The 115,343-nt window shown below is 30.2% G+C and carries 115 protein-coding genes, 1 tRNA gene, 2 pseudogenes, 2 riboswitches and 1 other annotated feature (2 of these 121 cut by a window edge); of the genes and pseudogenes, 89 read left to right on the plus strand and 29 right to left on the minus strand.

Annotated features, from left to right (window positions below):
* Together tadA and U8307_RS06875 are read left to right on the plus strand one after the other, a co-directional pair.
* Positions 1–370 carry the 3' portion of a tRNA adenosine(34) deaminase TadA gene (tadA, locus tag U8307_RS06870; protein WP_326911384.1) on the plus strand. The gene continues 95 nt to the left of window position 1, outside the view, so 370 of the gene's 465 nt are visible here — the last part of the coding sequence; its start codon lies off the left edge, out of view; it ends in the stop codon at positions 368–370.
* A gap of 8 nt (positions 371–378) precedes the next feature.
* Positions 379–1,470 (plus strand): alanine/ornithine racemase family PLP-dependent enzyme, encoded by a 1,092-nt coding sequence (locus tag U8307_RS06875; RefSeq protein WP_326911386.1) that lies wholly within the window; start codon positions 379–381, stop codon positions 1,468–1,470.
* A 76-nt stretch (positions 1,471–1,546) separates the two neighbouring features.
* On the opposite strand, the gene U8307_RS06880 is transcribed toward U8307_RS06875, so the two are convergent.
* Both U8307_RS06880 and U8307_RS06885 read right to left on the minus strand, forming a co-directional pair.
* Complete coding sequence (locus U8307_RS06880) at positions 1,547–1,888, minus strand: hypothetical protein (protein WP_326911388.1); 342 nt, start codon at positions 1,886–1,888, stop codon at positions 1,547–1,549.
* A gap of 1 nt (position 1,889) precedes the next feature.
* Positions 1,890–3,164 carry a DUF1576 domain-containing protein gene (locus tag U8307_RS06885; RefSeq protein WP_326911390.1) on the minus strand — a complete coding sequence of 425 codons (1,275 nt, stop codon included), beginning with the start codon at positions 3,162–3,164 and terminating at the stop codon, positions 1,890–1,892.
* Positions 3,165–3,364: 200 nt separating this feature from the next.
* Between U8307_RS06885 and U8307_RS06890 the strand changes: the two genes are divergently transcribed.
* The 4 genes from U8307_RS06890 (at position 3,365) to U8307_RS06905 (ending at position 7,257) form a co-directional block, all read left to right on the plus strand.
* Entirely contained in the window at positions 3,365–4,117 is a 753-nt protein-coding gene (locus U8307_RS06890) for an exodeoxyribonuclease III (protein ID WP_326911392.1), read from the plus strand.
* A 114-nt stretch (positions 4,118–4,231) separates the two neighbouring features.
* Positions 4,232–5,794, plus strand: a complete 1,563-nt coding sequence (locus U8307_RS06895) for a M23 family metallopeptidase (protein ID WP_326911394.1) — start codon at positions 4,232–4,234, stop codon at positions 5,792–5,794.
* A 94-nt stretch (positions 5,795–5,888) separates the two neighbouring features.
* On the plus strand, positions 5,889–6,323 hold the full coding sequence (locus tag U8307_RS06900; protein WP_326911396.1) for an NfeD family protein: 435 nt from the start codon (positions 5,889–5,891) through the stop codon (positions 6,321–6,323).
* 13 nt (positions 6,324–6,336) lie between these two features.
* Positions 6,337–7,257, plus strand: coding sequence for an SPFH domain-containing protein (locus U8307_RS06905; protein WP_326911398.1), 921 nt, complete (start codon positions 6,337–6,339; stop codon positions 7,255–7,257).
* Between the two features lie 39 nt (positions 7,258–7,296).
* Here the strand turns inward: U8307_RS06905 and U8307_RS06910 are convergent, their stop codons facing one another.
* A complete protein-coding gene (locus U8307_RS06910) occupies positions 7,297–7,875 on the minus strand; it encodes a DUF5317 family protein (protein ID WP_326911400.1) in 579 nt (192 codons plus the stop codon).
* A 211-nt stretch (positions 7,876–8,086) separates the two neighbouring features.
* Between U8307_RS06910 and U8307_RS06915 the strand changes: the two genes are divergently transcribed.
* The 3 genes from U8307_RS06915 to U8307_RS06925 all read left to right on the plus strand — a co-directional run bounded on the left by U8307_RS06915 (position 8,087) and on the right by U8307_RS06925 (position 10,736).
* The gene (locus U8307_RS06915; protein ID WP_326911403.1) at positions 8,087–9,421 is read left to right on the plus strand and encodes a hemolysin family protein; all 1,335 of its coding nucleotides are present in this window, start codon (positions 8,087–8,089) and stop codon (positions 9,419–9,421) included.
* 123 nt (positions 9,422–9,544) lie between these two features.
* A complete protein-coding gene (locus U8307_RS06920; RefSeq protein ID WP_326911404.1) occupies positions 9,545–10,162 on the plus strand; it encodes a site-2 protease family protein in 618 nt (205 codons plus the stop codon).
* Between the two features lie 7 nt (positions 10,163–10,169).
* Positions 10,170–10,736, plus strand: a complete 567-nt coding sequence (locus tag U8307_RS06925; RefSeq protein WP_326911405.1) for a 5-formyltetrahydrofolate cyclo-ligase — start codon at positions 10,170–10,172, stop codon at positions 10,734–10,736.
* 6 nt (positions 10,737–10,742) lie between these two features.
* On the opposite strand, the gene U8307_RS06930 is transcribed toward U8307_RS06925, so the two are convergent.
* Positions 10,743–11,465, minus strand: coding sequence for a ComF family protein (locus U8307_RS06930; RefSeq protein ID WP_326911407.1), 723 nt, complete (start codon positions 11,463–11,465; stop codon positions 10,743–10,745).
* Between the two features lie 89 nt (positions 11,466–11,554).
* The gene (recD2, locus tag U8307_RS06935; protein ID WP_326911409.1) at positions 11,555–13,792 is read right to left on the minus strand and encodes an SF1B family DNA helicase RecD2; all 2,238 of its coding nucleotides are present in this window, start codon (positions 13,790–13,792) and stop codon (positions 11,555–11,557) included.
* Between the two features lie 219 nt (positions 13,793–14,011).
* On the opposite strand from recD2, the gene U8307_RS06940 reads away from it, so the two are divergent.
* The 6 genes from U8307_RS06940 to U8307_RS06965 all read left to right on the plus strand — a co-directional run bounded on the left by U8307_RS06940 (position 14,012) and on the right by U8307_RS06965 (position 19,413).
* Positions 14,012–15,610 (plus strand): putative polysaccharide biosynthesis protein, encoded by a 1,599-nt coding sequence (locus tag U8307_RS06940; protein ID WP_326911411.1) that lies wholly within the window; start codon positions 14,012–14,014, stop codon positions 15,608–15,610.
* 1 nt (position 15,611) lies between these two features.
* Positions 15,612–17,054: a nucleoside triphosphate pyrophosphohydrolase gene (gene mazG / locus U8307_RS06945; protein WP_326911413.1), complete on the plus strand. Its 1,443-nt coding sequence runs from the start codon at positions 15,612–15,614 to the stop codon at positions 17,052–17,054.
* A 38-nt stretch (positions 17,055–17,092) separates the two neighbouring features.
* Positions 17,093–17,371 (plus strand): HU family DNA-binding protein, encoded by a 279-nt coding sequence (locus U8307_RS06950; protein WP_326911415.1) that lies wholly within the window; start codon positions 17,093–17,095, stop codon positions 17,369–17,371.
* A gap of 149 nt (positions 17,372–17,520) precedes the next feature.
* Entirely contained in the window at positions 17,521–18,054 is a 534-nt protein-coding gene (locus tag U8307_RS06955; RefSeq protein ID WP_326911417.1) for a GNAT family N-acetyltransferase, read from the plus strand.
* A gap of 81 nt (positions 18,055–18,135) precedes the next feature.
* A complete protein-coding gene (locus U8307_RS06960; protein WP_326911419.1) occupies positions 18,136–18,981 on the plus strand; it encodes a putative manganese transporter in 846 nt (281 codons plus the stop codon).
* 12 nt (positions 18,982–18,993) lie between these two features.
* Positions 18,994–19,413 (plus strand): Fur family transcriptional regulator, encoded by a 420-nt coding sequence (locus U8307_RS06965; RefSeq protein ID WP_326911421.1) that lies wholly within the window; start codon positions 18,994–18,996, stop codon positions 19,411–19,413.
* Between the two features lie 36 nt (positions 19,414–19,449).
* Here U8307_RS06965 and U8307_RS06970 read toward each other — a convergent pair whose 3' ends face one another.
* The 7 genes from U8307_RS06970 to alr all read right to left on the minus strand — a co-directional run bounded on the left by U8307_RS06970 (position 19,450) and on the right by alr (position 26,809).
* Positions 19,450–20,166: an ABC transporter ATP-binding protein gene (locus U8307_RS06970; RefSeq protein ID WP_326911423.1), complete on the minus strand. Its 717-nt coding sequence runs from the start codon at positions 20,164–20,166 to the stop codon at positions 19,450–19,452.
* A complete protein-coding gene (locus U8307_RS06975) occupies positions 20,159–20,929 on the minus strand; it encodes an ABC transporter ATP-binding protein (protein ID WP_326911425.1) in 771 nt (256 codons plus the stop codon). Before U8307_RS06975 ends, U8307_RS06970 begins: the two co-directional genes overlap by 8 nt.
* Complete coding sequence (locus tag U8307_RS06980) at positions 20,926–22,017, minus strand: branched-chain amino acid ABC transporter permease (RefSeq protein WP_326911426.1); 1,092 nt, start codon at positions 22,015–22,017, stop codon at positions 20,926–20,928. Before U8307_RS06980 ends, U8307_RS06975 begins: the two co-directional genes overlap by 4 nt.
* The gene (locus U8307_RS06985; protein ID WP_326911428.1) at positions 22,014–22,907 is read right to left on the minus strand and encodes a branched-chain amino acid ABC transporter permease; all 894 of its coding nucleotides are present in this window, start codon (positions 22,905–22,907) and stop codon (positions 22,014–22,016) included. The genes U8307_RS06980 and U8307_RS06985 overlap by 4 nt, the downstream gene beginning before the upstream one ends.
* 77 nt (positions 22,908–22,984) lie before the next feature.
* Positions 22,985–24,169: an ABC transporter substrate-binding protein gene (locus U8307_RS06990; RefSeq protein WP_326911430.1), complete on the minus strand. Its 1,185-nt coding sequence runs from the start codon at positions 24,167–24,169 to the stop codon at positions 22,985–22,987.
* 246 nt (positions 24,170–24,415) lie between these two features.
* Positions 24,416–25,594, minus strand: a complete 1,179-nt coding sequence (gene glyA, locus U8307_RS06995; RefSeq protein ID WP_442985539.1) for a serine hydroxymethyltransferase — start codon at positions 25,592–25,594, stop codon at positions 24,416–24,418.
* 87 nt (positions 25,595–25,681) lie between these two features.
* On the minus strand, positions 25,682–26,809 hold the full coding sequence (alr, locus tag U8307_RS07000) for an alanine racemase (protein ID WP_326911434.1): 1,128 nt from the start codon (positions 26,807–26,809) through the stop codon (positions 25,682–25,684).
* A 184-nt stretch (positions 26,810–26,993) separates the two neighbouring features.
* Here alr and U8307_RS07005 point away from each other — a divergent pair, with 184 nt between their 5' ends.
* Positions 26,994–28,550: an ABC-F family ATP-binding cassette domain-containing protein gene (locus U8307_RS07005; RefSeq protein ID WP_326911436.1), complete on the plus strand. Its 1,557-nt coding sequence runs from the start codon at positions 26,994–26,996 to the stop codon at positions 28,548–28,550.
* Positions 28,551–28,607: 57 nt separating this feature from the next.
* Here U8307_RS07005 and U8307_RS07010 read toward each other — a convergent pair whose 3' ends face one another.
* From U8307_RS07010 to U8307_RS07020, 3 genes are all read right to left on the minus strand, one after another.
* Entirely contained in the window at positions 28,608–30,929 is a 2,322-nt protein-coding gene (locus U8307_RS07010; protein WP_326911438.1) for an S-layer homology domain-containing protein, read from the minus strand.
* 119 nt (positions 30,930–31,048) lie between these two features.
* Positions 31,049–31,969: a TIGR01212 family radical SAM protein gene (locus U8307_RS07015; protein ID WP_326911440.1), complete on the minus strand. Its 921-nt coding sequence runs from the start codon at positions 31,967–31,969 to the stop codon at positions 31,049–31,051.
* Between the two features lie 71 nt (positions 31,970–32,040).
* Positions 32,041–33,180, minus strand: a complete 1,140-nt coding sequence (locus tag U8307_RS07020; protein WP_326911442.1) for an AI-2E family transporter — start codon at positions 33,178–33,180, stop codon at positions 32,041–32,043.
* 251 nt (positions 33,181–33,431) lie between these two features.
* Here U8307_RS07020 and U8307_RS07025 point away from each other — a divergent pair, with 251 nt between their 5' ends.
* From U8307_RS07025 to U8307_RS07035, 3 genes are all read left to right on the plus strand, one after another.
* On the plus strand, positions 33,432–34,448 hold the full coding sequence (locus U8307_RS07025) for an aldo/keto reductase (protein ID WP_326911444.1): 1,017 nt from the start codon (positions 33,432–33,434) through the stop codon (positions 34,446–34,448).
* A 137-nt stretch (positions 34,449–34,585) separates the two neighbouring features.
* Positions 34,586–35,023 carry a DUF1893 domain-containing protein gene (locus U8307_RS07030; protein WP_326911446.1) on the plus strand — a complete coding sequence of 146 codons (438 nt, stop codon included), beginning with the start codon at positions 34,586–34,588 and terminating at the stop codon, positions 35,021–35,023.
* 104 nt (positions 35,024–35,127) lie between these two features.
* Positions 35,128–35,661, plus strand: a complete 534-nt coding sequence (locus U8307_RS07035) for an ECF transporter S component (protein ID WP_326911448.1) — start codon at positions 35,128–35,130, stop codon at positions 35,659–35,661.
* 33 nt (positions 35,662–35,694) lie between these two features.
* On the opposite strand, the gene U8307_RS07040 is transcribed toward U8307_RS07035, so the two are convergent.
* The 3 genes from U8307_RS07040 to U8307_RS07050 are packed head-to-tail and all read right to left on the minus strand — an operon-like array spanning position 35,695 to position 36,798.
* Complete coding sequence (locus U8307_RS07040; protein WP_326911450.1) at positions 35,695–36,267, minus strand: manganese catalase family protein; 573 nt, start codon at positions 36,265–36,267, stop codon at positions 35,695–35,697.
* 6 nt (positions 36,268–36,273) lie between these two features.
* Positions 36,274–36,573 carry a spore coat protein CotJB gene (locus tag U8307_RS07045; protein WP_326911453.1) on the minus strand — a complete coding sequence of 100 codons (300 nt, stop codon included), beginning with the start codon at positions 36,571–36,573 and terminating at the stop codon, positions 36,274–36,276.
* A 3-nt stretch (positions 36,574–36,576) separates the two neighbouring features.
* A complete protein-coding gene (locus U8307_RS07050) occupies positions 36,577–36,798 on the minus strand; it encodes a spore coat associated protein CotJA (RefSeq protein WP_326911454.1) in 222 nt (73 codons plus the stop codon).
* A gap of 228 nt (positions 36,799–37,026) precedes the next feature.
* Here U8307_RS07050 and U8307_RS07055 point away from each other — a divergent pair, with 228 nt between their 5' ends.
* The 4 genes from U8307_RS07055 (at position 37,027) to U8307_RS07070 (ending at position 41,291) form a co-directional block, all read left to right on the plus strand.
* A complete protein-coding gene (locus U8307_RS07055) occupies positions 37,027–37,464 on the plus strand; it encodes a hypothetical protein (RefSeq protein ID WP_326911456.1) in 438 nt (145 codons plus the stop codon).
* 84 nt (positions 37,465–37,548) lie between these two features.
* A riboswitch (TPP riboswitch) is annotated at positions 37,549–37,637 on the plus strand.
* A gap of 40 nt (positions 37,638–37,677) precedes the next feature.
* On the plus strand, positions 37,678–38,310 hold the full coding sequence (gene thiT, locus U8307_RS07060) for an energy-coupled thiamine transporter ThiT (protein ID WP_326911458.1): 633 nt from the start codon (positions 37,678–37,680) through the stop codon (positions 38,308–38,310).
* 340 nt (positions 38,311–38,650) lie between these two features.
* Entirely contained in the window at positions 38,651–39,595 is a 945-nt protein-coding gene (locus U8307_RS07065) for a calcium/sodium antiporter (RefSeq protein WP_326911460.1), read from the plus strand.
* A gap of 127 nt (positions 39,596–39,722) precedes the next feature.
* Positions 39,723–39,934 (plus strand) — a binding site (T-box leader).
* A gap of 103 nt (positions 39,935–40,037) precedes the next feature.
* A complete protein-coding gene (locus U8307_RS07070; RefSeq protein ID WP_326911462.1) occupies positions 40,038–41,291 on the plus strand; it encodes an argininosuccinate synthase in 1,254 nt (417 codons plus the stop codon).
* Between the two features lie 64 nt (positions 41,292–41,355).
* Here U8307_RS07070 and U8307_RS07075 read toward each other — a convergent pair whose 3' ends face one another.
* Positions 41,356–42,600 (minus strand): pyridoxal phosphate-dependent aminotransferase, encoded by a 1,245-nt coding sequence (locus U8307_RS07075; RefSeq protein ID WP_326911464.1) that lies wholly within the window; start codon positions 42,598–42,600, stop codon positions 41,356–41,358.
* Between the two features lie 142 nt (positions 42,601–42,742).
* Between U8307_RS07075 and U8307_RS07080 the strand changes: the two genes are divergently transcribed.
* From U8307_RS07080 to U8307_RS07110, 7 genes are all read left to right on the plus strand, one after another.
* Positions 42,743–42,818 (plus strand) — tRNA-Lys (locus U8307_RS07080).
* 148 nt (positions 42,819–42,966) lie between these two features.
* Complete coding sequence (locus tag U8307_RS07085) at positions 42,967–44,181, plus strand: hybrid sensor histidine kinase/response regulator (protein ID WP_326911466.1); 1,215 nt, start codon at positions 42,967–42,969, stop codon at positions 44,179–44,181.
* A 224-nt stretch (positions 44,182–44,405) separates the two neighbouring features.
* Positions 44,406–45,560, plus strand: coding sequence for a ribose-phosphate pyrophosphokinase (locus U8307_RS07090; protein WP_326911468.1), 1,155 nt, complete (start codon positions 44,406–44,408; stop codon positions 45,558–45,560).
* Between the two features lie 143 nt (positions 45,561–45,703).
* Entirely contained in the window at positions 45,704–46,735 is a 1,032-nt protein-coding gene (locus U8307_RS07095; protein ID WP_326911469.1) for a rod shape-determining protein, read from the plus strand.
* A 76-nt stretch (positions 46,736–46,811) separates the two neighbouring features.
* Positions 46,812–47,678 carry a UTP--glucose-1-phosphate uridylyltransferase GalU gene (gene galU, locus U8307_RS07100; RefSeq protein WP_326911472.1) on the plus strand — a complete coding sequence of 289 codons (867 nt, stop codon included), beginning with the start codon at positions 46,812–46,814 and terminating at the stop codon, positions 47,676–47,678.
* A gap of 11 nt (positions 47,679–47,689) precedes the next feature.
* Positions 47,690–49,390: a phospho-sugar mutase gene (locus tag U8307_RS07105; RefSeq protein ID WP_326911474.1), complete on the plus strand. Its 1,701-nt coding sequence runs from the start codon at positions 47,690–47,692 to the stop codon at positions 49,388–49,390.
* A gap of 55 nt (positions 49,391–49,445) precedes the next feature.
* Entirely contained in the window at positions 49,446–50,909 is a 1,464-nt protein-coding gene (locus tag U8307_RS07110) for an S-layer homology domain-containing protein (protein WP_326911476.1), read from the plus strand.
* Between the two features lie 74 nt (positions 50,910–50,983).
* Here the strand turns inward: U8307_RS07110 and U8307_RS07115 are convergent, their stop codons facing one another.
* Positions 50,984–52,009 (minus strand): M23 family metallopeptidase, encoded by a 1,026-nt coding sequence (locus U8307_RS07115; protein ID WP_326911478.1) that lies wholly within the window; start codon positions 52,007–52,009, stop codon positions 50,984–50,986.
* Between the two features lie 197 nt (positions 52,010–52,206).
* Between U8307_RS07115 and U8307_RS07120 the strand changes: the two genes are divergently transcribed.
* From U8307_RS07120 to rpsR, 5 genes are all read left to right on the plus strand, one after another.
* Complete coding sequence (locus U8307_RS07120; protein WP_326911480.1) at positions 52,207–52,995, plus strand: MBL fold metallo-hydrolase; 789 nt, start codon at positions 52,207–52,209, stop codon at positions 52,993–52,995.
* 32 nt (positions 52,996–53,027) lie between these two features.
* Entirely contained in the window at positions 53,028–53,189 is a 162-nt protein-coding gene (locus tag U8307_RS07125) for a CxxH/CxxC protein (RefSeq protein ID WP_326911482.1), read from the plus strand.
* A gap of 153 nt (positions 53,190–53,342) precedes the next feature.
* The gene (gene rpsF, locus U8307_RS07130; RefSeq protein ID WP_326911484.1) at positions 53,343–53,636 is read left to right on the plus strand and encodes a 30S ribosomal protein S6; all 294 of its coding nucleotides are present in this window, start codon (positions 53,343–53,345) and stop codon (positions 53,634–53,636) included.
* A 19-nt stretch (positions 53,637–53,655) separates the two neighbouring features.
* Positions 53,656–54,114, plus strand: coding sequence for a single-stranded DNA-binding protein (locus U8307_RS07135; protein ID WP_326911485.1), 459 nt, complete (start codon positions 53,656–53,658; stop codon positions 54,112–54,114).
* A gap of 34 nt (positions 54,115–54,148) precedes the next feature.
* Positions 54,149–54,400, plus strand: coding sequence for a 30S ribosomal protein S18 (gene rpsR, locus U8307_RS07140; protein ID WP_326911486.1), 252 nt, complete (start codon positions 54,149–54,151; stop codon positions 54,398–54,400).
* Between the two features lie 61 nt (positions 54,401–54,461).
* Here rpsR and U8307_RS07145 read toward each other — a convergent pair whose 3' ends face one another.
* A complete protein-coding gene (locus tag U8307_RS07145; protein ID WP_326911487.1) occupies positions 54,462–54,785 on the minus strand; it encodes a HesB-like protein in 324 nt (107 codons plus the stop codon).
* Between the two features lie 84 nt (positions 54,786–54,869).
* Positions 54,870–55,898 carry a stage II sporulation protein D gene (gene spoIID / locus U8307_RS07150; RefSeq protein ID WP_326911489.1) on the minus strand — a complete coding sequence of 343 codons (1,029 nt, stop codon included), beginning with the start codon at positions 55,896–55,898 and terminating at the stop codon, positions 54,870–54,872.
* 135 nt (positions 55,899–56,033) lie between these two features.
* Between spoIID and U8307_RS07155 the strand changes: the two genes are divergently transcribed.
* The 23 genes and pseudogenes from U8307_RS07155 to U8307_RS07265 all read left to right on the plus strand — a co-directional run bounded on the left by U8307_RS07155 (position 56,034) and on the right by U8307_RS07265 (position 74,784).
* Positions 56,034–56,747, plus strand: a complete 714-nt coding sequence (locus U8307_RS07155) for a M23 family metallopeptidase (protein WP_326911490.1) — start codon at positions 56,034–56,036, stop codon at positions 56,745–56,747.
* Positions 56,748–56,823: 76 nt separating this feature from the next.
* Positions 56,824–57,099 (plus strand): sporulation transcriptional regulator SpoIIID, encoded by a 276-nt coding sequence (gene spoIIID, locus U8307_RS07160; protein ID WP_326911492.1) that lies wholly within the window; start codon positions 56,824–56,826, stop codon positions 57,097–57,099.
* Between the two features lie 304 nt (positions 57,100–57,403).
* A riboswitch (cobalamin riboswitch) is annotated at positions 57,404–57,575 on the plus strand.
* 151 nt (positions 57,576–57,726) lie between these two features.
* Positions 57,727–58,812, plus strand: coding sequence for a cobalt-precorrin-5B (C(1))-methyltransferase CbiD (cbiD, locus tag U8307_RS07165; protein ID WP_326911494.1), 1,086 nt, complete (start codon positions 57,727–57,729; stop codon positions 58,810–58,812).
* Between the two features lie 15 nt (positions 58,813–58,827).
* Positions 58,828–59,583 carry a precorrin-4 C(11)-methyltransferase gene (gene cobM / locus U8307_RS07170; protein ID WP_326911496.1) on the plus strand — a complete coding sequence of 252 codons (756 nt, stop codon included), beginning with the start codon at positions 58,828–58,830 and terminating at the stop codon, positions 59,581–59,583.
* Positions 59,583–60,326, plus strand: coding sequence for a precorrin-6A reductase (cobK, locus tag U8307_RS07175; protein ID WP_326911498.1), 744 nt, complete (start codon positions 59,583–59,585; stop codon positions 60,324–60,326). The genes cobM and cobK overlap by 1 nt, the downstream gene beginning before the upstream one ends.
* A complete protein-coding gene (gene cbiE / locus U8307_RS07180; protein WP_326911499.1) occupies positions 60,323–61,543 on the plus strand; it encodes a precorrin-6y C5,15-methyltransferase (decarboxylating) subunit CbiE in 1,221 nt (406 codons plus the stop codon). The genes cobK and cbiE overlap by 4 nt, the downstream gene beginning before the upstream one ends.
* Positions 61,540–62,925 (plus strand): cobyrinate a,c-diamide synthase, encoded by a 1,386-nt coding sequence (locus U8307_RS07185; RefSeq protein WP_326911501.1) that lies wholly within the window; start codon positions 61,540–61,542, stop codon positions 62,923–62,925. The genes cbiE and U8307_RS07185 overlap by 4 nt, the downstream gene beginning before the upstream one ends.
* An 11-nt stretch (positions 62,926–62,936) precedes the next feature.
* Positions 62,937–63,968 carry a cobalt-precorrin 5A hydrolase gene (locus tag U8307_RS07190; RefSeq protein WP_326911503.1) on the plus strand — a complete coding sequence of 344 codons (1,032 nt, stop codon included), beginning with the start codon at positions 62,937–62,939 and terminating at the stop codon, positions 63,966–63,968.
* Between the two features lie 63 nt (positions 63,969–64,031).
* Complete coding sequence (locus U8307_RS07195; RefSeq protein ID WP_326906488.1) at positions 64,032–64,658, plus strand: precorrin-8X methylmutase; 627 nt, start codon at positions 64,032–64,034, stop codon at positions 64,656–64,658.
* A 77-nt stretch (positions 64,659–64,735) separates the two neighbouring features.
* Positions 64,736–65,434: a precorrin-2 C(20)-methyltransferase gene (gene cobI, locus U8307_RS07200; RefSeq protein ID WP_326906490.1), complete on the plus strand. Its 699-nt coding sequence runs from the start codon at positions 64,736–64,738 to the stop codon at positions 65,432–65,434.
* A complete protein-coding gene (cobJ, locus tag U8307_RS07205) occupies positions 65,434–66,177 on the plus strand; it encodes a precorrin-3B C(17)-methyltransferase (protein WP_326906492.1) in 744 nt (247 codons plus the stop codon). Before cobI ends, cobJ begins: the two co-directional genes overlap by 1 nt.
* Positions 66,164–67,216, plus strand: a complete 1,053-nt coding sequence (locus U8307_RS07210; protein WP_326906494.1) for an ABC transporter substrate-binding protein — start codon at positions 66,164–66,166, stop codon at positions 67,214–67,216. Before cobJ ends, U8307_RS07210 begins: the two co-directional genes overlap by 14 nt.
* A 74-nt stretch (positions 67,217–67,290) precedes the next feature.
* A pseudogene (locus U8307_RS07215) lies at positions 67,291–68,295 on the plus strand (FecCD family ABC transporter permease).
* Positions 68,296–69,078 carry an ABC transporter ATP-binding protein gene (locus tag U8307_RS07220; protein ID WP_326906496.1) on the plus strand — a complete coding sequence of 261 codons (783 nt, stop codon included), beginning with the start codon at positions 68,296–68,298 and terminating at the stop codon, positions 69,076–69,078.
* Between the two features lie 13 nt (positions 69,079–69,091).
* Positions 69,092–69,928, plus strand: coding sequence for an ABC transporter ATP-binding protein (locus U8307_RS07225; RefSeq protein ID WP_326906499.1), 837 nt, complete (start codon positions 69,092–69,094; stop codon positions 69,926–69,928).
* A complete protein-coding gene (locus tag U8307_RS07230; protein ID WP_326906500.1) occupies positions 69,925–70,518 on the plus strand; it encodes an ABC transporter permease in 594 nt (197 codons plus the stop codon). Before U8307_RS07225 ends, U8307_RS07230 begins: the two co-directional genes overlap by 4 nt.
* A gap of 20 nt (positions 70,519–70,538) precedes the next feature.
* The gene (locus tag U8307_RS07235) at positions 70,539–71,315 is read left to right on the plus strand and encodes a sirohydrochlorin cobaltochelatase (RefSeq protein ID WP_326906501.1); all 777 of its coding nucleotides are present in this window, start codon (positions 70,539–70,541) and stop codon (positions 71,313–71,315) included.
* A gap of 37 nt (positions 71,316–71,352) precedes the next feature.
* Positions 71,353–72,078, plus strand: a complete 726-nt coding sequence (locus U8307_RS07240) for an energy-coupling factor ABC transporter permease (protein ID WP_326906503.1) — start codon at positions 71,353–71,355, stop codon at positions 72,076–72,078.
* Complete coding sequence (locus U8307_RS07245) at positions 72,062–72,352, plus strand: energy-coupling factor ABC transporter substrate-binding protein (RefSeq protein WP_326906505.1); 291 nt, start codon at positions 72,062–72,064, stop codon at positions 72,350–72,352. The genes U8307_RS07240 and U8307_RS07245 overlap by 17 nt, the downstream gene beginning before the upstream one ends.
* Before the next feature lie 16 nt (positions 72,353–72,368).
* Complete coding sequence (gene cbiQ, locus U8307_RS07250; protein ID WP_326906507.1) at positions 72,369–73,070, plus strand: cobalt ECF transporter T component CbiQ; 702 nt, start codon at positions 72,369–72,371, stop codon at positions 73,068–73,070.
* A gap of 30 nt (positions 73,071–73,100) precedes the next feature.
* On the plus strand, positions 73,101–73,892 hold the full coding sequence (locus U8307_RS07255; RefSeq protein WP_326906509.1) for an energy-coupling factor ABC transporter ATP-binding protein: 792 nt from the start codon (positions 73,101–73,103) through the stop codon (positions 73,890–73,892).
* Between the two features lie 18 nt (positions 73,893–73,910).
* Positions 73,911–74,192 carry a cysteine-rich small domain-containing protein gene (locus U8307_RS07260; protein WP_326906511.1) on the plus strand — a complete coding sequence of 94 codons (282 nt, stop codon included), beginning with the start codon at positions 73,911–73,913 and terminating at the stop codon, positions 74,190–74,192.
* A gap of 172 nt (positions 74,193–74,364) precedes the next feature.
* Entirely contained in the window at positions 74,365–74,784 is a 420-nt protein-coding gene (locus tag U8307_RS07265; protein WP_326906513.1) for a cob(I)yrinic acid a,c-diamide adenosyltransferase, read from the plus strand.
* A 169-nt stretch (positions 74,785–74,953) separates the two neighbouring features.
* Here the strand turns inward: U8307_RS07265 and U8307_RS07270 are convergent.
* Positions 74,954–76,438: pseudogene (locus U8307_RS07270) on the minus strand (IS1634 family transposase); the annotation flags it as partial.
* 350 nt (positions 76,439–76,788) lie between these two features.
* On the opposite strand from U8307_RS07270, the gene U8307_RS07275 reads away from it, so the two are divergent.
* From U8307_RS07275 to U8307_RS07295, 5 genes are all read left to right on the plus strand, one after another.
* On the plus strand, positions 76,789–77,355 hold the full coding sequence (locus U8307_RS07275) for an RNA polymerase sigma factor (protein ID WP_326906517.1): 567 nt from the start codon (positions 76,789–76,791) through the stop codon (positions 77,353–77,355).
* Positions 77,339–78,304, plus strand: coding sequence for a DUF4367 domain-containing protein (locus U8307_RS07280; RefSeq protein WP_326906519.1), 966 nt, complete (start codon positions 77,339–77,341; stop codon positions 78,302–78,304). The genes U8307_RS07275 and U8307_RS07280 overlap by 17 nt, the downstream gene beginning before the upstream one ends.
* 90 nt (positions 78,305–78,394) lie before the next feature.
* Entirely contained in the window at positions 78,395–78,835 is a 441-nt protein-coding gene (locus U8307_RS07285; protein ID WP_326906521.1) for a hypothetical protein, read from the plus strand.
* A 49-nt stretch (positions 78,836–78,884) separates the two neighbouring features.
* Positions 78,885–79,415, plus strand: coding sequence for a hypothetical protein (locus U8307_RS07290; protein WP_326906522.1), 531 nt, complete (start codon positions 78,885–78,887; stop codon positions 79,413–79,415).
* 226 nt (positions 79,416–79,641) lie between these two features.
* Positions 79,642–79,881, plus strand: coding sequence for a hypothetical protein (locus tag U8307_RS07295; protein ID WP_326906523.1), 240 nt, complete (start codon positions 79,642–79,644; stop codon positions 79,879–79,881).
* Between the two features lie 768 nt (positions 79,882–80,649).
* Here U8307_RS07295 and U8307_RS07300 read toward each other — a convergent pair.
* Positions 80,650–81,090: a hypothetical protein gene (locus U8307_RS07300; protein ID WP_326906524.1), complete on the minus strand. Its 441-nt coding sequence runs from the start codon at positions 81,088–81,090 to the stop codon at positions 80,650–80,652.
* A 438-nt stretch (positions 81,091–81,528) separates the two neighbouring features.
* On the opposite strand from U8307_RS07300, the gene U8307_RS07305 reads away from it, so the two are divergent.
* The 8 genes from U8307_RS07305 (at position 81,529) to U8307_RS07340 (ending at position 86,439) form a co-directional block, all read left to right on the plus strand.
* Positions 81,529–81,684 (plus strand): hypothetical protein, encoded by a 156-nt coding sequence (locus U8307_RS07305; protein ID WP_326906526.1) that lies wholly within the window; start codon positions 81,529–81,531, stop codon positions 81,682–81,684.
* A gap of 17 nt (positions 81,685–81,701) precedes the next feature.
* The gene (locus U8307_RS07310) at positions 81,702–81,881 is read left to right on the plus strand and encodes a hypothetical protein (RefSeq protein WP_326906528.1); all 180 of its coding nucleotides are present in this window, start codon (positions 81,702–81,704) and stop codon (positions 81,879–81,881) included.
* Positions 81,882–82,446: 565 nt separating this feature from the next.
* Positions 82,447–83,013: an RNA polymerase sigma factor gene (locus tag U8307_RS07315; RefSeq protein ID WP_326906530.1), complete on the plus strand. Its 567-nt coding sequence runs from the start codon at positions 82,447–82,449 to the stop codon at positions 83,011–83,013.
* A complete protein-coding gene (locus U8307_RS07320; protein ID WP_326906532.1) occupies positions 82,997–83,962 on the plus strand; it encodes a DUF4367 domain-containing protein in 966 nt (321 codons plus the stop codon). Before U8307_RS07315 ends, U8307_RS07320 begins: the two co-directional genes overlap by 17 nt.
* 79 nt (positions 83,963–84,041) lie before the next feature.
* Positions 84,042–84,482: a hypothetical protein gene (locus U8307_RS07325; RefSeq protein ID WP_326906534.1), complete on the plus strand. Its 441-nt coding sequence runs from the start codon at positions 84,042–84,044 to the stop codon at positions 84,480–84,482.
* A 99-nt stretch (positions 84,483–84,581) separates the two neighbouring features.
* Positions 84,582–84,713 (plus strand): cyclic lactone autoinducer peptide, encoded by a 132-nt coding sequence (locus tag U8307_RS07330; protein ID WP_326906536.1) that lies wholly within the window; start codon positions 84,582–84,584, stop codon positions 84,711–84,713.
* A gap of 206 nt (positions 84,714–84,919) precedes the next feature.
* Positions 84,920–85,669, plus strand: a complete 750-nt coding sequence (locus tag U8307_RS07335) for a hypothetical protein (protein WP_326906537.1) — start codon at positions 84,920–84,922, stop codon at positions 85,667–85,669.
* Positions 85,670–85,881: 212 nt separating this feature from the next.
* Positions 85,882–86,439, plus strand: coding sequence for a hypothetical protein (locus tag U8307_RS07340; RefSeq protein ID WP_326906539.1), 558 nt, complete (start codon positions 85,882–85,884; stop codon positions 86,437–86,439).
* Between the two features lie 649 nt (positions 86,440–87,088).
* Here the strand turns inward: U8307_RS07340 and U8307_RS07345 are convergent.
* The 3 genes from U8307_RS07345 to U8307_RS07355 all read right to left on the minus strand — a co-directional run bounded on the left by U8307_RS07345 (position 87,089) and on the right by U8307_RS07355 (position 89,645).
* The gene (locus U8307_RS07345) at positions 87,089–87,625 is read right to left on the minus strand and encodes a hypothetical protein (RefSeq protein ID WP_326906541.1); all 537 of its coding nucleotides are present in this window, start codon (positions 87,623–87,625) and stop codon (positions 87,089–87,091) included.
* Positions 87,626–88,194: 569 nt separating this feature from the next.
* Positions 88,195–88,875, minus strand: coding sequence for a manganese catalase family protein (locus U8307_RS07350; RefSeq protein ID WP_326906543.1), 681 nt, complete (start codon positions 88,873–88,875; stop codon positions 88,195–88,197).
* Positions 88,876–89,078: 203 nt separating this feature from the next.
* Positions 89,079–89,645 (minus strand): TetR/AcrR family transcriptional regulator, encoded by a 567-nt coding sequence (locus U8307_RS07355; protein ID WP_326906545.1) that lies wholly within the window; start codon positions 89,643–89,645, stop codon positions 89,079–89,081.
* A 201-nt stretch (positions 89,646–89,846) separates the two neighbouring features.
* Between U8307_RS07355 and U8307_RS07360 the strand changes: the two genes are divergently transcribed.
* From U8307_RS07360 to uvrA, 17 genes are all read left to right on the plus strand, one after another.
* The gene (locus tag U8307_RS07360) at positions 89,847–91,784 is read left to right on the plus strand and encodes a flavocytochrome c (RefSeq protein ID WP_326906547.1); all 1,938 of its coding nucleotides are present in this window, start codon (positions 89,847–89,849) and stop codon (positions 91,782–91,784) included.
* Positions 91,785–92,276: 492 nt separating this feature from the next.
* Entirely contained in the window at positions 92,277–92,900 is a 624-nt protein-coding gene (locus tag U8307_RS07365) for an ABC transporter permease (protein WP_326906549.1), read from the plus strand.
* 25 nt (positions 92,901–92,925) lie between these two features.
* The gene (locus U8307_RS07370) at positions 92,926–94,023 is read left to right on the plus strand and encodes a betaine/proline/choline family ABC transporter ATP-binding protein (RefSeq protein WP_326906551.1); all 1,098 of its coding nucleotides are present in this window, start codon (positions 92,926–92,928) and stop codon (positions 94,021–94,023) included.
* Positions 94,016–94,753: an ABC transporter permease gene (locus tag U8307_RS07375; protein ID WP_326906553.1), complete on the plus strand. Its 738-nt coding sequence runs from the start codon at positions 94,016–94,018 to the stop codon at positions 94,751–94,753. Before U8307_RS07370 ends, U8307_RS07375 begins: the two co-directional genes overlap by 8 nt.
* A 15-nt stretch (positions 94,754–94,768) precedes the next feature.
* Positions 94,769–95,695: a glycine betaine ABC transporter substrate-binding protein gene (locus tag U8307_RS07380; RefSeq protein ID WP_326906555.1), complete on the plus strand. Its 927-nt coding sequence runs from the start codon at positions 94,769–94,771 to the stop codon at positions 95,693–95,695.
* A 237-nt stretch (positions 95,696–95,932) separates the two neighbouring features.
* Complete coding sequence (locus U8307_RS07385) at positions 95,933–97,189, plus strand: L-cysteine desulfidase family protein (RefSeq protein WP_326906557.1); 1,257 nt, start codon at positions 95,933–95,935, stop codon at positions 97,187–97,189.
* 148 nt (positions 97,190–97,337) lie between these two features.
* Positions 97,338–98,081 carry a ribonuclease PH gene (gene rph, locus U8307_RS07390; protein ID WP_326906559.1) on the plus strand — a complete coding sequence of 248 codons (744 nt, stop codon included), beginning with the start codon at positions 97,338–97,340 and terminating at the stop codon, positions 98,079–98,081.
* Positions 98,078–98,674 carry an XTP/dITP diphosphatase gene (locus tag U8307_RS07395; protein ID WP_326906561.1) on the plus strand — a complete coding sequence of 199 codons (597 nt, stop codon included), beginning with the start codon at positions 98,078–98,080 and terminating at the stop codon, positions 98,672–98,674. The genes rph and U8307_RS07395 overlap by 4 nt, the downstream gene beginning before the upstream one ends.
* Positions 98,674–99,159: a metallophosphoesterase gene (locus U8307_RS07400; protein ID WP_326906563.1), complete on the plus strand. Its 486-nt coding sequence runs from the start codon at positions 98,674–98,676 to the stop codon at positions 99,157–99,159. The genes U8307_RS07395 and U8307_RS07400 overlap by 1 nt, the downstream gene beginning before the upstream one ends.
* A 117-nt stretch (positions 99,160–99,276) precedes the next feature.
* Positions 99,277–100,701, plus strand: coding sequence for a sigma-54 interaction domain-containing protein (locus U8307_RS07405; RefSeq protein WP_326906565.1), 1,425 nt, complete (start codon positions 99,277–99,279; stop codon positions 100,699–100,701).
* Positions 100,702–100,926: 225 nt separating this feature from the next.
* Positions 100,927–102,210, plus strand: a complete 1,284-nt coding sequence (locus tag U8307_RS07410) for a glycine/sarcosine/betaine reductase component B subunit (RefSeq protein WP_326906568.1) — start codon at positions 100,927–100,929, stop codon at positions 102,208–102,210.
* 14 nt (positions 102,211–102,224) lie between these two features.
* Entirely contained in the window at positions 102,225–103,496 is a 1,272-nt protein-coding gene (locus U8307_RS07415; RefSeq protein ID WP_326906570.1) for a glycine/betaine/sarcosine/D-proline family reductase selenoprotein B, read from the plus strand.
* A gap of 35 nt (positions 103,497–103,531) precedes the next feature.
* Entirely contained in the window at positions 103,532–104,611 is a 1,080-nt protein-coding gene (locus tag U8307_RS07420; protein WP_326906572.1) for an NAD/NADP octopine/nopaline dehydrogenase family protein, read from the plus strand.
* A gap of 25 nt (positions 104,612–104,636) precedes the next feature.
* Entirely contained in the window at positions 104,637–105,755 is a 1,119-nt protein-coding gene (locus U8307_RS07425; protein ID WP_326906574.1) for an alanine dehydrogenase, read from the plus strand.
* 115 nt (positions 105,756–105,870) lie between these two features.
* On the plus strand, positions 105,871–107,274 hold the full coding sequence (locus U8307_RS07430) for a Na+/H+ antiporter NhaC family protein (RefSeq protein ID WP_326906576.1): 1,404 nt from the start codon (positions 105,871–105,873) through the stop codon (positions 107,272–107,274).
* A 214-nt stretch (positions 107,275–107,488) separates the two neighbouring features.
* Positions 107,489–109,450: an excinuclease ABC subunit UvrB gene (uvrB, locus tag U8307_RS07435; protein WP_326906577.1), complete on the plus strand. Its 1,962-nt coding sequence runs from the start codon at positions 107,489–107,491 to the stop codon at positions 109,448–109,450.
* A 66-nt stretch (positions 109,451–109,516) separates the two neighbouring features.
* Positions 109,517–112,327 carry an excinuclease ABC subunit UvrA gene (gene uvrA, locus U8307_RS07440; RefSeq protein ID WP_326906579.1) on the plus strand — a complete coding sequence of 937 codons (2,811 nt, stop codon included), beginning with the start codon at positions 109,517–109,519 and terminating at the stop codon, positions 112,325–112,327.
* A gap of 47 nt (positions 112,328–112,374) precedes the next feature.
* On the opposite strand, the gene U8307_RS07445 is transcribed toward uvrA, so the two are convergent.
* Together U8307_RS07445 and U8307_RS07450 are read right to left on the minus strand one after the other, a co-directional pair.
* A complete protein-coding gene (locus tag U8307_RS07445) occupies positions 112,375–113,745 on the minus strand; it encodes a hypothetical protein (RefSeq protein ID WP_326906581.1) in 1,371 nt (456 codons plus the stop codon).
* A gap of 17 nt (positions 113,746–113,762) precedes the next feature.
* Positions 113,763–114,827 carry a hypothetical protein gene (locus U8307_RS07450; RefSeq protein ID WP_326906583.1) on the minus strand — a complete coding sequence of 355 codons (1,065 nt, stop codon included), beginning with the start codon at positions 114,825–114,827 and terminating at the stop codon, positions 113,763–113,765.
* 141 nt (positions 114,828–114,968) lie between these two features.
* Between U8307_RS07450 and U8307_RS07455 the strand changes: the two genes are divergently transcribed.
* A protein-coding gene (locus U8307_RS07455) for a DNA topoisomerase 3 (protein ID WP_326906585.1) crosses the window boundary here: on the plus strand, positions 114,969–115,343 show its beginning. Its footprint extends 1,485 nt past the window's final position; only the first 375 of its 1,860 coding nucleotides appear in the window; the start codon lies at positions 114,969–114,971; the stop codon falls past the right edge of the window.

Genomic DNA, 115,343 nt, shown 5'->3' on the forward strand with positions numbered 1-115,343 from the left:
GAAAATAGTTGGAAGAGGGTATAATCAAAAAGAAACTTTAAAAGATGCAACATTACATGCTGAAATTTCTGCTATTAAGGATGCCTGTAGGAATTTAGGGGGTTGGAGGTTGCCTGGATGTTCAATGTATGTAACATTAGAACCTTGTCCAATGTGTGCAGGTGCACTGATTAATGCCCGAGTAGAAAAGCTTATAATAGGTGCTAGAGATTTTAAAAGTGGGGCATGTGGTTCTATATTAAATATTGTCCAAATGGATGAACTAAACCATAATATAGATGTTAAATTTGGAGTGTTAGAAGAAGAGTGTTCAAAGGTTTTAAAAGATTTTTTTAAAGAATTAAGGGAATGCAAAAAATTTGAAATATAGGAGGAAACATGAACAAATATCCAACACTTGAAGTTAATTTAAAAAAAATGTACAACAACACAAAACGAGTTACAGAAGTATGCAATGAACAAGGAATAAAGATAGCAGGAATAATAAAGGGATTTGGTGGTATTACAGAAGCAGCATTAGAAATGGCTAAGGGAGGTTGTTCTCAGTTAGGTAGCTCAAGGATTGAGCAATTAAAAATATTAAAAGAATTAAATATTAAAATACCACTACTCCTTGTAAGAATACCTATGGAATGTGAATTAGAAGATGTAGTTAAATACAGTGATATGTGTCTTATTTCCGAGAGGGAAACTATGACAAAGTTAAATAAAGAGGCAGAAAAGCAAAATAAAATATATAAAGTTATATTAATGTATGATTTAGGGGATTTAAGGGAAGGGGTTTTCACAAGAGAAGAATTAATAGATTTTTCTCTTTACGTTGAAAATGAATTAAAATATATACAACTTGAAGGTATAGGGACTAATTTAAGTTGCTATGGATCAATTGCTCCTACCTCAGAGAATTTAGGAGAACTATGTACAACAGCTGAGCTTATAGAAAATAAGTTGAAACGTAATCTTAATATTATATCGGGAGGGGGTACAACAACACTTCCACTTCTAGTACGAGGAGAAGTACCTAAGAAAATAAATCATTTACGTATTGGAGAAGGAATTAATAATACTCAAGACTTACCATTATATTGGGATACTAGTATTGAAGGCCTTGACCCAGACACTTTTATTTTAAAGGCACAAATCATCGAAATTAATGATAAACCTACTTATCCTATTGGACAGCTTATGGTTAATGCTTTTGGTGAATACGGAAAGTATGAAGATAGGGGAATTAGAAAAAGAGCAATTGTTGCTTTAGGAAATCAAGATGTTGGAGATTCATCAAAGTTAGTTCCAAAGGATAAAAACATCGAAGTGTTAGGAGCAAGTAGTGATCATACTATATTGGATATTGAAGATAGCAAAGTTCAATATAAACTTGGGGATATAATAGAATTTAATGTTTTATATCAGGCAATGTTGTTTTCGTCATTATCTGAATATGTTCATAAGAAAATAGTAAAAGATTAATTATATTGAAAAATGTATGTAATTCTGCGTTTTAATAAAAAGTACAATTATCAGAATTACATACATTATTATAAGTTCATTTATATCTTATTAATGTTATCTCTAAAGAAGGACAATTATATTCAACTGTTGCTTCATCTACCATCATTCCAATTAAATTAATTTCTTCTCCGTCAATATCATTTCCAGCAAGTTGCCAATAGTATTCTTCCATTTCTCTTTGTCTTTGAACATTTAGGAGTTCCTTCATTTCTTCGATTTTTTCATAATTACAATCTATTTGTTCAGCATATACATTTATTATAAACTTACCTTTTTTTTCTTCTATAGAAAAATTGGTTTTTTTTGCAGAACGAGATAAATAGAAATCTATCATGACATCTACTATTCGAGAAATTTTTTGAATTTCATATTTCATTTTAGTCTCCTTTCCTAAGGGTATCAAATAACGAATATAAAAATGCTGCGACTAACCCTCCTGAAAAGCCATTGTTATATAAATTAATACCACCATGAGAAGTTCCTACATTCATAGCAACAGAAAGATGTAAAAATCCGGCGATAATTCCTGCAGAAAATCCATACTTTCCAGTTATAGGAGCAAGTGTTGTGCCAAATAGCCCAGCTATTATAACTGGAGTTGATTGCATATTCCATATTTTGAGTATACCTGCTAAGAAAACGCCTATCATAATGGGAATAGTATTTTTAGGGTGTTTTCCAAGAGCAGCAAAACCTACTACAGTAAAAATACCGCCTACAACTGGTCCGTTAAAGATTCCGTTACCACCGGCTAAAAAGACAAAACTCATAGCTATCAGCCCCATTATACCCATATTAATAAAGGTTAAACCATATCCAACCAATTGAGTAAAATCAGTTACCAGCCTTCCAGAAAAATTAAATATTTTATTGTAACCCTTAAATGATTTATTGTTAATTACATATCCTATTATAATCAACAAAATGAAAAAAAGAAACAGCAAAATTTTTAGAAATGTATCATATTCCGTAGACAATATTTGTTGCTGAGGAATATTTATACCAAAACTTCTAAGAATTGAGTTAAGAACAATTCCTATAATTCCAGCTGTAAAACCAATATTATATAAGTTATAACCATCGTGTACCCTACTCATATTAGATGAAAGTGGTGTAATAATATAGCCACAAATAATGCCGAAAAATATGCCTAATGGTAAACCTATATAAATAGGCAAATTTAGGGAAAAAGATAATTCGCTTACTGCTGGTGCAAGAGCTGTTGAAAACATAACAACCACTAAAATATTCTTGAATTCAATTTGATGGTATTTTATATATAAATATCCTCCAATATACATAGGCCATACGTTAAAAATATTTTTACCAAAAAATGAAAAACCAATAATAGTATATGTAGCAGCTATTAAAGCGCCATTAATTTTTAATTGTAATTTGTAAATTATAAAAATATTAAAGAAAGCTAGAAGTGAAGTGTTGACAAAAGTGGCACCTAAACCACCTATTTTCAAATAGTCTGTAAGTAATATATCTGGGGATATAATAATGCTATATAGTCCATGAAATATATTATTAGGATTGTCAAAAACGAATGCTAAGATAAATAAAAGGGTGGGAAAAATTAATAATATTTCTAAATTTTCTATTCTACCTATTTTGAAACCTATTTTTTTTTGTTTAATTCCACTCAAATAATATCTCCCCCTCGATAAAACCATTTTATATGAAAAATTTATTAGAATAATTTTAACACAATGTAAAATAATTATCAATGAAAAATTATAATATTTTTTAACTTTTAATACATTACATAAAAAGTATTTAAATAAATTATTTTATAGTATATAATAAATTTATTATAATATGAACTAGTAAAATAAAGGAGGATATTATGAAATTAGTATCTTGGAATGTTAATGGATTAAGAGCTTGTGTTAAAAAAGGTTTTATAGATGTTTTTAATGATTTGAACGCTGATATTTTTTGTGTACAAGAAATAAAATTGCAAAAAGGACAAATAGAGTTAGATTTAAAAGGGTATTATGATTATTGGAATTATGCTGAGAAAAAGGGTTATTCAGGAACTGCTGTATTTACTAAAGAAAAACCTATTTCAATTCAATATGGAATGGAAATTGAAGAACATGATAAAGAAGGAAGAATAATAACTTTAGAGTACGATAAATTTTATCTTGTAAATGTATATACTCCAAATTCTAAACGTGAATTACTAAGGCTTGAATACAGAATGAAATGGGAAGATGATTTTAGGAATTATCTGTTGAAATTACATAAAATAAAGCCGGTGATTATGTGTGGGGATTTGAATGTAGCACACAAAGAAATAGATTTAAAAAATCCGAAAACTAATGTAAAAAATGCTGGTTTTACAAAAGAGGAAAGGTCTAAAATGACAGAACTTTTAGAAGCTGGTTTTATAGATACATATAGGTATTTTTATCCTGATAAGAAGGATTCATATTCATGGTGGTCTTATTTTGGTCGCGCACGTGATAAAAATGTGGGATGGAGAATCGATTATTTTATTATTTCTAAAAATTTTGAAGATAATTTAGAAAAATCATTTATTTGCCCTGAAATTTATGGTAGTGATCATTGTCCTGTTGGCATAATTATCAAATAATATTTAATGCCTTAATCTTTAGTTTATATAAAATATATGGATAATATTTGTTAATTATAATACAATGTATAAATCGATATTAAAGACAAAAACTATAGAGGAATAGGAGGTAAAATGAAAATATATAAATATTTATTATTACTTGTAATGACAATCTTTATTGCTGGTTGTGGCATATATGCATCTGACATTACAGAAATAAAGTTAGTTAATATAAAAAATGGTGAAAAAATTACAATATCTACGGATAGTGAAACTGCTGCAAATATTTCAGATGCTTTACGTAAGAATGAAAAATCAGACGAAGATATTACTTCATTATTTCCCTTTGAAGTATATATTAATAAAAATTCAGAAGTTGAAGTTTATATATTTAGTTTTGATATTGAAAATCAAGGTGTATATATATCAAAGGATAATGAGATTCATAAGGTAAGAGATAATATAGCTAAAAAGTTATTGTTAGATGATTATTTTTCATATATTTATATTGATAATACGATTTATGATATTTCATTGATTTATAACGATAAAATTATAAAGCCTAATGTTGAATATAATTGGACATATAAGGATGTTGATGGCAATTTTGTAAAAAAGCAAGGGACGTTGACTGAAGATAATGAGAATATAATAATAAAAGACAATGATACATTAGATATTACATATGAAGTAGAACCTGACAATCAAGTTGCACGAATATACAAGGAAGGTAATATAATACATACGGGAAAGACTATTAATGATGTATTAAAAAGAATTTATGAAGATGGGGAATACTTCATAGAAACAGAGGCGCATTGGTTGCTAAAAAGCAATTCGGATTATTATGGTAATCAGACAATAAGTTTTATGGTTGAAGCAGATTTTCCTGCAGATTTTACAATAGTTTCTAAAGAGAATTACCCAGGAAATATTTTAGTACTTACTGTCGAAAATTTAAATAAAGACGAAACAGTGAGTATTAATACGGATATAAATAAGGTAGAAGATATCGAAGTACATTCATATAAAGATAAATATATGTCTATTTTTCCTATTGATCTATATGTAAATTCAGGTGAATATGAAGTAAAAGCAGTATTTAACAAAGGAAAAGGTACAGAATATACTAAATCAAAGTTAATAACCATAAGAGAGAAAAATTTTAAGGTTCAATATCTTACTGTTTCAGAAGAAATGAATGATACTAATAATAATGATGAAGCCATAATAGAATTTGCTCAATTAGTAAAACCTGCAAGAACTGTCTCATCTCCTGAAAAGTTATGGGAAGGCCCCTTTATTATGCCGATAGAAGGTACTCTAACTACTGATTATGCAGAAATAAGATATGTTAATAATGAACCGTCATCTTCAAGGCATTCTGGAATAGATCTAGCTGCTTCTATTGGTACAGAGGTTAAAGCTCCAAATAATGGAATTGTTACTTTTGCAATGAATGGACTGTTATCTCCAGGTAATACTATAGTAATAGATCATGGATTAGGGTTATTTTCATCTTATTATCATTTAGATTCTATATTAGTGAAAGAAGGAGAAACTGTTGAAAAAGGTGATATAATCGGTACAGTAGGATCAACAGGATTTTCCACTGGTCCACATCTTCACTATGCAATTAGCATATATAATACATATGTTAATACCTACCAGCCTTTAAGTGGCATTATAGATTAAATAAAATATTTAGCTATCTAAATTCAATAAAATAAGTGTTTAATAAGTTAAGGTAATGGTATATAATTAATATAGAACCTTTAAGGAGGGATTTATGGGATATATAGGTTGGACATGGTTAGGTATAATTGTTGCATGCCTGGTTATTGAAGCATCGACTTTAGGCTTGGCAACGATATGGTTTGCAATTGGAGCTTTAGCTGCCTTGATAATTTATATTATTGGTTTTAGTATTCAAATACAGATAGTAATATTTTTAGTTGTATCTGTTATATGTTTAATATTTACAAGACCTATTGCTGTAGAAAAATTAAAAATAGGAAAAACTCGTACAAATGCTGACAGCTTAATAGGAGAATATGTTAAAGTTCAATCTAGAATAAATAATATTGATAATGAAGGTACAGTAAAAGTGAGGGGTCAAGTTTGGTCTGCAAGAGCATCTAATGATGAAGTTATAGAAAAAGATGAAATAGTTTTAGTTAAGGAAATAAGAGGTGTTAAACTAATTGTGGAAAGAAAAAAATAAAGGGAGGTATTAAATGTTTTATATATTAATATTTTTATTAGTAGTAATCGTAATTTTAATTGCAACAAACATAAGAATTGTGCCTCAGGCTAAAGCTTATGTAGTAGAGCGCCTTGGAGCTTACCAAGGAACTTGGGGTGTTGGAATACATGTTAAAACTCCATTAATTGATAAAATTGCAAAAAGGGTTTTATTAAAGGAACAAGTTGTAGATTTTCCACCACAACCAGTTATTACTAAAGATAATGTTACAATGCAGATAGATACAGTTATATTCTATCAGATAACGGATCCAAAGGCATATACATATGGTGTAGATAATCCTTTAACAGCTATTGAAAATTTAACAGCTACAACATTGAGAAATATAATTGGTGACTTAGAATTAGATGAGACATTAACTTCTAGGGAGCTTATTAACACAAAGATGCGCAATGTATTAGATGAAGCAACAGATCCATGGGGTATTAAAATTAATAGAGTTGAACTTAAAAATATATTACCTCCTAAAGGTATACAAGATGCAATGGAAAAACAGATGAAAGCTGAAAGAGAGAAAAGAGAATCGATTCTTAGAGCAGAAGGACAAAAAAGATCTGCTATATTAGTAGCTGAAGGAAATAAAGAATCTCGAATTCTTGATGCTGAAGCAAGCAAACAAGCAGCGATACTTGCTGCTGAAGCGAATAAAGAAGCTGCAGTTAGAGAAGCTGAGGGTGAATCAGAAGCAATTTTAAAAATTCAACAGGCAACTGCAGAAGGTTTAAGAATGCTAAGAGAATCTGAGCCGAATAATGAAGTGTTAACACTAAAAGGTTATGAAGCCTTTGAAAAAGCAGCTAATGGTCAAGCAACAAAAATTATAGTTCCTTCTAATATACAGGGTTTAGCTGGGCTTGCATCATCTTTAATAGAAACGGTTAAAGATAAATAAAAAAAAACTGGGATAATATCAAAAATTAATCCCAGTTTTTTATCTAAATATATTTTTAGAAAAAGTAATCTTATTTCTGTTTTTTATATATTTGTCTGACATAATATTTTGAACAATTAATATGACGCCTAAGGCTACTAATATATCGCCGATACTTAATATAAAGAAATTTCCAACAGAAAAAATATTACCTAAGAATTTTAAATTAGAATTTTCGGCTGGTATGAAAAAAATCATTTTACCTGTATGAAGAAGCTCTAACATTTCTGAGCCATATATTTTTGCCACCGCCTCACTAGAAAGAGGAAATTTGAAACTATTAGCTACAAATGTAATTAAGTTAGTACATAATCCAATTAAAGGAATAAAAATAAATTTTTTGTTTATATTAGTGAGTAAAAATATCCCAATTAGAATATAAGAAGATATTAGGAAACCCGTATATAATTTCGAGTTATAATCAAATAATCCTAAGTTCATTATAATAATGCTTAAATATAACAGTGCGGATATGTAAATAAGTGGTTTAAAGTTAAATTGAGCATAGGCAAGTCTTGAAATCTTTCCCCTTCTAACTAAACCAACAATAATTCCTAAAATTAGGGCTTCAATATACATAACTCTATACAATCCTCCATATTTTTCTATTAATATTTTACATTATATTTTACATTATATCAATAAAAATTATTCCAGATTAAATATAAGTCTTGACAAATAATTAGATAAAACAAGCTTTAAGCTTAATATTTGAATATTGACTGGATATAATATATATGTTATTATTTCAGTAAATTATATATATTGGGTATATTAGGAGGTTACTATTTTGCTAGAAGAAGGCTCTATATGGGGTCCATTAGTTTTACAAATTATTTTAATTTTTGTAAATGCAATTTTTGCTTGTGCTGAAATTGCTGTTATTTCAATGAACGATAACAAAATAGCAAAAATGACAGCAGAAGGTAACAAGAAGGCTATAAAAATTTCAAAGTTAACAGATCAACCTTCTCAATTTTTATCTGTAATACAAGTAGGAATTACTTTAGCAGGTTTTTTTGGTAGTGCATTTGCTGCAGATAACTTTGCCAGTAGGTTAACTCATTACTTGCTAAATCTAGGCCTTAATGTTCCTGCGTCAACACTTAATACAATATCTGTTATTATAATTACATTAATACTTTCGTACTTTACATTAGTTTTTGGAGAATTAGTACCAAAGAGAGTAGCAATGAAAAATGCAGAAAAGCTTGCTTTAGCTATGGCAGGATTACTGTATTTTATTTCCAAAGTCTTTGCACCTTTAGTGTGGTTATTGACAGCATCAACAAATACAATTTTGAGAATTATTGGAATTGACCCAAACTCTGAAGATGACGATGTTACAGAGGAGGATATTCGTATGATGATTGATGTTGGAAGTGAGAAAGGTTCAATAAATATAAATGAAAAAGAAATGATTCAAAATGTTTTTGAATTCGATAATAAAACTGCAGAAGAAGTAATGACTCATAGAACAGAAACTATAATACTCTGGTTAGATGAAACGGATGATGAATGGGAAGAAAAAATTATTTCTAATAGACATTCCAGATATCCAGTTTGTGATATTAGTGCTGATAATGTTATAGGAGTTTTGAATATAAAAGATTATTTTAGATTAAAAGATAAATCTAGGGAAAATGTTATGAAAGAGGCAGTGAAGACTGCATATTATGTACCTGAAACAGTTCGTACCGATATATTATTTCAAAATATGAAAAAAAGTAGAAATCATTTTGCACTAGTCTTTGATGAATATGGTGGAATGAGTGGTGTTATAACAATGAATGACTTACTTGAGCAAATAGTAGGTAATTTAGATGATGATAATTTTGAACCAATGCCTAATCTTATAGAAAAAATAGATTCAAATACTTGGAAAATAAAAGGTTCAGCTTATTTAAAGGATGTATCAGAACAGTTAGGAATATTTCTACCAGATGACGACTTCGAAACCTTTGGAGGTTTGGTTTTTGGATCTTTAGGTATTATTCCTGAAGATGGCAGTACTCTTGAATTAGATGAATATGGTCTTAAAATAAAATTGACAGAAATAAAAGGAAGAAGATTAGAAACAGCAATTGTTTATTTAAATAATGATGAAAATAGTAATGAAGGTTAAATTATGTTATTAATGTAATTCTGACTTTGTCATTAATCTGAGGCAGTTATTACTGCCTTTTTATTTGATAATTTAAGTTATATTTAAGATGTATTATATAATATATATAGATTAGGAGGAATTATGGATTATTTATTAGGAAAATTACTTATATTACCTGGAATTTTATTAGGAATTTCTATACATGAATTTGCTCATGGTTATGCAGCAGTACAAATGGGTGACAATACACCATTAATGCAAGGGAGACTGACTTTAAATCCAATTAAACACTTAGACCCCTTTGGTTTTCTTTGTCTTTTGTTATTTGGGTTTGGTTGGGCTAAGCCAGTTATGATTAACTCAAGAAACTTTAATAATCCTAGGAGAGATGATACTATTGTATCAGTAGCGGGACCTTTAGCTAATTTAATAATTGCATTTATATTTACTGGTCTTATGAAGGTTGTAGATACATTCCTGCCTTACAACGCATTTAATCAAATATTATGGATTGTTTTAAGCGGTACAGTTCAGATAAATCTAGTGTTGATGGTATTTAATTTAATTCCAATACCACCTTTAGATGGACACCATATACTAGGAAATATTGTAGGTGCACCTGTATGGAATTTCTATTATAAATATCGTGAACATTTAAGATTTTTTACATTGCTTTTAATTGTATTTGGTTTTGTAGGTAGGTTTATAAGTCCAATGGTGAGTTTTTTCTATAATTTATTAATGAATGTATTCTTTTAGGTGAAATATGAATAAACGAGAGTTAAGAAAAAAAATATTAAATATTAGAAATAATATGAATAAAGAAGATGTTGTTGAAAAAAGCAAAATAATTATGCAAAAAATAATTAATACAGAAGCATATAAAAAAAGTAATACTATCTTTATATATATGGATTTTAAAAACGAGGTAATAACTTCATTTTTAATTAATCAGATGATTTCTGAAAATAAATCTGTAATGATTCCATATACTGATGTAGAAAATATTAATATAATTCCTGTTGAAATTCATAACTTAGAACAAGATTTAAAAAGGTGTTCTTTTGGTTATCTAGAACCTAAAAAGGAATTAATTACACCTGTAGATTTAAAAATAATAGATTTAATTATTGTTCCGGGGGTAGTATTTGACAGAAAATTAAATCGCATAGGATTTGGTAAGGGTTATTATGATAGAATATTGAGTAAAAAAAGAAGTGACACAAAGGCAATAGCAATTGCATATGAGTTTCAAGTATTAAATGAAATTCCTCATGAAGAGCATGATATAAAAATGGATATGATTGTAACAGAAGAAAAAATATACAATTAATTGTCTTTATCTTGCTATGGTAATAACATTAACTTTATTAACTCCGAAGTTAATAAGTGTTTTCGAACATTCATTAGTAGTGGAACCCGTTGTGTAGACATCGTCTACAATCAGTACACTACTATTTTTTATTTTATTAATATTTTTAGTTTTATTTATTGAAAATGCATCTTTTAAGTTTTTTCGTCGCTCTTCCTTACTTTTTTGACTTTGTTTTATTGTTTTTTTAACTCTTTTTAATGCATTTAAGTATGGTATGTTTAATTTATTCGAAATATATCTTGCCACTAATTCTGATTGATTGTAACCTCTTTTTTTCATTTTAGTAGAGTGTAACGGAACAGGAATAATATAATCAAAATTTACATAATTTATATTTATCATATAATCAACTAACAATTTTCCAAATAACTTATAGTAATAAGGTTTATTATAATATTTAAAGCTATAGATACTCTTTTTGATAAGTCCATCATAGAAGAAAGGTGATTTAGAAGATTCAAAATACTTAATATCATTAATACAGTCAGGACATAATAGTACTGACATGTTGTAATCAATAGGTTTAGAACATTTAGTGCATAGAGGAGGTATTAATTTTTTTATAGAACCTTCACAACTGCTGCATATATATTTATCTTCTATCGATTCATCATATATATCGCAAATAAAGCATGTGTTTTTTTCAGGATATAATAGCTCTAAAAATGATTCTATATATGTTTTCATAGAAAACTCCTAAAAAATAATTTATTTTGTCATCTAGCGAAGATTGTAGTGACGCATTGTATGCGTCACAGAGTATGCAATATGTAGAATTAATACATAGATAACATTTCATAATTATTTAAAACAGATGATAACCTGTGATCGAGAGCTGAATTTCTTTTGTCAATTTTATTATTGTCAATCATTAGTTTCATGTATTTTTCAATACCTACTAAAACTACTAAATCTTTTGCTCTTGTAATAGCTGTATAAAATAAATTTCTTGTCAATAACATTGGAGGACCCCAAACCATAGGCATTATTATAACAGGAAATTCACTACCTTGACTTTTGTGAACAGTAGTTGCATAAGATAAAATTAATTCATCTAATTGATTAAAAGGATAAACAACTTCTTTTCCATCATCGAATTCAACGAAAACTTCTTGCTCTATTTCATCTATAAAAACTATATAACCTATATCTCCATTATAAATACCTTCTCCTTTTTGTGTACTATTATCAGGATTTTTGATTATCCACTCTACTTGATAGTTATTTTTAGTTTGCATAACTTTGTCTCCTACACGAAAGGTGTATTTACCAAAAGTTTTCTCTTTTTTTGTTTTATTAGGTGGGTTTACAGCTTCTTGTAATCTATTATTGAGCTCAATTACTCCAACGTCCCCTTTTTTCATAGGTGACAAAATTTGTATATCTTTCACAGGGTTTAGATTATATTTAGATGGTAGTCTGTCTTTATATAGTTCAACTAAAAGTTCTGCAATTTCAGTATTGTTGTTTGCTCTCATAAAGAAAAAATCAGTATCCTTCTTATTATAAATAGGTAATTCGCCTTTGTTTATATTATGAGCATTTTGTACAATCATACTACCTAGTGATTGTCGGAATATTTTATCTAGCATTATGGTTTTAATAGTATTACTTTTAATAATATCAGAAAGAACATTACCAGCACCTACAGATGGAAGCTGATCTATATCTCCAACTAAAATCAATCGAGTTCCTTTTCTTATTGCTTTTAAAAGGTTATTCATAAGAAGTATATCAACCATGGACATTTCATCTACAATTAAAACATCGCAATTCAAAGGGGTATCTTCATTTTTATTAAAAGATAGGTTGCTGTCATTTTCGCCATAGGCATATTCTAATAAACGATGAATTGTCTTTGAATCCTTACCTGTAGATTCTGTCATTCGTTTTGCTGCTCTGCCTGTAGGAGCACAGAGTAAAATTTTTTTATTCAATTTTTCAAAAATACCTATCATCGAACGAATGATAGTGGTTTTACCTGTACCAGGTCCTCCTGTTATTACTGTAATACCATTGATTATTGATTGAATAACAGCTTTCCTTTGCATATCAGTTAGCTCAATAGAGGATTCATTTTCAATTTGCTTAAGTAAAGGGATTATATCTTTCTCCGATACATTAAATTCAATATTTGCTAAGTTTATAAGATTTTTACATACATTAACTTCTGCTATATGATAAGATATATAATAAACAACTTTTAAATCGTTAATAGTTTCAATATGAATTTTGCCTCCAAATGCCATGTTTCCTATTTCATTTTTAGCATAATCTAAACTTATGTCTAACAAAGAACTAACTTTTTCTAATAAAATGTCCATTGAAACATATGTGTGTCCATTAGCGGCATACTCCATTAAGGTATATTTAATACCGGATTCTATTCTAAAAGGAGATACTTTTTCTACACCAAGAGAAAATGCAATTTTATCAGCAAGTTTAAATCCAATGCCATATATATCATCAGTGAGTTTGTAGGGATTTTCTTTTATTATATTTATTGTATTTTTTCCATACTCTTTATATATTTTAATACCATAGTTGGTGCTTATACCATGGTTTTGCAAGAACATCATAATTTCCTTTATATCTACTTGTTCAGTAAAACTTTTTGATATCATTGAAGCTTTTATTTCTCCGATTCCTTCAACATCAGTTAATTTTTCAGGATTATTATGAATAATATTAAAGGTATCTTCTTTAAATTTTTCAACAATTTTTTTAGCTGTAAATTTTCCGATCCCCTTTATTAAACCAGAAGATAAATAATTTTCTATTTGTTCTAAACTGGAGGGTAAAACAGTATTATACATCTCCACTTTAAATTGTTCTCCATATTTAGGGTGGTTTACTCTTTTACCGAAAATTTCTAACGTTTCACTCGTAACATCAGTTCCAAAAACTCCAGTAATAGTTATGATTTCATTTTCAGCCTCTATTAATGCAACAGTATATCCATTTTCATTATTGCGAAAAATTGTTTCGATGATTGTACCTTTGAGAGATTCCATTAACAAACTCCTTAAGTTTCTAAATACTAAAAAAATTATATCACAAAAGGTCATAACTTAGTAATATAAATTAAGTAATTAATAAAAATTAGCTTTTAAAAGTAAATAAATTGTGATAAAGTAAGTATCGATAAGATAAAATTTAAAATAATTTAGGTAAAATAAATAATTATATGCAATAATAAATAACAATGAATTTGGAAAGGAATAAATCAAATCATGTCAAAAGAAAACTTTATTAAAAGTGCTGCTATATTAAGTATTGCAGGATTTATAGTAAAAATATTGGGAGCAATATATAGAATCCCATTAACAAATCTTATAGGAACAGAAGGTATAGGTTATTATCAACCTGCTTATAATATATATAATCTTTTGTTGGTTGTATCTTTAGCAGGATTTCCAACGGCTATAGCAAAATTGGTTTCAGAAAAAAGAGCTTTACATAACTATGAAGGTGCTTACCAGGTATTTAAAATATCTCGCTGGGGGTTATTTTCAATAGGAATTATATCATCTCTATTTATTTTAATTTTTGCTAGACAAATTGTAAATTTCATAGGTTTTCCTGGGGCTTACTATTCTATGGTAGCATTGGTACCTGCATTATTTGCTGTACCTTTATTATCAGCATATAGAGGATTTTTCCAAGGAACTCAAAATATGACTCCTATTGCTTTCTCTCAAATTATTGAGCAAGTATTCAGAGTTACAGTAGGGTATTACTTGGCATATATTTTTATTGATAGAGGCCTCAAAGAAGCAGCAGCAGGTGCTACATTTGGAGCTTCCGCAGGAGGAGTTGCAGCCTTTATTTTAATTTTCATTATATTTTTTATAAATAATAGAAGAATAAAGGATGAAATTAAGTTATCAACTAATAATAAATTAGAACCAACTTGGGAAATAGTAAAAAGTCTATTATACATAGCTATACCAATTACAATAGGCGCCTCTATAGCCCCTTTAATGGGATTAATGGATTCTTATATTGTTTCAAATAGATTAGCTATACATGGTTATACAGATATTCAAATAGCAGATATGTTTGGCGAGCTAAGTGGAACAGCACAAACTTTGATTAATTTTCCTCAGGTATTTTCAACAGCTGTTGCAATGAGTTTAGTTCCTGCAATTACGGAGGCCTTTACTAAGAGACAATATAAAAAGTTAAATCATACATCTAACGCAGGTGTAAGATTATCATTAATAATTGGGTTACCTTGTGGTATTGGACTTTATATGCTTGCAGAACCTATTATTGCACTTTTATATTCATCAATAGGTCCGGAAAAACATGCTAGTGCAGGAGCTTTATTGGAAATTTTAGCTATAAGCGTTATATTTCTTACTCTTGTTCAAGCATTTACAGCTATACTTCAATCAATTAACAAACAATTTCATCCAGTTAAAAATTTAAGTATAGGTTTAATAGTAAAAGTAGTTTTATCATATATTTTAATAGGAATACCATCATTGAATATAAAAGGAGCTGCTATTAGTACTACGGTTGCATACTTTGTTGTAGCTATTTTAAATTTATATGATATAAATTTAAAATCTAAAATTAAAATTAATATAATTAAAATTTCTGCAAAACCACTTTTATCAACAGCAATAATGGGAATGTCAGTATGGGTATCATTTAATATATTTACTTCAGTTTTAGATATAAGACAAAGTATCTCTACATTAATGTCAATAGGAATTGCAGGTATAGTTTATATAATTTGTTTATTTACTACAGGTGCAATAACTCAGGAGGATTTAGAGCTTATACCAAAAGGAGAAAAACTAAAGAAATTTGTGAGGAAGTAATATGAATACAGTTCAAATAATTGGATTAGGAACAGGTGGAATAGATGACCTTTCACTTAAGGCTTATAAGGCATTGTCTGAAGACATTCCTACTTATACTAGAACAGATAGACATTCTATAATAAAAGAGTTAAGGGAAAAACAAAATATAGAATCATTTGATTATTTTTTTGATAAATATGAGTCATTTGAAGATGTTTATGATGGAATAACAAAAAAAATAGTTGAATTATCAGAAAAATATGGTAAAATTAATTATTGTACTGCTGGTAGTCCTTATTATGGTGATATAATAACAAAAAAGATAATTAATGAATATAATGAAGACCTAAATATAATAATAATAGATGGAATGAGTTTTCTAGATAAATGCATTAAGCTTTCTGGTTTTACTGACTACAATAGTATTAGTATTTTGGACTGTTTAGAAGTTGATGAATTTTCATTTGATATTAATTCTTTAAATATTATTACTCAAGTTTATGATAATGATTTAGCTTCTCAATTAAAAATAAAGCTAATGGAAATATATCCAGAGGATTCTGAAGTTCTATATATTGAAATTTTTACTGAAAAAGTGAAAAAAATACCTTTATATTGTCTTGATCAAGAAAAAAAATATGGATTTTCAACATATTTTTGTATTCTGCCTATTGAAATATCTGAAAAACCATTGTATAATATTAGTAATCTTTGCAGGATAGTGAAAATACTAAGAGGACCTGACGGATGTCCATGGGATAGAAAACAAACCATGTTATCTATAAGACAACATGTAATCGAGGAAGCCTACGAAGTTGTAGATGCCATAGATAATATGGATTATGATAACCTTGTAGAAGAACTTGGGGATTTACTATTTCAGGTAGTTTTTCACGCGGAGTTAGGCAGTGAGGAAGGATATTTCAATTTAAGTGATATAATAACAAATCTTTGTAAAAAAATGTATACAAGACATCCTCATGTTTTTGGTGATGTAAAGACTAATAATGTTGATGAGGCTCTTCAAAGTTGGGAGGCTTCAAAACAAAAAGAAAAAAATATTAATACTTATACTGAAAACTTAAGGGATGTGCCAAAGGCATTGTCTCCCCTTAGCAGGAGTTACAAGGTTCAAAAGAGGGCTGCTGATGTAGGATTTGATTGGCCAGATATAACAGGAACCTTAGATAAAATTAAGGAAGAACTCTTTGAATTTATTGAGGAATATGAAAATAAAAACTTTGACAATATGGAAGAAGAGTTTGGGGATTTATTGTTTGCTATGGTTAACTTTGCGAGGTTTATGAAAATAAATCCAGACATAGCATTAAACAAAACAATAAATAAATTCATTAATAGATTTGAATTTATTGAGCAAAATGCCACTAAGAACTTACGACAAATGACTCTGAAAGAAATGGATGAGTTATGGGAAAAATCAAAGATTCCAAAAGGAATTTAGATAAAAAAATAAACTACAATTTTAAAGGAGGGTTTTTTGTGAATAAAGCTGAATTAATTGCTAGTGTTGCAGAAAAAACTGGATTTACTAAGAAAGACGCAGAAAAAGCATTGAATGGTTTCATGGAAACAATAAAAGAAGAATTAGTATCAGGTGGTAAAGTTCAATTAGTTGGATTTGGAACTTTTGAAGTAAGAGACAGAAAAGAAAGACAAGGAAGAAATCCTAGAAATCCTGGTGAAACAATTGATATTCCAGCTTCAAAGGCACCTGTATTCAAAGCTGGCAAATCTTTAAAAGAAGCAGTAAACAAATAAACATGTACTTATTGAAGGATTCCTTCTAAATTAATTATTCTTATAAAAGCCGTCATAAAATTGACGGCTTTTTAAATAAAGGCGCAAATATATGGTATAAAATGTCATGTTAACGATAATAATATAAAAATATATAAAGGAGTGGATTTATGCAATTAGACAAAGTAAAGAGCTTACCAAAAAAATTATTAGAAAATATAGATGAAGTTGAACGTCTTTCCGTTTATTTAGTACAAGATTATAGTAATCAATTTCTTAGAAGGTTAGTGGACTTTGGTGAAAATATTTTTGGAGAACTTGGAATGGACGAGTGGGGACTAGTTCCACAAATAAGACATGGAAATGTCTATGTTTTAAAAGAAGAAGATAAAAAACCTATTTTCGGATTAGCAATTCTTATGAGAGATTGGGAAGACGCTGACAAAGTATATCTTTTTGATTATGCTATTATTGAGGCGCTACAAGGAAAAAAACTAGGCTATAACTTTTTGAAAGTAATTGTTCGAAATATAAAGGAGCAAGGTTTTAAGAGAATGGGATTAACAGTAGATATAGAAAATGAACCAGCTATTAATCTTTATAAAAAAATTGGATTTAAAATACTTGAAATGAGCGAAGATGAATATGGAAAATCTCATGACAGATATATTATGGAATTAGAATTTGACGGAGTTAATTTTTAAAAAATGTATTTATATGTATTGACATTATAAAATATGGGAAGTATAATCTTAATGCAAATAATTTGCAATTAGGAGGTTAACATGTTTGGTATTGTCAAGGAAACAATAATAGATTCATTTAAAATATTACCATTTTTATTTGCTGCCTATCTTATTATAGAATTTATAGAAAAAAAATCATCAGATATATTGACAAATAGTTTAAGAAAGTTTGGTGTTGTGGGGGGGGCTTTATTAGGAAGTTTTCCTCAATGTGGTTTTTCCGTGGCTGCATCTAATCTATATACTGGAAAAATAATTACGGTGGGAACATTGATAGCTATTTTTTTATCTACATCTGACGAAGCAATTCCTATTTTATTAGCTTATCCAGATAATTTTAATTTAATAATGAAGTTAATAGGAATTAAAATAATAATTGCAATAATAGCAGGTTTTTTTGCCGATGTGTTTTTAAAAAAGTATTTTAAGCAAAACAAGTTATTAAAGCAAGATGAAATAAAAGTATTGCATAATCATATGTTTGATTGTGATGATGATGAGGGTATTATAAAATCTGCTATAAAGCATACATTGAATATTTTTGTTTTTATTGTAATAACAATTTTTCTGTTAAATTTAATCTTAGAGTATATAGGAAGTGAAAACCTTTCAAAGGTATTGTTAGCTGATAACATATTTCAACCAGCTCTTGCATCAATTATTGGATTCATACCAAATTGTGCGTCTTCTGTAATATTAACACAATTGTACTTATCTGATAGCATTAGTTTAGGTTCATTAATTGCTGGTTTAAGTACAGGTTCAGGAGTTGGTTTGATAGTTTTATTTAAGGTTAATGATAATATAAAGATAAATTTAAAAATAATGTTGTACTTATTTATTATAGGAACGTTGGCAGGTTCAATAGTACAAATATTTTATTAGAGGTGTACAAAGATGGAAAATTTATTAAAAAAGGCATCTTTAAAAAACACAAAGCAAAGAAGTTACATATTATCAGTGATTATGACATCTGAAGGTCCTATTGCTGCAGAAGAAATATATAAATCACTTTTAAATGAGAATAAAAAAATAAATTTATCTACAGTATATAGAACAATAAATGTACTTTCAGAGAAAGGCGTACTTTTAAAAACTATCAGAGAGGATGGAACTGCTTCATATCAGTTAAATGATTTATCACATAATCATTATTTGACTTGCTGTGTTTGTCATAGTTCTGTTCTTATGGATGATTGTCCAATTGTAGAGTTAAGTGAAAGAATAAGTAAGGAAACTGGTTATAAGGTAACCGGTCATAGTTTACAATTGATTGGTGTATGTCCTAATTGTTTAAAAAATAATTATAAAAAATAAATGCAACAGTTTAGTTTGTTGCATTTATTTTTTACGTTACATGACTTTTCCTTTAGTAGTACCAAGATATGCTTCTTTAACACGTTCGTCTTGTAATAAATTGTTACCTGTGCCTTCCATCTTTATATTACCTGTTTCAAGCACATATCCATAGTCTGCAACCTTTAATGCTTTGTTAGCATTTTGTTCAATTAATAGTATTGTAGTTCCCTGTTTGTTAATTTCCGTTATAATATCAAAAATATCATTAACGATAAGTGGAGCAAGACCTAAGGAGGGTTCGTCCATCATAATAAGTTTTGGCTTAGACATTAAAGCTCTCCCAACAGCAAGCATTTGTTGTTCTCCACCAGATAGTGTACCGGCTAATTGCCAAGAACGTTCCTTTAATCTTGGAAATAAATAATAGACTTTTTCTATGCTTTCTTCAATTCCTTCATTTTGAAGATAAGCACCAATTTTCAAATTTTCCAATACAGAAAGGTTTGCGAAAACTCTTCGTCCTTCTGGTACTAATGTTATTCCTTTAGCTACAATGTTTATAGTTTCCATACCAATGATATTTTCATCCTGAAAAATAATTTCACCTTGCCCTGGTTTAACAAGATTCATAATTGTTCTCAATGTTGTGCTTTTTCCAGCACCATTTGCTCCTATTAATGTTACTATCGACTTTTTTGGAACGTGTATACTTATTCCTTTAACCGCTTCTATTCCTCCATAGCTGACATGCAAATTATTAATTTTAAGCATTTTCATCCACCCCCAGATAGGCCTCTATTACTCTCGGGTTATTTTTAACTTCATCTGCTGTACCTTGAGCAATTAATTCACCAAAATCCAAAACATAAATATTATCTGATATCTCCATTACTAAATCCATATGATGTTCTATCATAAAAATAGTCAGTTCAAATTCATCTCTAATAGTGTGGATAAATGATGAAAGTTCCATTGTTTCATGTGGATTCATACCAGCAGCTGGCTCGTCTAATAATAATAGTTTTGCATCAGTTGCAAGAGCTCTTGCTATTTCTAGTTTCCTTTGTTCTCCATAGGGTAGAGAATTAGCAATTTCACTTTTCAGTTTTAAAAGTCCCAGCTTGTCTAATAACATTTCTGATTTTTCTTTTATTTGTCTTTCTTCTGTATTTGCCCATGGCATTCGTAATGCACTCGACATAAAATTACTTTTAATATGCAAATGATTAGCAATTAAAATATTATCTAAAACAGTAAGATTCTTAAATAACCGAATATTTTGAAAAGTTCTTGCTATACCTTTCATAGTTATTTTATCAGGTTGTAGACCTGTTATATTCTCGTTGTTATATGAAACATTTCCTTTAGTTGGATAGTATACTCCTGTTATTATATTAAAAGCTGTTGTTTTTCCAGCTCCATTAGGACCGATTAGAGCTTCAATACGACCTTTTTCAACTTCTATATTAAGATTATTGACAGCTACAACACCACCAAATTGCATTGTTACATTAGCTAATTTTAGAACGTTCAATGTGTAGCACCTCCTTTTGTTGTCTTTTTATGAGGAGTTTTTTTCTTATTAATATATTTATCTAGTAAATCCCATGAGAGTTCCTTTTGTCCTAAAATACCATTTCTAAAGAATAGAACAAGAATCATAAGCAATGCTGAGAATACAACCATTCTTAGTCCAGCACGGAAAATTGGTATATTTACTCCGAATATTATAAGAGTGTCATCGAAAAATCTTAATACTTCAAGGCCAACTGTTACAACGAAAGATGCTATAACTGTACCTGATATACTTCCCATGCCACCTAACACTATTATCAGAAGAAAATTGTAAGTCATTGTAAAATAAAATTGTTTAGGATCAACAGTTCCTAATAAAGAGGCTAATAATCCACCTCCTATACCAGCAAAAAATGCTCCTATAGCAAAAGATAGAACTTTATGTTTAAATAAATTTATACCCATTGCCTCAGCTGCAATATCATCTTCTCGGATAGCTTTAAATGCTCTTCCATAGCTTGAATTTATTAGAAGAACAATAAAAACAACTGAAATTATTGCAATTCCAAAGAAAACCCACATAGTTGGCATTTCAGGTATACTTTTAATTCCTAAAGCTCCGTTTGTTATGGTTTTTGTATTTGTGAAAACAATACGAATTATTTCTGAGAATCCTAATGTTGCTATAGCTAAATAATCACTTTTTAAACGTAGAACAGGCATGCCTATTAATATTGCAACAAGGGCAGCGAATAGCCCCCCTAAAATAAGAGCTACTACGAAGGGTAGTTGAATTTGTGCTAAAATAGGATTCTGTGGTATAACATAAAATATATTAGGGCGATATTCAATTGGAACAGTAAAAATAGCGACAGTATATGCACCAATTGCCATAAACCCTGCTTGGCCAAGTGAAAATAAACCTGTAAAACCATTTACCAAATTCATAGAAACACTTACGATAGTATAAATTGCTGCAAGATTTAATACACGCCTAACATAATCATCACCAATTATGTCAAAATCTAATAAAACAACAATGGTTGCAAAAATAACTATTAATAGTATATTTTTTAATAAATTTTTATTAGTATTATTAGTAATCATACTTTATCAGTCACCTTCTCTCCAAGAAGTCCAGTTGGTTTAACCAACAATACTACAATTAAAATAATAAATGCTATTGCATCTCTATAACCAGTTAGTGAAGGTAAAAAAGAAACTAGCATAATTTCAGACATACCTAAAATAAAGCCACCTAGAACAGCACCAGTTGTATTACCAATACCACCAAGAACTGCAGCAATAAAACATTTCAATCCTGGCATAACACCCATTAATGGTATGACTGATGGATATTTAGAGCCCCACAATATAGCACCAATTGCAGCAAGACCTGATCCAATAACGAAAGTAGTTGATATAACCTTATTAATATTGATTCCCATTAAACGAGCTGTTTCATAATCTTTAGATACTGCTCTCATTGCCATACCTATTTTGGTTTTGTTAGTAATAAATAAAACGAAAATAAGCATAATTAAGGTTACTATGGGAGTTATAACTGTAACTACTGATAAGGAAATATTTCCAAAACTTATTGATTTAGTTAATATTTCTATATCAGGAAAACCTTTAGGAACTCCTGTAAATAAGTAAACGGCAAGGTTTTCCAAAAGAAATGACATACCAATTGCTGAAATCATTATAGACATACGTGGAGCATCACGAAGAGGTTTATAAGCTATTTTTTCAATGAGAACACCTAAAGCAATTGTTACAACTATTACTATAATAGTTGATATGTACCATGGTAAAGAAAAATTTATCATACTAAATACCATAAAATAAGCTGCCATCATAAAAATATCACCATGTGCAAAGTTAATTAGTCTAAGAATACCATAAACCATGGTGTATCCTATGGCAATAAGTGAATAAAGGCTTCCTATGGAAATACCATTAGCAACTTGTTGTAAAAAAATTTGAATAGTCATATTATATTCCTCCAATAAGGATAACATAAATTGTAAAAAGGCGAACGAGAAGTTCGCCCCTTTTTTAATAAATTTTGTTATTTAACTTCTACTGTATCAATGTATACGAACTGGCCATCTTGAACGGTTTTAATTACAGCAATACTTTTATCTGCATCTCCCTCTTCAGTGAAGTTAATTACACCAGTTACACCTTCGAAATTCTCAGTTGCTGCTATTGCATCACGAATAGCTGTGCCATCTGTTGAACCAGCGCGTTCTATAGCATCACGTACCAAAATGTAAGCATCATATCCTAAAGCTGAAACAGCAGGTATGATAGGTTCAGTGTCACCTAATTCAGCCTTATAACCTTCAACAAATTTCTTTGCCTCTTCTGTTGCAGGATCATTTTCATCAAAGAATGTTGATAATACAATTCCTTCTGCATCATTACCAGCAACATCGATAACTGCAGGGTTTTCCCAAGTATCTCCTCCCATTATGAGACTTTCAATGCCAAGAGCTCGGGCCTGTTTTATAATCAATGGTGCTGTTGTCGCTGAACTTGGGGCAAAGATTACATCAGGGTTTTTTGCCTTAACATTTGTAAGAATTGCATTAAAATCGGTATCATTAACTTGGAATTCAGATACATCTACTATACTATTTTCGTCATTAGTTAATTCTTTAAAGGCATTAATAAAGAAGTTACCAAGGCCAATAGAGTAATCATCACCATTTTGCATTATAACAGCAGCAGTTTTTGCACCTTGATCTAATGCGTAATTTGCCATAACTTTACCTTGGAAAGGATCTAGAAAACATGCACGAAAATAGTAATCATTTCCTTGAGTAACCATTGGATTTGTACAGGAAGCACCCATAGTAGGAATTTGTTTGTTTTTAATAATGTCTCCTGCAGCAATTGATACACCTGAACCATATGATCCAATAATAGCTACAACGTTTTCTTTTTCGATTAACCGAGATACTGCTGTAGTTGCTTCACCTTTATCAGTTTTATTATCTACTACAACTAGCTCAATTTTTTTGCCTAAAACTTCTGGGTAAATTTTATTTGCATATTCAATACCACCGAGTTCTTGTAAACCTCCGCCTCCATTTTCTCCTGTTAGAGGTTCAAAAACACCAATTTTTATTACATCTGATTCACCTGTATCGGCATTACCATCAGTTGTAGCTCCATTATTGTTGGAACATCCTGTAAATAATGAAAGCACCATTACTAGGCATAAAAATAATGAAATTAACTTTTTCATATCTCTCTCCTTAAGATTATAAAATTTCTATGATTATAACATTTGATGTAATTTTTTGCAAGCGTTTTTTCTGCATAATAAGAACAAATTTATCTAGAATACGTACAAATATATGATGTTGTATTTACCCTGTATACTTGTTCATTGCCTAAATAGTTAGTGTAAAAATGCTGTCGAAATTTAGCACTAAAAAAGAACAGTTCTCCTATATAATTCTATTAGGGAACTGTCCAATTTATACAAATATTATTTAAAAAACTTAGAAGTCATATTTATAACTTTTTCTTTTAAAATGGATTCATTTAATTTTTTACTTAGCGCCTCATCAATAATATTAGCAAGTTCAATCATATCTTTTTCTTTCATACCTTTTGTAGTAACTGCAGGTGTTCCAATTCGTATACCACTTGTAACAAAAGGGCTTTGAGGATCAAATGGAATTGTGTTTTTATTTGTTGTAATATGTATGTCATCAAGCATCTTTTCAGCTTCTTTACCTGTTAATCCTTTGTTTCTCACATCAACAAGCATTAAATGATTATCAGTACCACCTGATACAATTCTAAAGCCTTTATTCATAAGTTCTTTGGATAAAGCTTGAGCATTATTTATAACCTGTTGAGCATAAATTTTAAAGTCATCTTCCATTACTTCTTTGAAACAAGCGGCTTTTGCAGCTATAACATGCATTAATGGACCACCTTGAATTCCGGGGAATATAGCTTTATCAATTTTCTTTGCATGTTCATTTTTACATAAAATCATACCACCTCGAGGTCCTCTTAAAGTTTTATGTGTAGTAGTAGTTACAAAGTCTGCATATTCAACTGGATTAGGATGTAGGCCTGCAGCAACTAATCCTGCTATATGAGCCATATCTACCATAAAGTAAGCTCCTACCTCATCTGCTATTTCTCTAAAAGTTTTGAAGTCAATAAATCTAGAATAGGCGCTTGCACCTGCAATAATTAGTTTTGGATTTTCTTTTTTTGCAATTTCTCTGATTTGATCATAATCAATCATTTCAGTTTCTTTATTCACACCATAAAAAGCCATATTAAAATATTTACCAGACATATTAACAGGACTTCCATGTGTTAAGTGTCCACCATGAGATAAATCCATTCCTAGTATTTTATCTCCAGGATTTAATATTGAAAAATAAACTCCAAAATTTGCATTAGAGCCAGAGTGGGGCTGAACATTAGCATGGTCTGCATTGAATATTTTTTTTGCACGATCTCTAGCTAAATTTTCAACTTTATCAACAAATTCGCATCCACCATAATATCTTTTACCTGGGTACCCTTCAGCGTATTTATTAGTTAAATGACTACCCATAGCTTTAAGAACTCTATCAGATACGAAATTTTCAGAAGCAATAAGTTCAATATTTACATTCTGTCTTTCTTTTTCTTCCATCATTGCAGCGTATAAATCTAAATCATAGTCTTTAATTAAGTCAAAGTTCATTCAAAAACCTCCATTATATTCTTGTATTTTTTAATTATTTTACACGTATTTTCTTGGCAACCTTTTTCCTAAATTTGTTAATACTTCATATGATATAGTATTCCTCATATTAGCAACATCTTCTGCAGTCATAGCACCATCAGTTCCGTCTCCATAAATAATTGCTTCATCGCCTATTCGAGGATTATCAACATTCGATAAATCAACCATAAATTGGTCCATGCAGACTTTTCCTAAGATAGGACATTTTTCACCTTTGACAACTATATAACCTTTGTTTGATAAAAGTCTGGAATAACCATCTGCGTATCCCAATGGTATTGTTCCTACTACTGTACTATCTGTAGTACTAAATAAATGCCCATAACCAATTCCTTCTCCAGCTTCAAGAGTCTTTACATTAGCAATCTTTGCCTTTAGTGTTACACAAGGTTTAAATATATATTCATCATGGTTAACTTCATCAGATGGATAAAAGCCGCTAAGGATTATACCTGGTCTAACCATATCGAAATAATATTGTGGAAGGTCAATTATTGTTGCACTGTTAGCAATATGTTTTATTGGAATTGTTATGTTTCTTTTTTGAAGCATATCCATGAATTTTATAAATCGTTCAGCTTGCATATGTGCAATAGTTTTATCCTTCTCATCTGCTCTTGCCTGATGGGAATAAGAACCTTGGATTTTTATATTTTTCATTTTCGAAATTTTAGATATTAAGTCTGCATTTTCTTCTGTTGGTATAAATCCTAGTCTATTCATACCAGTTTCCACTTTTATATGGATATTAGCTATTTTGTTTAATTCTTTAGCAATGTTGTTTAATGTTGCAGCATGTTCATAATTATAAATTGTTAAGGTGATGTTATTGTTAATAGCATCATCGAAAAATTCTTCTGCTGTGTATCCAAGAACCAATATATCTGTGTCTTTAATTTCTTGTCTTAATTCTAATGCTTCATCAACAACAGCTACTGCTAGCATATATACACCATTTTCAATGTACATTTTAGAAAGTTCAATAGAACCCATCCCATAGCTATCAGCTTTTACAACAGCACAAATTTTTCTGTCAGGGCCAATTGCTCTTCTAACTTCCATAAAGTTGTGAATTGCTTTATTTCTGTTAACTTCGACCCAGGCAGGTCTAAATTTATCCTTCATTAAAAACCCTCCTGACACTTTATTTTACATAATTATAACATTCAAATTTAAGTAAATCAATGTATACATATTAAATTTTATATAGTAAAGTGACTTTTTAAAAAAAACCATTTACATTTAAGGTATTATTTATTATTATATTAGGGATTGTAAATTAGAAATAACCGTATGAGGAGTAGCATATATGAGTATTTTAGAAGTAAAAAATGTAACGCACGGCTTTGGAGCACGTAGTATTTTAGAAGATGTGTCCTTTAGACTTTTAAAAGGAGAACATGTTGCATTAATTGGAGCTAATGGTGAGGGAAAATCCACATTTTTAAATATAATAACGAGAAAGTTAATGCCAGATGAAGGAACTGTTGAATGGTCTAAAAGAGTAACAGTAGGATATCTTGATCAACATTCAGCATTAAAGTCAGGAACAACTATAAGGGAAAATTTAAGATTAGCATTCAATAATTTATATACGATGGAACAGGAAATGTTAAAAATATATGAAGATATGACTCAGGCAAATGATGACGATATTAATAAAATGATGGAAGATGCTGCAGAAATACAAACAATATTAGATAGTAGCGGATTTTATTTTATTGATACAAAGGTTGATGAAGTTGCCAATGGATTAGGTTTGTCAGATATAGGTTTAGATAAAAGTGTTGATGAACTTAGTGGTGGACAGAGAACAAAAGTGTTATTAACAAAATTATTGTTGCAAAATCCAACAATTTTGTTGCTTGACGAACCAACGAATTATTTAGATGAAAATCATATACAATGGCTTACAAACTATTTACGAAATTATGAAAATGCATTTATTTTAATATCACATGATATCCCATTTATAAATGATGTCTGTAATATTATTTATCATGTAGAAAATAGTATTTTAACTAGATATGTGGGAAATTATGAAGAGTTTAAAAGGATATATGATTTAAATAAACAAAAAACAGAAAGGGAATTTGAAAAACAACAAAAGGAAATTGAAAAACTAGAAGATTTTATAGCTAGAAATAAAGCAAGAGTTGCAACTAGAGGTATGGCAAACAGTAGGATGAAGCAACTTGATAAAATGGAGATATTAGAAAGGCCTCGTGATAAACCAAAGCCATCATTTAAATTTAAAGAAACAAAAGCTCCTAGTAGATTTTTGATTGAAGCGAAGGATTTAGTTATAGGATATGATTCTCCTTTAACAAGTCCAATGACCTTTGAGGTAGAAAGAAATAAGAAGATTGCTATATGCGGAGTTAATGGTTTAGGAAAATCTACTCTTTTAAAAACTCTATTAGGAATTATACACCCGATTAGTGGCAGTGTAGAGTTTGGTGAAAATGTGGTTTTTGGTTATTTTGAACAGGAAGATTCTAAAAATAACTCTAATACAGCATTAGATGAAGTTTGGAATGAATATCCTTCATTAACTAATCATGAAGTGAGACTTGAACTTGCTAGATGTGGGTTAACTACTGATAATATAACAAGTATGATGAAAGTTCTATCAGGAGGAGAGAATGCAAAAGTTAGATTGTGTAAACTTCTTTTAAAGGAATTGAATTTCCTGATTTTAGATGAACCAACAAACCATTTAGATCCAGAAGCTAAGGATGAACTACAGAAAGCTATAAAAGAATTTAAAGGGACTGTTATATTAGTTAGCCATGAACCTTACTTTTACGAAAGTTTTATTACAGATGTATGGAATATAGAAGATTTCACTACAAAAATAGTATAAGTAAAAATTAATGAAGGGAGTGCATTGTATGCGCTCCCTTCATTGTATTCTATATTATTAGTCGAATATTAGCACCACATCAATTATTCCATCAAAGCCACCATATAAGTCATATAATTGAGCATTTGAACCAGATTTTATATCATCCTTAGTTCCAGTATTAACATCTATAAAGTTTCCTGTTTTATCTGTGGTACAATTATAAACTTGGATGTTTGGAGAATATTCCATATATGTTATATTATCAATTAAAAATTGATTTGTATAAACTGCTGATATTTCAATTTTTTGAGTTTCAGGAGTAACTTTTTCAATACTTGTGATAGTTCCATTTACAACAATAATTTTTACATAGGAATTCATAACATTAGCTATCTTTTTACCTGCAGAAGATGAATTAGAAACTAAAAATATATTGTTGTTATTGAAAAATTCTACCTTGCTTGTTGTATCATCAACCTTTTTTACGCTTTTTATAATATCATAAATTGTACCATTATAACTTTGCGGAACTTCAGGTATATGAGTAACATTACTTTCATCTTTTATACCATTAGTTAAATATAATGCATTAATATGTCCGTAATAGTTTACAACTGCTTTTCCCTCTAAATAATTACTTAGTTGATTAGGTTTGAGCAATTGATATTTTCCGTAGCTTTCATAGATAATAAATGTATCAGGAGAAATTTTATTACCATTAGATAAAGTCATAGTTTGTTCATTATAATTACTTTTAATTGATACTGTTTTTATATTATCAATTATTTTTAAGTCGCCACTGGAAACAGGATCAAATTTAACTATGTCATTCTTGTTCAAAGTAGTAGTACTCTTTGTTTTAGAATCTTCGATTTTTACTACGCTTGAATTATTTGCCAATGAATATGTTTTTAAGTTTCCGTATTCATCAAAAATTCTTACCGTTGCATTATTTGTGCCATCAGATGAACTTAAAACTAAACCATATGTTGTAGGAGCCTTACCATATTTTATTATATTTAATTTAACTATATCATTATTTTTATCTAAAATAAAATTTACAGTATCATTAACTGATGCTTCATCAGTTAAATTGAAAGATTCATTACTTTTGTAAACTGTGTTATAAATAGTATAATAATATATATCATCTTCTATTTGTACATTAGAAACTTTACCTTCAACTTGAGATCGTACAACTTCTATTTCCAGTGAAGACTTTTTATTGTTTTCATCCGTTTCGTATAGGTATACTAAATCATTCTCTTTTATATCTTCTAATGATTGTGCATCACCGCGTACAAAAATTTTATTATAGTTAATTTCGTTGTTAGATTTTAGTGGTAAATTTTTACCTGCAAAAGTTTTTTTATCTACATTGTATAATTCAGATGATTCAACTATTACTACATCAGTAACCTTATTAGCTATTACTCCAATGACATCACCATTAAAAGAATTATCTTCATAAACAATCGTTATTCTTGAATTTTCTAAAGAGTTAAAATTTCCAATGGCACCATTAAAAACTATTGGGATATTAGGTAGTTTAAAAGCCCTAACATTTCCATAGTCATCTGTTACAAATATTACCCTGTTTGAAAGTAAACTATTTACGGTTCCTGTAAATTCATTATATCTAGGATTTGTAACATGAACTACTTTATTATTTTTATCATAATATACATCCCATTTATTAAATAAATTTTTTGTAAAGTTAAAGTCGTTATCTTTTAAGTCACTTAAAGTAACTTCTCTTGTTTCCATTTTCCCTATTAAAGATAAAAGATTTTTACCAGTATTATATGCAGTATTATTATCTCTAACTTTAACTAAGTCCATTGTTAGAGCATTATAAAGCATTATGGATATATCTTTTCGCGTAGCAAATTCACGGGAAGGATCAACATTTTTAAATAAATTTAACTCAGTTGCCTTTTCATAGAAGTTAGTTGGCCATCGGCCAATTAGTGATTCATCAGTATAACCTAATAATCTTAAAATCATTGTGTATGCTTCTTCAAACTTTATATAATTATCAGGTCCATACGTGTTTTTAGATATTCCTTTTACTAAATTAAGAACATCTGCTAATTCTACATAGCTTTCTGCCCAATGACCTTTCATATCATCATAAACTGAAGTCATATTTTTAGAATACTCAGAATACCCTGAAGCTATAGTTACAATTTTAGCCATTTCTGCTCTCGATACAATTTTATCTGGCATAAAATTATTGTCAGGATAACCCTGAATTATCCCATAGCTAGATAGAACATCAACTGCTTCGATCAATATGGGATCGTTGTTTATATCAGGAAAGCTATAAGCATATACATTAACAATAGCTGAAAAAGCAAATATTAAAATTATAAGTAAACTTAATAACTTTTTCATATTTTCACCTAATTTCAAATATAATAATTAGTCAATAATTAAATAAAAAGTACTATAAAAATATAGTACCATTTAATACAATTATAGTATAAAAAGCTTAATTCTGTATTACATTACAATTACAATGCAGCATACTTGCCCTGAAAGCTATCTCTTTCTTTTAATTCTTTGTCTATATCTGAAAGCACCTTCAATTTATTTAAAGTCCAAACAGGTTCTATTAAATCAGATTTTTTTCCGTCACCTGTTAATCTATGTATTGTAATATGTGGATTCAAGAGTTCTAAAGCATCACAGATAACATTTATATATTCTTCCTGTGATAATATTTTAAAGGGATTTTTTATATAATAATTAGCTAAATCCGTATTTTTTAAAATATGAAGCATATGAAGTTTAACACCCCAAATATCTAATTTAGAAATATATTTTACAGATGAAAGTATATGTTTTTTAGATTCATTGGGTAGTCCGATAATTAAATGTGTTACAATTTTAATTTTTCTTTTTTTTAAAAGGTGCACTGCCTTATCAAATTGCTTTAATTTATAGCCTCTTCTTAGAAAATTTGCTGTATCATCATTAATAGTTTGAAGCCCTAATTCTATCCATAAGAATGTTTTTGAATTCAATTCTTCTAGGAAGTCTGCAATTTCTTCATTTATGCAATCTGGTCGTGTAGCAATAGCTAAACCTCGAATACTTGGATTGTTAAGTGCTTCATTAAATTTTATCCTCAAGTTTTCAACAGTATCATATGTATTAGTGTAACTTTGAAAATAAGCTATATAAGTATTACTTTTCCATTTTCTCGACATAATTAATTTTTGTTCTTCTATTTGCTCTGATATAGATTTATTTCTATCTGAATTAAAATCTCCAGAACCTTTTTCACTGCAAAAAATACAGCCTTCTCTACCTATAGTACCATCTCTATTTGGGCATGTAAAATTTCCATCTAATGACAGTTTTATAGCCTTTTCTCCAAATATTTTTTTTAATTCATAATCTAAAGTATGATATCTTTTATCATTCCACATCGTTATCTCCGTTAATATAAGTTAAAGTTATGCACAGCTAAAAAAATAAATAATTTAAGTTATACACAAATTTATAGCTTTTTTAGGCAGTTGTCAACAGCTTTATCCACAATTGTTGATTTTATTATTTTTTTTGCAGATAATTGATATTTAATATAGGCATCTATAGAAGTTTTAATAAGTGCAGCAACGGGAGTTGCCAGTAATAATCCCATAGGACCGAATAAACCACCACCTAGTATTAAAGATATAATTACTATAACTGGTTTAATTGAAAGTTTATTACTCATTATTTTAGGGCCAATTATAAGTCCATCTATTTCTTGTACTATAAGTATCATTATTAATATTAAAAAACCTTTATGATGATTATATAAAGAATTAATTAGGACAATTGGTATAGCACCTATAAATGAACCGAAGTAAGGAATTATATTTGTTGTTCCAATTATTATACCATCAATTATAGGATAGGGGGTCTTAATAATATATTTTGAGCCAATGAATATCATTACACCAGTTATAGAAGAGTCTATTAATTTTGCTACAATAAAATTAGAAATATTATTATATAAACTATATCCATATTTTATTATTTCCTTAGCATTTTTTCTTTCAAAAATGCTGTAACATAAATTAGATATCCATTTTTCTAAGTTTTCTTTATCTATCAGTATATATATTGAAATAATAGTTGCAAGAAGTAAATTACCAACAGCTATAATAACATTTATAACCTTGTCTATAGCAAAGTTTAAAAATGCAGATAACACAGATGAAAATCTTTGAGAAAAGTCATATAAATATTTTAAAAGTAAATTATATAACGTATCAGTACCTTCTAAAAAAGCATATTCTTCACTTAAGTTTAGAAGAAAGTTATTAGCAACATAAAATAATTTAGGTATATCTTTTAATAGTTGAGATATACTATCAACTATGCTAGGTGTAATAATAACTATAACTAATGAAATAACACCAAAGAATATTGTGTAAGTTAACAGTACAGCGAAGCACCTGCTTTGAATACCAATATTATTTTGTAAAAAAACTAATATAGGATTTAGTATAGTTGCTAAAAATAATCCTAAAAAAATAGGTATACAAACAGAAAGTATAGTTGATAAACCATCCTCTAAATAAATGAATCTAAAAATTAATATATATAATATAAAAATAGGGATTAAAATTATTAAATTTCTTCTTCTCATTATATCACCAACTGAATTTCTACTTATTCAATTTTATTAAATAAAAATAAATATATGAATAAATCAAAGGAATAAGGAAATAACTATAGTAGATAATACTTTTTCAATCTTCTTCCAAAACACATATACCCCATAATTAAATTATGGGGTGATTCTTTTGTCAAGAATATCTATTTTTACGAAGATTGACTCAATATGATATCTATTATATAATATTAATAAATATTGATAGGAAGGAAGTAGTCTGATAAATGGAAAAGAAATTATTGGGAAATACAGGAATGAAAGTGTCTGTTATTGGTTTTGGAGGAATACCAATTCAAAGAGTTAATCAAGATGAAGCTACAAAAATCATTTTAGAATGTAAAAATAAAGGAATTAATTTTATAGATACTGCAAGAGGATATACAATAAGTGAAGGATATATTGGAAATGCTTTGAAGGTTGTGGGTAGAGAAAACTTTTATATAGCAACTAAAGCTATGAGTTATACCTATGAATCAATGAAGCAATCTATAGAAGAAAGTTTAAAAACAATGAATATAGATTATATAGATTTATATCAAGTTCACAATGTAAGCAAAAAAGAGCAATTAGATTCTATATTGTCAGAAAATGGTGCACTAAAGGCTTTAATTGAAGCGAAAGAAGAAGGTTTAATAAAGCATATCGGTATTACAGGCCATATTAGAGAGATACTATTAGAAGCAATAGAAAATGATGAATTTGAAACAATTCAATTCCCATTTAATCCAGTTGAATCTCAAGGAGAAGAGTTGTTTATTAAAGCACTTAATAAAGGAATGGGAACAATTGCAATGAAGCCAATAGCAGGAGGTGCGTTTGGTAAACCTGATCTTTCTTTGAAATATATAATAAATAGTGATTTAATAACTGTTGCAATACCTGGGATGGATTCAGTAGAACAGGTATCAAAAAATGCTTCAATAGGAGAAAAAATATCACCTTTAACTGAAGAAGAAAAGAAAGAAATTAAAAAAGAAATAGAGGATCTTGGTAATGAATTCTGCCGAAGATGTGGTTATTGTAAGCCATGTCCAGAAGGAATTGACATACCAAATGTATTTATTTTTGAAGGATATGTTACAAGATACAATTTAGAAGAATACGGTAAAAGCAGATATGAAACATTACCTGTTAAAGCAGATGCTTGTGTACGTTGCCGTAAATGTGAAAAAAAATGTCCGTATAATTTGCCTATAGTAGAAAAATTAAAACATGCTGTAAAAACATTTGAAAATTTATAATAATTTAGTAGTAATATTTACTAAATTACAAAAAATAATAAAAAATACTTTACAAGAAAGTTATAATGTTATAAACTTATGAAAGATTTTGTAATTTATATTTGTATGATGAGTTTTACGTATGAGGAGTATATTTAATGGTAGATATTGAAATAGCTGCTAAATTTCTTGAAAAGGAAAGGCTTTCATTGGTAATAGTTAAGGATGGTAGCATTCTTTTTACAAGCAACGAAAAAGGGATTAAGCCCTTGTATATAGCTCTTGAAGAGCTTAAAAGTGAACTTGAAGGTTCAAGCGTTGCTGATAGGGTAACTGGAAAAGCAGCATCTATGCTTTGTGTTCATGCAAAAATAAAACAGCTAAAAACAAAATTGATTTCTGACAATGCTGTTAACATATTGAAAGATACTAATATAATATATGAGTATGATGAACGTACCCCTTTTATTAAAAATAGAGACAAAACTGGGATGTGTCCGGTAGAAACAATATCACATGAGGTAAATAACATAGATGAGTTGTTAAAAGGAATATCTGAATTCTTAGAAAAAATACAGAAATCGTCAGAACGTTAATAATGAAACTAAAATAATAAAATATTAGAAGAAAAATAACCATGAAGGTTTTAAGGAGTAAGAAACTTTTAGGGTTATTTTTTATTGTTAAGGAGGAAATAAATATGAACAGTAAAATTACAACAAAGGAATTAGTATTAAGTGGATTATTGCTTGCAAGTGGTATAATACTACCAATGATATTTCATATGTTTGGAATGGTGGGTTCAATTGTTTTACCTATGCACATACCTGTTTTAATAGCTGGTTTTTTATTATCACCACAGTTAGCATTATTATTAGGAATTATTACACCGATAATAAGTGGATTATTGACAGGAATGCCTGTTATGTTTCCTATGGCTGTTATAATGGCATTTGAATTGGGTACCTATGGTTTTATATCATCTTTAGCTACAAGAAAATTAAAATTACCTCTAATACCTTCTTTAATAATGGCTATGTTATCAGGAAGGGTTATAGCTGGATTAACGGTTGCTGTGTTAGTACAATTATTTGGTGTAAAATTAAATGCTTTAATGTTTGTCAAGAGCGCTATAATTATAGGATTACCAGGAATTATTATACAGTTAATATTTATTCCTCCGATAATTTATGCAATAAAAGTTTACATGAAAAAAACATCAGCAAATGTTTAAAAGATAATGCCTATGGAGTCATAGGCATTATTTTTAATAAAATCTCTTGCTACCAGTATATTCTTCAACTAATCTTAAACCTTCGCCAAATCTTTGGAAGTGAACTACTTCTCTTTCCCGCAAAAATCTTAACGTGTCTTTTACAAGTGGATCATCTGTTAAAGCAATTAGATTTTCATAGGTTACCCTTGCTTTTTGTTCTGCTGCAAGGTCGTTGTATAAATCTGCTATTGGATCTCCTTTCGCTTGAGTATACTTAGATTCCCAATGTTCACCTTCTGAATCTAATAAGAATGGGCAAGTTTCATGATTAGCATAATATCCACCCATGCCAGCAGCTATTAATTCGTCTTTGCTAGCTCCTTCTATTAACTTTTTAAATAATGTTGCAACCATTTCCATATGACCGAGTTCTTCAGTACCAATATCAGTTAATAGTGCTTTAGTCGCATTTAAAGGCATACTAAACCTTTGAGTTAAATAATTCATACTTGCACTTAATTCTCCATCGGGTCCACCATATTGGTTTAAAACTGCTTTAGCCATATTGACATCTCTATTAGTTACCCTTACAGGGTATTGTAATTTCTTTTCATACATAAACATAACTAATTACCAATCCTTTCTATTCATATCATATCTAGTATCCCATGGCCATGGCCCATCAATATAACGCCAGGAGTCTCCTCTTTCAACACTGTAAAGACATAAAGGTCCATATTGATTTTCGTAGATATCTTTAAGCTGTTTTAACTGCGTGCTGTATTGTTTGTGTCTATATAATGCAACTGGATCATTTGGATGAGTGTCTAGAAAAAGAGCTAGGTCGTTAACTGCAAATTGTAATTGCTGTAAGTTTTGGAGCATAGCTTGTTGTTCACTTAAAACTTGATTTCTATTATTGCAATTCATTTATTACACCTCTCTACTTATATATTGTAAATATGGAGTTACCAATTCTGGATATATCGTTCCATAATAATGAGCTTCTGCTAAATCACTATAATATTTTGGGTTAACCTGGTAAGGAACATATCCATATCCAACCTTTGGGTCCCTAGGCATATAAGGAACTAAAGGATCATAACTTTCTCTTTCATAATATCCATTATTTCTATCATTTCTAAACATTATCATATTCATTCCTTTCTGTTATATTTCACTTTAAAAAAAGCACTTACAAAACTATATAATGTTTATATATATTATTCGATTATATTCAAAAATGTACCTTTAAATATTAAATATATGAGTATGGTGAGTAGTAATGTAATAGAAACTTTTTTAGAAAATTAATTTTTCATGGTTAAATTAATTTGTTTTACAAATAATATAAAAAAATAGTTGGAGGTAATTAAGGTAACAATGGATAATAGTCAAAATACTGTAGAATTTTTATCTGAAATTTATCGTGGTGCAAAAATGGGGGTTCAAACAATAAACAATATACTAACAAAAGTTACAGACAACAATATTTACGATGAGTTAAAATATCAACTTAGAAGTTATGAAGAAATAGCCAATGAGGCTTATTCAGAAATGCTTAGAAGAAATAATGAACCTAAAGACATTTCAACATTAAATAAGTTAAGTGCAAAAATGAGCATTGGTATAAATACATTTATTAATAGTAATCCTTCCCATATAGCCGATATGATGATTAAAGGCAATACAATGGGAGTTACAGGTATTTCTAAAAGCTTAAATGCATATAATAATGCAGATAATGAAATAAAAAACCTTGCAGATAGATTTATAAAGTTGGAGCAGGACAATATAGACAGATTAAAGAAGTTTTTATAAAACACCTTATTTAAATACAATTAAATAATTAAATACATTGAGTTATCCATGATAATATGATATAATTCTTTTGAATTAAATAAGAATATTCGCTAGGGGAGCTTAAAGCTGAGAATTACCCTCATAACTTGATCCGGTTAGTACCGGCGAAAGGAAGACGATCGTAAAAGTAGCAATAGTAAGCCCCCTCCCGCGAAAATAGGGAGGTTTTTTATGTCAGAAGAAGTATTACAATCATTTTTTGAATCTGTCCCAGGACAGATTACAACCGTAGTAGTAATATTTTTATTATTAATATTAATAATGAGAATTAGCGGTAAAAAGAACAATGTATCTATCATGGTTAAAACAGCAATCCTTATAGGACTTACTTTTGTATTAAATCAGATAACATTGTTTAGAATGCCACAAGGAGGATCTATTACAGCATTTGGAATGCTTGCTTTGTTTTTAGTAAGCTACTTATTTGGAGCAAGACAGGGGATTTTAGCAGGCATGGCATATGGCTTACTAGATTTAATTATTAATCCAAGTGTTATTCATCCAATTCAGATATTTATGGATTATCCTCTTGCATTTGGCGCCATAGGTATCGGAGGAATGCTTAGAAGTCAAAGTTTTGGAATAATAAAAGGATATATTTTAGGAGTTATAGGAAGATATATTGTAGTTGTTATATCTGGAATTGTATTTTGGGGAATGTATGCAGCAGAAGGCTTTAATGCAGTATCCTGGTCTTTATTTTATAATATGACTTATATTTTGCCAGAAGCAGCAATTACAGTAATAATTTTATTAGTACCTCAGCTAAGACAGTTGTTTGATAGGTTTAAAATAAACGATTAAAAATGTAGGATATGCATACTGCGGGACGCATATAATTTGCGTCCCCTAAATGTCATCCTGAACGATAATGAAGGATTTTTCTGATAATTCTTTATAAAGATTTATTGCACTATCAATTTTATCTTCATAAAATATACTTTTTGAAACCACCTTAATCATAATTCCTCCTACTTATATGTTTAAATAGTTTAGATTGTTTCTTTTACTTAGGTAATAAATAATATTAATATTATACTATATTTACTATAAATTTTCTAAATATTATTTTTTAAAAGAATCATTATTTTATATAAATGACATATTTCTATAATAAGTAGTTGTACATATTATGGAGGTATTTATGTTATTATCAGCAATGTTATTCTTAGTAGGAATATTTTTTTTAGTAAGGGGTGGTGACATTTTTGTAGATTCATCTGTAAAATTATCAAGGTATTTAGGGCTTTCACAGGTATTAGTAGGAGCTACAATTGTTAGTATGGCAACTACATTGCCAGAATTGATAGTTTCATCTACTGCGGCAATTCATGGAGAAACTACTATGTCAGTAGGTAATGCAATAGGCTCAATAATTTGCAATACTGGATTTGTTTTAGCTATTTCATCAATTTTAGGAAATATAGTTATTAAAGATGAACATTTTAAGCTAAAATCCATAACATTAATTTCTTATATAATAATATTGATAACATGTTCCATAGATGGAATAATAAAAGAATTTGAAGCAATTATTTTATTAGGACTTATGTTGTTTTATTTGTACAATAATGTAAAAAGCATAGCAGATGGTACTAAGATAAAAATGATTAGCAAAAATACTAATAAAAATAGTATAGATATGAGAAAAATAATTATTATTTTCATTTTAGGGCTAATATTAATAATGGTAGGTTCAAATTTAGTTGTACATAATGGTGTAAAAATAGCAGAATACTTAAAAGTTCCTACTGCCGTTATAAGTTTAACCATAATAGCTATGGGAACTTCACTTCCAGAGTTAGTAACTGTGATTACATCTTTATTAAAAGGAAATGAAGAAATAGGACTTGGTAACATAATAGGAGCAAACATATTAAACATATCATTAGTTATAGGTACTTCGGGTATGTTTTCTGATTTAATAATTATACCACAGAATCTTACACTTGATTTACCTGTTTCTTTGTTATTGTGTATTTTATTAGTAGTACCATCATTATTCATAAAACGTGTTTCTAAATTACAAGGATATATATTACTTTCAATTTATATTTCGTATATTACCTATATAGTACAAATAGTTTGAATTAGTTGATATTCCAAGCTACCATATATTTCATATGAATTATTATTTAAAAACATGAAAAAAGTTAAAAAAACTATTGACAAATTTAAAATTGAGGAATATAATTGTATAAAAATAATAAATAATGAATAATTTAATGAATGGGACAGTAAATTATAGGAAGCTTTCAGCGAGTCAAAGTAGAGTGTGAGTTTGGCAGTGAATTTTAATCGAAAAGAATCCATGAAGAGATTCTCAGAATTAGCAGTATGAGAATACGGTTAAATACCGTTAATATGAAAAAGTCAAAGCGACTGCTTTAAAAAAGAGTGGTACCGCGGTGTAAAAACTGCCTCTTTATTAAGCAGTTTTTTTATGTTTTAAAATAGAAGCAATTAAATGCAATGTTTGAATATATATTCATTAATTTATTAGTATAAATCAAAATATTGGAGGAAATCAAATGGTTAAGGAAAAAGTAGTATTAGCATATTCTGGAGGTTTAGACACATCAATAATAATTCCTTGGATAAAGGATAATTATAATAATTTGGATATTATAGCTTGCTGTGTCAATGTAGGTCAAGACGATGATATGACTGAAGTTAAGAAAAAAGCTTTATCATCAGGGGCAAGTAAAGTTTATATAGAAAATGTAGTAAATGAGTTCGTTGAAGAGTATGTATATAATGGTATTAAAGCAAATGCAGTTTATGAAGGAAAGTATCTGTTAGGGACAGCTTATGCAAGACCTTTAATAGCGAAAAAACTTGTTGAAACAGCTCATAAGGAAAAAGCTAAATATATAGCTCATGGATGTACAGGAAAAGGAAATGATCAAGTTCGTTTAGAAGTGGCTATAGCTTCCTTAGATCCAACTATTAAAATAATTGCTCCTTGGAGAATATGGGATATAACTTCAAGAGAGGAAGCAATAGATTATGCGGAATCAAAAAATATAGATCTTAATGGTATATCAAAAGAAAAAATATATTCTAGGGATCAAAATATTCTTCATATAAGTCATGAAGGAGGTATGCTAGAAGATCCAGAAAACGAACCGGACTTTGATGAACTTTTAGTTATGACTAATACAGTTGAAAAGGCACCTGACTTAGCTGAATCTATAGAAATTGAATTTGAAGCTGGCGTACCTATTAAGTTAAACGGTAAAAAATTAAATGGTGAAGAAATGATGAAGTCTTTAAATAAAATAGGTGGAAAACATGGAATTGGTGTTATTGATCTTCTTGAAAATAGACTTGTTGGTATGAAATCAAGAGGAATTTATGAAACACCAGGAGGAACTATATTGTTAGAGGCTCATAAATATCTTGAGAGTTTTGTTTTAGAAAAAGAAGAAGCACATTTTAAAGATATTATAAGTCAAAAATATGCAGAACTTGTATATAATGCTATGTGGTTTAGTGGATTAAAAGATGCATTTGATTCATTTGTTAATTCAACTCAAAAAAATGTTACTGGATCAGTTAAATTAAAATTATATAAAGGTAATATAAAGTTTGCAGGTATGATTTCAGAAAATGCATTATATAATGAATCAATTTCTTCGTTTAGCACAGGTGATTTATATGATCAAAAAGATGCAGGTGGGTTTATTAATTTATACAGCCTTCCTTACAAAATACAAGCCTTAAATGAAATGAATAATAATCAAAAGAATTCAATTAAAGTAACTTATAGCTTTAAAGAATAATACTAAGATTTAAGCCACTACCATAAAAGGTAGTGGCTTTCTGTTGACTGTTATATTTTAATTGTTATTTTAAATTATCTAACACTTTTTTTATTGCTGCCGGTGCTACTGCACACTTTTCCTCTGAAACAGCACATACTGCAAATCTTAATCCTTTTTTCAAAGCAACAACAAATATTTTTTCCTTTATTAATTCATCAGAAGCCTTTTTTGCATTTTCACAAGGAATACTTACAAAGAATCCATCTCTATATGGTAATATTTCTAAATCTACATCTTTAGATCCCTTAACAAAAGCATTTGCACGCTTTCTGAGCATATCTTTATATTTATTAACTTCATTTTCATATGCCTTTAATTTAGATGGATCATTATATATATTAGTCATAATTGACATTGCAGCTCTTGTTCCGTTAGACCAGTTAGCTCTATTAGCATGCATACATGAATAATAAAATTCTTCTGCTAAATCCTCATTTGATGAAATACCTATAGCTGCACCAGATCTCATACCATACATTGTAAATCCTTTAGACATACTATAACCAACTATAACAAATATATTTTCTGGCAGATTTGAAAATTTGGAGAAAAATTTTCTTCTTTCTGAACCTACTCCTGCATAATCAATATAGGCAACATCAACTACAATTATAATTTTATTTTCTTTATCTTTAGCATTATCCTTAGCTATATCTAATACCTGTTCCCACTCTTCATCAGAAAGACTGTAACCTGTAGGATTATTAGCTGGTGTATTTATGACTGTAACTAATCTCTTTTGTTTATTCAATAATGCTTCAAAATTTTCTTTATATGAATCAATATTAAACTCTCCCTTTTCATTAAAGAGCTTATAGTTTGTTACAGTTCTTCCAAATTCTTCTGAAATTGTTACATAAGGTGCCCAAAACCAATCACAGACTAATATAGAATCACCAGGATTTGTATAATTCCATATTGCATGTCTTATTGACCCTGTACCTCCAGGTGTAGCAACGGCTCTTATATGAGCATTAGGCTTATATTCCTTAAAGCATGCATCCTGAACAGCTTTTAAATAATCCGGTTGTCCTGCAACTTGTGCATAGGCTGCTATATCAGCATTTGGCAAGGACTTTAGTTCATTATATACCGTATCCATGCAAATAAGGTTTCCATCGTCATCTACTAAAGCTCCAAGAGTAGAATCAATAACATTTTCTTTACCATATTTAGCTATTGCATCTTTTGCTTTTGCTGCAAGTCCGAAAATTGCATCATTTGCTTTAGGCCAAACAGCATGATCAGCAACCATTTTAATAGTCATAAAACCACCTCTTTGTTTTTTATTAATTTTAACATTTAGAAAAATATAAGTCAACTATAGAAAGAATTCAAAAAAATAAAATTAACTATTGACAATATAATAATTGAGGGTTATTATAAGAAAGTTAGTATTTTAAAGCTAGGATCCATTAGCTCAGCAGGCAGAGCACTTGACTTTTAATCAAGGTGTCCGGCGTTCGAATCGCCGATGGATCACCATTGACAAAACAATACTTGACGATCTTAGCGACGTTGGGTATTGTTTTTTTATTTTTTTTATTTTTATAACAAAATTCTACAAAATTCTTAAAAAGAACAGTGTATATTGTATAAGATTGATTTTATAAATAAAAGTAAAGGGGATATAATGGTAACTAAAAATGAATACTATGAGTCGGGTTGCATAGCTACTCAAGAAGAAACAGAAGAATGCTTAAAAAAGTATGAACAAACAATCTATGCCGAGAAACAAAGGGAAAAAATGGAGGCTCTTGGCCAGCTTGCAGGAGGAATTGCTCATGATTTTAATAATCAATTGATGAGTATAATTGGAAATGCTACAATGATACAAAAGACTGAAGACATTGAGAAAATTAAAGAATATGCTGAAAGAATAATTCACATTTCTCAAAGTGCGGCTAAACTAACTAAAAAAATTCTACTTTTCTCTAAAAAGGGAAGTAGTATAAATGAATCCATAGATCTAAAATGTGTTTTAGACAATACTTATAATATGGTAGAGTCTATTGTTGATAAAACAATTGACTTTACATATAGTTATAATGCAAATAATAAAATGATTATGGGTAATGATGTACAAATTGAAAACATGATAGTTAATTTAATCATAAATGCAAGAGATGCATTAGATGGTAATGTAGGTAATATTAAAATATATACAGAAGATTCGGTAATTTATTCTGATGTTGATTTAACTCATGGAGAGACTATTAAACCAGGCCAATATATTAAAGTTTGTATAGAAGATAATGGTATAGGTATTGATGAAGAAACATTTAATAAATTGTTTGAGCCTTACTTCACTACAAAAAATAAAACTAAGGGAACTGGACTTGGCTTATCGGTGGTATTTGGTACAGTTAAATCACATTCTGGTTATATAAATGTAAAAAGTGAATTATCATGTGGCACTGTTTTTGAAATATATCTACCAGTTATCGAAGATATTAAACAAATTAGTAGTAATCAAAAGGAAATAACTAATAATTTAATTATGCTTGTAGATGATGATCTTAATGTTTTGGAAATTGAAGGAGAACTCCTTGAAGATTTAGGTTATGATGTAGAGAAGTTTAACAATCCCATCAATGCATTAGAATATTATAGAAAGGAACATAATAAAATTGCTTTTGTTGTTCTTGATATAATAATGCCAGATATGAACGGAAATGAATTATATGAAGAATTACAGAAAATAGATAAGGAAGCAGTAGCAATTTTCATTTCTGGGTTTAGTGGACAAGCTGAATATGAAGAACTAATAAAAAAAGGATATATAGTAGTAGAAAAGCCTTTTACATTTACAGAATTATCCACACAAATAGCTAAATTATATTTATAATAAATTAAGATAATGTACACATCTCTCGCATTGTTGAAACTGTGCGAAAAAATTATAATTCTCTATAGTGAAATAGTAATTTATTGGCTATAGAGATTTTTTATTAAAATAACTTAATATTTTTTTGGGTACTTTTTTTTGACAAATTTTAAATATTTGATAGAATGTAAAGGAAAAATGGTTACAATATAATTAACTTGTTTAACATAAAATAGGAGGAAATAATGAATATTAGCGAAATGCACGGCTATATTGAGCTAAAGCCTTTTGGAAATTTATCAATAGTAGCTATGAAAGGGTGCGAAGAAATAGCTTCTAGGATAGATTATTATTTAAAGGAGTGGAGACAAGACGAAAACTGCATCATTTATGATGAAGCATCTAATCCAATAAAAACCTTTTTACTTGATACAGTATGTCCGAGATTTGGATCTGGTGAGGCAAAGGGAGTTATTAATGAGACAGTAAGAGGTCATGATATTTTTATAATATCAGATGTATTTAATTATGGTGTAACATTTAATATGTATGGAATGGATGTACCCATGAGTCCTGATGACCACTTTCAAGATTTAAAGAGAATTATTGCTGCAATGAATGGAAAAGCTAAAAGGATTACAGTTATTATGCCTATGTTATACGAGGGCAGACAACATAAAAGAGCAACTAGAGAATCATTAGATTGTGCAATAGCTCTTCAAGAATTGACTGCAATGGGAGTAGAAAATATTATTTCCTTTGACATACATGATCCAAGAGTACAGAATGCTATTCCTCTTCATGGATTTGAAGATTTTCATCCTCATTATCAAATGATAAAATCATTTGTAAAAACAGTACCTAATGCTATTATAGATAGAGAACATTTAATGATAATTTCTCCTGATGAAGGTGGAATGTCAAGATGCATGTATTATTCTTCAGTATTGGAACTTGATCTTGGTATGTTTTATAAAAGAAGGGATTATTCCGTGGTTATAAACGGTAAGAATCCGGTTATAAGTCATGAATTTTTAGGAGATAATGTGGAAGGAAAGGATGTAATAGTAGTTGACGATATGATTGCATCTGGAGATTCTATGCTTGATGTAGCTAAAAAATTAAAAGAAAAAAAAGCAAAAAATGTATATATATTTTCTGCTTTTGGATTATTTACAGAAGGACTTAATAAATTCGATAAAGCATATAATGATGGTATTATAACTAGGATATTTACAACAAACCTTGTTTACAGGATGCCTGAGCTAAAAAGCAAAGAATGGTATACAGAAGTAGATATGTCTAAATATATAGCAAACATAATAGATACATTAAATTTTGATGGTTCACTTAGTGAATTGTTAGATCCGGTTCAGAAAATAAAGAAACTTCTTCAATAGTTAATAATTACTTTAAAAATATCATATTTAAACAATAATTTGATATTGATAATAATATATGATATAATTTTAAATTATTAATATTAAAAAGTACTAATATGATATAAATAAAAAACTAAAGAATATTTCAGGAGGAGTAATACATGGGTTTCAGAATGGATATTGGAATCGATCTTGGTACTGCCAGCATTTTAGTATATATTAGAGACAAAGGCATTGTCATTAATGAACCTTCAGTTGTAGCTATTGATACTACTACCGATAAAATACTAGAGGTTGGAGAAGAAGCTAGAAAAATGCTTGGTCGTACACCAGGAAATATAGTTGCAATTAGACCTTTGAGGGATGGCGTTATTTCTGATTTTGACATTACAGAAAAAATGCTAAAATATTTTATAAAAAAAGCAGTAGGAAATTCTTTAATTAAACCTAGAGTTATCATATGTGTTCCAAGTGGTGTTACTGAGGTTGAAAAAAGAGCTGTACTTGAGGCTAGCAATAACGCAGGTGCTAAAAAAACATTTTTAATAGAAGAACCAGTGGCTGCAGCAATAGGAGCAGGACTTGATATTACAAAACCTTCTGGACATATGATTATAGATATGGGTGGAGGAACTACTGATATTGCCGTTATATCCCTAGGGGGCATTGTTGTTAGCAGATCTATTAAGACTGCTGGAGACAAATGTGATGATGCAATTGTGAGATATGTAAGAAAAAGATATAATGTTATGATAGGTTTAAGAAGTGCTGAAGACTTGAAAATAAAAATAGGTACAGCATTTCCCGTTGAAGAAGAACAATTTATGGAAGTTAGAGGTAGAAACTTGGTTACAGGTCTTCCAGTAAATCTGACAATTTCATCTTCTGACATGTTAGAGGCTTTGGAAGAAACTACTACGGCAATTGCTGATGCAGTCCATTCTGTTCTTGAAAAAACTCCTCCTGAACTTGCTGCAGATATAAGTGAAAAGGGAATAGTTATGACTGGTGGAGGATGTTTAATTCATGGTTTAGACAAGTTGATAGAAAAGAGAACAGGTTTGAATGTAACGATTTCTGATGATGCTGTTTCTTGTGTTGCACGAGGTACTGGTAAATCATTAGAACACATGGATGCATTAAAGGATTCGTTATTAACTGAAGAGATTAGGACAAACTACAACAGAGCATAAAAAAACTACAAACAATAGAGTTTATCTAGTAATAGGTTTAATCTATTGTTTACTATTTTTATACAGAGGTAAAAAAATGAAAATAAAAAAAGCAGTTATTCCAGCGGCAGGTCTTGGTACTAGATTTTTACCTGCTACTAAATCGATTCCAAAAGAAATGCTTCCAATAGTAGATAAACCGACGATTCAGTATATAGTTGAAGAAGTAATTGCTTCTGGAATAGAAGATGTGTTAATTATAACAGGTAGAAATAAGGGTTCTATTGAAGAACATTTTGATAGAGCAGTTGAACTTGAAAATAATTTAGAAAAAAATAATAAGGAAGAGCTTCTTGAACAAGTAAGAAGCATTTCAAAAATGATAAATATACATACAGTTAGACAAAAAGATCCGAAGGGTCTAGGGCATGCTGTTTGTTGTGCAAAATCCTTTGTAGGTAATGAACCATTTGCAGTGTTATTGGGAGATGATATTGTTGATGCAAAAAAACCATGTTTAAAACAAATGATAGAAGTTTTCGAAAAATATAATTCAACTATTATCGGGGTACAGGAAGTAGCTTGGGATAATGTTAACAAATATGGCATAATTTCGGGGGAAAAAGTTAATGATAACACATATAATGTAAAGGATTTAATAGAGAAACCTAATAGAGATAAAGCGCCAACTAATATTGCAATACTCGGTAGATATATTCTTACACCAGAGATTTTTACGGTATTAGAGAATACTAAAAAGGGTGTTGGTGGTGAAATTCAACTTACAGATGGGTTAAAAGAACTTAGTAATATTCAAGATATTTATGCATATATATTTGAAGGTCGCAGATATGATGTTGGGAGTAAAATAGGATTTTTGGAAGCTACCGTTGATTTTGCCCTAAAAAGAGAGGATTTAAAAGATAGCTTTTCATCCTATTTAAGTAAACTAAACTTAAAATAAGGGGTGCTAATATGTATAGGGAGAAACTCGAAGAATGGTTGCAAAGCCCATATATAGATACATCAATTAAAAATGAACTAAAATCAATAGAAGATAATGACGGTGAGATTGAAGATAGATTTTATAAGGATTTAGAATTTGGTACTGGAGGAATGCGTGGAAAAATAGGCGCTGGTACTAATCGCATAAACTTAATAACTGTAGCAAAAGCAACTCAGGGGATTTCTAATTTTTTAAATGAAAAATATTCAAATGATGAAATTAGTATTGCAATAGCCTTTGACTCTAGGCATATGTCATCAGAGTTTTCAAAAAAAACAGCATCTGTTTTTGCAGCTAATAATATTAAGGTATATTTGTTTGAAAGCTTGAGACCAACACCTGAATTATCATTTGCTGTTAGACACTTTAAATGTAAAGCTGGAATTGTTATAACTGCTAGTCATAATCCTCCAGAATACAATGGTTATAAAGTATACGACGAATTTGGAGGACAGGTAGTTAAATATGCTGATGAAATAATTAATAATATTAATAAAGTTGAAATTAAGAATATAAAAAATACATATTTTGATAATAATCCTATGATAAAAATTATAGGTAGTGATATAGATACATTATATATTGATGAAATAAAAAAATTAAGTTTAAGAAAAGATATAGAAAAAAGCATTAAGATTGTTTATACGCCATTACATGGTACAGGAAACAAGTTAGTAAGAAGGGTGCTAAGGGAAACAGGATACAAGGATATAACAATTGTTAAAGAGCAGGAAAACCCAGATCCTAATTTTTCAACAATAAAATCGCCTAATCCTGAAGATATAGATTCCTTTGAAATTGCAATAGATATAGCAAAAAAGACAAAGGCAGATATAATAATCGGTACTGATCCTGACTGTGACAGAATTGGCCTAGTAGTAAAAAATAACAATGATGAATATATTCCTTTAAATGGAAATCAGACAGGAGCATTGTTATTAAATTATATTTTGAATACATTAAAAGAGAAGAATTCTTTGCCAAGGAACGGTGCTTTTGTTAAGACAATAGTAACAAGTGAATTGTCTAAAGAAATTGCTTCAAAATATAGTATTACAACCTTTAACACGTTGACAGGGTTTAAATATATTGCAGAGTTAATGCAATCTTTTCAAGAGTCTGGGAAGTATAACTTTTTGATTGGTTATGAAGAAAGTTATGGTTATTTAGCAGGGACATTTGTAAGAGACAAAGATGCTGTTATTGCATCCTTGCTTATTTGTGAAATGGCTGCATATTACAATACAAAAGGTAAGTTACTATTAGATGTGCTCCAAGAATTGTATGAAGAGTTTGGTTATTATATAGAAGAAACCCTTTCATTTAGCTTCGGTGGAGTTACTGGTCAAAATAAAATGAAAGAGATTATGGATTTTTTTAGAATGAATAAGATGAATACTTTTGCTAAGAAAAGTATTTCTTATATAAATGATTATAAAATTGGGTTATCATATAATATTATAAATAAAAATAAAGAAAAACTCAATTATCCAAAATCTGATGTTCTTAAGTTTTGCTTTGATGATGGATCATGGCTAGTACTTAGACCTTCAGGGACAGAACCAAAATTGAAAATCTATTTTTCTGTGAAGGGAGAAAATGAAGAAAAATCAAAAGAAGCATTAAAGTGCTTTAAAGAAGAAATGTCGAACATAATTAATCAAATTTAATACAATAACTAATATACTTAAATTTGATTAAAATCTAAATAGGGAGGCTGTAGATATGAAAATATTGAAAACCACAACCCAAAAAATACTTATTTTTAGTATTATATTTGTTTTTGTTTTAAATTCATTAGCTTTTGCTAATAACTATAATCCTTCACGTGAAGAGATAGAAATAATGATTGACGAGGTTGCAACTAAACGTGCTATTCCTTCAGTTTTATTGAAAGCAATAGCAAGAGTTGAATCTGTATATGAACATTATAATGCAGATGGAAGTCCTAAAATAAGTGGAACAAGTATAGGACTTATGCAGATTAATAACAGATATGGCGGATATGACAGTGAAAGACTTAAATATGATATTAAATACAATATTGAAGCAGGTGCAGATGTATTGCTTAACAAGTGGAGTATGAGTTCCTATAAATCTGTATCAAGTGTAGGAAATATGGATCCAAATGTTCTAGAAAATTGGTATTTTGCATTATGGGCTTATAATGGATGGGCACAAAGTAATAATCCACACATGTTGTCTTCTTATGCAAAAAAATATACATATCAGCAATTAATTTATGATGTATGTGAAGACGAATATAATCAAACAATAAATAACATAGATTTTTCATATTTACCACAATCAGGTAAACCGAGCAGATCCTTAGTAGTACCGACACCTTATTCAGCTAATTCTGGACATATAATTTTGTATGAAGAAGGTGACTACGTTAGAACAGATGGTGTTAGAAATTCATATCAGCTTAGGGATGTTCCAGGTGGAAAATATATACATGATTTGCAATTAAACCAACTTGGAGTTGTTTTAGAAGGGCCAGTATTAGAAAATGGTTATTATTGGTATAAAGTTAAAATAGATGATAACAAAGAAGGCTGGATAGAAAGAAATTGGCTTTTAAGAACAGGGGATATAGAACACGGCAGATATATTTTTGATGATATTGCATTCCATTGGGCAAGGAAAGATATAATGGAACTTTACAATAAAGGGATAGTAAGTGAAGCTTTAAGTTTCAATCCAGACGAAATAGTAACGAAGGAAGAATTCTGTATATTCTTAAGCAAAACATTGAATCTATCTAAAGATAAAGAAGAAAAAGCAGAATTAGAAGAGATTGAAAATGAAATAAATTTGCCTTTTGATGACATAGAAAAAATTAATCCTTGGGCATTAAATTATATTTATGATATTTATGATACTGGTTTAGTTAAAGTAAGTTCTGGAAACTTTAATCCACAGGAGAAATTAACTCGTATGGATGCAGCATTGATATTATCAAATATCTTCGAAGAAGATAGCAAATATGAAACACTTGATATAAATAAAGTTTTTTCTGATTTAACAACATTAAGTCAAGAAGAAGTTGATAGCATTAAAAAAGCATATACTTCTGGATTAATGACAGGTAAAAACACAGGCGAATTTCAAGCAAATGAGTATTTGAGCAGAGCAGAAACAGCAGCAGTAATGACTAAAATACTTAATAAATTAGAAAATAATTAAAATTTGACATAAAAGGGTATCATATGATTTATAATCATATGATACCCTTAAATATTTCTAAATTCTAATTATTATTAAGGTACGTTATGAAATTTAATATTATAAATTCTTTCAGATTCTTTTGTTTCAGAATTATAGGTCACTGGTGATTTATTTCTATTCAGAAGTTTTACGATATCATATACATCAATCCATATTTCAGCTAATGTTTCCTTTTGTGATTCATCAAAAATCAGTTGCATCCCAAAATGTAAATGAGGCGTTCTTATGTTATTTACATTTTCTTTTCTGCTATATCCAGTCATACCTAAATATCCTATTACATCTCCTGCATAAACAATATCTCCTTCTTTAAGAGTTTTTACATAGGGATGGTTTTTTCTTAAATGTGCATAATAATAATACCTTTTATTGTCTAAACTTCTAATTCCTATGCGCCATCCACCATATTGATTCCATCCTAGTGCTTCTAATCTTCCTGTTTCAACTGCAATGACAGGTGTTCCAACTGAACCTATAAGATCATTTCCAAGATGTACTCTCCTAAATCCATAAGATCTAGAATTTCCAAAATCATCATAATGACTATAATAATATCCTCCAGCGATAGGAGAAAAAGCTTTAAGCCCATACTTTCTTACCCAAATTTTTTGTTCGTTATTATTTTCATCTTTAACTTGAATTTCAAATGGACCTACAAATCCTCCAAGAACTGCTGTATAAGCTTCAAGGTAATAATCATAGTAACTTAATCCTTCAGTAAGGTTTTCTATACTTTCACCACTTTTAAGTTTATTAATTAAATTATCCATATCTTTTGCTTTATAACGGGCAAAATTGCCGCCATATCTTGTGCCTAAATATGCTAAAATTTCAATCCAATTTAATTTCACTTCTTCATCTAAACTATTAATATCTGCTTTTAATGCCTTATCCATTGCCTCATATGAAACTCTAAAGTCAACCCACTTTATAAAATCCTTTTGTTCATTTGTAGAAGCAGGTTGGACAGTATTAATAAAAAAAGGTATAATAATAGCTAAAATTAATAAAAGTACTATAAAAATAAAAAAATATTTAAGTTTTATCCTTATTATCATAATATATCCTTTATTATAAAATATTATATAATAAATTCTATGCTACTACTCGGCCAATAGAACTAAGATACAAAATTTGAGATTGAAGTATGCAAGATATTGTTTGTAAGAATTAATATTTTATGTTAATATTAAATATAATTTAAATACTTATATTTAATGGTTATAAAGCTGGTTAATCCAGTCAGGAGGACGACTTGAAATTAAAATTTTGTTCATTATATAGTGGAAGTAGTGGTAATTGCCAATTTATAAAAACGCAGAATACAACTATTCTTGTTGATGCAGGGTTAAGTGGGAAAAAAATTCAAAATGGTATTGTAAACATAGGGGAAGATCCTAAGAATGTTGATGCAATATTTATTACCCATGAACATATGGATCACATACAAGGAGCAGGAATTTTATCTAGACGATTAGATATACCTGTATATGCAAATGAAAAAACATGGGAGGCAATGAGTCCTATTATAGGAGATGTAAAATCCCATAATATTAAAATAATTAATGAAACAGTAGAGATTGGTGATTTGACTCTGCAAGCATTTGATATTTCACATGATGCAGTCAACCCTGTAGGTTACAATATATATTATAAAAATAAGAAAATAAGTTTAGTAACAGATACTGGTTGCATTAATGATAATATTATTAATTGTATAAAGGATTCAGAATTGTTATTAATAGAATCTAACCATGATGAAGATATGGTGCTGATTGGACCTTATCCATGGCCATTAAAAAGACGAGTTTTAGGAGAATTTGGACATATGTCTAACGATACAGCAGGAAATCTTGTTTCAAAGGTAATAAAAAAAGGAAGAGAAATAGTGCTTCTTGGACATTTAAGTAAAGAAAACAATTTTCCTGAATTAGCATATAAAACAGTTGAAAATATATTAAAGGAAAATGGAATAGATGTAAATCCTGGAGTAAATTTAGATATGACTTATAGAGATAGATCAAGTAAAGTATATGAAATTTAATTAGGTATTCAAAATATTGTAAGGATGATACTATGAATGAAGAAAGAATTTATGCATGTGAAGAGCATGTGGAGATAGCATTAGATGATTTCTTGAATTATGAGGAAATTGCCCCTAAGATTATAAATATTTCAGATGAAAATTTTAAATGTAATTATTGTGATAATAATGCTTATTATGAAATATTGAAATAATATATGCAATTATAGCATACAATTAACATATTTATGATGTTATATTTTCTTTAAGTAAAAAAGTACTTGTAATAAAAAACATTAAATGCTATAATATTTACGCTATCCTTGCTCCTGAATAAGCAGGAGCCAAAAGTCCAAAGGGAGGTGACTATGATGAAAAAATATGAAGGTGCTTTTATCTTACTTTCTAATTTAGAAGAAGAAGTAAGAAATGCAGAAGTTGAAAAGGTAAAAAACATAATAACTGAAAGACAAGGAACTGTAGAAAAAGTTAATGAGTGGGGTCAAAGAAGACTTGCTTATGAAATTGATAAAAAAAGAGAAGGTTATTATGTATTTATTAATTTTACTTCAGGATCAGATGCCGTTAATGAAATAGACAGAATTTGTAAAATAAGCGACAATTTTGTTAGACATATGATTACAGTTGACGAATCAAAATAAATGATAAAGAGGAAATAATATGAATAGTGTTGTATTAATTGGAAGATTAGCCAGAGATCCAGAACTAAGATTTGTCCCTTCAACAGGGATGGCAGTTGCAAACATGGTTTTAGCTGTTGACAAGGAAATGTCAAGAGATAAAAAACAAGAGATGTCATCACAAGGCAAACCAACAGCGGATTTTATAAATGTAGTTGTTTTTGGTAAACAAGCTGAAAATTGCGCAAATTACTTAGCAAAAGGCAGAGAGTGTGCAGTTCATGGTAGAATACAAACAGGCTCTTATACTACACAAGCAGGCGAGAAAAGATATACAACAGATGTAATAGCAGATAGAGTAGAATTTATTGGTGGAAGAGGACAGTCATCACCACAACAAGGAAAACCGGTTCAGCCAGATAGCAGCTATTTTGACGATTTTCCAGATGACGACAATGATATTTTTCAACCAGTAGATGATGAAGATATCCCATTTTAATAAGAAATACTATTAAGGGAAGGAGGAAAGTCGTATGAGCTCAAGACAAGGCGGAAACGATAGAATGAATAAAAGAAGACCACGTAAAAAAGTGTGCCAATTCTGTCAAGAGAAGACAACATATATAGATTACAAAGATTTAGGAAAGTTGAAGAAATATACAACTGAAAGAGGTAAAATATTACCTAGAAGAATCACAGGTGCTTGTGCAAAGCATCAAAGAATGGTAACAAGAGCAATAAAAAGAGCAAGATCAATTGCTTTATTGCCATATACAGCAGAATAATATAATAATAATAAGGATTTGTGCATGCACAAATCCTTTCTTTAACTACTGATATTCACTGTTAATGGCATCCACCACCGCAGCTACTACAACCTGATGTTGGCTGAACAACCGGTTTTAAGCCAACTCCATTACCATTATTTTCTTCACTAGATACAATAATAAATCCACCATATTGTTCAAGTACATCTTTATCAACAATAAAAGTAACATCATTAATTACTTCTGTTTCATCTTTTTCAGTAGCTTCGCTAACCATAATTCCAAAAATAGGTCCACTACAAGATAAACTATCTATTCCAATTCTAATATTATAAGAATCAACTTTAGATTCATCTAACAATTCTTTAAATTCTTTATATGCTACATCATTTATAAATATCATATTTGCAGTCCTTTCTAATTTTATATAAAAATTATATCATATATATATTAGCTTGTACAATGCAATTCCTTATTGAACTTCCTTTTATTTCATTACTGCTATTTCAATACCAGAATAGTAATGTTTTAATATTTCCTTATAATTATATCCTTCCTCGGCCATACCATTAGCACCATATTGACTCATACCAACACCATGACCATAACCTGTTGTTACTATTTCTAAACTATCACCTGATTGGATAAAGCTGAAATTTGTAGAGTTAAGGTTAAATAGTGATCTAATTTCACGACCACTTATTTCTGTGTTGTCTATATATAAAGATTTTATTTTTCCACCTTCGCTTACTTCCCCTAATTGTATCTTTTCATTTAAATTATCAGAAGAAATATTTAAGTCGCCATAAACAGATTTGACCTTATCAATGAATTCAGCAACGGTAATTTTCATAGAATCATGAAGTTTCGGAGCTTCTTTCTCATATGGACTTTCAACACTTTTTAAATAGGGAACAGATGTGGAAAATACATCTTCAGAATTTTCAGTTCTTCCTCCACTAGTAGAATGAAATAAAGGTTCAATTATTTTACCTTTATATGTCAAAATTTGACCATCTGTAGAATTAACAGCTTCCTCAATTTTATTCCAATAATTATTAAACCAGCCATCTGGATGGCTAGCAATTAAATCATCTTTAGAGTTCCAAACCTGGCAGTGAGTACTAGTGCAAATAGATGCATCCTTATGCTCTGGTTGGCCATCTGGATATTTTAAAAGCCTGTATAACAAATAAGTTCTAGCTGTAACAGCTTGGGCTTTAAGTGCTTCAAGATTAAATTCTGCAGGCATTTCAGAGGCAACTACACCTTTTAAATATTCTTCAAAATCTATAACCATTACTTCGCTAGTTTTTGTATTAAAAACTTTAATTAAATTTGGCTCATCAATTTCTGAACTTTCTAAATTTTCTTTAATAACTTCATCATTAGCTTCCGAAGGGTTGTCTAATTCAGCTGTAATACTAAATTTTTGTTCTAGTAGAGTCAAAGAAACATTTGGAATTATTAATAACATAGCAAAAATAACTAAAGCAAAAATAATGCGGTTCAACATAAAATCTATCCCCTTTGTCATAAGTTGTATTAATATTTTATGATTGAAAAAATTTTTTAGAACAACCTGTATTAAATTTAAAATATGGGACACACTATCAAAAGATAATAAAGAAGTAAAAACAGGAGGTTGCAAATGAAAAAGAATAGATTTAGAAATGCAAAAGAAAGAATGAAAAATTTCTTTATTAGACTAAAAAATAAGGATACAAGCTTTTTTATAATAGCTTTATGTGTCCTGCTATTATCTACAGCTTTAATTTGGAGGTATACTACAAATCCAAACGAAGGAGGCAATTTAGCAGAAAATGAAGTTGATGAAGGCGATATTGGCGCCAATGTTGACCCATATGAAGATTATGTTCGGGAAATAATGGAAGATTATGAAAAGGAAAATGACAATGAAGAGGAAGACGAAGAAGAAGAATCTAAATTAGATTTAAAAAGTATCAAAGCGCCATTAGCAGGTGAAATAATAATGGAATATACAGTAGATGATTTAGTTTATTATGAGGCTATTGGTGAATGGAGAGTACATAAAGGAATAGACATTAAACCAGAAGATACTTTAATGATTGAGTCTGCATTTGCAGGAACTGTAGAATCAGTTACTACGTCTGAGATTGTGGGAACAGAAATTATTATCGATCATGGTAGTAATGTAAAAACATTATATAACAACTTATCTTCAGCAAAAGTTAAAGTTGGAGATGTTGTTGACAAGGGACAAATTATAGGTAATATAGGAAAAGTTGTTAGTATTGAATCTGCTGAAGGACCTCATCTTCATTTCGAGTTAATAGTTGAAGGTGAAAATGTAAATCCCCTCGATTATATTACAGGAGAATAAGAAATTAAGTTCTAATAGGACAGATAAACGCATAAAAATGTAAATAAGACGGTGATAATGCCAAAGGGGGTTAAACATGAAAGATTACATAGAACGGAGAGCCATGGAGATCGCGGATTATATTATAAGTACTCAATCCACTGTAAGGCAAACAGCTAAAAAATTCGGCGTTAGTAAAAGTACAGTGCATAAGGATGTTACGGAACGTCTTCCAAAATTGAACCCTCCTGCTGCAAGTGAAGTTAAAAAAGTTTTACTTAAAAACAAATCAGAAAGGCATATTAGGGGAGGTAAAGCTACACGCCTTAAATATAAAGAAGCACATGACCACGATAAAGTAAGTAATATGTAATTAACCATTTGAGGAAGGGCACTAACTGCAACATGTTAGTGCCTTTTTAGTTTTTGTATGTAAAGTGTTTACAGGGTAAAATATTAAACATCAATAGAGACAAAAAGGAGTGTTGGGACAAAAAAATTATCTTAACATATTCTCCTTGTTATATGCGGATAGGCCTTGAAAGCTACAAATACAATTCTGGATGGTATTTGTAAAAGTTTATTCGTCATAGCTGAAATAAATTTAAATTTGAGTCATTGCTGAAATAATTTTAAATTTATTGACAGTACAAAAGTTCTAATATATAATTAAGGCAATTGAATATTGATATTTTGGTAACATTTGTTTTAATAGGGAAAACAGTAAAAGCTGTTACAGCCCCCGCTACTGTGAAAGGTGATAATGCTCCATACCACTGTGCTTTGCATGGGAAGGTGAGTGTTAGATGATCCGAAAGTCAGGAGACCTGCCAGGATATGCTTGTTTGTAGATTTTCGGGAGGATTATCTAAAATATTTAATTGTGATATATATCAGTATTGTTTAAACTTCCGTAAATTACGGAAGTTTTTTTATGCAAATAATTTGATGAATGAGACTGCGTATATGTATTTTTAATAGTAATATTTTTGAGGTTAATATGGATAAATTTGTACTTAAAAATGGCAAGAGGTTAAAATGCGGCTTTACTACCGGTACCTGCGCGGCTGCTGCCGCAACAGCAGGTGCTCTGATGATATTTACCGGAAAGACTGTGGCGAATGTTTCAGTGAGGCTGCCAAGAGGTGAAATTCTTATAATTGATATTAAGGATCCGTCTTTTAATACACATGGGGTAAGATGTTGTGTTCAGAAAGATAGTGGAGATGATCCAGACTCAACAGACGGGATTTTAATATATGCAGATGTTGAACTGGATGACTCTGGTGAAATACGCATAGATGGAGGTAAAGGCGTAGGACGTGTAACTCAAAATGGTTTAGATTGCCCTGTTGGTGGACCTGCAATAAATTCAGTGCCAAGAAAAATGATAACTGAAAATGTTCATCGGATTTGTAATGAATATGGCTATAGGGGAGGAGTTAATATTATTATATCTGCTCCTGAAGGTGAAGAGGTCGCCAAAAAAACTTTCAATCCTCATTTGGGCATAGTGGGCGGAATATCAATAATTGGAACGACAGGAATAGTTGAGCCTATGAGCGAGAAAGCTTTAATTGACAGCTTGAAGGTTGAAATGCAGGTAATAAAGGAAAGAGGCTTTAATACACTATTGGCTTTTCCTGGCAATTATGCAGAAAGTTTTATTGACAGCACTCTTGGGATACGCGGGGAAAACAGTCTTAAGTATAGCAATTATCTAGGAGAAGTTCTGGATTTTGCCCTGGAGCTTAATTACAAGGAAATATTAGTAGTGGGTCATATAGGCAAGATGATTAAGGTGGCCGGAGGCATGATGAATACCCATTCTCATACCGGGGATTTCAGAATGGAAATGTTCGCTTGCTATGCTGGGTTGTATGGCGCAGGAAGCCATGTTATTGAAGAAATATTATCCAGCGTAACTACAGAACAGGTTTTGGAAATATTAATAAGGGAGGATTTATTAAAAAAGGTAATACAAAAAATAAGTGAAAGAGCACTCTTTTATATTAACAAAAGAGTGGATAATAGAATTATAACTAAATTAATTATTTATTCAAATAATCATGGAATCTTAAATTAATGTAAGGAGACTAAAATGGTACATTTTGTAGGTGCAGGACCTGGTGCAACAGATTTAATCACAATGAGGGGACATAAACTTTTATGTGACGCAGATGTAATAATATATGCCGGTTCATTGGTCAATAAAGAGCATTTAAACTATGCAAAAGAAGAAGCGGAAATTCACAATAGCGCTCATATGACTTTGGAGGAAGTTGTAGATGTTATAAAGAAGGCTGAGAAAGAAAATAAAAATACAGTTAGACTTCATACTGGCGATTCAAGTATTTACGGTGCCATAAGAGAGCAAATAGATATTTTAAAGTCACTGAATATTCAGTATGATGTGGTTCCTGGTGTAAGTTCATTTTGTGGAGCAGCAGCATCATTGAATGCGGAATATACATTGCCTAATGTGAGCCAATCAGTGATTATCACACGAATGGAGGGAAGAACTCCTGTTCCTGAAAGAGAAAGCATACGTTCATTTGCAGCACATAAGTCAACTATGGTTTTATTTTTAAGTTCTGGATTAACAGAAGAATTATCAAATGAATTAATTGCAGGTGGATATGAAAAAGATACGCCTGTTGCTGTTGTTTATAAAGCAACATGGCCTGATGAGAAAATATTCAGATGCACTATTGAAACTTTGCATCAAACTATGAAGGATAACAATATAACTAAGACAGCATTAATTTTGGTTGGCAATTTTCTTGGAAATGATTATGAAAGAAGTGAATTATATAATCCAACATTTACACATGAGTTCAGAGAGGGGATTAAGTAATGCATGTGTGTATTTTTGGAGGAACAACAGAAGGGCGCTTGCTGGCTGAATTTTTGAATGATTACAATATAAAAACTGATTTATATATTGCTACGGAATACGGAGAACAATTTGTTAAAGATTTAAATAATGTAACTGTTCATCAAGAAAGACTTAACAAGGAACATATGATTGAATTATTTCAAAAATATAATTTTGATTTTGTTGTTGATGCAACACATCCATTTGCAAAAATTGTTTCTCAGAATGCTATGGAATCGACAGAATGTTGCAATTTAAAATATTACAGGATTGTAAGAGAAACTGTAGAAAATGAACGTGCCATATACTATGACACAGTAGAAGATATAGTAAATTACTTAAACAATGTTGAAGGGAACATATTGCTTACTACGGGGAGCAAGGATTTAGATAAATTCACAAAAGTTTCAAATTATGAGGAAAGGATTTTTATAAGGATTCTTCCCATGGAAAGCTCACTGAAAAGAGCCATAGAGCTTGGATATTCTAACAAAAATATCATCTGCATGCAGGGTACCTTCAGTGAAGAGCTTAATGTTGCAATGATAAATGCTGTTGATGCTAAATACCTTGTAACAAAGGAAAGTGCTGCATCAGGAGGCTTTGATGAAAAGGTAATGTCATGCATTAAAACAAATTCTAAATGCCTTGTATTGAAAAAACCTGAAGAAGAAGGTGTCACCTTTGTAGAGTTTAAACAAATAATAAGAGGGAATGTATGAAGAAGGTTTATATTATAGGGTTGGGTATTGGCGATTTAGATTATATGCATAAAAAGGCATCAGATATATTAGAAGAATGTGATTGCTTAATAGGCGCGAAAAGAATGCTTAAGGATTTTCAAGGTTTAAATAAACCAATTTACGAAAGCTCAAATGCAGAAGATATATGTGTATACATAAGTCAAGGAGAACATAATAATTATGGAGTCTTGGTTTCCGGAGATTCCGGTTTTTATAGTCTTTCAAAAAAAGTTACAGAGCTTTTGGAAAAAAAGGATGATGTAAAGGTTGAAAATATCCCAGCAATAAGTTCACTACAATACTTTGCCTCAAGACTAAATCTGCCTTGGGATGATATTAAATATGTTAGCGCTCATGGTAGAAATCTTAATATTATATCTAATGTTATTTTTAATAAAAAAACATTTATTCTTACTTCCAGTGATTTTAGTCCTAACATTATATGTGAAATTCTTACAAACAAAGGATTGGGACACTTAAAGGTAAGCGTTGGAGAAAATTTGTCCTATGATAATGAAAGGATAATTGAGGATAGAGCAGAAGTAATTGCTGAAATGAAGTTTGAAGGTCTTTCTGTAATGATAGTGCACAATGATGATTTCATATCTATAGACGAAGCACATAACTCAATAAAGGACGAAGAATTTGTTACAGGAAAAGCACCTATGACAAAAAGTGAAGTGAGAACTATAAGTATTGGTAAGCTTAAGTTAAAAAGTGATTATATAGTCTATGATATAGGTGCAGGAACAGGTTCTATATCAGTTGAAGCAGCTTTAAAGCTATATAATGGAACATTGTATGCTGTAGAAAAAGATGAGGAAGCAGCAGCTTTAATAGAGAAAAATATAAAGAAGTTTAAAACCTATAATATAGAAGTTATAAAAGGTACAGCGCCCGAGACAATAGAAAATATTCCGAGTCCCGATGCTTGCTTCATAGGAGGAAGTAACGGAAACATGGATAACATAATAAATGCCGTATTAAAAAAGAATCCTCATGTAAATGTGGTTATTAATACGATTACCCTACAAAGCTTAAATGAAGCGATAAATTGTATGGAGAAGTATAAGTTTAAAGATGTTGAAATTGTAAATGTTTCAGTGGCTAAATCTAAAAAAATAGGCAACTATGACCTTATGATGGGACAAAATCCAATTTTTATAATCAGTGGAAAAGGAAGTGGCCTGCTGTGAAATCAAAAGCACCTAGAATAATGATTTCTGCGATTAGTAGCAACAGTGGAAAAACAACGATCACTGCAGCCATTTTAAAAGCGTTTCAGTTGAGGGGTAATAAGGTTGCTTCATTTAAAGCGGGACCTGATTATATTGATCCCATGTTCCATTCGAAAATTATTAAAATTCCATCAAGAAACCTGGATAAATTTATGATTGGTGAAAATAACTGCAGATACATAATGGGAAAAGGTAGCAGTAATATAGATGTTTCAGTTATAGAAGGAGTAATGGGTTATTATGATGGCATAGGCACCAATACTTCCTGCAGCTCCTATGAACTGTCGGCAGCTTTAAATTGTCCTGTGGTACTTGTTATTAATCCCAGTAGCATGGCTGCATCGGTGGGGGCAATAATCCATGGATTTAAAAGTTTTAGAGAGAATAGCAATATTAGAGGAGTAATTCTAAATAATGTTTCAGATGCAATGTATGGATACTATAAAAAAATTATTGAATCCAACACAGATATTAAGGTTTATGGCTATATGCCAAATTTACCAAACTGTAGACTCGAAAGTAGGCATCTCGGACTTGTAACGGCAGAGGAAGTAGGTAATCTTGAGTCCATAATTGAGCAATTAGGGACACAGGCATTAAAAACCATTGACTTAGATTGTTTATATGAATTGGCTGCAGGTTCAGCACCTATAGAATATACCGATCCAAACATAAGCTATATAGATAAAACAAAAATTGCTATTGCTAACGATAAAGCTTTTTGCTTTTATTATGAGGATAATCTGGACATACTTACACAGTTGGGTGCTGAAATAGTTAAATTCAGTCCTCTTAAAGATAAAGAGCTTCCTGAAGGAATAGGTGGCTTATATATTGGAGGAGGTTATCCGGAATTATATATAAAGGAGCTTTCAGAGAATATATCAATGCTTGATGATATAAAAGAAAAAGTTTCTAAGGGACTTCCTACGTTTGCGGAATGCGGTGGATATATGTATTTAATGGACAGCTTCACAGATAAGGAAGGAAATTTATACAATATGGTAGGAGCAGTAGAAGGAAATAGCTATATGACAGATTCTCTTAGAAGATTCGGATACATTACATTAACAAGTCAAAATAATAATTTGATGTGCAACACAGGAGAGTCAATTAACGGTCACGAATTTCACTATTCTGATAGCAATAATACAGGAGAAGCTTTTTTAGCAGTAAAGCCAGAATCAGTTAGAAGCTGGAAGGCAGTTATAGCCGATGAAACAAAGTTTTTGGGATATCCCCACATAAACTTTATGGGAAATATTAATTTTGCAGAGAATTTTGTAAAAAGATCAGTTGAGTATTCTAAATTAACTGTCAGGGGAGTAAATAAAATATAAGAGGATTTAAAATGAAAATTCACATATATGCATTTTCAGGCAATGGTGCAAGACTATGCGATAAATTAATTGAAAATTTAAATGACCATGAAGTAAGTGCCTATGTTCCTGAAAGGTATTTAAGTTCTGCAAGTTTGGTTAAATTACGTGAAGAAAACTTATACAAGTCAGCAGAAAGGTCCTTTAAAAATGTAGATAGTATAATTTTTGTAGGTTCTGCAGGCATAGCAGTTAGAGCCATAGCACCTTTTGTAAAAAGTAAAAAGAATGACCCCGCTGTCATATGCATGGACGAAAGAGGAATTAATGTTATATCTCTTTTAAGCGGGCACATTGGTGGCGCAAATAAGCTTACATTGAAAATTGCAGAGATTGTAGGGGGCAATCCTATTATTACTACGGCAACTGATGTAAACGGAAAGTTTGCAGTGGACGAATGGGCTCATAGCAGCAATCTTCACATAATGAGCTTAAAAAGAGCAAGAGACATTGCAGCAGATATATTGGACGATAAAAAAATAGGCTTTGAATCTGATTATAAGATAAATGGAAACTTGCCTTTAGAAATAGATTTGGCTGAAAGAGAAATAGGAATATGCGTTAGCCTTGATTCTAACAAATCCCCTTTTAAAAACACATTAAACTTAATTCCTAGGATTGTATCCGTAGGAGTGGGCTGCAGAAAAGGGACAGATTTTAATGATATTTACACTGCTATAAAGGAAGTTTTAAACAGGCACAATATTTCACAGTTTGCTGTTAGTTCAATAAATTCCATTGACCTAAAAAAGGAAGAAGAAGGAATAAAAAGAATAGCAGAGATTTTCAAGGTCCCCTTTCATACATATTCAAAGGAAGAGCTTAGTGAAATACAGGGGCAGTTTTCAAGTTCTGACTTTGTAAAAAAAATTGCGGGAGTTGATACTGTATGTGAAAGGGCTGCAATTATGGGAAGTAAATCAAAAAAATTATTTATAAATAAGACTGTTGTTAATTCCGTTACGGTCGCAGCAGCTATAGATACATATGAAGTGGTATTTTAACAGGAGCGGACACGTGGAGATTAATGGACAGTAAGAACCGTCTCCACTGGACAAGGAGGAAAAATGGAAAATATTAAATTTGTAGAGCCTCATAATATTGAAAAAAGAAGTTTTGAAATGATACAGGAAGAAATGGGAGAAATACAACTTGATAAGGAAATAGAGCCCATAGTAAAAAGGGTAATACATACTTCAGCAGATTTTGATTATTTAGACAATATGTGTTTCTCAAAAAATGCTGTAAAAAAGGCCAAGGAAGCTTTAAAAAATGGTGCAACAATCATTACTGATACAAACATGGCGTATTCAGGAATAAATAAAAAGGCAGCGGAAAAATACGGAGTGAACATACATTGCTTCATGGCGGATGAGGATGTGGCTAAAGAAGCCATGGAACGTGGAGAAACAAGGGCTACTGTTTCCATGGAGAGGGCATCAAAGATACAAGGCCCTATAATTTTTGCCATAGGCAATGCTCCCACAGCTTTAATAAAACTTTATGAAATGATAAAGGCAGGTATATTTAAGCCTGATGTTATTATCGGTGTCCCTGTTGGATTTGTAAATGTAGTTGAAGCAAAAGAGCTCATAATGAGCTTGGAAAATGTGGAATACATTGTTGCAAAAGGCAGAAAGGGAGGCAGTAATATTGCTGCAGCCATATGCAATGCCTTATTGTACAACATCTAAAGGTATGGGGACACACCTCTAAAGTAGGAGTGAACTTTAGAGGATTGTCCGCAAAAATCAAAATCAAAGGAGAAATTATGTTTTACGGTATAGGAGTAGGTATAGGAAACAGTCAAACTGTAACCAAAAAAGCAATAGATGTATTGGATGAGCTGGATATTTTGTATGTACCAACAGCTAAAAAAGCTGAAAATTTCAGCTCAGCACACAGTATTGTAAAAGATTATATTAATAAAAGAACAATAATTAAAGCTAGACATTTTCCAATGAATTATAATTCAGAAGAGCTTCAAAAAGCTTGGAATGAAATTGCTTCTGAAATAATTAGGGATGTGTCAGAGGGCAATAAAGTAGGATTTGTTACTATTGGCGACCCGATGGTTTACAGTACATATATTTATTTATTAAGAATACTAAAGGATAAAATTAAAGTAACAACAATACCTGGTATAGCATCATTTTTGGATATTGCTTGTAATAATAATTTTCCATTAGTGGAGGGAGAGGATCCGTTAATAATTTTACCTGCTACTATGGGAATAGAAAAACTTAGGAATTATATTAAAAATGAAAATTCAATTGTTTTAATGAAGGTTTACAACAATTTTGATGAAGTTATTAAAATGCTCATTGAAGAAAATCTTGAAAATCATTCCATAGTTGTAAGCAATTCGTCAAAAAATGAAGAAGTAATATATGAGAATATTAAAGATATTAAAAAATCTGATGTTTCTTATTTTACCACTATATTAATAAATAAAAGATGGGAGATATGATGATATATGTTGTAGGAATAGGTCCCGGAGGTCATGAAACAATGACGCATGAAGCAAGGTCAACAATTCAAAAATCAGATGTCATTGTTGGATATAAAACATATATAGATCTGATTAAGGACTTAATTAAGGAAAAGCAAGTGGTTTCAAATGGTATGAAGCAGGAAATAGATAGGGTTAAAAAGGCCGTTGAAATTTCGAAAACGGGCAAAACAGTTGCAGTTATAAGTTCTGGAGATGCAGGAGTATATGGCATGGCTGGATTGGTTTTAGAAATGGCGGAAGAAGAAAAAGTGGAAATAATAAGCGGTGTAACAGCATCAACAGCTGCAGCAGCAGTACTTGGAGCCCCTTTGATGCATGATTTTTGTCACATAAGTTTAAGCGATTTATTAACACCATTAGAATTAATATACAAGAGAATTGAATTGGCATCAGAAGGTGATTTTGTTATATGTCTTTACAATCCAAGGAGCAAGGGTAGACCAGATTATTTGAAAAATGCTTTTGAAATAATGAGAAAATTTAAATCAGGTTCTACTCCTGTAGGAATAGTTAAAAATGCAGAAAGAGAAAATCAAGAAGTACATATTTGCACCATTGATACAATTGATTATGAATTAGTTGACATGTTAAGTATAGTAATAGTTGGCAACGGCTCAACATATATAAAGAATAATACAATTATTACTAAAAGAGGTTATGAAAACAAACTAAAAGGAGAAAGAAATGAAGAAATTTAATGTTTTAAAGATTATGTTAACAATTTTAATGATGACGGTTTTGTTTGCAGGATGTAGCAAAGAAGTAGATAACAAAACTGGACAGCCTGCAGAAGAAAATAAGCCTGTAGAAGAAGCTCAAAATGAAGGAGATGCTGAAAAATCTGCTGCATCAGATTACGGTGTAATAATTAATGAAGAAGATATATTGTTTACTGATAGATCAGGAGAAGAAGTAACAATTAAAAAGAATCCTCAAAGGGTAGTAGTATTACAAAATTCCCTATTAGAGATGTGGGATCAGGCAGGTGGAGTTGTTGTAGGAAGAGTTGAAGAATCTGAAGATAAAAAAGTTGAAAATGCGATATCAGCAGAAGTTGTAGGTGCAATGGGTGCTCCGAGTCTTGAAAAGATATTATCTTTGCAACCTGATTTAGTTATTGTAGCCAGCAGTTATACTGCACAAAGAGAAATGATACCGTCTCTAAAGCAAAATAACATACAAGTAATTGATTTAGAAAATAACCTTTTAGAGGACTATTATAAAACAGTAAGACTGTTTACAGCAATTACTGAAAGAGAAGATTTGTATGAAAATCATGTAAATAACATACAAAAGAAAGTAGATGAAATAGTTTCAAAAGCACCTAAAGATAAAAACTATAAAGCAGTAATAATGTTTGCTACATCTAAAAGTATCACTGTAAGAGATTCAAACACTATGGTTGGTGAAATGGTAAAAGATTTAAATGTTATTAATATATCTGACTCTGCAGATACAGGAGTAGACACAAAGACCTTTAGCATGGAAAAAATATTACAGGAAGATCCAGATTTCATTTTTGTACAAACAATGGGAAGTGATTTGGAAAAAATAACTGAAAGATTAAAAGCAGATGCTTTGGACAATCCTGCATGGGCATCACTTACAGCAGTTAAGGAAGACAGATACATTGTTCTTCCAAAGGATTTATATTTGTACAAGCCTAATGACAGATATCCTGAGGCATATGAAGGTTTAGCAAAAATGATTTACCCAGAAGTGTTTGGAGAATATTAATAGTTACTAAAAGAGATTCTTCATTTTGATTTGAAGAATCTCTAAATGTTAAGTAAAGGCTGGTAAAAATTAAAATGACAAACTGCGTCAAAAAAAAGGATAGAATAAAAAAAAGTGTTATTTTAATTATTTGCATTTGTTTTTCAATAGTAGGTTTTTTTATAAGTATAATGAATGGTGCAGTAAAAATATCACCTAATGAAATTGTTAATGCCATACTCTTTGAAGAAGCAACCGTGAATTATCAAATAATTTGGAATGTGAGATTGCCAAGAACAATTGTAGCATCATTAGTTGGAACATGTCTTGCCTTATCGGGCTGCATACTTCAAGGAGTAATGAGAAATCCTCTGGCAGGTCCTAACATTATAGGTGTTTCATCAGGTGCAGGTCTTATGACATTAGTAATTCTAATTATTTTTCCTGAGTATTATTTTTTAGCTCCTTTAGGTGCTTTTACTGGAGCACTTTTAGCCACACTTTTTATTTATTTTTTAGCATGGAAAGAAGGTGCGGCAACAAATAGGCTAATTCTAGCAGGTGTGGCAGTTTCATCTTTGTTGGGAGCAGGAAATAATGCCATAATGACTTTCTATCCTGATAAGGTTTCAGGAGTAATAGGATTTATGGTGGGAGGGTTGTCATCTACTAATTAGAAGCATGTAAATATGATAATTCCATATGCAATTATTGGAATAATACTTCTTTTATTCGTTTTAAACAAATTAAATATACTTATGCTCGGAGATGAGGTAGCAACAGGACTTGGCTTAAATGTAGAAGCAACAAGATTTTTCTTTATTATAATTTCTTCATTACTTGCAGGAGCTGCTATAAGTGTGGTGGGATTACTTGGCTTTGTAGGTCTAATAGTTCCTCATATAACAAGATTGTTCATAGGTTCTGATTACAGGTACTTGCTTCCTGCAACTATTTTTACAGGTTCAGCAGTTGTTGTTTTATGCGATACTCTAGCAAGAGTAATGTTTGCTCCTGTTGAAATACCGGTAGGAATTATAATGTCAGCCTTAGGAGCCCCATTTTTCTTGTATTTATTAAGAAGGAAGAAGGAACATTAAATGGAATTAAAAGTTGAAAACTTAAATGTAAACTATGATGATAAAAAAATTCTAAAGGATATAAGTTTTAATGTTAAAAATGGAGAAATAGTAACTATTATAGGGCCTAACGGCTCTGGCAAATCCACCCTTATTAAATCAATTAGCCGTTATTTAAAGCCTGCAAGTGGAAAAATTTATTTGAATAAAGTCAATATCAATCAAATAAATACAAAGGAAATTGCAAGAAACCTTGCTGTATTGCCACAGGTAAAAGGTGTGTCATCAGACATTTCCATTGAAGAATTAGTGTCCTATGGACGCTTTCCACACCTTAAATTTGGAAGAAGACTTGGCATTGAGGACAAAGAAATTATTTCATGGGCATTAGAAAAGACGGGATTAATGGAAATGAAGGACAGATATGTTGTTACTCTTTCAGGAGGAGAAAGGCAAAGAGCGTGGATTGCAATGTCTCTTGCGCAAAAACCTAAGATATTGCTCCTTGATGAGCCTACAACATTTCTTGATATTTGTTACCAATTAGAAACATTGGAGCTAGTGAAGGAGCTAAATAAAACATTGGGTATAACTGTGGTTATGGTGCTTCATGATTTAAATCAAGCAGCCAGATATTCAGATAATATATTGGTTATAAATAATGGTGAGTTATGGGAATATGGGGAGCCTTGTAAGGTTATAAGCGAAGGATTACTCAAACATATTTTTAAAATAGATGCAGATATATATGAAGATAAAATAAATAATTGCCCATACTTTATTCCAAGAAAAATTACGGCATAAGGGAAGTGATTAAATGATTGAAATACAAAGTCTTAGCAAAAAATTCAATGATTTTACTGCTGTAAATAATGTGGATTTATCTATAGAATCAGGTGAATTTATTGGAATTTTAGGACCAAATGGAGCAGGAAAAACTACCATAATAAAAATTCTCACAGGTTTGTTAAAGCCTACAGCAGGAAATGTAGTCATTAACGGCAGTTTAATGAGTAGAAATAATAAGAAAATTAAAGGTATTATGGGCATAGTTCCCCAGTATTCAAATTTAGACAAGGAGCTTACTGTTTATGAGAATTTAGTTTTTGCTGCAAAATTATTCAAAGTTGATAATTACAAAGATAAAATAAATGAACTTTTAGAGTTTGTAGAGTTGTTAGATTTTAAAGACAGAATTGTAACAAATTTATCCGGAGGTATGGTAAGGAGACTTACAATTGCCAAAGCACTTATAAACGATCCGGATATTATTATACTTGATGAACCAACAGTAGGAATAGATTTAAATGGCAGAAGAAAAATATGGGATATTTTAAAATATATGAAAGCGAAGAATAAGACTGTACTACTGACTACTCACTATATTGAGGAAGCAGAATATCTGTGCAACAGGGTATGTTTAATAGATAAAGGAACAATTATTCAAGATAGTACGCCAGATATTTTAAAGAAACAGTTAGGTATCTATACTGTTGAGTACTTTGACGAAGAGGCAAAGACAATATATAAATTCTTTGAAAGTAAACAAGAGGCTATAAATTATTCTGCAGGTATAGAAAGCTTAAATTATACAATTAGAGATACAACATTGGAAGATGTTTTTTACAATTTTACAAATAGGAAGGTATTATGATGGAAATAGTTACAGTTCTGTGGAGAGAATATTTGTTTTTTAAAAGACGAATTGCAAGAATTACTTTATCTGCCATCATGAGTCCTATTTTATATCTTATTGCATTTGGATGGGGATTGGGAAAAGATGTTGTAGTTGAAGGTTCAACATACATGCATTTCATCATACCAGGTATTATAGCCATAACTACCATGAATACAGGCTTCAATGCAGTATCATCAAGAATAATTACATCAAAATTGTATGAAAGAAGTTTTGAGTATTACCTTACCTCTCCCATAAGTATGCCGCTCATGTCCTTAGGATATGCTGCCGCTTTATCAATTGAAAGCCATTATGATATGGGCAGATTTAACACATATATTATGACTCCAATGTCATTTCTTTGCGGAACATTTTTTTCTTTGGAGAATCTGCCTGATGTAATAAAGGCAATTATTGGTATTTTGCCTCTCTCACATGCTTCTGTATCTCTTAGAAGCATTGTATTAAAAGGGAATTTTTATCATAAATCTATTGCAGTTTTGTTGATATATGCAGTTTTATTGTATTTAGTAGGCGTGAAAATGAGTTATAGGGAAATGAAATAAATAAAATTACTGGAGGAAATATGAAAAAGGCTATAGTTGTTGCAAGTTTTGGATGTTCAATAAAAGATTCAAGAGAAAAATATATAGAAACAATTGAAAATGCTGTAAAGGATACATATAGGGATATTGATTGCTTCAGAGTGTTTACATCGGAAATCATAAGAAAAAAGATGAAGAGAGAAGAAAACTTGGACATACACAACATGAAAAGTTGTTTACAGATGTTGAAAGAAGGCGGCTACACTCATGTATATGTTTCAGTTACACACGTAATACCGGGAGTTGAGTATGAAAAAGTATTAAGAGCGGTTAGTGAATATATAAATGATTTTGAAGAAATAAAAGTAGCAAGAACATTTTTAGATGAGCATTTGGGAAATGATGAAATTAATGTTATAAAATCTTACATAAAGACTGATTTACAGGATGAGGAAGCCATTATTTTGGTGGGACACGGCTCGCACCATGATTCACATAAATACTATGAGGAAGTTGAGAAGCTTCTGAGAAATCATGTTAAAAATTCATATGTAGTGAGCATTGAAGGCAATCCGTTTATTGATGACATAATAGATGAATTAAAGAGAAGAAAGTATACAAAAATTTATCTCTATCCATTTTTAATAGTTTCAGGAGACCATGCATTAAATGATATTGGATCAGATGATGATGAATCAATAAAATCTATACTTTCCGGTAATGGTTTTGATGTAGAAATGTTTTTTACCGGGCTTGGAGAAAACAGAAATGCTATTAATTTATTTGTTGATAGATTAAATGAGATTATAACTGTATAAATTTAATAGTACAGTTAAAATAAAAAAGGAGGAAAAAATGAAAAAAAGATTTATGTTATGTCTGGCATTGATGTCAGTAATGCTATTATCACCAAATTATATTTTCGGTATGCACATTATGGAAGGATTTTTGCCTGTTGGGTGGGCAATATTCTGGATGGCGGCGAGTTTGCCATTTGTTATACTAGGTATGAGAACAATATCTAAAACTTTTAAGGAAAATCCAAATCAAAAATTATTATTTGCTTTAGTAACTGCTTTTGTATTTATTTTATCTGCTCTTAAAATGCCTTCGGTAACAGGAAGCACATCCCATCCTACGGGAACAGGTCTTGGTGCAATATTGTTCGGGCCTATGCCTATGGCAGTATCAGGTCTTATAGTACTTTTGTTTCAGGCGCTTTTGTTGGCTCACGGAGGCATAAGCACACTGGGAGCAAATGTATTTTCAATGGCTATTGTAGGACCATTTGTATCATATTTTGTATACAAGCTTCTAAAAGGCACTAATAAAAAGGTTGCTGTATTTATGGCTGCAGCTTTAGGAGATTTATTAACATATGTGGTAACATCCATACAGCTTGCTTTAGCACATCCAGATGCTGTAAGTGGTGTAATGGGATCATTAACTAAGTTTTTAAGCATATTTGCAGTTACTCAGATTCCCCTAGCCGTAGCTGAAGGAATTTTAACAGTAATAGTCTTTGATTTAATTGTTAATTATCAAAAAGAGGGAGGATACCAGCTTGAAAGAATCAACTAGAAATATTTTATTGATTTTAGTATTAATTATAATGGTGGCAGTGCCATTGTTAGTTTTACAAGACGCTGAATTTGGAGGAGCTGATGGACAGGCAGAGGAAGTTATAACGGAGATAAATTCTGACTATGAGCCATGGTTCAGTCCATTAATTGAACCAGCCAGTGGCGAAATTGAAAGCTTGCTGTTCTCACTGCAAGCAGCAATTGGAGCAGGAGTCATAGGATATTTCTATGGTCTTGTAAGAGGGAAGCGATTAGCAGGAAATAAAAATTAATTAAAGAAGGTATAAAATGCTTATTATAGATAGATTTGCATACACCAATAAATTCAGTAATTTAAATCCTTGTTTAAAGGTAATAATTTCATTGCTTTTGATATTATTATCAATTGTCAATTCAAACATATATGTTTTATGTTTCATGATTGCAGGAAATATTTTAACTACAATATTTGGTGCGGGAATTCCAAAAAAGTCATATATTAAGATGATTGCGGCTCCTGCAGTATATCTTATAATAAGCATTTTTGCCATAATATTTACTTTTGGTTTCTCAGATATTGTGCATTCAGAAAACTTTGTTTATTTAAAACAATTCCGATTTTTAAAATTTTATATAGGCTTGGCGGAAGGATCAGTCAAAAACGGACTTACCTTGGGATTGAAATCTTTAAGCGGTATAGCAAGCATGTATTTTCTCATACTTACTACCCCTTGCAGCCAGCAGATTAAAGTTATGAAAAAAGCTAAATTGCCGGTTGTATTTATTGAACTATATGTATTGACATATAGATTTATAGCAATATTTTTTGAAGAAGCGATTTTAATTCATACTGCTCAAAAAATGAGGTTTGGATACAGCAATTATAAAAATTCAATGAATTCATTGGCAGTGCTGATTAAAGTACTGTTTGTGCGAATAATGAAAAGGTACAAGGATATGCAATCAATATTGGAAATAAAGCATTTTGATGGTAACTTTTATACAGATTAAGAATTAATAGATTTATAAAGCGGGTGCATTATGTTAAAAACTGAAAATGTAACATATGTTTATGAGGACAATACTGTAGCTTTAAAAGATGTAAATATAGATTTAACTAAAGGTAAGAAAATAGGAATAGTGGGCTCAAACGGATCTGGGAAATCAACATTGTTCATGATCTTTTTAGGACTGTTGAAACCTACTGAAGGCAGAGTAATTTTCAATGAAAATGAATTGCAATATGATAAAAATACATTGACTAAACTAAGAAAAAACGCAGGAATAGTATTTCAAGACCCTGATAAACAAATATTTTTCTCCAGCGTATTTGATGATGTGGCTTTTGCTCTTCGAAATCTCAAGTTTGAAGAAAATGAAGTGAATAAAAGAGTTAACGAAGCAATGGAAAAAACTAATATATCTCACTTGCAAAATAAACCTGTACATTTTTTAAGTTATGGTCAAAAAAAGAACGTATCTATTGCCGGTGTAATTGCAATAGATCATAAGCTCATGTTTTTTGATGAGCCCACAGCAGGGCTTGATTACAAATCAAAAGAAAATGTAAAAAGCATACTTGAGAACATTGCAGCTACAGAAGAGAAATCCATTGTAGTTTCAAGTCATGATATGAATTTTATATATGAAATCTGCGACTATATATATGTCCTGAACAAAGGGCATGTGCTGTCTCACGGAATAAAGGAAGAAATATTTCTGAATAAAGAAATTTTAGATAAAGCAGAGTTAGAGGAACCATTTTTAGTTAAAGTCCATAAATATTTAGGAAAGCCTCTATACAAAAGCGAAGATGAATTATTCATAAATTAAAATCAAGTGAGGTAAAAGATGGATAACAATAATAGTGAAGAAAAAACTGAAAATTATAAATTTTTTCAAAATACAAAGTGTGAGTATTTCCCATGCCATAAAACAACAGATAAAGAGAATTTTAATTGTTTATTTTGTTATTGTCCCCTTTACATGTTAAAGGGCGATTGTGGCGGCAATTTTATTAAAAATCATAATATAAAAGACTGCACAAATTGCCTTGTTCCTCATTCCGAGGGAAATTATGAAAGAATAATGTCAAAAATGAAAGAAGTTGTAAAAAGAGGAAGTGATTTTTAATGTGCGATTGCTTTTGCAATCACAATGCTTTGTCCCATTGCAGTGTTTCATTGCCTTAAATACGTTGATAACATATATTGATTTTCATGTTTTATGTAATATAATGATTTTAACATAAAAGTTTTATTCAGGAATATCAATAATGGATAAAAATTGAAGAGGAGAATATGGAATGGGATATGTACATGTTTATACCGGAAACGGCAAGGGTAAGACAACAGCTGCATTAGGACTTTCATTGAGAGCAGTTTGTGCAGGTAAAAGGGTATTTTTCGGACAATTTATAAAGGGTATGGAATACAGCGAATTGAAATGCACAGAATTTATGAATAATTTTGAAATAGAGCAGTTCGGCAGAAGATGCTTTATATATGAGGCTCCTACAGAAGAGGACATCACTGCTTTTAAGCTGTTTAATGTTGAAGATGCACTTGCAGCAATTAAAGACAGGTCTGAAAATGTGGAGGTAATAATAACAGGCAGGTATGCTCCCGAAGAAATAATAAGCATTGCCGACCTTGTGACAGAGATGAAAGAAATTAAGCACTATTACAGCAAGGGCATTGAAGCAAGAGAAGGAATTGAGTTTTAATTAGAGCAAGAAATTGTATGGGAAGACAAGCTTGAAAATTCATTTGACATGATAATAGTATGTAAGGTACAATACTTATTTTCGGAAGCAAAATGAAATAAAAACCAGTAAAGCCTTGTGATAGCAAGACAATGCTGGTTTGTTTTTTTGAAAAAAGTTGTTGTGTAATCTAGCTTATTTTCGAACTTCCTAAAATTTTTTTTATTTCTTGAAGAGTCATCAATTGTCTGCCTATATCCAGATTAAAAGCAGCATTAATATCATCTGTGACACTATCAGCAAAGTCGAATAACCACAAGTTTTGATCTATATGACTGCACTCTACACGCTGCAATGTTTCGGCTATTTTAGCTATGGTGTATTTTCCACCAAGTTTCATTTCGACAATTCTAGCAATCAATAAGGAAATAAAGCAAGTAAGAAAATGTGCATTAATGTGTTCCTCAGTATGCAAGTACACCGGCCTTGTACCAAGAACACTTTTTGTGACCTTAAATGATTCCTCAATACGCCATAAACCTCTGTACATTTCAATGATGTGTTCACTTGTATCATCGAGCTCGCTAGTTATGATAGCATAATATCCGTCATACTTTTGTTCATCTTCAATCTTCTTTTTGTCGAGCACAAGGGCGTCTTTTATGTTCAAAATTTCTCCAGTCTCTTTATCGATTTTCAGATTTTCGATATATCCTGCGGCTCCATAATCGAATGTTCGTCTGTATTTAGCAGGATTTTCTATCATCTTAATTGCTTTAGAAATTGCCTCTTCTCGCTTGTATTTCGCCCTGGCAGCATATTTTTCACTGTAAAATACAATCCATTTTTGCTCAACAGTTACTTTCTTTTTTGTTTTTTTCTTGCCATTTTGTTTTACATTAACATTAATAACAGCATCTGGGACAATCATGGACTTTAATTTGTAACTATCTGAAATCTGCTGATATCCTGTTTCGTCAAGTACCCACTTTTTAAAATCTTCACTGGCGCCTCGAACACTTTTGCTGTAAATGTATCCATCGCCAAGAATTGTGTTGTATGCAATATTATCTCCACTGTTAAGTCCTTTGTCTGCAACCGATATTATCCGCTGTACTCCGAATTTTTTCTTTACTTCTGATAGCATTGGCATAAGCGTTTGGGAATCATGTGTGTTCCCTGGGAATAACTTGTATGAGATGGGCAATCCGACTTTATCAAGTAAAAGACCCATTTGTACGATTGGATCCTTTCGGTGTTCTTTGGATGGCCCTCTCTTTCGCAAGTCATCTTGCTTATCAATTTCAAAGTAGTAGTTTGTTACATCATAATAGACAAGGTCTGTCTCACGGCCGTATTGTTCAGTTATCTTCTCGTGAAGATGTTGTTGTAAATCACCAGATATTTTACTGAAGTGTGTGAGTGCATGGTAAACATCATCAAGAGTAAAATTGAAACTGTCAAAAAAACGCTCTTTATTTAGAATAGATGCACGTTTTGAACCAGGAAACAAAAGCCGTGTATATATGAGTAGGCGCATGATTGCGTCAGTATTAAATTTAAAATTTTCATGTCTCCTAGCATTTTTAAGAAACCTATCGATCTCAAGTTCGTGATAGATTTTACTGAAAACAATATGTCCATAGTTTTTTCGATTTTCTTTATTTCGTGTAATTAACCATTTGATGAGAGACACTGACTGTAATAGGTTGGTGTCTTTTGTATTTGTTAGAATCTTTAATAAAAAATGTAAAATATAGAGTATTGATATTATCAAAAAGGGTATTAGGACATTTTTGTAACAAAAAATATTTAAATCTCATCATGTTAATAGTCCAATGTTACTTTAAATACCTTAGAAAATTTCGTAAGAGAATTTTATGCAGATAGTCTTATGCTATTAATTAAGTAATTAAGCTATTATTACAATAAATTTGATAATTACAGTTTAATTTAATGATATAATAGACGAAATAAATAACAGACAACATTAAATTGCATATAGATAGTCGGGGGTATAGTGTCTTGATAATTATATTTTTTGATGTAATAACAGATGAAGAAAAGGAATTAATCAATAAAATTTTTTCGAAAATGAATGTCAAATTGTATAATATTTCTTTTAACATTCTTAAGAATAAATTTGATGCAGAAGATGCTGTAATACAGACATTTTTAAATATTTCTGACAATATAGAAAAAATTTCTAATTTACCATGTCCCCAAATAGAGCCTTACTGCGTTGTAATATTGAAGAATGAAAGTATAAATATTATGAGAAAGAGTAGGAAGGTTGAATTTGAGGAAAATATAGATTATTTGTACCAGAATTTACATCATGATGAAGTCTATAACCTTGAAGAAGAGTTTATGAAAACAGCAGATAAAGAAATTTTATTATCATGCATTAACAGACTTTCAGACGATGAGAAAAATCTTATATACTTAAGATTTCTAAACGAGTTGGGTTTTAAACAAATTTCAGAGCTTTTAGATATTACTGAGGAGGCTGCCAAAAAACGAGGGCAGCGCATTTTAAAAAAGTTGCGGGCGTATTATGAGGATGGTGATAAGGTTGTCCAAAACGATTGACATTATTATGAAAGATGTGTGTGAATTATCTTTTCGGGATGAATTGCAAAAAATAAATGATTTAGACAATAATAATATTATTTACGAATCATTGACTAAGGAGGATATTAATAGATTAGCTAAAAAAATAGAACTATTACCATTTGAATACCGCAATATTCTTTTTTTTCGATATTGCTTTAACAGCACTCTTTTTGAAACAGATAAAATACTTAAAATAGAAAATTCCAAAAAGAAATTGCGTTATATTCAAAAAATGCTATCAAATTTTATGGGTGTCGAAAATTCATTGATAGATAATAATTCTATGGAAGATGCCTGTCAATTAGCTTTGTCCGAAGATATGAAAGACTATGATAGTATCGAAATATTACAAAAACCTATTTATTCTAAGAACTTCATAAAAAAGCTGAAGAAATATAATATCAAACAAAATAATAATATATATATTTTAATAGCTAAAAAAGCAGCAACATTAATATTGATATTCATCATGAGCTTATCAACGGTCTTGGTGTTTAACACAGAAGCAAGAACAAAATTATTCAACTGGATTATTGAAAAGTTTCCTAAGTATAGTATATTCACATCACAAAACGTTAATGAAGATAATGGTCCTGTAGATTTAGTATCATTTAAAATCAAGTATATTCCTAACGGATATGAGTTGTCTGAGATTCATGAAGGACATAATGCATTAATATATAATTATTTATCTGGAAACAATCAAATGTTAACGATAAAATTATCGGTTATAGGAAGTAAATCATATTATGATACTGAAAATGCTGACATAGAAGATTTTTTCTTTAAAGGATCACAGGCGTATATTTGGCAAACTGATAGTAGAACACATTTATTATGGAATCAGAATGGTGTGGATTTTCACATCATCGGAAACTTAAATAAAGATGAGATTATAAAGATTGCAGAAAATATTTCAAAATAATTAAAAATAATTTCAAAAAAGATGTCCCTTTTTTCCTCCTTGTTCGTTATAGAGGTAAGAACCTAAAAAACAACAAGGAGGATTTTTATTATGAAATTAAAGAAAATTGTAGCAATAGCGTTGGTGTCTGCATTAATATTTGGAAGCGTTGGAGTTAATGATGTATATGCTATAGAACAACAAGAACATTTATTAGTAAATACAAATCAACAGATAATCACTCAGTTTTGGTCTCAAATTGACATTATTTCGCCATACATATCTGCAAGTGGTTATGCTCTTTACCCAGAAGTGTATATAGAGGCTAAAAGTACTTCAGCTTCAATTAGTGGAACAATGTATCTACAAAAATTCAGTTCCGGAAGTTGGGTAAATGTAACATCATGGAGTTTAAATGGTACAGGTAATGTATTTTTATCTAAGAGCTATAGCGGAACTTCAAATACAATATATCGTACTAGAGTTATAGTAACTATAAATGGAGAAACTGCCGAGGCCGTTTCAGGTGCTTGTGAAATTTTAAGGTATTGAAAATTGATTAAAGTCTGTTGTAGACGTAAAAGCAGAAAAAAATGGTGATTTGATTTTTGATATTATTGAAAATGGGAAAAAAGACAAAATAATTATTACATCTGAAGGAAAAATTTTTAGTGATGAGATTGAAATAAAAGTAGAAACCGTTGAAACTGATCAAATAATTGTAAAAGACGTTCAGCCAATGAGTACTTCATATAATACGATGGATTGTCCTAGAGGTAACCCCTCCGATTACACAGAATATTATATGACTGAAAACAAAAGTAATATAGAATTAAGTAAAAAATCATCTGAATATACTGGTTTAGGGTTATCCATATTGCTAGCTGGCCTTACTGGAACAGTATTTTTGGGAAGTATTTCATTTGCTATAGCTGACGTACTTATTAATGATTTTGGAAATGTTGAACCTGATACATATGGACTATCTTTTAAAGCCACTATATATTCACATAAAGATGGTCCATATTATGGAACTATTTATAGGAAATATAATACAAAGTGGTATTCTCAAATAAATTACGGTGGAAGTATTACAAACACAGTTTCTTATAGGGTAACAGAATATTATTAATACTAAATTTTGGGAATAAGATATTTTCAAAAATACTTAGCATAAATAACTTGAAGATTGAATAAACCTCTAAACGGGTGTTAAAGTATAATGTTTAGAGGTTTTCACTATTCAATATTATATACGATATTTAATAAAAAAGATACCATCTAATTTTATTTATTTGAGAATATTATGTGCTTTTATAGTGTGTGTGTTATAATAGTAATAAGAGGTGGATATTATTATGAATAATAAAATCAATAAAAATAATAAAAATAATATAGAAAAACCTAAAACTGCTTTTAATGATATAAAATTATTTCTATATCTACTTTTATGTTCTGAACTATTAATGCTATATTATTCTGTAAGGCAAATGTTTTTTCAAAATATAGATTGTTCTTCAAGGGTAGCTGGAATAAATACAGTATTACTGATTTCAACAATTATTCATATAAGAAAAATTAAAATCAGAGAAAAATAGTTGTAAACAGATAGATTTTATGTAAATACGTATAATTAATATTTAGATATTGTTTAATCATGGTGGATAGACTCCATGGGATGAAGGAGAGATTTATTATATTAGGAATTTATCCCATGACAATGAATGACCGGTATAAAATTAGGACATTTTTGGGACATTTTTTATTGTAAAATCATATAAAATGTAGTTAATAAATAAAGGTAAAAAATCTTAAAAACCTTGAAATTACAAAGAAGTGTTAATTCTACATTACATTCTATTACTCGGGGAGGTAAAGCTACTAAGCTGAAATATAAAGAAGCACATGACCATGAAAAAGTAAGCAATATGTAATTAACCACTTGATGAAAGACACTGACTGCAATAGGTTGGTGTCTTTTTAATTTTTGATTTTGCTGCAAAGTATAGGTTGAAATATACTTAATTTTTTGGATAACTAATGCGTTTTTATCTTGTCTGGGCAAATTTCTAAAAAAGTATTTTTAAATAGATGTCGAAAATTGCATATTGCATATGAATCTTTATATGTAACATTATTATTTGCAATGTAACATCGAGAATGTTACATTATGAAAAAGTAAGAGAAAGATTTAAACTTATTATTAAGTAAATTGTATATGAAATTATTTTTTAAAATTGTCTAATCTCTATTATATGGAATAATAAATTATGAGTATTTGAAGGATGGTAGATATTTAAGTTCCACAAAAAAAGGAACTGAAGCAGTCGTTTTTAACAACTATTGCTACAGTCCTTTTACAATCGCTATTGTAACAGAAGGTCTTCCAAAATAAGTTCTCCCCACATTCCCTTATATTTTCCATCCTCCAGTTCGGGAATCTTTTCGTTGATAAATGCCTTCATTTTTTCGATTGCAGCGTCCCGTGTATAAAGTTCCTGAAGTCCATTACAATACTTTTTAACTTCTCTAAGACCCATTTGTGGAGTATCATGTGCAAATGCGTTGATAAATAAAGGATAATGTATCACTGTTTCAACTAATGCTTCGGTGGTCATATTAAGCAAAATATCATCTGGTATTTGGCATGCTTTTATCTTCTCCTGTAAGGATTTAAGATCTGACCATTCCGTCATTCCAGGCACGATAGGGTATTGATATGGTTCAGTAATTGTATATGTGTCTCCTATTTGGCAAGCTACCATAAAAATTAAAATGCAAAATATTACAATAATAATACGTTTCATATAGCATCCCTTTCACAATCATCATGAACTGTGCAAATTTATTATATTACACAAAATATCAAGATTCTATACCTTGTGTGATGGTGTAAAAAGCTTATTTAGATTATTGATTATTTTATCTATAATAAATGTATACTGAATGAGTTTTAATGTTATCTCCACATCACAAACTTGATTCAGTATCTTAAACATTTATTATTCAACATTTTATATGATATAATTATAACATATATGTAGTTTTATGTAAAGACTAACCATTTTATTGCTTCCTCATAATTTGTTTTTAAAAATGATCGCAACAGTATAACATCTTTTAAATTTTTTAAAAGTTAGAAACAATTAAAGCATAAAAGTAAAATTCATTTTAAAAAGTTGTTGTCTTTATGGTTTGTATGTCGTAACATTATTACGAACAATAAGGACAAAAGGAGCAATATTATGTCTGATAAAGATATGGTTTTCAAATTAATGAAAAATAATAATGGAATTTTAGAGTCAAAACAAGCTGTAAAAGCGGGAATTGATAATAAAGTATTACAAAGATTATATAAGGCAGGCGATATAGGATTTTTTATAATGTATATGTTCTTTTAACATTGAGAAAAGATGATTTGATTAAAGCTGAAATTAAAGATGCCGTTTGGAAAAAGGCTGAAGAAAGAAACAGCACCATTTATATAAAAGATTATCAAAAATATTTAGACGATATAAGCAGTAGCAAAGATATACGGTCAATTTGGAATGCTTATAAGAGTGAAAAAATACTTTTGGTTGCATTAAATATACAATAACGAGAATATTAATAAATGTGGTTTAGGACAAATTTTGGCAAATTCAATTAAAAAACAGTATAAAATGGGGTTAATAGAAAGCAATAATTACTATGAAAATGTTGTAATTTACACATTGTATCAATACCATTACAACCCCTAAGATTTGGGGAGGTAAAGCTACACGCCTTAAATATAAAGAAGCACATGACCACGATAAAGTAAGTAATATGTAATTAACCACTTGATGAAAGACACTGACTGTAATAGGTTGGTGTCTTTTGTATTTGTTAGAATCTTTAATAAAAAATGTAAAATATAGAGTATTGATATTATCAAAAAGGGTATTAGGACATTTTTGTAACAAAAAATATTTAAATCTCATCATGTTAATAGTCCAATGTTACTTTAAATATCTTAGAAAATTTCGTAAGAGAATTTTATGCAGATAGTCTTATGCTATTAATTAAGTAATTAAGCTATTATTACAATAAATTTGATAATTACAGTTTAATTTAATGATATAATAGACGAAATAAATAACAGACAACATTAAATTGCATATAGATAGCGGGGGTATAGTGTCTTGATAATTATATTTTTTGATGTAATAACAGATGAAGAAAAGGAATTAATCAATAAAATTTTTTCGAAAATGAATGTCAAATTGTATAATATTTCTTTTAACATTCTTAAGAATAAATTTGATGCAGAAGATGCTGTAATACAGACATTTTTAAATATTTCTGACAATATAGAAAAAATTTCTAATTTACCATGTCCCCAAATAGAGCCTTACTGCGTTGTAATATTGAAGAATGAAAGTATAAATATTATGAGAAAGAGTAGGAAGGTTGAATTTGAGGAAAATATAGATTATTTGTACCAGAATTTACATCATGATGAAGTCTATAACCTTGAAGAAGAGTTTATGAAAACAGCAGATAAAGAAATTTTATTATCATGCATTAACAGACTTTCAGACGATGAGAAAAATCTTATATACTTAAGATTTTTAAACGAATTGAGTTTCAAGCAAATTTCAGAGCTTTTAGATATTACTGAAGAGGCCGCTAAAAAACGGGGACAGCGTATTTTAAAAAAGTTGCGGGTGTATTATGAGGAGTGTGATAAGGTTGTCCAAAACGATTGACATTATTATGAAAGATGTGTGTGAATTATCTTTTCAGGATGAATTGCAAAAAATAAATGATTTAGACAATAATAATATTATTTACGAATCATTGACTAAGGAGGCGATTAATAGATTAGCAAAGAAAATAGAACTATTACCATTTGAATACCGCAATCTTCTTTTTTTTCGATATTGCTTTAACAGCACTCCTTTTGAAACAGATAAAATACTTAAAATAGAAAATTCCAAAAAGAAATTGCGTTATATTCAAAAAATGCTATCAAATTTTATGGGTGTCGAAAATTCATTGATAGATAATACTTCTATGGAAGATGCCTGTCGATTAGCTTTGTCCGAAGATATGAAAGACTATGATAGTATCGAAATATTACAAAAACCTATTTATTCTAAGAACTTAATAAAAAAGCTGAAGGAATATAATATCAAACAAAATAATAATACAGCATTCCTTGCAATAGCTAAAAAAGCAGCAATATTCATATTAATATTTATCATGAGCTTATCTACAGTCTTGGTATTTAATACAGAAGCACGCACAAAATTATTGAACTGGATTATTGAAAAGTTTCCTAAGTATAGTATATTTACTTCACAAAATGATAATGGTCCAGTCGATTTAGCATCATTTAAAATTAAATATATTCCCTCAGATTTTGAATTATCAAATACTCACGAAATGCGTAACATGTTAATTTATGAGTATTTGTCTGAAGATAATCAAATGCTGACTATAAAATTATCTATTTCTTCCAGTGAAAGAAAATCTTATTATAATACTGAAAATGCTATCATAGAGGAATTTATTTTTAAAGAATCTCAGGCTTATATGTGGCAAATTGATGAAATAACTTATTTAATATGGTATCAGGATAGTGTGGATTTCCATATTATCGGAAACCTAAGTAAAGACGAAATTATAAAAATTGCAGAAAATATTTCAAAATAATTTTAAAAAAATTGTCCCTTTTTTCCTCCTTGTTCGTTATATATGTAAGAACCTAAAAACAACAAGGAGGATTTTTATTATGAAACTAAAGAAAATTGGAGCAATAGCGTTGGTATCTGCTTTAGTACTTGGAAGCGCTGGAGTTAATAATGTATATGGCATGGAACAACAAAAATACATATCTAAAAATACAAATAATCAAATAATCACTCCATTTTGGGTTGAAATTATCACAATTTTACCAGATATATCGGCAAGTGGTAATACTCTTTATCCGGAAGTATATGTAAAAGCTAAAAGTACGTCATCTTCAATTACAGGTATAATGTATTTAGAAAAATACAGCTCCGGAAGCTGGGTAAATGTAACTTCATGGAGTTTAAAGGGAACAGGAAGCCTATCTGCATTTAAGAGCTATAGCGGAATTTCAAATAACATATATCGAACAAGAGTTGTAATAACTGTAAACGGAGAAACTGCCGAGGCCGTTTCAGGTACTTGTGAAATTTTAAGGTATTGAAAATTGGGTGTTTCAACATTACTTACCTAAATATGGCGGATATTTTCCGTTGTACAGAGACTATATTAATAATTCTCAAAGTAAAGGGGGGAAATACAAATGAAGAACATTAAAGAAAAAATACTTAAATTGGCTGTTAAACAAATTAAGAACACAGCATTCTCTGCAGTCGGCGTTACATCATATTGGTTAGCATTTCAACCTAAAGAACCAAGTAATTTAAAAAGGTAATTTTAATTATTAGTTACTTTAAATTGTTCTTACAATATAATTATAATTTTTCTTTTACTTTTGCAATATAACTCCATTCAAATTGCAGCTAATTATTATATAGTAAAAGAAAAAAAGGAGGGGGTTCCATTGGGATTTATGTTTGTATTACAAAATTTACAAAATGCATATAATTTAAAAAATTATGAATAATGGGGAGGTAACAAATGAAAAAAGGTTATATAGCATTAAGGAAACTATTTGCTTTGCTTATGATTTTCACATTATGCATTACATCTTCAGTATTTGCAAGCACACCAAACAAATTACCTGATGATCATGAAGTTTTAAATGGGCAACTGTATATAGACGGAAATAAAGTTACTGAAATAATTCAGGTAGAATCAGGTAAAACGAAAAAAATTACTGTTGGACAATATGTTTCTAAGCTTGAACATGGTGAGATAATCTTTGATGATACTGTTACATTGGAAGATACGTCAGAAGATATGATAATTTCACCTTTAGGCATTACTGATGACTGGTACAGATATGATGAATCTTCTTGGACCTCTGTTTTGAGAACTACTAAGAGAGAGAGAGTATCAACATATCTTAAAAATGAAACTTCTAATCCAGCTGACCATTTATTAAGTACAACTTGCGAATCATCTCAATCATTTAGTTTTAATGTTGAAACTGGCGATAAACCTTATATTAAGGGAGGGGCAGGGTTTACTTGGGAATCTTCATCATCCAGAACTGAAGAAAAGAAATTAACTATTAGTCCAGGTATGTATGGATGGTGGGAATTTGCTCCTATAGAAAACAAAACTAGTGGATATATGAAAACATTTAGTTGGTTAGGAGAACTTAAAGAAGAAAAATCTGTATATGCTTATTCACCGAAGGAAATAAATGGGTATCTTGATGGCGTGTATTATGCAGTGGAAAAAGCTACAATGCCTACAAATTAGTCAATTTTAAACTATAATTTTAAGATATGATATGCTAAAATAAGGTTATATACTCTATAATTATTTTGGTGAGAAAAATTGTTAAGTACGACAAAGACGTGGATGTTACAATTTCACGTCTTTTAAAAATATGTGCATCATAATGTAAACAGTATTGTAGGCAAATAAAATATAAATATGATAAAATACTTTTAATACAGGAGGATTTGTTTATGAAATTTAAATATCTTATTTTGGTTGGAGTTATTATCATAGTAGTATTTATTATATATATATACAGTAATAAAGAAGAATCCCAACTTACTAGATCTAGAGAGTATACTGATACAATTCAGCTTGGATTGCAGGGCGAAGGTTTGACTGAGGACCAAATATTGTTCATTGAACCGCTTAAAGATAATGAGGAACTTATTTTTTTTAGTAATTATAATGCCTTAGCTTTTGCCTGTTTATCTAAAATTAAAGATGAATGGTTGTGGAAAAGAACAGATCCTATGTATGACTTCCAATCTACAGATTCATCATCATATATGACTTCTATGGTTGAGATAACAACAATAAAAAATCATAATTATTATTTGTATTTAGGAGAGATATTTAATCCGAAAATTAATAAAATAACTCTACATAATGATACAATTAATGCTAGGATAGTAAAAATAGACAACAATACATTCTGGTTTACAGTTATTGATATTGAATTAATAGGTGGTGATTATTTAAATATTGATACTAAAGCTTATGATGATTTAGATAGTATTATAGAATAATGTAATAAGTATATAATGCTGAATTTAATTCTTAGTTTCATCTATTGATTTAAGTATAAAAATCATAATATTAGTATAAATTTAAAAAATACTTCGGGCAAATTCTAGGCAAATTTTTATAAAAAACAATATAAAACGGTATTAATAAAAATGATTAGTAAACCTTAAAACCATTGAAGTATACACATAGTATTAATACCGTTTTATCCCTTAAGATTCGGGGAGGTAAAGCTACACGCCTTAAATATAAAGAAGCACATGACCACGATAAAGTAAGTAATATGTAATTAACCATTTGATGAGAGACACTGACTGTAATAGGTTGGTGTCTTTTGTATCTTTTGTTTCTGTGGCGATGGTTTGAAACAAAAAATGCAAAAGTAAACAAAAAGAGTTCCCGGGCAAATTTTTTAAAGAATAGTTTAAAGAATCTTATTAGAACGTATTGTACCCATGTTAATGGATATATGTGATGTGACCCCAATATGTTAGAATTCTAGGTCTAACATATTGGGGTCAGTTCATTTTAAAGGGTTTCTATTTTTGAATTATGTATTTTTGGTAAAAGTATATTCTTAGTAAACTAAACTTAACAATTTAAAAATGCAACAGCAATACTTTTACTTTTTAAGTTTTATACTAAATATCTCTATGGTTCTACATATCCTATAGAAGTATCTATACCAACTGTGCTTGTTTCACTATCCCAAGTTATTCCTATATTAAAAATTTTAGCAACATCTCTTAATTTAAAATAATTGTTATTATTAATATTATAAGCGCTTAATTGAACTTCGATGCTATCTTTATATATTTTCGATGTGTTTAAATTACCTGTTTTTGATTTACCATTGCCTTTACTCAGTTCACCACCTACTGTTGTATAGGCTGTATTTGAAATTAGATTAATTGCATTTTTATTATCCCACTTCACTTCGAATTGCTTTTCACTATTGTTTACTACACTTGCTAAATCTCTAAGTTTAAAATAATTATTATTATCTATATTATAAGCATCAAAAGATAATACCTTGCCATTTACTATAACCTTAGAATTTGTTGGTTCTGCAGTCACTGTTGTTGGCTCTGCAGGTACATCAACAGGCGTTGTATTTTTAGTTCCTGATTTATATTTGATTAATTTTAATGTGTAATACTTGTAAAAATCATCTATGTCTCTTTCCATACCGTTAGGTACATATTCATATAAAATATAACCATATACTTCTGGACTATCTTGTGTGTGATCATTACCTTTTGCTTTTACATTAAATTTTTCACTTGCTTTAAATGTACCAGAATATAAAATATCCTTAGATGTTGACTTTGTTTCATATGTTTCTATAAACGCAGTGCCTTGCCACGTTTCAGCAAATTCTAATTTGTCATCAATCTTGATTAAAAAACCTGTGGAATTTATTCCAGCAGTCTCATCATTGCCATAACAATATTCTATTATTGTATTTTCATCCCAAACTTCAACTTCATATTCTCCGTCGTTAAATGGTGTTCCTCTGTATCCGCCAAATACTACATTCTCTTTTTGTATTTTTACTACATTTTTACTTTCAGAAAATCCTCTAAATTCATCTACTCCAATGGAATCACTAAAGAAGATAAAGTATTATATAAATTAATTAAAGATAAAAATATATATTAACACTTGATGAAAGACACTGACTGAAATATAGTAGTGTCCTTTTTAAATTTTCATATAAATAAATGACTCTCTTAAGAGCCATTTACCAAACAGAATTAATTTTTTACGTTAGGCGATGCAAAACTCGGTGGTTGAGCATTTTGAGCATTGAAATTGTTTGTTCCTGGAGATGACAAATCAAAGTAAAGTTTTGAATCTGCTGTAACTCCCCAGTTTTGATTAGAGCCAGTATCTTGTATTTTATTAAATGCTTCTCTGAACATTGTGTTATGCGCTTCTTCACGGTTTAACAAGAAATCAATCGTATCTCTTACACCTTTGTCGTTAATTTGTCTGTACAAATATTGATATACTACCTTTGCACGCTGCTCAGCTGCTATGTTTGATAATAAGTCTGCTGCTAAGTCGCCTGTTTCATTAACATATGCAGAAGTCCATAGATATCCTGACGCATTAGCTAATATTGGCGCTAATCCTGTTAATACATGTGCCTCCACACCTCCAATAGTTGCATTTTGTGCATCTAAGTCGTGTCCGTTCAACAAATTTATTGCAGTTGCAACCATTTCCAAATGACTTAATTCTTCTGCTGCAATATCTAAAAACAAGTCCTTTATTTCTTTATCTTTAATACGCTGACTTTGAGATAAATATTGCATTGCAGCCTTTAGTTCTCCTTGTGGGCCTCCAAGCTGTTCCTGCAGCATAGCTGCATAGTTCGGATTTGGTCTATCTACCTTAACTTCATAAAGCAATTTTTTATCATGTAAAAACATAAAATCTCTCCTTTTTTATTTTAAATTAGTTTTGCCTTTAAAATAAAAAATATGCTATATCTATAGATATAAATGATAGATATAACATTAATATGAGATATTAAATTATATAAGCAGTATTCTAATATTTTATGTTTTAATCGTGTATACGCAACAAGCTTTAAAGTATAAAATAAAGTTAAGTGATTTAAATTAGAATTTAATTATAATGATTTAATCATTAATTCTAAATATTGTTCTGCTCTTTCATGAAGATCAAAACTACCATTGTGAAGACACCAGTGAAATATTAGTCCTCTCATTGCCTGATAAAGGTATTCATTTATTTCATCGACGCTCATGTTAGTTGTTATTTCTCCATTTTTTATAGCTTCTTCAATAATAGGATCAAGAAGAGTTTGCATAGCCCTTCCTTTTTTAAGAAACAGGGTATTACTATTACTATATAGAATTTTAGTAAAATCAAATGGTTCACTAATAACAAAATCTATATAAAATAGCATATAATTTTTCATTTTTTCTTTAGAAGTTTTTCCTTTGATTTTATTCTTCATAAAATCATTAAATATTTTATCTGCTAAGACATATTTCTGATATAGTATATCATTCTTAGATTTATAGTAATTATAAAATGAGCCTACAGATACATTTGCTGATTTTACTATATCTTGTATTGTAACATGTTCATAACCTTTGGTTTTGAACAGCTTAATGCTGATATTATATATTTTTTCCTTGGTTTTTTGTGCTTGGATTGAGCGACTGTTCAACTTGATTCCTCCTATTACATCTATGAATTTACAACTGAATTCGCATATCATATAATTTAATTATAACATAATAAGTATTTATAGCAAATTAAAATAAAATGTGTATTGCTAAAAATATTGCTTGATAAATAACAAACTATATATTATAATGAATACATTCGGTGAATACGTTCATTAAAATTGAAAAAGTGGAGGAGAGCTATGAAATTTAGAAGAATTTTAAGTATTATTTTGGTTTTATCTATGATTTTAAGTCTTAGCGCTTGTGCAACAAATACTGGAGTAAAGCCAACAGATGAAGAAAACATTGATGCTATTTTCACACCTGGTACTTATGAAGGAGAAGCAGAAGGCTTTCATGGAACAATTAAGGCAACAGTTACTGTTACAGAATTAGAAATAACAGATATTACTGTAGAGCACACTGAAACAGCTGGACTTGGTGATAAGGCAGTTGAAAAAATTGCACTAGAAGTAAAGGAAAATACATCTCTAGATGTTCCGTTAGTTTCTGGAGCTACATATTCAAGTGAAGGAATAGTTGCTGCCATAACTGCTGCTTTGGAAAAAGCAGGAGCTGACATTGCAGCTTTAAAAAGTAAGTCAGTTGAAGAAGATGAAGAGGCTGCTGCCGATATAGAAAAGACAGCTGACGTTATAGTAATTGGTGGAGGCGGAGCTGGATTAGCAGCTGCAGTTTCTGCACATCAGAACGGCGCATCTGTAATAGTTATTGAAAAAATGCCTCAAGTAGGTGGGAACACAATTATTTCTGGTTCAGCTTATAATGCTGCGGATACAGAAAGACAATCTTCTTTAACAATGACTGATCTTGAAAAACAAACTGTTAAAGATATTATATCATCAGAGCAAACTGATCCTGAAGTAAAAGAATGGCAAGAAACACTTAAAAAAGAATGGGAAGAATATCTTGCATCAGGTAAGACTGGGTTATTTGATTCACCTACATTACACAAACTTCAGACTTACAATGGAGGAGATAAAATTGGTAATATAAAACTTATTAATACGCTTGCTGATAATACATTAGATTCAGTTGAATGGTTAGAAGATCTTGGAATGGAATTCAAAGATTATGTATTTACAGTTTTAGGCGGTTTGTGGTCTCGTGCCCATAAACCGGAGAAACCTTTAGGAACAGGATATATTGAAACTTATATGAATTATATAGAAGAAAATAGTAGTGATATTGAGATAATGGTTGATACAACTGCTAAAAGTTTTATAGTAGAAGATAGTGTAGTTAAGGGAGTAAATGCAGAAAGCAAGGGAAGTAAAGTAACTTTAAATGCTGAAAACGGAGTAATCCTTGCTACAGGTGGCTTTGGAGCAAATGTTGATATGCGTGAACAGTACAACACAATATGGCCATCACTTAAGGATATTAAAACAACAAACCATACAGGAGCTACTGGAGATGGTATTGTAATGGCAGAAGATATAGATACTTCAGTAATCGGCATGGAGCAAATACAGTTACTTCCTATGGGGGACCCTGAAACTGGAAGTTTAAGCGGAAATATTGAGCAAGGAGTTCAGGACCGTATATTTGTTAATAAAGAAGGAAGCAGATTTGTTGATGAAGGAGCAAGAAGGGATGTAATGACTAAAGCCTTAATGGAACAGGAAGATTCGTATATGTGGGTAATAGTGGACAAACATTCATATCCTACAGGGGATACGGTAAACAATTTTAACGAAAGTATAGATAGCTTGGTTGAAGCAGGTAGAGCTTTTAAAGCTGATACACTTGAGGAACTTGCAGAACTTATTGATGTTGACCCTGATGAACTTGTAAATTCTGTTGAGACTTTTAACGATGCTGTAGAAGGAAGTATTGATGATCCTTTTGGAAGAACATTATTCGATAATAAGATTGACACAGCACCATTCTATGCAGGAGCACGTGTACCTACTGTCCATCATACAATGGGCGGTGTAGAAATAAATGAAGATGCTCAGGTTGTAGATAATAATGGAGAAGTTATTAAAGGACTTTATGCAGCTGGAGAAGTAACTGGAGGTATCCATGGAAGCAACAGATTGGGTGGTAATGCTCTTGCTGATATAACTGTATTTGGAAGAATAGCAGGAACAAGCGCAGCTTTAGCTAAATAAGGTTTTAATAGTTTTAAAATCTCCAAATCTTAATGATTTGGGGGTTTTTGTTTTGTATTAAAAAACCAATTATAGAAAAATATAAAAAAACAATAGAAAAGATAACGTTTTTATGATATAATAATGTAGATTCCCAACACGAAAAAAATGTTCTAAATAAAATCACATCTATTATAAGTTTTTTCAGCAATTGAATACTCTTTTTCAACTACTACCTGCATTAATAAAATTAAATTATAGTAAGGGTAGTTAATCTAAATTGCCAAATTTATATATCTACATACCTTAAATACTAAGATATACGGCAGCTAAGATAATAATTCATTACAAATCATGACATAAGCAAAATATTACCTTGAGTAAAATTTTATTGAGGTACTCTTTTGAGGTTATTTTATTTCTTATTTTTAAATAAATTTTAAAACTTAGTTTTTTTATATTTTTTTGTCTTAATTGATACTTAAATGTTAATTTTGTTTGAGAGGAGGAACTATGAATTTATTAGAATTTTTTTTAAGCCGTTTAAATTCAATAATTGAATTGACATGGGAGCATTTGTTGATGGTAATTATCGCAATGGTGATTTCAATTACTTTAGGGATTTTAATAGGTGTTTTAATAACATATAATGAAAAAGTTGCAAAAATAGTACTTAGTATTACAGAAGTTCTTATGACAATTCCAAGTTTAGCATTGTTTGCTGTTTTAATTCCAATATTTCACATTGGTGTTACACCAGCAGTTATAGGACTTGTACTTTATACACAGCTTCCAATTGTTAGGAATGTTTATACAGGAATTAAAAATATTAGTCCGGCAATTATAGAATCTGCAAAAGGAATGGGTATGTCTGATTTAAAAATAATGTATAAAATTAAACTTCCATTAGCTTTTTCTGTTCTTATAGCTGGAATAAGAACTGCTGTAGTAATGGGCGTAGGAATGGGTGCTATAGCATCATATGTTGGTGCTGGAGGACTTGGTGATTATATTTTTCATGGAATACAAAGAACAAACGACAAAATGGTTATTATTGGCGCCATAATGATTTCTTTAATGGCAATTATATTGGATAGGTTTTTGTTTTTAATACAAAAAAGGTTAGAAGTAAAATAATGTTGAGCATAGGAGGTAGTTTTATTTGATTAGATTTGAAAATGTAACTAAAATATATCCTAATACAAGAAATTCTGCAGTTGACAAACTAGATCTTCATGTTAAACAAGGAGAAATTTGTATACTTGTAGGACCATCTGGGTGCGGAAAGACAACTACTATGAAGATGGTAAATCGATTAATCGAACCAACATCTGGAAATATATTAATTAATGGGGAGAATATAAATAGTCATGATCCTGTAGAGTTAAGACGTAATATTGGTTATGTAATTCAAAATATAGGATTGTTTCCTCATATGACAATTGCTGAGAACATTGCAACCGTTCCCAAAGAAAAAAAGTGGGACAAGGAAAGAATAAGCAATAGAGTTGATGAGTTACTTAAACTAATGGAGTTAAAACCTGAAATTTACAGAAATAGAAAGCCTTCTGGTTTGAGTGGAGGTCAAAAACAAAGAGTTGGTGTTGCAAGAGCACTTGCAGCTGATCCGCCAGTAATGCTTATGGACGAGCCATTTGGTGCATTAGATCCAATAACTAGAAATAGAATTCAAAATGAATTTTTGCATATACAAGAAAAGATTAAAAAGACAATATTATTTGTTACTCATGATATTGATGAAGCTATAAAAATGGGTGATAAAATAGTTGTTATGAGAAAGGGAAAAATAGTACAACTTGGTACACCTGATGATATTTTAAGTTCACCAACGGATGAGTTCGTAGAGAATTTAGTAGGTGGAAATCGTTCAATAAAACGTTTAAATCTTATAAAATGTGAGGATGCAATGCGTAATACTTTTAGCGTAAGAATGAATACACCTCTAGATGAAGCAAAGATAATAATGGAGCAAAATAGGCTAAAGACAATTGCTATAACTGAAGTAGACAACAAATTTAATGGATATATCAGATTAAAAGACATCGATGGAAAGAATGGCTTGGCAGGCGAATTTATTAGGGAAATGGATACAGTGGAAAAGGGTATGTCACTTAATGATGCATTATCTGAAATGCTGAGCATTGGACAAAGATATATTTATGTTTTAGATGAAAAGGAACATTTGAAAGGATGGATTGGAATAAATGAAATATTAAGTGCGGTGAGTGACAATGATTAGCACAAAAATTTCAAAATCAAAATTTAAAATTTTCATATTTCCATTGCTACTCTTGCTTATAGCCTTTGTTTATAGCTTTTATGTTGTAAATTGGCCTCAAGATAAGATTGTTGCAAATTATGTATCTTACAATAAAATATTATTGTCTTTAATGCAACATATAAGATTAGTAATAGTTTCCGCAAGTTTTGCGATAGCTGTTTCTGTGCCATTAGGAATTTTACTAACTAGACCTAAATTTAAAGTTTATTCTAATGTGGTAGTTAATATTGTTAATATAGGTCAAACAATACCAAGTTTGGCGATACTGGCGTTGTTTGTAGGTCTATTAGGAGTAGGGTTTAAATCTGGAGTTTTTGCACTTTGGGTATATTCACTATTACCTATATTAAATAATACAATAGCAGGAATATTAGGGGTGGAGGAATCTATAATGGAATCGGCTAAAGGTATGGGTATGACGAAAAGACGAATTCTGACTAAAATAGAATTACCACTTTCTTATCCAGTTATTATGGCTGGAATAAGAACAGCTGTAACTATTAATATTGGAACAGCAACTTTAGCTGCCTTTATTGGAGCAGGTGGTCTTGGTGACTTAATTATTGCTGGTAACAATATAAACAGGTGGCAGATAGTCATATTAGGTGCTTTGTTATCTGCATTACTTGCAATTTTAACTGATTATTTAATGGGCTTAATAGAAGCTCGATTAAAAAATAAACAATAGTATAGGAGGATTTTAATGAATATCAAAAAATCAAATTTTATGAAAGGTATTTTATTTTCACTAGTACTTGTATTTATAGTAGGTACTTTAAGTGCGTGTGGTGGTGGAAGTAAGGACGTTATAAAGGTAGGCTCAAAGGAATTTACTGAACAGCTTCTTTTAGGACAAATTACAATCTTAGCTTTAGAAGACGCAGGGTTTGAGGTAGAAGATAAAACTAGTGTCGCTGGTTCAGATAAAGTACGTATGGCTTTAGAAAATGGGGACTTCGATTTATACTGGGAATATACTGGAACAGCATGGTTATCACAGCTTCAGCATGATGAGCCTTTAACAGATTCTCAGGAAGCTTATGAAAAAGTAAGAGATGAAGATGCTGGAAATGGGTTTTCATGGCTTCAATATGCTCCGTTAGATAATACTTATACTTTAATGATGCGACGAGAGGATTCAGAAAATTTAGGTATAAAATCAATAAGTGATTTGGCAAAATACATAAATGAAAATCCAGGGGAAATAACAACGGCAATAGATCATGAGTTTTCTATACGTCCAGATGGTTATCCAGGTATACAAGAACTTTATGGATTTAGTCAAAGTGAGGATGCTATAAAGATAATGGATCTTGGAATTATGTATAAAACGCTACAAGATGGACAGGTTGAAGTTGCTATGGGATTTGCAACAGATGGAAGAATAGCAGCATATGACCTTGTGAACTTAGAAGATGATAAAAACTTCTTTCCAGTTTACAATGCTTCTCCTGTAGTTAGAAATGATTCATTGGAAAAGAATCCAGAAATAAAAGAAATTCTAGAAAAAATAGCTCCATTATTAGATACTGATACTATGACACAGCTTAACTATGAAGTTGATATTAATGAGAGAGAACCTGAGGAAGTAGCTAGAGAGTGGCTACAAAAAGAAGGATTTATAGATTAGTAATTTAAAAGGTTAAAGATTGTCTTTAGCCTTTTTAAATTATAAATATTGAAAATATTCGAAAAACTATATATAATATATGTAGTATTACATATAGGTCATACATTATGTTAGTTAGAAATATAATAATACAAAAAGATATTAGCCTCTTATATAGTTTTAGAGTATATATTTAAGTTTGGAGACTGAGGGAATATCTTGCGTTAAGTTTCGCAAATTAAAAAGAGAAGGTGAAATATGTATAATAATTTTTTAAGTATTTTAAAAAAAGAGCTTGTACCTGCTCTTGGTTGTACTGAACCAATAGCTATTGCATATGCATCTGCTGAAGCAAGAGTATTGCTAAATGAAATTCCAAATAAAATAATTGTTAAATGTAGTGGAAATATAATTAAAAATGTTAAAGGGGTAATTGTACCTGGCACAGGTAATTTGAGGGGAATAGAAACAAGTGCAATAATAGGTGCAATAGCAGGGGATGCTTCTAAAAAACTTGAGGTTTTAACTGACATATTAGATAAAGATATTGAGAAAACTAAAGAACTTTTAAAAACAAATATTTGTAAGGTAGAATTAGAAAAAAACGTAGACAATTTATTCATAAAGGTAATAGCAAAAAAAAATGATAATTGGGCATCAGTAACTATATCTGGCGGTCATACTAATATTGTTCAAAAAGAAAAAAATGGACAAATTGTTTTTAAACAAAGCATATCAAGCGATATTACAGATAATGATGACATCTTCAAAAATATTACTATGAGAAATATCTATGATTTTACAAATGAGGTTTTAATAGAAGATGTAAAAGATATATTAGATCGACAAATAAAATATAACACTGAAATTGCAAAAGAAGGTATGATTCATAAATATGGCGCTAATGTTGGAGATTCATTAATTAAAAATTATGGGAATGATATAAAAGTATTGGCAAAGGCTTACGCAGCATCAGGTTCTGATGCAAGAATGAGTGGTTGTACAATGCCGGTAATTATAAACTCAGGAAGTGGCAATCAAGGACTTGCAGTTTCTATTCCTGTAATAGAATATTCTAAATATTTAGGCGTTAATGAAGATAAAATGTACAGGGCGTTAGTATTGAGTAACTTGATTTCTATTTATATTAAGAAAGATATCGGTAAACTTTCGGCATTTTGCGGAGCAGTTAGTGCTGCAAGTGGTTGTGGGGCGGGAATTTCATATTTACATGATGCACCATATGAAATTATTACAAAAACAATTACAAATACATTAGCTAACATTTCAGGAATAGTATGTGATGGTGCTAAACCTTCATGTGCTGCTAAAATCGCTTCATCAGTTGATGCAGCAATAATGGCACATAATATGGCTATGGAAGGTAGAACATTTAATTCTGGAGAAGGTTTAATAAAGGATAATGTTGAAGATACAATAAAAAGTATTTGCAAATTAGGCAAAGATGGAATGAAGGATACAGATGTAGAAATACTTAATATTATGATTAAATAATATATTATTTGTAAAAAAGACATACTTTTATACAAAAGTGTGTCTTTTTTATAATTTTAAATTAAATTTGATAAGATTGATTTATTTATGTTAAAATTAAATAACAATAGGTATAATATTATTAGTATCTTATTATAAGGAGAAAAGAATGACAAGAATTGACGATAGAAATAATAGTGATTTAAGACCAGTTAAAATAACGAGAAATTATCTCTTGCATCCAGAAGGTTCTGTTTTAATAGAAGTAGGTAATACAAAGGTTATTTGTTCGGCTATGATTGAAGATAAAGTTCCTCATTTTTTAAAAGGAACAGGGCAAGGATGGGTTACAGCAGAATATTCCATGTTGCCAGCTTCCACTCAAACTAGAAAAGCAAGGGATATAAATAGGGGTAAAATCGATGGCAGATCTCAGGAAATTCAGAGATTAATAGGTAGGAGTTTAAGAACAGTTGTTGATTTGAAGGGCTTTGGAGAGAGAACTTTATGGATAGATTGTGATGTAATTCAAGCTGATGGAGGAACAAGAACAGCATCAATTACAGGTTCCTTTGTGGCTATGGTAGATGCATTTAATTCTTTAATAAGCAAAAAGGAAATTAAGAAAATACCTGTAAAATCCTTTGTATCTGCAATAAGTGTAGGAATTATTAAGGAAGAAAAAATATTAGATTTATGTTATTCAGAGGATAGTAATGCTATAGTTGATATGAACATAGTGATGACAGATAAAGGAGAATTTATAGAAGTTCAGGGTACAGGCGAGGAATCACCTTTTACATATGAAGAATTACTTGATTTAATAGAATTAGCAAAAAAAGGATGCAATGACTTATATAAAATGCAAAAAGAAGTTTTAGGTGAAAAATTAAGTGAGGAAATTGGAAAATGAAAAGAAAAATTGTCTTATCAAGTGGAAACAAGCACAAGATTAATGAAATAAAAGACATACTTAAAAATATGCCCTTTGAAGTTGTTTCTAAGGATGATTTAGGTTATGAAAATTTTGATGTAGTAGAAGATGGCAAAACGTTAGAAGAAAATGCTTTTAAAAAAGCACAAGAACTTCGAAAATTAGTTAATGAAATAGTTATAGCTGATGATACAGGATTATTTGTTGATGCTTTAAATGGCGAACCTGGCGTGTATTCTGCTAGGTATGCAGGTGAAAACGTATCTTATAGTGACAATAACAAGCTTCTGTTAAAGAATCTTCAGAATGTAGCTATGGAAAACAGAACAGCATACTTTAAAACTGTTATTGCAGTAATTTTGGAAAATGGAGAAAAAATTATAGCAGAAGGTAAATGTAGTGGTAAAATTGCTTTTGAATCTAAAGGTGAAAATGGTTTTGGTTATGATCCCTTATTTATTGTTGATGAAATTAATAAAACATTTGCAGAGTTATCTGAAAGTGATAAAAATAAAATTAGTCATAGAGCCAAAGCTTTATTGAGTTTAAAGAAAAAACTGGAGGATATTTAGTGAAAATTTTAGTGTTAAGTGACACTCATGGGGCTGTTATTGATTCAATAGCAAAACAAATAAAAATAGAAAATAATATTGAAATATTAATTCATTGTGGTGATAATTACAAAGATGCAGACAAGTATGCAGAATTATTGAATATTAAAAAAGTTTATAAAGTGCCTGGTAATTGTGATTATAATTTTAAACATAAAGAATCTGTAATTGTCGAGGAAATTGAAGGTAAATCAGTGTTGATTACTCATGGACATTTATATCTTGTTAAAAAAGATTTATTTAAGTTAAAAGAATATGCTATTAAAAGTAATGTAGATATAGTATTATTTGGGCATACTCATAAATCTCATGATGAAATTGATAATAATATTTTGTATTTTAACCCTGGAAGTACTACCCTTCCTATGGATGGAAAGAGTAGTTTTGGTATCATAAATATCTCGAATAAAGATATTAAGAGTAGAATAATTTCAATTACTACTTAACTTTTAATATTATATATTACTATAAACGTAATTTTTTAAAGTTACTGGACATATATTATTCTAAACTGATTTTATTTGATAAATTACTCTTATGTTATAAAAAGAAAGGTGTTATTTATGGTCAATATTGAAGGATTGAAATTTAATAGTTTAGATTATGTATTAATCGTTGATAAAGAATTTACAGTTGTTTACAATACTCGTTTTGATGAAAATGTTAATGCTTCGTTCAATGATAGTAATAGTAGGGAGTATTTAAATAGAAATTTATTTGAAATTTATCCAACAATTAAAAATGAAGCGGCTACTTCTTCAATAGTTAGATGCATAACTACAGGAGAAATTGTTGTAAAAAAGTTTCAAAAATATAAAGACTTTAAAGGTAATTTATATTCAACACATAATGTAACCATACCTTTATTAAGAGAAGGAAAAATTATAGGTGCAGTAGAACTTGTAAAGGATATAAAAACAATAGACAATGTTAATAACGATGACTGCGATAAAAACTATGATGATGAAGACAACGAATTTATAAATAGCATCATTAATGATATAAGCAATACTTCCTTCGAAAGTATTATAACAAATGATAAGAAAATGTTGAAAGCTATTGAACAGGCAAAAACAATGTCAAAGATGCAAAGTCCAACTCTTATTTACGGTGAAACGGGTACTGGCAAGGAAGTATTTGTACAAGCAATGATTAATTATAGTGGAATACCTAGAAAAAAAGTTGTAGTTCAAAATTGCGCAGCAATACCTCATAACTTGATTGAATCAATTTTATTTGGAACCTATAGAGGCGCATATACTGGAGCTGAAAATAAAAAGGGTTTATTTGAAATAGCAGAGGGAGGAATAATATTTTTAGATGAGTTAAATTCAATTCCTTACGATGTGCAAGGAAAACTTCTAAGGGTACTGCAGGATGGAAGCTTTAGACCTGTAGGGTCAAACATTCAAAAAACTGTAAATGTAAAAATAGTTGCAGCAATGAATGAGGATCCATTAGAAGCAATAAAAAACAATCATTTAAGAAAAGATTTATTTTATAGATTAAGCAGTGGAATGATATACTTACCTCCATTGCGAGAAAGAAGAGGGGATATCAAACTATTTATAGATAATTATATAAAAGAATTTGATATAATTTATAATAAAAATGTTCAAGGTATTACGAAAACTTTAGAGAAAATTTTTCTTGATTACAATTGGGATGGTAATGTTCGAGAATTAAAACATATAATTGAATCAATGATAGGAGTAGCTGATAGCAAAATGCTTGATGTGCAATATTTGCCTGCATATATGTATGACCGTGTTTATAAAACTAATAATAATACTTTGGTTGAAACAGATAATAATAATTTTAATTATGATATGGAGACATATAATTTGAAAAAAATATTGGAAGAAAAGGAAATAGAGATTATTAAAAAAGTTCTTAAAATTACTGATGGTAATAAAACTAAAGCTGGGAAAATATTAGGAATACCTAGACAAACACTAAACTACAAAATTGACAAGCTAAAAATATAATTATCGACAAAAATTAGTCGCTAACGACAATTTTTTGTCGATAAATGTGCAAAAAAACGACAAATATTTGTCGTTTTTTTATATTAAAAAAAACTGCAAATATAATTCATTGATTTCTCAACGAATTATATTTGGCATGGTATTTGCTTATTATTAGTGTAAGTATTATCAATTATAAAAATCAAATATTATATATTGTATTTGAGAAAAGTTTAGGAGTTTATTATGAATCTAGAATTGAGAAAAATATTTATTAAAGATGTTATTTTTAAAGATGAGAACAAAATTGAAAATGATATATTGTATGTTAATGCAGATTTGTTAAGTGAATTTATAAAAGAAGATAAAAGGATTAAGGATGTTTCTTTTGACATTGCAAGACCAGGAGAATCTGTAAGGATACTTCCAGTTAAAGATGTAATTGAGCCAAGAGCAAAGTTAGATGGAGAGATATTTTCAGGTTTATTTAAAGAACAAGTAGAAGAGGCAGGAAAAGGTATAACCTATGTTCTAAGTGGATGTGCTATTGTTACAACAGGTCCTATTGTGGGATTTCAAGAAGGTTTGATAGATATGAGTGGTCCAGGGGCAAAGTACAGTATTTTTTCTAAATTGATAAATATTGTAATGGACATTACCAAAGAAGATTTTGTAGACCCACATGAACATGAGGAAGTTGTAAGATTGGCAGGAATAAAGGCAGCTCAATATGTTGGTAAAATAGGGTTAAGCTATAAGAATTATGAAGTAGAACGATATGAATGGAAAAGTATTGGAGAAAAGTATGCAGAGTATCCTGAACTTCCTAAAGTAGCATATGTATATAATTGTATGAGTCAGGGCCTTTTACATGATACATATTTTTATGGAAGAGATTCAAAGCTAATGATTCCTACTATGATTACACCATTAGAGGTAATGGATGGAGCAATCGTAAGTGGTAACTGTGTTTCTCCTGGTTCTAAAACGACTACTTATCACCATTTAAACAATGCAGTTATTAAAGAATGTATGAGAAGACATGGTAAAGAAATAAATTTTATGGGTATCGTTTTGAATCCTTTAATGGTTACTTTGAAGGAAAAGTATAGAAATTGTATGCTTACTGTTAGGCAAGTAGAAATGCTTGGTGCAGAGGGTGTTGTTATTTCCCAAGAGGGATTTGGAAACCCTACAACTGATTTAATGATAGTATGCCAATCATTTGAGAAGATGGATATTAAAACAGTAATAATAACTAATGAAGATGCAGGAATTGATGGCATGTCAGAATCCTTACCAGATAGTGTCACAGATGCTGTAGCAATTGTATCAACAGGAAATAGCAATGCAACAATTATGCTACCTAAAATGGATAAAACAATAGGTAGAATAAAGGAAATTGAAAGATTAACTGGTGGAAATGTAGATTCAATACAAGATGATGGAAGGCTTTTAGTAGAAATCCATGGAATTATGGGAAGCCATAATTTACAAGGTAATACACAATTAAGTGCTATGACGATATAGGGAGTGGTGAGAAAATGAAGAAGGTAGTTTTTTATACTAATCAATTTTTTGGACAAATAGGCGGCGAAGATAGAGCATATATGGAACCTCAAATACATAAAGGCTCTATAGGAAGTGCAAATGCATTTGTTGGTAAATTAGAAAATGCAGAAATTGTTGCAACTATAATTTGTGGTGATAATTATTATGCTGAAAATATGGATATAGTTAAAAATTTTATAGAAGAAAATTTGAAAAATGTTGATATGGATTTATATATAGCAGGACCAGCCTTTAATGCAGGTCGTTTTGGCATTGCATGTGCAGATTCCTGTGCTTTTGTAAAAAAAAGATTCGGTATTGAAGCAATAACAGGTTTATATAAAGAAAATCCTGCAGTAGAAATGTATAAAAAAGATATATATATACTTCAAGTAGGAAAGTCAGCTGCAAATATAAGAAAAGCAGTACCTCTAATGTCTGAATTTGCTAACAAGCTATTAAATAAAGATAAAATTGGCAGTCCTAAAGAAGAACAATATTATGCAATGGGAAAGAGAATCAATTTATTTAAAGAGAAAAATGGAGCAGAAAGAGCACTGGATATGTTGGTTAATAGACTTAAAGATGAATCATATGAAACAGAGCTTGAAATTTCAGTATATGACAAAGTAAAACCTGCTCTTCCACTTAAAGATTTAAAAAGTGCAAAAATTGCATTATGTACATCTGGAGGGATTGTGCCAATGGGAAATCCAGATCATATGCCAGCAGCTACGGCTAAATTTTATAAAATGTATGATATATCAAATAAACAGAGGTTAGAAGAAGGAGAATTTGAGTCTGTTCATGCAGGTTATGATCCAGTTTATGCAAATAAAGACCCAAATAGAGTAGCACCTTTAGATATTCTTAGAAAGTTAGAAAAGGAAGGTTTAATAGGAAGTGTATATACGTTTTTAAGCACAACAACAGGTAATTCGACTTCAGTTTCAGATGCTATAGCAATGGGTAAAGAAATAGCTCAGAAATTTGTTGAAGATAAAGTAGATGGAGTTATATTAACAAGCACATGAGGTACTTGTACACGTTGCGGAGCAACAATAGTAAAACAAATTGAAAAAGCAGGTATACCAGCAGTTCACATATGTACAGTAACACCAATATCAAAAACAGTAGGGGCAGTTAGAATATCCGGAGCACAAGCAATACCATATCCTACTGGAAATCCTGAGTTAACTCTCGAAAAAGAAGAACAGCGTAAAAGACAAATAGTTTTGAATGCTCTTAATCTACTTTTACAATAGTTTAAGAAGTATAAATATATATTATGGAGGCAAATATGAAAGTAGCAGTTTTAGGATCAGGCAATGGTGGAAGTGCCGTTGCATTTGAGTGGTCAAAGGCAGGACATGATGTATCTATGTTTGATTTTGAAGAATTTGATAAAAATATTTCAGCAATTAAAAGTGCTGGTGGTATTACTTCTGAAGGTGAATTAGAAGGATTTCAAAAACTTACATATGTAGGACATGATATTTCAAAAGTTGTACCAGATGCAGATATTATATTTGTTGTAGGACCAGCATATAGTACAGAGCCTTTCGGGAAAGCATGTAAACCATATATAAAACCAGGTCAAATGTACATTATTTGTCCGAGTTCATGTGCTGGAAGTCTCGTTTTTAAAAAGGCACTAGGTTTGGAAATAGAAGATGAATCTGTTATTATTGCAGAAACATCAACATTACCATATGCCGTAAGAATCATAGGTGATGCAAAGATAGCAGTATATAATAGGCTAAAGGGAGCTTATTTTATCGCAGCTTTACCAAGTAAATTTAATCAGAAAGTATATGATGTTGTAGGAAATATATATACTGAAATTGAAATAGCTGAAAATGTTTTGCAAACGACTTTACAAAATGCTAATCCAATAATACATCCTGCTGTAACATTATTAAATGCAGCTCTAATAGAAAGAACTCAAGGTGATTTCTTATTTTATGAAGAAGGTGTAACTCAAGCAGTAGGCAGAATTATTAAAGCTATGGATGATGAAAGAATTGAAATAGGCAATAAAATAGGGGTTACAGTTATTCCTGACCCAGTATTAGGAATAAAACAAGGTTATATGGCAGATGACACTTATGACATAGGTTATTCTAAAGCACCTGGATTTAAAGGCATAATGGCTCAAACACAGCTTGACTACAGATATTTCAATGAAGATGCAGGTTTTGGTTTAGTATTTTTTACAGATTTAGCAAAACAATTTAATGTAAAAACACCTACTATGGATGCAGTAATTAAATTGGCTTCAATAGTTATGGCTAGAGACTATAAAGAAGAAAAGGCAAGAACTATGGAAAGCTTAGGGTTATCAAAATATAGCTTAGAAGAGTTGAAAAAGATTATCTAAATTAGATAGATAAATGGAGGGTTATATGATTGTCGGTATACTAAAAGAAGTAAAAAGCAATGAATATAGAGTATCTGCTGTACCAGCAGCAGTAACAGAACTTGTAAAAAATGGACATAAAGTTTACGTGGAAAAGGATGCAGGATTAGGTAGTGGTTTCTCAGATGAAGAATATAAAGATTCAGGAGCTATAATAGCAGACTGCGATACTATATGGAAAAATTCAGAGATGATATATAAGGTTAAAGAAATATTACCACAAGAATATAAATACTTAAGAGAAGGATTAATTGTTTATACGTATCTTCATTCTAATGCTCACCTTGATATGACTAAAGAAATTCTAAAAAATAAAATAATAGGTATTGCCTATGAAGACATTACAGATAAAAATGGAAAATTTCCTTTACTTAGTCCAATGAGCGAGTTAGCTGGCAAGGGAGGATTCTTAGCAGCACTCCACTATGGTCAAAGTGTTAATGGAGGGAAGGGAATATTATTTAATCGAGTAAGTGGAATAGATACCCCTGTTGTAACTATAATAGGTGGAGGAAATTCAGGAATGGGAGCTGCTGAAATTGCAGCAAGTTTAGGAAATAACGTAAAAATATTAGATGTAAATAAAGAAGTTATGGATGAAGTTAAAGCTAAATTACCCCCAAATGTAGAATTTTTATATTCGAATAGAACAAATTTATTAAAATGTTTAAAAGAAACTGATGTATTAATGAATTGTATTTTATGGAATAAAACACGTAAAGACCATCTTGTTAATAGAGAAGATTTAAAATTAATGAAAAAAGGAGCAATGATATTTGATATTGCTTGTGATGATAATGGGGCTATAGAAACATGTCATACAACAACACACGATGATCCAATTTACTATGAAGAAGGGATATTGCATTACTGTGTTGATAACATTCCTTCAGCATTTGCTCGCACAGCATCAATTGGTCTTTCGAATGCTACTCTACCATTTGCTTTACAAATAGCAAATAAAGGCTGTGAAACTGCATTAAAGGGAAACCATCATTTGTTGAAAGGTCTTACATGTTATCATGGTAAATTAACATTACAAGAAACAGCAATTAAACATAATTTAGAATTAACACCGCAAGATAAGATTGTAGAGCAGTTTTAATTATAATCTCAGTATATTTTCTATATGAAATAAATAGGAATTGTTATTAGTTTTATTATGATTAAATATACTGAGATATAAATAAATTTAATAATAAATAAAGGGAGGATTATTAATGGATTATGGTATTTTATCGTTAGCACCTGCATTAGTAGCTCTTGTTTTAGCATTTTTAACAAGAGACGCATTATTTTCAATTTTGATTGGTGTTTTAGTAGGTATTTTAGTTACAGGACAGAATTTATTATTAGGATTTAGTTCAATAATTCAAAGTGCATTAGGAAATGCAGACTTCATTTGGGTAATAGGTATTGAAGTGTTTATTGGTATGATGGTAGCGTTATTTCAAAAATCAGGTGCTATTGAAGCATTTGCGAATGCAATAGCAAAGTTTAATATTAAAGCTAGAGGAGCACAAGTTATTGCTTGGCTATTAGGTATATTTATATTCTTTAGTGATTATTTTAGCCCACTGTATGTTGGTACAGTAATGAGAGGAATTACTGATAAGGCAAGAGTAGCAAGAGAAAAACTTGCATATATTTGTGATTCAACGTCAGCACCTATATGTACACTGATACCGTTTTCAGCATGGGGTATTTATATGGCAGGTCTTTTAATAGGGTTAGGACCAATTATAGATAATGATATGGCTATGGAAGCAGTTATTAGGATGGTTCCATTTAATTTTTATGGGTTAGCATCAATTTTAATGGTTGGACTAATTACAACAGGTATTCTTAAAGATTTTGGTCCAATGAAAAAAGCAGAAACAAGAGCTAGAGAAGAAGGAAAGGTAGTAAGTGATACAGCTAAGCCATTATTGAGTAATGAGTTAGACAAAATAAAACCAAATGATGGTGTTAAGTCTAATTTGTTCTTAAATTTCTTTGCTCCTGCTATAATAATAATTTCGGTTACATTAGGTACTTATATATTTATGGGTTCTGCTAAAACTTTAGAAGCATTTATAGCAGCAGTAGCATATCAATTTGTAGTTATGATAATTCAAAAAATGGGAACTTTATCAGAATTAGTTGATACAGCAGTTGAAGGAATTAAAAGTGTTATGTCAGCAATGTTAATATTAGCATTAGCATATTGTTTAAATGCAATAAGTAAAGAATTAGGAACAGCTCAATTTGTAATAAGTGCAACAGAATCTTGGATGACACCTATGTTCTTGTTACCATTAACTTTCCTATTATGTGCTTTTATTTCATTCTTTACTGGGACTTCATGGGGTACATATGCAATTATGACACCAATTTGTGTTGGGTTAGCATTCCAATTAACAGGTGGTGCAGTTAACACTGTAATATATGGAACAGTTGCAGCGGTTATGGGTGGAGGTTGTTTTGGAGACCATTGCTCACCATTGTCAGATACAACTATACTATCATCGCTTGCATCAGGATCAGACCATATAGACCATGTTAAAACACAGTTGCCATATGCTATGACAGCAGCCGCAATATCAGTTGTTGGATATTTATTAGTAGGAATAACAATTGCATAATTTATGAGAGTATAGAAAATAAATAAATTAAGTTTCAACTTAGGTTGGAACTTTTTTTTATTATATAGGAAAGTTCTCCTTTCCTATATAATAAAAAACTAGGAAGGACGGAACGTCCTTGCGAAGCAAATCTTTTTAATGAGAAATTGTATATCTTGACTTTATAAATACAAAGATATATAATGTATACGAACATACGTTTAGAGGAGAAAATATGGCTGAATTTAAAATAAAATCAGATTATAAACCTACTGGAGACCAACCAAAAGCAATTAAAAAAATTGCAGAGGGATTGAATAAAAATTTAAAATATCAAACATTATTAGGTGTTACAGGCTCAGGAAAAACTTTTACTATGGCAAATATTATCGAGAAGGTACAAAAACCTACACTTGTTTTAGCCCATAATAAAACATTGGCAGCTCAGTTATGTTCAGAATTCAAGGAATTTTTCCCCGATAATGCAGTCGAATACTTTGTTAGCTACTACGATTATTATCAGCCTGAAGCATATGTGCCAAGCAGTGATACATTTATAGAAAAAGATGCTTCAATAAATGATGAAATTGATAAGCTTAGACACTCAGCAACTGCATCTTTATTTGAAAGAAAAGATGTAATTATAGTTGCCAGTGTTTCATGTATATATGGACTAGGTAGTCCTATTGATTATGAGAATCTTGTTATATCATTACGTCCAGGGATGCAAAAGGATAGAGATGATGCAATAAAGAAGTTAATTGAGATACAATATAAAAGAAATGATATAAGTTTTACTAGGGGTACTTTTCGAGTAAGAGGAGATACTTTAGAGATTTTTCCAGCATCATCCTCAGAAAATGCTGTTAGAATAGAGTTTTTTGGCGATGAGATAGATAGAATAACTGAAATAAACACAGTTACAGGAGAAATTCTGGGAAGAAGAAATCATATATCCATTTTCCCAGCAACTCACTATGCAACTACAGAAGAAAATGTAAAAAGAGCAGTAGTTAGTATAAAGGATGAACTTCAAGAAAGATTAAAATATCTTGAAAGCGAAAATAAGCTACTTGAATATCAAAGATTAGAACAAAGAACAAATTATGATATAGAAATGCTTCAAGAAATGGGATATTGCAATGGTATTGAAAATTATTCTCGACATATAAATAATTTAAAGCCAGGAACAAGGCCATTTACATTGTTAGACTATCTTCCAAAGGATTTTCTTATGATTGTCGATGAATCACATGTTACATTACCACAGGTAAGAGGAATGTACAATGGAGACAGAGCAAGAAAAACTACATTAGTTGATTATGGTTTTCGTTTACCATCTGCTTTAGATAACAGACCTTTGAAGTTTGAGGAGTTTGAAAAAATTATAAATCAGGTGGTATTTGTAAGTGCAACTCCTGGACCATATGAAGCTGAGCATTCACAAAATGTTATAGAACAAATTATACGTCCAACGGGTTTGATAGACCCACCTATTTTTGTAAGGCCTGTTGAAAATCAAATAGATGATTTATTAAAAGAAATACGTATTTCAACAAGCAAAAATCAAAGAGTGTTGGTAACGACACTCACTAAAAAAATGGCTGAAGATTTGACATTTTATTTTAAGAATACAGGAATACGTGTTAGATATTTGCATTCTGACATCGACACATTGGAGAGATTAGAAATAATAAGAGATCTACGGACGGGAGAGTTCGATGTCCTTGTAGGAATCAATCTTTTAAGAGAAGGACTAGATTTACCGGAGGTTTCTCTTGTAGCAATACTTGATGCAGATAAGGAAGGATTTCTTCGTTCGGAAACTTCACTTATACAAACAGTAGGAAGAGCTGCACGAAATGTAGATGGCAGAGTTATTATGTATGCTGATAAAATAACAGGATCAATGGAAAGAGCAATAAAAGAAACGAATAGAAGAAGAGAAATTCAAGATAAATATAACAAGGATCATAATATTACACCTACAACAATAGTAAAAAGCGTTCGGGCTGTAATTGAAGCGACTAAGGTGGCTGAAAATGAAGAAAAATACACATCAAAACGTACAAAAATCCTTGATATGGAAGCTTACATCATAGAACTTGAAAAAGAAATGAAAATAGCTGCAGAAAACTTGGAATTTGAAAAAGCAGCCAAAATAAGAGATGAAATAAAGGAACTAAGTATGTCCTAAGAGAATAAGCAAATAGATGAATGAATTGTGAAACTATATTTAAGACCAAAATTGAAAGGATAACAAATGGATAAAATCGTAATAAGAGGAGCAAAGGCGAATAATCTTAAGAATATTAACGTTGAATTGCCAAGAGATAAACTTATTGTTTTTACAGGAGTTAGCGGTTCAGGAAAAACATCCCTTGCTTTTGATACTATATATGCAGAAGGGCAAAGACGATATGTAGAAAGTCTTTCCTCATATGCTAGAATGTTTTTAGGACAGATGGATAAGCCTGATGTGGAATCAATTGAAGGTTTATCGCCAGCAATATCTATAGACCAAAAAACCACTAACAAAAACCCACGTTCTACAGTGGGAACTGTTACAGAAATTTTTGATTACTATAGACTTTTGTTTGCAAGAGTAGGAACCCCCCATTGTCCTAACTGTGGAAAGCCAATAACAACTCAAACGATAGATCAAATTACAGACAAGGTATTAGAATATGAAGAAAGAACAAAAATTCAAATTTTAGCACCTATGGTAAAAAGAGCAAAGGGAACACATAAAAGGCTTCTTGAAAATATAAAAAAAGAAGGTTATGTAAGAGTAAGAGTTGATGGAGAGATTTTAGACTTAGAAGAAGAAATAAATCTTGAGAAAAACAAGAAACATAGCATTGAAGTTGTTGTTGATAGACTTATAGTTAAAGAAGGAGTGCAAAAAAGGTTAGTTGATTCAGTTGAAACAGCTCTTCAACTTTCAAATGGTATGGTGCTTATTGATGTTATGGGTATGGAAGAACTATTAATGAGTACAAAATTTGCTTGCACTGATTGTGGTATAGGTTTCGGAGAAATTTCTCCTAGGATGTTTTCATTTAATAACCCTATGGGAGCATGCCCTACATGCAATGGTCTTGGCGTTAAAAGAGAAATAGAAACTGATTTAATAATTCCAGATTATACAAAGTCTATAGGAGAGAGAGCAATTGTACCTTTTGGAGCAGAAGAAGATGGCTACTATTATCAAATTTTTAAAGCTATAGCTAAACATTACAAATTTGATATATCAAAACCTCTTTCGGAAGCTCCTAAGGAATATATAGATGAGATTCTTTATGGAACAAAGGGGAGAGAGATTACTGTAGAATTTAACAGTAAGTTTCAAGGTCCAAAAGAATACACTAGAGAGTTTGAGGGAGTTGTAAACAACCTTCAAAGAAGGTATATGGAAACAAAATCTCCAGATATGAGGGAATGGATAGAAGGTTATATGTATGAAAGCCCATGTCCTGAATGTCATGGCGCAAGATTAAATCCAATAAGTTTGGCTGTAAAGATAGATAATAAAAATATATATGATATAACTAAACTTTCTGTTTTAGATAGCTTAAAATTCTTTAATGAATTGGAACTAAGTCCTTTGAATATGGTTATTGGTAGTCAAATAATTAAAGAAATCAAATCAAGACTCCAATTTTTATCAGATGTTGGACTTAAATATTTAACTCTTGAAAGAAAAGCAAGCACATTATCAGGAGGAGAATCTCAACGTATTAGATTGGCAACTCAAATTGGATCGAGTCTTGTAGGTGTTTTGTATGTATTAGATGAACCAAGTATAGGACTTCATCAAAGAGATAATAGCATGTTGATAAAAACACTTAGAAATTTAACAGATTTAGGAAACACGCTTATAGTTGTAGAACATGATGAAGAAACTATGGAAAGTGCAGACTATATATTAGACATTGGTCCAGGAGCTGGAGTTAATGGGGGAGAAGTTATTGGATTTGGTACTTTAAATGATATTAAGAATAATGAAAATTCAATTACTGGTCAATATTTAAGTGGTAAGAAAAAAATTGAAGTTCCTGAAACAAGAAGAAAGCCAGAAAAGTTTATAGAAATTAAGGGAGCTAAAGAAAATAATTTAAAAAACCTCAACGTTAAAATACCATTAGGTTTAATGTGCTGTGTGACAGGTGTTTCTGGTTCAGGAAAAAGTTCATTAATAAATGAAATTTTGTCTAAAGGATTACATCAAAAATTATTTAGAAATACTAATCGTCCCGGAAAATATGATAAAATGCTTGGTGTAGAAAATATAGATAAGATAATCACTATTGACCAATCACCAATTGGGAGAACACCGAGGTCAAATCCAGCAACATATACTGGAGTTTTTGATTATATAAGAGATTTATATGCAATGACTAACGAAGCTAAGGAGAGAGGGTATAAAAAAGGTAGGTTTAGTTTTAATATAAAAGGTGGAAGATGTGAAGCATGTCGTGGTGATGGTATTTTAAAAATAGAAATGCACTTTCTTCCAGACGTATATGTTCCATGTGAAGTGTGCAAGGGTAAAAGATACAACAGAGAAACCTTAGAAGTAAAGTATAAGGGAAAAAACATATCCGATATATTGGATATGACAATAGATGAAGCTATAGAATTCTTTGAAAATATCCCTAAAATTTACAATAAAATTAAGACACTTCAAGATGTAGGTCTTGGCTATATCAAACTTGGGCAACCATCTCCGGAATTATCTGGTGGAGAAGCACAGCGTGTGAAGCTTGCATATGAGCTTAGCAAAAGAGGAACAGGCAAGACGTTGTATGTGCTTGATGAGCCAACAACAGGTCTTCATATGGCTGATATACACATGCTCATCGATGTTCTTAACAAGCTTGTTGAACAAGGTAATTCAATAGTAGTTATAGAGCACAACTTAGATGTAATTAAGACGGCAGATTATATTATTGACTTAGGTCCTGAAGGTGGAGACGGTGGAGGAGCCATCGTGGCAGAAGGCAATCCAGAGCAAGTTGCAAAAGTAAAAAAATCATATACAGGACAATATTTAAAGAAAATGTTGAAATAAAAGATAAAGGGCGCATTTTGAATGCGTTCTTTATCTTTTATTTATACTTATAAAATAATAATAGCAACTACAATTGTAGCAGCAATTCCGCATAAAACAGGAATTAAATTTTTTCTTGCTAAATCAGAAGGACTTACTTTACATATAGCTGCTACTGGAATAACTGCCCATGGGATTATTGTTCCACCATCTACCCATACAGTAATTATTTGACCTAAGGCCGCTAATCCGGCTTTGTTTATATCTATAAAATTTGAGAACGTGTATGCAAGTGAACCCACTATAGGAAGTCCTGAGAAACCTGAACCATCAAGACCTGTTATAATAGCAACAGAAGCTTGAGTTAATATTGTGGAGAACTTAGTCATTTGTATTTTTTCAGATAAGAAAATACTAATATCATTTAAAATACCAGGTGCATCTTCTCCAAATACTGCTAAAGCACCACTTTGATTACCAAGGAAGAAAAACCCTCCAATAAATATTACAGGAGCAAATACTGTAATACCAAATCCAAAACCTTCTTTTAAATAATCAACAACTTTGTCAAAAGCATCCTTAATATTAAAGCTTGTCAATGAAGCTATAATCATTATAACAATAGCTGTACCACCAACTAATGCAGTAGCATCTCCACCAGCTAAATTCAATTTAACCATAGCAATTATATCTATTGCAAAAGCTAATAATGTCATAATCGCTATAGGTTTAGCTGTTTTGCTTTTTTCTTTAATTATTAGATTTGGAGAGATTTCAGCAGATTGTAAATATAACAAAGAATTTTTCTTTAAATCTTTTTTCATTAAAATAAAGGCGACTATTACCGTAACTAAAGACATGGTAAACCATAAAGGTATTGATGCAGCTATGACTTCGTTAACCTCTATACCTGCTCCAGCTGCAGTTATAGCAGGTGCTCCCTGAATGAAAAAATCACTTGAAAGTGCAATACCATGACCAAATAAATTCATTGCAACGGCTGCATATATGGCAGGCAACTTAGCTTTTAAAGCTGCAGGAAGCAAAACAGCTCCTACAAGGGGTACGGCAGGACTTGGCCATACAAGCCAAGAAATTATCATCATAGTTAAACCAATTCCAAAAAAAGCCCAGGTGCTATTAACCATTATTTTTTTAATAGGAGACATAATTAAAATATCAGCGCCTATTTCTTGTAATGATTTAGACATTGCAACTACAAGTGAAATTATAACGATAATACTCCAAAACTCATTACCAGAAAAAATAATTGTATTAAAAATCGCTTGAACAGCAGAAATGATATTACCTGAATTAAGATATCCCATTGCAAATATACCAATAATACATGGGATAACAATATCCTTTTTCATTAACATGATAGCAAGAATAACTACAACCATGACAATGTACATATAGTGCATGGAAGTTAAAATCATAAAGATACCTCCTTAAATTATAAATATAAAGTTAGAATATTTTCTAAACATTTATCAACGCTTTTGAAATCCATGGAGTTAATATAAAAGATTTCTAAAAGTTCATGTTGTTTTTTTGTCTCAGAAAGTTTATTCAATGCGTTTTTTATTAACAAATCAAATATTTGTAAATTATTTTCAATTTCGGAAATGTGATTTTGCATTTTTTTAACGTCCATAATTTCATGTAAATTTATTATTTCATCATAGTTTTCATTTAGTATTTCTTCTGTACTTATAACCATAAGATTTAATTCAGGAATTAATAAGTGCTGAAGTTTTTCAGGATTTAATGGTCTATAAAAGCATTCTACATCGTAACCTTTTCTTATGCCTTCAACCAGTATTTTATCTAACAATTTAGAAGTATAGTTAGAATTTTCGCCTATGATTGCTAAAATTTTTTTTCCTTGACATAATGAATTTGTGTGTTTAATATATCCATTTGCTGTATATGATTCCGAAAATGATTTTTTAATTTTGCTATGCTTTATATCATGTAAGTCATTAGGATATATTTTTTTTATTGCTTCGTTACATACACTTTCAAATTTTTCTTTATCTGTAAACTTATCATAAATTGAATTAATTTCTTCAAATACAATTCCTGCAGATTTTAAATATCTATAAGCGCTTTTATAGAGTTGAGATTTGGCCTCATTTATTTGGATTATTTGACTTTTGTGTTTTTTTAGTTGATTATTATCAAGATATGCACCAAGATTAACTATCTCATCAACTACTCCTGGAATTTTTGGATCAATTGTATGAGGTGCAGTTCCATCAACAAAGGCAATTTTTATTTCAGGAATAATTACTCCGTCAAGACTGTTATTATCGCTGGAACAATGAATATATTCAATAGAAAAATCTTTTTCTTTCATTCTGTTACAAAATTTTTTCATAAAAGAGCTTTTTCCTACACCAGGTCCCCCCTTTAAAATATAAATACGATTTAATTCTGAAGGGTTAATTGAATTATCAAAATAACTAAAAAAACCCTTTGAAGTGTTATTGCCAGCAAAAAAATGTTTTTCTTTCAAACAAACTACCCCCTAAAGTTAGTATTTATGCATTATATGAAAAACATTGAGTATTGTTCAAAGAAATTATTTCTGGATAAAGACAAACCTAACCTTATGTGTTATAATAACAATTGGCAAAAAACTACTAGGAAGGTTAATATGAAATTAATAGTAGCAGAAAAACCCTCAGTGGCAAAAGACATTGCTAGGGTTTTAAAAATTAGAAATTCCAAGGACGGCTATATAGAAGGTCAAAAATACATAATAACATGGTGTATTGGACATTTGATTCAGCTCGCTTATCCCGAAGAGTATAATCCGGCATATAAAAGATGGAATATGAGGGATTTGCCAATATTTCCACGTAAATTTAAATACGCAGTCAATCCATCAACTTCAAAACAATATGAAATAGTAAAAAATCTTATGAATGATGAAAGAATTGAAGAAATAATATGTGCTACAGATGCTGGAAGAGAAGGTCAGCTTATTTTTGGGTATGTTTATATTAATTCAGGTTGTAAAAAACCAGTT

It is taken from the genome of Sedimentibacter sp. MB31-C6, from assembly GCF_035934735.1.
Taxonomy (GTDB): Bacteria; Bacillota; Clostridia; order Tissierellales; family Sedimentibacteraceae; genus Sedimentibacter.

Coding starts and splice junctions, on each gene's coding strand:
- U8307_RS07325 (WP_326906534.1), top strand. CDS start 84,042: ATGAAACTAAAGAAAATTGGAGCAATAGCGTTGGTATCTGCTTTAGTA.
- U8307_RS06955 (WP_326911417.1), top strand. CDS start 17,521: ATGCAATTAGACAAAGTAAAGAGCTTACCAAAAAAATTATTAGAAAAT.
- U8307_RS07360 (WP_326906547.1), top strand. CDS start 89,847: ATGAAATTTAGAAGAATTTTAAGTATTATTTTGGTTTTATCTATGATT.
- U8307_RS07240 (WP_326906503.1), top strand. CDS start 71,353: ATGAAAAAAAGATTTATGTTATGTCTGGCATTGATGTCAGTAATGCTA.
- mazG (WP_326911413.1), top strand. CDS start 15,612: ATGAATACAGTTCAAATAATTGGATTAGGAACAGGTGGAATAGATGAC.
- U8307_RS07195 (WP_326906488.1), top strand. CDS start 64,032: ATGGAAAATATTAAATTTGTAGAGCCTCATAATATTGAAAAAAGAAGT.
- U8307_RS07110 (WP_326911476.1), top strand. CDS start 49,446: ATGAAAATATTGAAAACCACAACCCAAAAAATACTTATTTTTAGTATT.
- U8307_RS07305 (WP_326906526.1), top strand. CDS start 81,529: ATGTCTGATAAAGATATGGTTTTCAAATTAATGAAAAATAATAATGGA.
- U8307_RS07445 (WP_326906581.1), bottom strand. CDS start 113,745: ATGATTTTAACTTCCATGCACTATATGTACATTGTCATGGTTGTAGTT.
- cobK (WP_326911498.1), top strand. CDS start 59,583: ATGCATGTGTGTATTTTTGGAGGAACAACAGAAGGGCGCTTGCTGGCT.
- U8307_RS06875 (WP_326911386.1), top strand. CDS start 379: ATGAACAAATATCCAACACTTGAAGTTAATTTAAAAAAAATGTACAAC.
- U8307_RS06895 (WP_326911394.1), top strand. CDS start 4,232: ATGAAAATATATAAATATTTATTATTACTTGTAATGACAATCTTTATT.
- galU (WP_326911472.1), top strand. CDS start 46,812: ATGAAAATAAAAAAAGCAGTTATTCCAGCGGCAGGTCTTGGTACTAGA.
- U8307_RS06980 (WP_326911426.1), bottom strand. CDS start 22,017: ATGATTACTAATAATACTAATAAAAATTTATTAAAAAATATACTATTA.
- U8307_RS07020 (WP_326911442.1), bottom strand. CDS start 33,180: ATGAGAAGAAGAAATTTAATAATTTTAATCCCTATTTTTATATTATAT.
- U8307_RS06925 (WP_326911405.1), top strand. CDS start 10,170: ATGAATAAACGAGAGTTAAGAAAAAAAATATTAAATATTAGAAATAAT.
- rpsR (WP_326911486.1), top strand. CDS start 54,149: ATGAGCTCAAGACAAGGCGGAAACGATAGAATGAATAAAAGAAGACCA.
- U8307_RS07385 (WP_326906557.1), top strand. CDS start 95,933: ATGTATAATAATTTTTTAAGTATTTTAAAAAAAGAGCTTGTACCTGCT.
- recD2 (WP_326911409.1), bottom strand. CDS start 13,792: ATGGAATCTCTCAAAGGTACAATCATCGAAACAATTTTTCGCAATAAT.
- rpsF (WP_326911484.1), top strand. CDS start 53,343: ATGATGAAAAAATATGAAGGTGCTTTTATCTTACTTTCTAATTTAGAA.
- cobJ (WP_326906492.1), top strand. CDS start 65,434: ATGATATATGTTGTAGGAATAGGTCCCGGAGGTCATGAAACAATGACG.
- U8307_RS07350 (WP_326906543.1), bottom strand. CDS start 88,875: ATGTTTTTACATGATAAAAAATTGCTTTATGAAGTTAAGGTAGATAGA.
- U8307_RS06965 (WP_326911421.1), top strand. CDS start 18,994: ATGGAAAATTTATTAAAAAAGGCATCTTTAAAAAACACAAAGCAAAGA.
- glyA (WP_442985539.1), bottom strand. CDS start 25,594: ATGATGGAAGAAAAAGAAAGACAGAATGTAAATATTGAACTTATTGCT.
- U8307_RS07405 (WP_326906565.1), top strand. CDS start 99,277: ATGGTCAATATTGAAGGATTGAAATTTAATAGTTTAGATTATGTATTA.
- U8307_RS07335 (WP_326906537.1), top strand. CDS start 84,920: ATGAAAAAAGGTTATATAGCATTAAGGAAACTATTTGCTTTGCTTATG.
- U8307_RS07115 (WP_326911478.1), bottom strand. CDS start 52,009: ATGATAATAAGGATAAAACTTAAATATTTTTTTATTTTTATAGTACTT.
- U8307_RS06905 (WP_326911398.1), top strand. CDS start 6,337: ATGTTTTATATATTAATATTTTTATTAGTAGTAATCGTAATTTTAATT.
- uvrB (WP_326906577.1), top strand. CDS start 107,489: ATGGCTGAATTTAAAATAAAATCAGATTATAAACCTACTGGAGACCAA.
- U8307_RS07065 (WP_326911460.1), top strand. CDS start 38,651: ATGTTATTATCAGCAATGTTATTCTTAGTAGGAATATTTTTTTTAGTA.
- cbiE (WP_326911499.1), top strand. CDS start 60,323: ATGAAGAAGGTTTATATTATAGGGTTGGGTATTGGCGATTTAGATTAT.
- U8307_RS07225 (WP_326906499.1), top strand. CDS start 69,092: ATGATTGAAATACAAAGTCTTAGCAAAAAATTCAATGATTTTACTGCT.
- U8307_RS07055 (WP_326911456.1), top strand. CDS start 37,027: ATGGATAATAGTCAAAATACTGTAGAATTTTTATCTGAAATTTATCGT.
- cbiQ (WP_326906507.1), top strand. CDS start 72,369: ATGCTTATTATAGATAGATTTGCATACACCAATAAATTCAGTAATTTA.
- U8307_RS07035 (WP_326911448.1), top strand. CDS start 35,128: ATGAACAGTAAAATTACAACAAAGGAATTAGTATTAAGTGGATTATTG.
- U8307_RS07025 (WP_326911444.1), top strand. CDS start 33,432: ATGGAAAAGAAATTATTGGGAAATACAGGAATGAAAGTGTCTGTTATT.
- U8307_RS07380 (WP_326906555.1), top strand. CDS start 94,769: ATGAATATCAAAAAATCAAATTTTATGAAAGGTATTTTATTTTCACTA.
- U8307_RS07125 (WP_326911482.1), top strand. CDS start 53,028: ATGAATGAAGAAAGAATTTATGCATGTGAAGAGCATGTGGAGATAGCA.
- U8307_RS07430 (WP_326906576.1), top strand. CDS start 105,871: ATGGATTATGGTATTTTATCGTTAGCACCTGCATTAGTAGCTCTTGTT.
- U8307_RS06880 (WP_326911388.1), bottom strand. CDS start 1,888: ATGAAATATGAAATTCAAAAAATTTCTCGAATAGTAGATGTCATGATA.
- U8307_RS07040 (WP_326911450.1), bottom strand. CDS start 36,267: ATGTTTATGTATGAAAAGAAATTACAATACCCTGTAAGGGTAACTAAT.
- U8307_RS06985 (WP_326911428.1), bottom strand. CDS start 22,907: ATGACTATTCAAATTTTTTTACAACAAGTTGCTAATGGTATTTCCATA.
- U8307_RS07410 (WP_326906568.1), top strand. CDS start 100,927: ATGAATCTAGAATTGAGAAAAATATTTATTAAAGATGTTATTTTTAAA.
- U8307_RS07010 (WP_326911438.1), bottom strand. CDS start 30,929: ATGAAAAAGTTATTAAGTTTACTTATAATTTTAATATTTGCTTTTTCA.
- U8307_RS07260 (WP_326906511.1), top strand. CDS start 73,911: ATGGATAACAATAATAGTGAAGAAAAAACTGAAAATTATAAATTTTTT.
- U8307_RS07105 (WP_326911474.1), top strand. CDS start 47,690: ATGTATAGGGAGAAACTCGAAGAATGGTTGCAAAGCCCATATATAGAT.
- U8307_RS07210 (WP_326906494.1), top strand. CDS start 66,164: ATGAAGAAATTTAATGTTTTAAAGATTATGTTAACAATTTTAATGATG.
- alr (WP_326911434.1), bottom strand. CDS start 26,809: ATGAAGGATAAATTTAGACCTGCCTGGGTCGAAGTTAACAGAAATAAA.
- U8307_RS07085 (WP_326911466.1), top strand. CDS start 42,967: ATGGTAACTAAAAATGAATACTATGAGTCGGGTTGCATAGCTACTCAA.
- rph (WP_326906559.1), top strand. CDS start 97,338: ATGACAAGAATTGACGATAGAAATAATAGTGATTTAAGACCAGTTAAA.
- U8307_RS06940 (WP_326911411.1), top strand. CDS start 14,012: ATGTCAAAAGAAAACTTTATTAAAAGTGCTGCTATATTAAGTATTGCA.
- U8307_RS07190 (WP_326911503.1), top strand. CDS start 62,937: ATGAAAATTCACATATATGCATTTTCAGGCAATGGTGCAAGACTATGC.
- U8307_RS07375 (WP_326906553.1), top strand. CDS start 94,016: ATGATTAGCACAAAAATTTCAAAATCAAAATTTAAAATTTTCATATTT.
- U8307_RS07090 (WP_326911468.1), top strand. CDS start 44,406: ATGAATATTAGCGAAATGCACGGCTATATTGAGCTAAAGCCTTTTGGA.
- U8307_RS07365 (WP_326906549.1), top strand. CDS start 92,277: ATGAATTTATTAGAATTTTTTTTAAGCCGTTTAAATTCAATAATTGAA.
- U8307_RS07285 (WP_326906521.1), top strand. CDS start 78,395: ATGAAATTAAAGAAAATTGTAGCAATAGCGTTGGTGTCTGCATTAATA.
- U8307_RS06990 (WP_326911430.1), bottom strand. CDS start 24,169: ATGAAAAAGTTAATTTCATTATTTTTATGCCTAGTAATGGTGCTTTCA.
- U8307_RS06910 (WP_326911400.1), bottom strand. CDS start 7,875: ATGTATATTGAAGCCCTAATTTTAGGAATTATTGTTGGTTTAGTTAGA.
- U8307_RS07050 (WP_326911454.1), bottom strand. CDS start 36,798: ATGATAATGTTTAGAAATGATAGAAATAATGGATATTATGAAAGAGAA.
- U8307_RS07345 (WP_326906541.1), bottom strand. CDS start 87,625: ATGGAAAGAGACATAGATGATTTTTACAAGTATTACACATTAAAATTA.
- U8307_RS06890 (WP_326911392.1), top strand. CDS start 3,365: ATGAAATTAGTATCTTGGAATGTTAATGGATTAAGAGCTTGTGTTAAA.
- U8307_RS07340 (WP_326906539.1), top strand. CDS start 85,882: ATGAAATTTAAATATCTTATTTTGGTTGGAGTTATTATCATAGTAGTA.
- spoIIID (WP_326911492.1), top strand. CDS start 56,824: ATGAAAGATTACATAGAACGGAGAGCCATGGAGATCGCGGATTATATT.
- U8307_RS07300 (WP_326906524.1), bottom strand. CDS start 81,090: ATGAAACGTATTATTATTGTAATATTTTGCATTTTAATTTTTATGGTA.
- U8307_RS07395 (WP_326906561.1), top strand. CDS start 98,078: ATGAAAAGAAAAATTGTCTTATCAAGTGGAAACAAGCACAAGATTAAT.
- U8307_RS07230 (WP_326906500.1), top strand. CDS start 69,925: ATGATGGAAATAGTTACAGTTCTGTGGAGAGAATATTTGTTTTTTAAA.
- U8307_RS07075 (WP_326911464.1), bottom strand. CDS start 42,600: ATGACTATTAAAATGGTTGCTGATCATGCTGTTTGGCCTAAAGCAAAT.
- U8307_RS06900 (WP_326911396.1), top strand. CDS start 5,889: ATGGGATATATAGGTTGGACATGGTTAGGTATAATTGTTGCATGCCTG.
- uvrA (WP_326906579.1), top strand. CDS start 109,517: ATGGATAAAATCGTAATAAGAGGAGCAAAGGCGAATAATCTTAAGAAT.
- U8307_RS07420 (WP_326906572.1), top strand. CDS start 103,532: ATGAAAGTAGCAGTTTTAGGATCAGGCAATGGTGGAAGTGCCGTTGCA.
- U8307_RS07155 (WP_326911490.1), top strand. CDS start 56,034: ATGAAAAAGAATAGATTTAGAAATGCAAAAGAAAGAATGAAAAATTTC.
- U8307_RS07220 (WP_326906496.1), top strand. CDS start 68,296: ATGGAATTAAAAGTTGAAAACTTAAATGTAAACTATGATGATAAAAAA.
- thiT (WP_326911458.1), top strand. CDS start 37,678: ATGTCAGAAGAAGTATTACAATCATTTTTTGAATCTGTCCCAGGACAG.
- U8307_RS07045 (WP_326911453.1), bottom strand. CDS start 36,573: ATGAATTGCAATAATAGAAATCAAGTTTTAAGTGAACAACAAGCTATG.
- U8307_RS06970 (WP_326911423.1), bottom strand. CDS start 20,166: ATGCTTAAAATTAATAATTTGCATGTCAGCTATGGAGGAATAGAAGCG.
- U8307_RS07295 (WP_326906523.1), top strand. CDS start 79,642: ATGAATAATAAAATCAATAAAAATAATAAAAATAATATAGAAAAACCT.
- U8307_RS06930 (WP_326911407.1), bottom strand. CDS start 11,465: ATGAAAACATATATAGAATCATTTTTAGAGCTATTATATCCTGAAAAA.
- U8307_RS07235 (WP_326906501.1), top strand. CDS start 70,539: ATGAAAAAGGCTATAGTTGTTGCAAGTTTTGGATGTTCAATAAAAGAT.
- U8307_RS07265 (WP_326906513.1), top strand. CDS start 74,365: ATGGGATATGTACATGTTTATACCGGAAACGGCAAGGGTAAGACAACA.
- U8307_RS07070 (WP_326911462.1), top strand. CDS start 40,038: ATGGTTAAGGAAAAAGTAGTATTAGCATATTCTGGAGGTTTAGACACA.
- U8307_RS07005 (WP_326911436.1), top strand. CDS start 26,994: ATGAGTATTTTAGAAGTAAAAAATGTAACGCACGGCTTTGGAGCACGT.
- U8307_RS07255 (WP_326906509.1), top strand. CDS start 73,101: ATGTTAAAAACTGAAAATGTAACATATGTTTATGAGGACAATACTGTA.
- U8307_RS07015 (WP_326911440.1), bottom strand. CDS start 31,969: ATGTGGAATGATAAAAGATATCATACTTTAGATTATGAATTAAAAAAA.
- U8307_RS07095 (WP_326911469.1), top strand. CDS start 45,704: ATGGGTTTCAGAATGGATATTGGAATCGATCTTGGTACTGCCAGCATT.
- U8307_RS07145 (WP_326911487.1), bottom strand. CDS start 54,785: ATGATATTTATAAATGATGTAGCATATAAAGAATTTAAAGAATTGTTA.
- U8307_RS06920 (WP_326911404.1), top strand. CDS start 9,545: ATGGATTATTTATTAGGAAAATTACTTATATTACCTGGAATTTTATTA.
- U8307_RS06960 (WP_326911419.1), top strand. CDS start 18,136: ATGTTTGGTATTGTCAAGGAAACAATAATAGATTCATTTAAAATATTA.
- U8307_RS07330 (WP_326906536.1), top strand. CDS start 84,582: ATGAAGAACATTAAAGAAAAAATACTTAAATTGGCTGTTAAACAAATT.
- cbiD (WP_326911494.1), top strand. CDS start 57,727: ATGGATAAATTTGTACTTAAAAATGGCAAGAGGTTAAAATGCGGCTTT.
- U8307_RS07425 (WP_326906574.1), top strand. CDS start 104,637: ATGATTGTCGGTATACTAAAAGAAGTAAAAAGCAATGAATATAGAGTA.
- U8307_RS07135 (WP_326911485.1), top strand. CDS start 53,656: ATGAATAGTGTTGTATTAATTGGAAGATTAGCCAGAGATCCAGAACTA.
- cobI (WP_326906490.1), top strand. CDS start 64,736: ATGTTTTACGGTATAGGAGTAGGTATAGGAAACAGTCAAACTGTAACC.
- cobM (WP_326911496.1), top strand. CDS start 58,828: ATGGTACATTTTGTAGGTGCAGGACCTGGTGCAACAGATTTAATCACA.
- spoIID (WP_326911489.1), bottom strand. CDS start 55,898: ATGTTGAACCGCATTATTTTTGCTTTAGTTATTTTTGCTATGTTATTA.
- U8307_RS07030 (WP_326911446.1), top strand. CDS start 34,586: ATGGTAGATATTGAAATAGCTGCTAAATTTCTTGAAAAGGAAAGGCTT.